We start from the raw sequence: 115103 nt of genomic DNA, 5'->3' as shown, positions 1-115103 counted from the left end.
GCGCAGACGGCGTACCGACGCAGATCAGGGACAGGTCGGTGTCGAGCACCGCGGCGGCGGCGTCGGCGGTCACGATCAGATCCCCGGCGGCCACCACCTGCGCCGTGAGCTCGCCGATACGTTCCTCGACCACGGGGGCCACGCCACGCCTGAGGGCGTCGAGTTTGTCGAGATTGACGTCGACGCCGACGACGCGGTTCCGGCGCGAGGCGAGACAGACTGCGCTCACACAGCCCACATACCCGAGTCCGAAAACACTGACCGCGGGACGCATCGGATCCTTCATGATTTTCCTATCGTTTCGATCGTTGAGGAAGTTCGCCGCTGCGGATGCCGGGGCGGCGGGTATCGATGCTCACCTGGCGGGCAGCGCCGCCTTGAGTCCAGCGGACCGTCAATGACGTTGTCTGGCAGGTGATCACGGGACCGGAAATGGGCGCGGGATCGCCCAGGTACACCAGGGACGCGATCGCCACGGGAAGGACGGACCGGGTTCGGACACCGACCAGCCAGGCCGGTGTCCTGCTTTCCAGACGATCCGACCACCATCCCAGGTTCGTGTCTCTGTCACCGCGAACCTGGTCGAGCCCGATGGTTGCCGTCGCGCCGTAGAAGATGCCCATCACCGGCACCTGACCGCGCGAGATGAGATGGCCCGCCGGGACGGGCGTCATCCCGAGGCTGGGGTGAAGTGGCCACGACACGGTGACGTCGTGTTCCGATCGACCCGTGACCACATCGACGACGAGTACGACAGGATCACCGGGCGACGCGAGGAGCCAACGACGATGTGTCACCGGGTCAGCGAGTCGGCGGTACCCGTCGTGCTCGGCGTCGACGACACCGGTTCCCACGTCGACCGAGTGCACCGTCGGGGTTGCGCGCCGTCGCCAATAGAACGGTCCACCCGGCTCGGACTGATCGAGGCCGTCCACACACACCGTGGCGTGCATGCGGGTGCCGCGGTGGGCCTCGCGCACGGCTGGGTTCCGGTAGAAGCTGCCCGTCCCCGGGTCGACGATCAGATCGTGCCCGTCGGCAGCGACGGTGACAGCGAGTGCGTCGGCGTGCCCGTGCGCCGCTGTCGACAGGTAGCCGAGCGGGCCTACGTCCATGGTGATTCGGCGTCGGCCGCTGCGCAGAACCACCAGACCGCCATCCTGGGCGTAACCGCTGGGGCCGACGACGGCGCGAGCCGTTTCTTCGGCCCCAGGTGGGCGAGTACGAAGTGCATCCGCGAACCATGCCGAAGTGAGGGTGCCCACCCCGTACCTCACTGCGCTGTCATTGCCGGTGATGGCCCCCACGACGCCGAGATGTTGGCGTACCGTCCGTTTCGGTTCCGCACCCAGTCGTACGGCGAAGCTGTCGTCATCGTCGCCGTACCGGGGGTCGGGATCGTCGGCGCCGACCAGAAGGGCGAGATAGGTCCCGCCGCGATCGATCGCTGCGACGATGTCAGCGGCTCCCTGCATACCGTGCAGGCGAAGCAGTACTGCGACCACAGCGAGCAACTCGGCAGCGAAGATCTGGTACGACACCGACTGCTCGGCACCGGAACCGTCAGGAGCGATCAAGTTGTCCGCTTCCCGAGCCAGGATGGTGACCGCTCGCGCCAGCACGCCCTCTGACACGGCCACCTCAGGGAACAACAGGCATACCGTCACCATCCCGCTCAGCTCACCGATCAGGTGGTTGTTCGCCGAGCTGAAGCGCGACCTGGCACGCCAGCAGTACCGTGCTGTCGCGTCCAACATTCGCACCAGCCGCTGGTACCTGGGGGTGGTCAGGGCGGGTGACGTCCGCAAGCCCTGCACGGCAAGGGCGATCGAGATGGCTCTGATGCCCGGCTCGAATGCGCCCCGCCATGCGATTCCGGTACCCACGGGATTCTGGTCGAGCCATGAATCAAGATGAGCAAAGGCTGTTTCTGCATAGAACGCTTCGCCGGTGAAAAGCCAAGCCTGCGCCAGCAGGGGCAGATGCTGGAGGCGGTTGAGCTCCCAGATCCATTTCGGATCGCTGGGTGCAACGCGGTGATCGATGCGGTTCCCGGCCAGGTTTGGCCAGTGAAAGCCGCTGATGGGGTCGTGGTTCCAGTCGACGAAACGGCCGACGTTCGTCGGACCGTACCCGAAATATGAGCGTTCGCCGTCACAGATCCTGTCGGCTTCGGCGATCAGTGCGCCGACGTCGCACGTGTCAGCGATGTGCGCGGCGCGACGCTCATCGAGCAGGACCGGCGCTGCGGTGCCCGAGATGAAGCGCTTGCGCAACATCTCCCAGTCATCCCCGTCGCCGCGCAGCGACGCAGAGCCCGCCGGTGCGCGGAGACCGTCACCGAGCACCAGGGCATCGCCGAGGCGTCGGGCGCGCCAGAGCACCTCCCGCGGCGACATCGTCGCCGCGCGGCCGGCGTACCACGTGAGGCTGGACATGACGAATCCCTCTCAGTTCGGGGCAGGAGCACCCGGATCGACGTGGAAGTACTTGGCAGAGAACACCGTTGGCTTCAGCCAGTGGATGCCGCTGATCCTGTGCAACGTGGTCAGCAGGTCGCGTCGGCCCGTCTCGAATTGCGGTTCGGTCGACTGCTTGAAGACGACCGCACTCTGCGGCGGATAGCTCAGACGGGGCGAGACATAGATGTTGGCGTGAGACGCGATCGATCTCTGCAGAGCTGCGTCGAAGGCCGAATTCTGCTCCGGGTTACGAACGTTGAAGTAGTTGAGGTACCGAAAACCACGTTGCTGCGCCTCGAGTTTGATGCGGAAATCGGATTGGATGTCCTCGAAGCCGATCAGTACGTCGTTGCCTCCCAGCGAGTGCACATACCGGTCGTTGACGAAGTCGATGTCGTTGTCCGCGTTCCAATACAGGCTTGTCGATCCCGCCAGCGTACTCACGAAAAGACAGGTGACCGTGACGCCCAGCCACCGCGCCGGGCGTGTCAGCTGCGCAGCGCCGCGCGTGACGATGATCGCGAGCAATGGCAGCGTCCAGAGTGCGAACTCGTCGGAGATACCCTCCCACCAACCGAAGAAGAGAGCTTGCGGGATCATCGGAAGGGACACGAGCAGGATCAGGCCCCGCTCCTTGAGACCCACCCACAGTCCTGCTACAACCAGACAGGCGGTCAGCACCGCGGCCAGCGCGGCTGACACACCGATGGCGATGGCGGCCGGGGGTGAGATGTTGCGAACCAGGTAGGGGAACGGATAGGTGGCGCGATACGGATATCGGTGTGCGACGGCCTCGGCGACAGCGGGGCTGCGGAACACCACGTTGGTCGAGACCAGTGCCCGCGTCTGTCCGACGGCCATGTTGGCAGCAGAAGCCAGGTTCAGTTGCTTCTGGTCGGCCCTCGGATCGAACGATTCGACGTACCCGGCGCCGAACCGCACGATTCCGTGCTGCTGCGTCGCGGGCAGGGACGCATAGGCGAACAGGTACGACGCGGAGGTCAACAGTCCAACCGAGATCGGCAGCACCGCAGCGTAGGCCAGTCGTCTACGAACGCCGGTGTGCTTCATCAGGAGCGCGGCGGGAATCAAGCCGACCACGACCATCGCGAATGCCTGGTGATGGAGGATCATCGCCGTGAAGGCAACGATCGCTCCGACGGCGTATTGCGCTGTGCGACGGGGGTTCTGCGCGGTGAGCCCGCAGTACGTGCAGAAGAAGCCGATCACCATGAGCGCTATCGCCGGTACGTAGACATCGCCGACGATGGAATAGGACCAGTAGCCGGCGCTGAACGCACAGAACAGAGTGCCCCAGAGCGCCTGCGGTCCCAGGCCGGCGCGGCCCAGAAGGCAGAACAGGACTGCCAGTCCGATGGCTCCCCACAGTGCCGAGTAGAGCGACAACAGCTCGACCGGATTGACGGTGATACCGATGTCGTGCAGCAGCCGGTACAGCACCCTCATTCCGTTCAGATACAGGTGGTGGCTGTTGATGAGCCCGCTGGGCTGGGTCAGTTGATACGCCCAGGACAGTGAGTCGTCCGCATAGTTGAAATTGCGTGTCGGCAGCAGCGCATAGACGCCGAAAGCGATCGAGAAGATGACTGCGGTCAGGGCCCGACTCCTCCTGCGGGTGGGGTCACCCGGTGGATGGGTGGTCGGGTCCGCCCCGTCGATGGCAGGTCGCGGTGCGACAATCGGACCTGAGCTCATGCGACGCCGCGGCCTACCGGCACCGGGCGCTGTTGGGCGCCGAGCAGCCGTTCGTAGAACCAGACGAGGACCCGGCTCGAAACCTGCCACGACAGCTCGTCTTGGACCCTGCGACGTCCGAAGTCTCCCATCCGCTCGCGACGGACAGGATCGTCCAGAAGGGAATTGATCGCTTCGGCGAACGCACGCTCGTCGTTGTCTTGCACATACACCGCCGCCTCACCGGCGGACACCCGCGCCTCGGCGAGATCGAACGACACGATGGGCCGCCCCATCGCCATGTACTCCACCACCTTGTTCATCGTCGACACGTCGTTGAGCGGGTTCGACGGATCCGGGGACAAGCACACCTGCGCGGTGGACAGGCAGCGTGTGACGAACTCGTCGGACACGCGGCCGGGGAACTCGACGATGTCGGTGATTCCGAGTTCGGCGCTGAGCTTGGCCAAGTCGTCGTACGCGTCACCCGCGCCCATGAAGATGCAATGGAAGTCGTTGCGCCCGAGTTCGTCACGCAGGATGCGCACTGCCCGAAGGGCATAGTCGACGCCGTCCTGAGGCCCCATCACCCCCAAGTACGCCAACAGATGAGGCTTGCCGGCGGCCAACGTGCGGTCGGGCGGCTGGGGGACGAAGCGGGTGAGATCGGGCGCGCTGCGCACGACGACCACCTGATCGGGTCGCATTCCGCCTCGCTCGATTGCCACCCGTCGGTAGCTCTCGTTGGTGGAGATGACCGCATCGGCGGCGGCGAATGTCATGCGTTCGACCCAGCGGGTCAAGTGGAAGAGCACTCGGCCTCCGCTCGGGAAGCGGGACAGGAACAGTTCGGGTACCAGGTCGTGGTGGTCGAACACGAATCGGGTACCGCCGGGCCGCAAGAGCACCGCAACCAGGAACAGGAGATCGGGTGGGTTGCACGCTTGGATGACGTCGACACGGCCTTGCCTGCGGACCTTGATCGCAAGCCGCAGTGTGTGCCACAGAGCAGCGCTGTACTCCCGCAGGTATCCCTTCGGTCCGCCGGTGGCCGGGCGCAGCGGGTAGCGCAGGATGTGGACTCCGTCGATGTCCACCTCCGTTTCGGTGTCCTGTTGCTCACCGGTCGGACAGATGACGGTGACCTGGAACCCGGCGTCGGTGAGGGCTCGCGCCTCCTGCCACACGCGGCGGTCGAAGGGAACCGAGAGGTTCTCCACGAGAATCACGATGTGCCGTTTCATACTCTGACTCCGTTCGCCTGTCGGTTCGATACGAGTTGTTCCAGGGCCCGCTGTGTCGCATCGACGCTGCGGTCCAATGCGTAGCTGTCTTCGACTCGACGGCGTGCCGCGCGACCCATGCGGTGTACAGCGTGGGGATCTGACAGCAGGCGCACGAGACGATCAGCCAGTTGCGCGGAATCGCCCGGCGCCACCAGGTATCCGGTCACACCGTCTGTGATCACCTCGGTCATTCCGCCGACTGCGGTACACACGGCTGGGCGCCCGCACGCCATGGCTTCGAGCAGAGCGATCGGAAGGCATTCGGTCGTCGACGTCAGCGTGAAGACGTCGATCGCTCGAAGTAATCGGCTGACGTCGTCTCGCGCTCCTGCGAAGTGCACGCTCGCCGTAATGTGCAGGTGGTCGCACAACGCGGACAGGTGCGCGCGACACTCGCCGTCGCCGATGACGAGGAAGTGTGCGTTCGGCACGCTGTCGATGACCCTTTGTGCGGCGTGCAGGAGATTCACGTGGTCCTTCTCCGGGCGCAGCGCCGCGACGACGGCCACCACCGGTGCGCCATCGGGAATTCCGAACTCGGCCAGTGGTGTTCGATCGGTTCCCGCAACGAAGTCCAGCAGATCCACGCCGTTGCAGATGATCTCGATCCGGTCGGCGGGATACCGGCGTTGTTCGACCAGGAATGGGCGCTGAGATTCTGCGACGCCGAAGTATCGGCTGGTCCAGGGGATCAACGCTCTGTCGACGAGGCGCTGCACCAGTCCACGAGCCGTGATCTCGGTCGCGTTGTGTACCCACATGATCGAGTGGGGAACAGCCGCGGCTCGAGCGGCGATGCGGCCCAACGTTTCTGCGTTGTATCCCCACACCGACACGACGTCTGGCCGCTGATGCCGCATGATGGCAGTGAGTTCGCGCAGCGCTCGCCAGGCGTGCTGTTTCCTCAGAGGCAATACCGTGGAGTGAATGCCGGCAGCGCGCAGGTCGGCATACAACGCGCCTTCACCGCCGACGCAGACGACCGAGGGCAGCACCCGCGTCCGATCCAGCCGTGGCAGTAGCGTGGTCAGGTGGCGTTCGGCTCCACCGTGTTTCAACTCGGGCACCACGAACAATGTTCGAATCGGCCTGTCACTCATGGCACACCTCGCGGTACAGACCGTCGATGCTGCCCGCGATGACGCTGACGTCGAGCCGGTCGCGGACGCGAATACGAGCCGATGCACCGCATTGCTGTCGCAGATCCGCATCGAAGACGACGCTCCGCAGCGCAGCGAGGATCGCCTCGGTGTCGTCAGGCGGGATCAATACACCGCAACCGCCGCCGATCATTTCGGGTAAGCCGTCCACATCGGTGGCGACCACGCACAGACCACGCGCCATCGCCTCCAGCACTGCCATCGGCTGCCCTTCACTCCGCGAGGGCAGGACCAGGATCTGGGATCTGTCGAGCACCGCCGCCGCCTCCCGCTCGGAGAGCCAGTCGCTCACTGTGACGCTGTCATAGAGACCGAGGCGCCGGCACTGCGTCCGCGCCCGCTCGACCTCGCCGTCTCCCGCGACCGTCAGGTGAGCCGCAATACCCTGTGCGCCGACGAAGTCGGGCTCACACGCGAGCTTGGCCCACGCGTCCAACAGCCTGAAGGCGCCTTTGCGGTCTCCGATACGGCCGAGGAACAGCACGCGTACAGGTTCACCGCGCTCCGGTGTCCTTGATTGCCGGGCCGGCTCGATTCCGTTCGGAATGACCCTGATTCGTGCCCTGGGTGCAATCAACTGAACTTGCTCAGCCCACTTCTCACTGAGCGTCACGAACGCGCCCGCATGGCCGAGTGTGGACCGGATCCATGCCCGCAGAAACCGGGGCGAGCCCTCATACCAGTCGGGGAAACCGGACCCGTGCATGTGCAGGACGACGGGTACTCCCGATGGCCGACTGATCCACAGCAGCAGCGCCTTGCGCACGAAGCTACCGCGGATGCTCGCGTGCAGGTGGATGACGTCGGGTCGCCGCATGTACACGTTCGCGAGGAAGATCAGAGCTCCCCCGAGGAACGACGCCACCTTCTCGACGACAGAGCCGTCGCGGTGAGTGGTGATGTGCCGAATGCCCCAGCCGTCCCACAGGGACGTCCGCTGCATCGCACGGACGTAGGACGCGACGCCGCCCCGCGTCCTGGTGCTGGTGGACACCCACAGTACGCAGCGCTCAACCATGGTGAACTGCCGTCCGCTGATGGAGCGTCATCTCGGCGCCTGGGACTTTCAGCGCCGCACGATCTGACCCGCCGATCGCTACTCCGACGATCAGAAAGGTGACCAGAATGGGAAAGTCGAAGTAGCGCAGGTCCACCGTGAGACCGGTGCACACCAGGATGGTCAGCACCATGATGCCGATCACGACGAGCGGCTTTCCCGTCAGATCGTCATCGGGAAGCGTTCGGTACGCTTCCTTCAACCGGTACGCGACCATGACCAGGACCCCGAGCCACAGCGCCAGGCCGATGACTCCGAGTTCCGCGAGCAATCCCAGATCGTTGGTGTGTGACGCCTCCCCGTAGCCGCTGATCCAGGGCACATGCGGCGACCACTGCTGGTGGTGATACCGGTTCACAGCGGGGAACCGCCCGATACCCCAGCCCGTGAGTGGTTCCTGCGTCCTGGCCCACAGCGCCGTTTGAATGTCGTTGAGCCGTGACTCGATCTCGCTTTCCGAGGTGACACCCCCGCGGGTGCGGTCACTGCTGGTGAATCTCGACCAGTTGAGGGCGACCACCGAGAACACCAGTGCGAGCACTCCGAGATAGGCCGTGCGGATACCCCGCGCCAGCCAGACTCCGAGAACGAGGACGACAAGCGCGCTCAACCACACCGCGCGGGTGTAGGTGAGGTATATGCCTGCCCCGCACGCGACGGCAATCAGTACCGCCAGACTCCTCTGCCATCCGGGATCGCCTCGGCGACTGGCCAACGTCGTCGCGATCGCGAACCCGAGTACCAGCACCATGCCGTTGACGACCGGCTGGTTGAACACCCCGACGGCCCGGCCGACCCATGCCGGGTCTGTCACGATGTAGCGGGGCCACACCCATGGGCCCAGTCCGACGACCGGCATGATGCTCACCGCGGCCGAATACGCCGACACCGACAACAGGGTCCACAGCAGCGCACGCACCTGCTGTTGGCGGTCGAAGGTCAAGCGCCCCACTGCGTAGGCGGCGAACGGGATGAGCGTCGTGATCACGATGAAACGGAGTACCGGCAGCGGTTCACCGGAATGTGGATCGACCGCCGGGTACTCGTGGGGAGCGACCATCGAGTAGAAGTTCCACAGCAGGTACGACACCATCACGCACTCGACGGCACCGATACCGCGAAGTCGATCGTGCGTCCGCACCATCCACGCCACGGTCGCGCACATGACGATGACGAAGACCATCAACCAGGGTTCGACCGGCAGGATCACTTCCGGCGACCAGGGCAACCGCAGGAACGTCGCGATGATCAGGATCAGCACCGCGAGGCTGGGGCTGCGCAGAGCGCAGATCGCGACAGCGACCGCGACTGCCCCCAGTAGGGCGACCTGACCCAACGACATCGTCATCGTCGCGGACCAACCATGACGGGCCGATCGCCGCTTCCTTCGGCGAGCACGGCGCCGAGGAGGTGTGCTCGGGCGTCGCCCAGCGCCAGCGCAGCCGTCGTCACGTCGGAGAAGCGCGACCGCCTTTTCTCCACCGTGATCAGCGTGAAGTCGGCCGCCGCGAAGAGCGGTGCGGCATCGATGATCTCGGCGATAGGAGGGGCCGCGATCACGATGTGATCGTTGTCGACGCGCAATTCGTCGAGAACGGCGTCGATGCGCTCACGACTCATGAGCGAGAACCGGTCGGCGATCACGGTACCGACCGGAAGGATGCGGAGAGAGTCGACCGCGCCGTCGATCAGCGCATCGTTGACCAGGCTGCTGTTGGCCAGCACATCGTTGAATCCGAGACCGGTTGCCGGACAATCGATGTCGTTGTCGGCGTAGACGAGCACCGTGCGACGCCCCTGCTGAGCTGACAACCTCGCCAGGTTCTCCGATATCTCCCGTGCGGTCGCGGCGCCCCGGCAATCTGTGACCGCCACGACCGCGGATTTGGGTAGATCCTGCACGCTCAGGTGGTTCGCCAGTACGCGAAGACCGCTCTCCCGCAGGCGGGTCGCAGAGGCCGACCCCCCGCGGGGGATCTCGACCAACGGTTCCACGCCGGTCTTGTCGAGGATGTCGTCGGCATGCACCACCCGTCGTGAGAGCGCACCCAGAGCGAGGGCGGCCAGGACACCGAGGCAACCACCCCCCACGGCTCCGGAGAGCAGCTGGGAGGCGATCTTCGGATCGGTCTTGGTCACGCCGGCGCGCAGTTGCAGATCCTGCAGACGGCTGGCGCCATCGCTGCGCATGGCATCGAGGCGCGCCTGCAGGATGGGCACCAACGGGTTCATGCTGCCATCGGGTTGAGGATGCGACTGTGCCGAATCCAGCTGTCGCTGAGTGTCGTTGAGTTCCTTGGTGTAGCCGGCTCGCCGCACCGAGTTGATGTCCTCGCGGAAGGTCTCGGCCATGCGCTGCGCAGCAGTCTGCGCGACGCCGGGATCGTCAGCGGTTGCCTCGATCGTGAGGATCGGGCTGGCCGCGACAGTGCTCGCCGTGAACTCGACCGAGTCGGGGATCTGCGCCGACTCCCTGAGCCGGGTCGTCGTCGACGGCTCGTTGAACAGTGTCGAGTATCCGACCGCCATCGTCGCGTCCTGCTCCGGACTCTGGCCCGGCGACGACTGCACGAGCAGCGCCTTGCCGACATACTGCGGGCGGTCGTCTGCCGTCACCGCGGTGGTGAGGACGACAGCCCCGAGGATCAGCAGCACCACCCACCAGCGCCGCTGAACCTGATCGATGTAGCGCGCCACTTGTGCATTCATGTCCGGCTCCTCGCCGATGTCGTCTGTTCGAAACCGGTCTTCATCAGATCAATTGGCAAGAAGGCTTTTTCATGGTCGAAAGATGTCGTCATCAGTAGGCACCTTTGCGCTGCACTACCGCTCTCAGGGTCTTGGCGATGATCACGAGGTCGCCGATCATCGACCAGTTGTCGACATAGGACAGGTCGAGTCGGATCGATGTATCCCAGGAAAGGTCAGATCTGCCACTCACCTGCCACAAACCGGTGATGCCCGGTTTGACCAGCAGCCTGCGCAGTACGTCGCAGTCGTAGGCCTCGACCTCGCGGCGCAGCGGCGGTCGTGGACCGACGACGCTCATCTCCTGTTTGAGAACATTGATGAACTGTGGCAGTTCGTCGATACTGAACCTTCTCAGTACGCGACCCACGGGTGTGATACGCGGATCGTCGCGGATCTTGAACAGCACACCGTCGCCTTCGTTCCGGGCGAGGAGGTCGTCGAGGTACTGGTCGGCGTCGGCGATCATGCTGCGGAACTTGAGCATCGCGAAGGGTCGCCCGTCGATGCCGATGCGTTCTGCGCTGTAGAACACCGGTCCTCGACTGGTGATCTTGATCATGGCGGCAGCGACGACGAGCACCGGAAACGTCACGGCCAGAGCCGCCAACGCGAAGCAGAAGTCGAACGCCCGCTTCTGAAATCGTTTGGCGCCGCGGTACTGCGGCTTCTCGATCTGAAGCAGGGGCAGGCCGGAGATGGGCCGCATCACCAGCCGTGAGAGTGCCACGTCCATCACACCGGGGCACACCATCAGGTCCACCCCCATGGGTTCGAGCTCCCAGATGAGCCTGCGCAGGGCGGGAACCCCGACCTGCCCGGTCCCGGCGATGGCGACGGTGTCCGCGCCGCAGGACCCGATCGCCGACAGTGCATTGTTCTCGCCCCCGACGATGGGCAGCTGACAGTCACCGACTGTCAGGAGCGAGGGGCCACCAGGGTCGTAACCCGGGATGCAGACACCGACGACCTGGTAGCCATCCGCGGGATCGGCGGTCAACTCGGCCGCGAGATGAGTCACCGAGGCGCAGTCCCCGATCGCCAGCACCGCGGTCCGGCAGGCCCCCGCCGACCTCTGCAGCGACAGGTGCTTACGGCCCAGCCATCGACCGAGAAGGAGACCGATGATCCCACCGGGAAGCGCCACGGCAAGGTAACCACGCGAGATCTCCAGCTTGAGCAGGAGCTCTGCGATCGCCAGCGCACCGAAAGTGGCGAAAGACGCCGCGCAGAGCCGGCGGTACTCCTCGAGTCCAGTACCGATGATCTTGGGCGAGCGAGTGCGGAAACCTGCCAACGCCGACAACCACAGGGTCGCGACCAGGATCGAGTACGCCGTCACATAACCGCTGGCGACCTCGGTCGAAGCCGAGCTGCTGAATCTCAGATACTGGGCGAGCACCACGGTCCCGGTGACGACCACGATGTCGACGATCAGAAGACGACCCGCATAATGCCGCTGCCACCGCAGACGCTCGATCACTGCCGGAGGCCGCCGATCGGCCGATTCCGCGGCGACTGCGGGGTTTTCGGCGCCGGTCAGCGTCGGCTCGGTGCCGCGACGGCGCCCCGGCGCGGTGACGAACTTCGTTCCACGCGCTCGAGTGACGACCTCTGGACTTGCCATCGCTAGCCCGCCAACTCGACTGCTGCGGTGCGGTTCACCGACCCCGTTGCGGGTTCTAGCACACCGCACCACCATCGGACGGCACGCCGAATGCCTTCGGACAGTCCGACGGTGGGCTGCCAGCCGAGACGATTGTCTTCAGTCGAGGCGGTGTCCGTCGACAGCCATGTCTCCGGCATCGGAGTGCCGTCGAGCGCCGCAGCGATCAGCGGGTACAGGTGCGCACCGGTGGTGGTGCGCCCCGTACCGATGCGGTAGCTGCCGGCAGCGTCGATCGGCGCTGCCGCGGCGAGCAGGAACGCATCCACGACATCGTCGATGTAGACGTAGTCGCGCCCAGGCACGTTGTCACGACGGACGCCGTGAGGGACACCGGTGACCATCGCACAGACCAGGGCCGCGACCAGGTTTCCCGATCCCCGCGGGCGCTGCCGAGGTCCGTAGACGTCGCCCAGCGCCAAGCAGATCGGCGACAGATCGTACATCTGCGCCCAGGCCTGCAGGTACAGCTCACCAGCCGACTTGGCTGCGCCGTTGGGTGAAGTGGGCATGCCCGCAGCAACAGGCGCTTGGCAACCGGCGTACACGATGCGGCGGACACCGGCCAGCCGGCTCGCCTCACACAGATTGATGGTTCCCAATACATTGCTGCGCGCATCGAACTGCGGATCCGCGATCGATGCGGCCGGATCCGACTGAGCGGCGAGATGGAAAACCGTGTCCGGACGGGAACCCGCGACGACTCCGATCAATTCGGGTGCTTGCACGTCCAGGCTGATCATCCGGAACCGTCCGGGGTCGACTGCGTTGCGTTCGAAGGCGTCATCCAGGTTGCTGCGTTCGCCGGCGCTGAAGTTGTCGATTCCGATGACCTGATGACCCTCTGCCAGCAGACGGTCGACCAGTGCGGACCCTATGAACCCGGCGGCGCCGGTGACCAGTGATCGCATGCTGCAACGCTTTCCGTAGACGCTCCCCCGTCGTTGCCGTGCCAGCGACCCGGAATCGGACTGGACAGCTAACGTCTCGAACACCTCTCAACTATCCGATGCCCGGTTCGTGCAGTACATGGACCGTCGGGGCCATCTTTGGCATAGATCCTGGGACTAGTTCTGAGACAACCGGTTTCACTGACCGTGGCGGACGCGCGACAACCGTTGCCGCACCGCACGAGCGGAAATGGTGGCAAATGTTGCAGACTGCACCGGCCTGGTCGGATATCACCGAAGCTCGCACCTCGTCGTCGTTCGTCCGATTCGGACCGTGTGTCGACCGGCGGCCATCGCCGGTCTTCAGCGCCCGAGGGACGGCGGCACAGTGGCGAAGAGCAACGCCCATCGTCGGCAACACCGGCCGCCATCGCGTGGGTGCCGGCGGGTCACCGATGTGCCGAGCTCACAGCGGAACGCAGACCAGCTCGCTGTAGAGTTCGTCGATCTGCTCGGGTGACAGCGTGGCGCTCCGGAACATTCGTGGTCGCCGCTGCGTGTCGATGGCCAGGCGCGGCTTGCGCCCGATCAACTGCAGGTCGGCGACGGTCGCCACCAGGCCGTGCCGCAGCAGGAGATGACGGGTCAGCGGAATCAGCTCCTGGAGGAACAGGTCAGCGTCGCTGACATGAAGCAGGACCGCCGTACGTACCCCGGTGGTGTGGCGCGACTCCCGGTACATCACGTAACAGCTGCGGCCGCCGCGCATGATCACGAGGTGATGTGCCGCACCTGCCCGGGCATGGTCGCGATACAGCGTGAGATCGGTTGACCGCAAGAGCTTCTCGATACTGGGCGGGTACGTCACGATCACCGTTCGGTGGAACGGCGTGGGCAAGGGGATGTGCGGTACGACGACCGCTGACGAGTTCAGCGGCCGGAATTTCAACCATGCGAGGATCTCCTGGGAGTCCTCGTTGGGTGACAGTACCGTGAAGTGGTAACCCTCCTGTTGGAGCAGCGCCTCGAGAAGAGCGAGACTGCGCGAGCGGTACTCCGGCAGCACACACCACGAACCCAGGTTGCAGAACCGCTCGGTTCGACCGCCCACCAGACGTTCCGAGTACACGGCCAACAACGTCCCCACGACCCGCCCCGCGTCACGCAGCATGAAACCGTGATTCGGTGCCTGCACCGACCACGGCACCGCCGCGATGGCACAGAGCCAGGGCACACGCCTGTTGTGGTGCACCTGCAGGAACTGAGCGACCTCGGCGACGTCCTCGGCAGTGATCGGGCCGAGCTGCACAGGACACGGCCTCCGCCGCGGCCCGGCGGAGGGTTCATGTACCGGCATCGGTGAGTTCCTCTGCGTCCATGTTCTGCGTCCACCAGTTCCGTCCGGCTGCCGGCAAGGTGTCGATCGGGTCGTAGAACGGATAGACGCGGCTCAGTGCCGCACCGTCGGATCCGTCGAGCACGGTGCGGTAGTTCTTGCTCCAGTAGGAGATTCCGAGCTCCTGGTTGTACTCGACCGCTTGATGTACCCATCGCTTGCCGACGTAAGGAACGTCGCAGACAACCCGCGGGGTGGCGAAACCCGGCAGATAGCCCATGATCGACAGCTGCAGCTGCTGCGCCTGCCAGAGAGGGGTCCGCCAATGTTCGGCATGCGGAATCATGTCGCACATGTAGAAGTAATAGGGCAGGATGTTCGCCTCACCTTGCAGCGCGAAGCACAGGTCGAGCAGATCCTCGGTGGTGTCGTTGACTCCGCGCATCAGAACTCCCTGATTGCGCACATCCCTGACCCCGGCGTCGAGAAGTCCGCGGGCAGCGGCCGCAACGAGGGGGGTGACCGACTGGACGTGATTGATGTGAGTGTGCACGGCCAGGTTGACCCCCCGCGCGGCGGCGAGCCGCGACACCGCACCGACGCCGTCGACGACATTGGGTTGCAACCAGTGTTGGGGTAGCGCGCCAAGGGCTTTGGTCGCCAGACGGATGTCGCGAACGGTGTCGATGGCCAGTAACCGACGGAGGAACGACTCCAATCGCGGCCACGGCACATTGGCGACGTCACCACCTGACACCACGACGTCACGCACTGACGGGGTTGCCGTCAAGTACTCGAGCATCCGGTCCTGTCGGTCGTTGGGCGCAAGTGTGAGCCTCGTCTTGGTCACCGCCGGTGTGGAATTTCCGACCAGGTCCATTCTGGTGCAGTGACCGCAGTACTGCGGGCAGGTCGAGAGAAGCTCGGCGAGCACCTTCGTCGGATACCGATGCGTCAAGCCTTCGACCACCCACATGTCGCTCTCGTGCAGCGAGTCGCGCTCGGCGTAGGGGTGTGAGCACCACTCGGCGTGCCGATCGCTGAACACCGGCAGCATGTACCTCCGGATCGGATCGGCATAGAAGGCCGCGGTGAATGCATTCCGTTGCGACACAGCCTGCGTTGCCATGGTGTTCAGGCACTGCGGCGGAAGCAGCATCGACATGGTCGCGCGCTGTTTCTGGTCGAGATCGAGATCGGCGTAGAACCTTTCGTCGAGAAGATCGCCGATGACGGAACGCAATTGACCGATGTTCTTGACCGCGTGCGCTCGCTGCCATTGCGGGTCTCGCCACTCGGTTTCGGTGACCCCTGCCCATCCCGGGTAGCGGCGCCAGTCGGGTTCGGCCAGCTCTCGGCGTTGGTACGAGTACGGCTGACGGGTGACGGCCGTGAGGTCGCCGACGTGCTCAGGTCCGGCCAGTGTGGTCATCGCGTCAACACCTTCTGCGAGTCGGTCGTGTCGTCGGCGGCCTGCAGCAACGTTGCGGCAGCGCGGCGCCCTGACCTGATGGCGCCCTCCATCAGGCCGAAGAACTCGAGGCTCGTCTCTGTACCCGCCCAGTGGACACGGCCATGCGGTTGAGTGAGTGTCGGTCCCAGCGCAAGCCAGTCACCCGGACCGAACAGCGCCGCATAACACCCTTTCGAATACTTCTCGGCCACCCAGTCCGTGACCGTGCAGGTTGTCGGAGCCGGCAACTCGGGAAAGAGTCGATCGACATGTGCGAGCACTGCGTTGCGCTGCTCGTCTACCGACATCGACGAGAATGCCGATGCCGCTGCACCGGTGACGAACCCGGTCAACACCCCTGCAGATCCGTCGGGTGGGGAATCGTCGACAGTGGACAGCAGCGGCCCGTCGGTACTCACCGACCACCCCGACCGGCCGAGCTTGCGCCAGAGAGGGGCCGGGTAACCCAGATGCACTTTGACGGCACATCCGGGGGCGGTGACCGTGCTCGCGCGGGGCCTGCCGAGAGCCGGCCGAAACTGGATGCGCTGCGCCAACAGTGGCGGGACGGCGACGATGACATGGTCTGCGGAGTAGTCGGTGGTCGCGTCATCGGTGCCTGACCCGCACCGCACCATCACGCCGCTGTCATCCTGATCGATCGCACGAACCGATTGGTTCAGCCGCACCCGGCCGGCGAGACGCCTCGCGAGCGCGGTGCACAGCTGATGGGCGCCACCGTCGATGCGCCACTGCTGCGCACCCCCTTCGAAGGCATTCAGATACCTGATTCCGCCGCCCGACTTCAGATAGAACGCCATGTGCAGAGCCGAGATCGACGACGGGTCCGCCGCCATCATCTCGCCCAGGAAGAGCGGGAAGAAGGTGTGCGCGTCGAGCCGCGCCTCCTCCCCGATGAGCCAGTTCGCGGCAGTCTGGCGGTCGAGGAAGTCGGCCCCCGGGGTACGCCAGGGCGCATCCGGGTCGATCACGGTGACGAGCTCGTCGAGTCGGTCGAAGAGACCGCCGAGCGCTACGGCGTCGAGCGGGGGGACCCGCCCCGCGGTGGAGGTGCGTGTGTCACCGATCAGGAACGTACTGTCGCCCACCATCTCGGTGGACACGAGCGAGAGCCGGTACTCGTCGATCAGCCCGAGCAGTTGAGTGTGCCGGACGCCGAGATACGCCGCACCGCCATCGGCGACGACACCGGGTGCGGCCTGCACTCCGTGCATCCGCCCGCCCACCCGATCGCGAGCTTCCAGCACCGTCACGTCGACGCCGGCCTTGCTCAGTTCGACGGCGGCCGTCAGCCCGGCCAGGCCTGCGCCCACCACGAGGACACGGTCGCCCGGTGCAGTCACGAGGCCACGGCTCCTACGACAAGCGCGCACAGCCCGCGCGGCGTGGGGTTGTCGACGATGTCGTCGTAGACCAGCTCGGTCCCGAAGTCGCGTGCGATCGCACTGAGGACACGGGTGGCGAGCAACGAGTCCCCGCCGAGGTCGAAGAAGTCCGAATCCTCGTCCACATGCGACTTTTCGAGGACGCGTCGGTAGATCGCGACGATGTGTTCGGAATTCATTGGTTGGCTCCTTCGCTGATGTCTGTGACGGCACGGCGGGTTGCCGCGCGATCGACCTTGCCGCTCTGGGTGTGAGCCAGCGCGGTGACGAACGTGATCCGCGACGGGACGAATTGCCCGGGCAGTCGACCACCGAGGTAATTCTTGAGTTCTTTCGCCGTCACCGGTTGTCTCGCAACGACGTACGCGGCGAGGCGCTTTCCGGCTGATGTCCTTTCGCCGACCACCACGGAGGCGGCCACTGACGGATGCGAGTGCAGATGGGCTTCCACTTCGGCCGGATGCACCCGCACCCCGAGCACTTTCAGCTGTTCGTCCGCCCGACCACGCGCATGGAGCAGACCGTGATCGTTTCGGACCACGACGTCACCGGTGTGAAACCAGCGCATCGGTCCGCATCCGTGATCAGCGACAGTGAAGGCGGAGGCGCTCTGTTCGGGCATCCCCAGGTACCCGCTCGCCACACCCGGACCGGAGATCAGCAATTCACCGTCGTCGGTGATGTGATCGACGACATGCGGGAGTGCGATTCCGATGGGAGCATCGGCGGAGGCGCCGACGCCGATCTCGGTTCCGGCACCGCGCAACTGCACAGCGTGGGTGATCAACGTCGTCTCGGTGCATCCGTAGGTGTTGAGCAACCGGACGTGCTCCATACCGAGCTGTGTCCACTGTCGCAGCCGAGTCGGATCGACCATCTCTCCACCGATCACCACGAGTCGTATGCAGGCCGGCAGCACCTCGTTCTCCTCGTCGAGGAAGCGCACCAGTTCATGCCAGAACGCCGTCGGCAGATCGATCACCGATATGGCTTGCTCGGCGACCGCTCTCAGGAACATGGGAAAGGACCCGCAGTGCACGCGGTCGTCGAAGACGAGAGCTGCCCCGGCGGTCAGAGTCGGCAGGATCTCTTCCAAGCAGGTGTCCCACCCCAGCGAAGCGAACTGCAGCACGCGGTCCTGCGGTGTCAGCTCGAAGAGGGTGCGCAGCGCTCGCACCGTGACACCCAACGCACGCCGCGAGACCACAACAGGTTTCGGGGTACCGGTGGACCCCGACGTGCACAGCACATATGCCGCATCGTCGGGTGATCGCCGAACTTGAGACAGGGTGGGCCTGGCCGGGTCCACAGCATGGAATTCCTCGACTCGCACGCCGAGCATCACGGTGTCCGACTGCAACGCCGAGTACACACGGTCCACACGCAGCGCCGACATCATGCTGCGAACACGCTCAGCCGGGAGTGCGCCGTCGATCGGACAGTAGGTGAGGCCGGCAGACAGCACGCCCAACAGAGTCGCTGCGGCAGAGGGGGTGTGGGAGACCAGCGCCGCGATCCGATCGGCGCCCGCGACCCGCGGCAGCCGACAGGCCGATGCGATCTCGGTGACGTGCTGTTCGAACTCTCGATAGGTGACGGCCTTCCCGTTGTGCACGATCGCGGTGCGGTCCGGCCCCTCGTCGGTCGCGGCGGTGAAGTCATCGATCACGTCGGTCTCGATGGGGTATTCGACGGCGCGCAGGCGACGGGAAGCACAGGTGTGGTCGGTCATTCGACTGTCACCGACTTCGCCAGGTTGCGCGGCTTGTCGACGTCGCGTCCCAGCGCCGCCGCGAGGTCGCGGGCGAGTACCTGCAGCGGCAACGTCGCCGCGACGGGGCCCCAGGCCGCGGCCCTGATGCTCTCGATCGGGATCGTGCTACCGGGAGGTCCGATGGTGACCACCCGTGCACCGCGTGCATTCACTTCCGCGATGTTGCCGGCCAGCTTCGGTTCACCGTTGTCCACGACGACCACAGGAGTACCTGGACTGATCAGCGCCAGCGGTCCATGTTTGAGCTCTCCGGCGGGACAGTGCTCGGCCCACAGGTAGGTCAACTCCTTGAGCTTGAGAGCTCCTTCCGCCGCATAGGGCAAACTGCCGCCGCGCGCGATGAAGACGAACCCGTCGGCGGCGACCAACTCGTCGACGAGTCGGGGTACGGCGCGGCGGGCTTGCGCATAGGCCGCCGCCAGTTGATCGGGCATGCGGCGCATCTCGTCGACGAGACCAGCGGCTTCCGCCGACGACAGTCGATTCGAAGCCACGAGAGCCGAAATCATGAGGGCCACACCGGTGATCACCTGCGCCAGGAACGTTTTCGTGGCAGCAACCCCGATCTCCGGACCGGCTGAGCATCCCACCGTCGCATCGGCCAGCCGAGCGAGAGTGGAGTGCGTGTTGTTGGTCAGAGCCAGCACCGGTGCGCCGCCGCGGAATTCCAGCGCCCGTAACACGTCCGCCGTTTCCCCGGACTGGCTCATGGCCAGGCACAGCTGTCCGGGTTCGGGGATTTCTGTCGCCGCCTCGCTGGCGACGACCGTCGTCACCGGAATGCCGCCGAGCGTGCGCACCAGGTTGCCGATCACCGAACCTGCGTTCAAGGAGGTGCCGCATCCGAGGACCTGTAGACGGCTGAACGTCGGCAGTCCTGTTTCCCGCCAGAGTGTTCCGTCCGCGATCATGTCGGCCGTAGCATCGAGCAGCCGTTCGGCCATGGCCGGTTGCTCATCGATCTCTTTGGACATGTAGTCGGCGTATCCCGTCAGGTCCACATCGCCACCAGCCCACAGACGGCGGCGGAGCGTCGGTACCGAGGTCGAGTCTTCGGCGCCACACCATGCCCCGTCGTTGCACAGATCGACGACATCGCCATCGTCGAGAACTCGGAATTCGCCTGCCCAGTCCGCTATTGCCGCGATGTCGCTGGCTGCGAAGACACCGAGATCGGTATGTGCGACGAGCAGCGGAGAACCCTGCGCCGCCACGACGATTCGACCGCTCGAGCCGTCCAGTACCGCGATGGCCCATGAACCCTCAGCGCGCACGAGAGCCTTCTGCACAGCCTGTGTCAGGTCACCATTGATGAGGCGCTCGTCCTCGATGAGGTGGCACAGCACTTCGCTGTCGACATCGCTACTGAACAGGTGGCCCGCCGAGTGCAGTTCGACCCGCAGCTGGGCGGCGTTCTCGATGATGCCGTTGTGGACGACGCTGATCTCACCGGTGCAGTCGAGATGCGGATGAGCGTTTCCTTCGCTCACCGAACCGTGCGTAGCCCACCGCGTATGGCCGATTCCACAACCGTCGAACCGCTGATGAGACCAGTTGTCAAGAAGACGGTCCAGCGCAGCCGTACGTCCGGTGGTACGCAACCTCACGAGCTGCCCGTCCGCATCCCGGACCGCGATTCCCACCGAATCGTATCCGCGGTATTCGAGTCGGCGCAGGCCGATCCTGAGGAACTCGACCGCCGACCGATCGGTGCGGCACGCGATGATTCCGCACATCACCGATCTCCTCGCCGTACGAACATCTGTCGCGGTGCCGGCCTGTCAACGCCCCGAGATGTCACCATCAGCGATCCCCCACTCCCAACCCGAGCTAATCCCCCGATCACACATTCACTATCGAGGAACGGGGGTGCGCGTCGCATGAGCACTGAGAGCGATCTTCGGTCTGAATCGGGATCTAGATCGCCGAGAGTTCGCCCGTGGCAATCATCTTCCGGGCGAGCGCAGCAGCCTGCTCGCGACTGCTGACGCCGAGCTTGGTCAAGACGCTGTGCACGTGGTTCTTCACCGTGTGGACGGCGATGCAGAGCCGGTCGGCGATATCACGATTGGCCAGACCAGATTCCAGCATGTGAAGGATCTGTATCTCCCGAGCGGTCAGCACCGAACCCTTCGGCGCGGGCCTTCGCCGCTGTGCGGCCGCCTCAGACATGTGCCGCAGCAGGATGCCCGATATCGTCGGCGAACAGTACTGACGGCCGTCAGCAACGGCGTGTATCAAAGCAAGCAGATCGGTCAGTGATTCGCTGCGCAAGTGGAAGCCGGCTGCGCCGGCCTGCGCACAGGCGACGATGTTGCTCTCGTCCTCTTCGGGAAGCCCCGTGACGATCACGCGCACCGCCGGGTTGATCTGTCTGATCTGCTTGATCAGCACGGCACTGTGACAGATGCATCCGCTGAGGAGGATGACATCGGGACGCGTGGTCTGCATTGCGGCGATCAGTGACGTCGGATCCCAGGTCATACCGTGCGCTGAAAAAGACTGCCGCGCAGTCAAGACACCCAACAGGCACTCGCGGTACAGAGCGCTGTCATCGATGACCAGCAGACGTGAATGTGGGACATGGTGGCTCGTCGATCCCGTCACGGCGCGGTCTTCGACACCGTGCGTCGCAGGATGTCGCGTGGTGACGATCGAATGCCGAACGATCTGCTGCGTGGTCAACAGTTCCTCCCCCGAGAAACACACATCGACTCGATGTGATAGCCAGTTCGTCTGTGGTTCCGGCGGTTCGCTTCGCCCTGTCGCCGGTGACTGCCGTGGCCGGCTAGCCGGGCACCCCACAACTATCGGGCTCGTCAATCACGACGTACATGGACCGTCAGGGCCAATTTTTCCTAGACCGCGGACCAGTACCCCGACTGGATCTCCGGTTCGGCCGGATCCTCGGAGACAGGGCGGCGGCCTCGCCGCGGGTACTGACTCCCAGCTTGGTCAGGAGGCTGTGCACGTGGTTTTTCACCGTATGGACCGCAATCGACAATCGCTCGGCGATTTCTTGGTTCGAATGGCCCAGTTCGAGCAGCTTGAGGATCTGGATCTCTCGATCAGTCAGGTCTCGATCCAAAGTTCTCCGACCCCGCCCGGCGACGGCTGTGTCGTGGCCCATCAACGTTGCCGCGATCTGCGGCGGATAGGCGACCTTGCCTTGCGCAACCAGCGTGATCAGCAGGAGAAGATCGGCCAATGACTCAGATCTGGTGTGAAACGCCTTCACGCGTGCCGCTGCGCAGGCGAAGATGGTATCCGAGTCGTCCTCATTGACGCCGACTGCTATGAGCGGGGTTTCCGGACTCAGACTGCACGCAGCTCGCAGTAGAGTGTTCACCCCGACGGTCGCCATGTTCACCAGAATGACCTGCGGTGTCGTCGATTCCAGCGTGCCGATCAGAGACGGCAGATCCCATGCGGTTCGGATGGCGGCGATACCCATCGAGAGAAGCGCCGATGCCAACACCTCACGGTGGAGCGCGCAGTCGTCGACAACGAGAACGGTTCGGCCCGCGGGAGCGCGCCGTTCACCGTTGGTGGCGGCGGCCGTCATCTGCGCCCAGTCCGGACGTGAGCACGTTCTAATCGCCCGTCGTGTCCGACGACGGGGAACTGCCTCCACCGGCAGCCGATGAACCAGACGAATCATGGTCGCCGGTCCCTTCCGAACGGTTCGGCTCTGGACTCGACTCCGATGGCCCGTTCTCGTCGGCGCTGGAGGTCGGGCGCGTGGTGGCGGCATCGCCGGGATCAACCGTGCTGTCGGCGGGATCTTCTCCGGGAGAATCGATCCCAGTGATGTGGTCGTCGGTCTGCGGTTCGGGGGTGGGCACATTCGCCGATGTCGGGGGTGGCACGTCTTCGGTGGAGGGGAGGTCCTGCACCGTCGTCGGCGGTGGAGGTGGGTAAGAGGCCGGCGGTATCGCGGTCTCGGCGATGATCGGCGCCGGCGACGGCGGAGCCGGCGGTGCGGACATCACCGGCGAGGGTACCGGCCCCGGCACATCGACAGGTAGGGAGACAGCCGATGGGGCGGGCGCCGGGGCCGGCACGGATGTGGGCAGCGTCAGGGATTCAGGCACCGCGGTCGTTGCGGTCAGCGCGGTCATCAACGTCTGCGCGCTCACCGGGTCCAGCGCAGACAGCACGCTGCTGAGCATCGCCGGCACACTCGTCGCGATGTGGGCGGGCAACCGGCTCAGCAGAAGCTGCCACAGCCAGGCCCAGTCCGTTCGCGGGTCGATCCCCGACGGGGGGACTCCACCCCCGCTTCCTCCGATGGCACCGCCGAAGATGTCTGCAGGAGAACGCACGACCACACCGCCTCCCCCGACGACCGTCACCAGATGGATGACATTTCCGAGGCCGTAGGTGTCGGTGAGCGCCAGGACTGTCTGCGGCGGAAGCGCAGCGGGATTCCTTTCGATGAACTCGACCACATGGAGCACTTCTCGAAGGTCGAGTTTCTCGAAGGCAGCGGTCACATTCGTCGCGATGGTGGCGATCCGCCCGGAGAGCCCCCGCACGAAATCTGCCCCTTGCGACGGCGCCTGACCGAGACCGGTCACGGGCACCTCGGCGGCACCCGGGTACAAGAGTGCGCTCACCGCCAGCCCGCCGGCGACGAACGCGGCCACAAGTGCACGCCCTGAGCGTCGCTGATCTTCTGTCAGCCGTGGCCGCCCCATTGTGACTACGGCGCAGGATGACGCATATCGTCGCCCCACCATGTGATCCCCCTCATCGGCCGAGCGGGCACTCCAGTATTCAGAGGTCCCGCTCACCAACTATCGACCGAGTGGAGGCTCACGTACATGGACCGATAGAGCCATCTTTGCTCTCTGGTTCGACCTAGACCCTCGCCTGGAGGAAGCGTTCAACGCAGCGACCGGGACAACGCAGCGGCTTCCGCGCGAGTGCGTACCCCGAGCTTGCTCAAGATGCCGTGGACGTGATTCTTGACAGTGTGGAGAGTGATGCAAAGCCGTTCGGCGATATCCCGATTCGACAGACCGTCTTCCAGCATGCGGAGAATCTGCATTTCGCGAGCGGTGAGGTCAGGTTCTGATGGGCCGTGTCGCCGCTGCCCCGCCATGGCCGACAAATGCTTGAGCAAGATCGTCGATACCACTGTTGGACAACGGGATTCACCGTTTGCCACCCGCGCGATGAGCGTACGGAGTTCGCCGAGCGACTCTGATCGGAGGTGGTAGCCGGCGACACCGGCTTCCGCGCACGCGATGACGTCGGCCTCGTCGCTCTCCGTGACGCCGATGACGATCACCCTGGCCGCTGGACGCAATTCCCGCACGAGATGAAGCAATGTGATGCTCCCGTGCGTCATCAGATTCAGCAGAACGATGCACGGCGACCCGGGATCAGCCATGTCCAGCGCCGCGCTCAGCGAGTCGACGTTCCACGCCGCGATCGGCCTCGACGCCGCGCCACCCGCGAGGATGATCGAGAGATTGTCGCGCTGGAGCCGAGAGTCATCGATGATCAGGATTTCGCCGACCGGCAACTCCAGATCCGCCCCGTCGGCGGTGCAGGGTCCGACGAGGCGGGTTCGGCGCCGGTGCGGCGCGACGATGGGCAGGCCGCCCGAAAGGATCGGGGCGCCCACCGGAAGCTCTCCAGGTTTTTCCCCATCGTTGTCCAGAAGCGTCCAGATGTCGCCGGGCAACTGCGCCCTGCCGAGCGTGCCCCACATCTGAGTCATCACCGGGCCCGGCGTTTTCGTACCGAGGCGGTCACCGCCGGCCCCAGCCGAGTCGGCACCAGTTTGCCGAAATCCACCGCCGACCCCATACCTGCCCCCATTTCCACGTGCCGACGGCCCATGCGATCCCCGATGCTGACACGAATGCGCATGGCACGCACTGACACCACTTATTATGTGAGTTTGCTAAATTTGCCGTCAAGCGCGAATTTCCGAGTGGTACACCGGTATTTGCATGAGAAAACACCGGTTGGATTGGCTACAGAGCAAACGATCTCTATTTTGCCTGTTGACGGGCTCGCTCGTCGGTACGACTGCTGAGGCTACGCCATGCCGGCTTTCGGAAAATTCCTGTCGAAGATGCCGCAACTACCAGTCGTAGCAGGCACACGGGAGCCCTGCTCGTTACACCCATTGATGGCGTCAGAATTTGCTGCGCTCGTGCGTCAGCCGAGGATCAGTCCCGAGGTCGGCACGCCGGTGCCCGCTGTCACGAGCACGTGTTCGACGTCGGGAACCTGGTTGACCGAGGTCCCGCGGAGCTGGCGTACACCCTCGGCAATGCCGTTCATGCCGTGGATGTAGGCCTCTCCCAGCTGCCCGCCGTGGGTGTTGATCGGCAACCTGCCGCCGAGCTCGATGGCGCCATCCGCGATGAAGTCCTTGGCCTCACCCTTGCCGCAGAAGCCGAGCTCCTCCAGCTGGATCAGTGTGTACGGGGTGAAGTGGTCGTAGAGGATCGCCGTCTGGATGTCGTGTGGGGTGAGCCCGCTCTGTGCCCACAGTTGCTCACCCACCAGCCCCATCTCGGGCAGGCCGAGTTCGTCGCGGTAGTAGGAGTACATCGTGAACTGATCGGCGCCCGCGCCCTGGGCCGCGGCCTCGATGACGGCGGGCCGGTGCTTGAGATCCTTCGCCCGTTCCGGCGTGGTCACCACGATCGCGACACCGCCGTCGGTCTCCTGGCAGCAGTCCAGCAGGCGCAACGGCTCGGCGATCCACCGGGAGTTCTGGTGATCCTCGATCGTGATCGGCTTACCGTAGAAGTGCGCCTTGGGATTGTTCGCGGCGTGCTTACGGTCGGCCACCGAGATCACACCGAAATCCCGGCTCGTGGCGCCGTATTCGTGCATGTAGCGCTGCGCGATCATGGCGACTGACGCGGCCGGCGTACTCAGCCCGTGCGGGTAGGACCAGCTGTACTCCACGCCTCGGGAATCGGCGTTGGCCGTCAGGCCCGTCGACACCTGGCCGAAGCGGAACTCCGAGCGCTCGTTGAACGCGCGATAGGCGACGACGACCTCGGCCACGCCGGTGGCAACGGCGAGCGCGGCCTGCTGCACCGTCGCTGCCGCCGCCCCACCCCCGTAACCGATCTGGCTGAAGAAACTCAGGTCTCCGATGCCGGTGGCCCGCGCCACGGCGGTTTCGAGATTGGAGTCCATCGTGAACGTCACGAGGCCGTCGACGTCCGACGGTGCGAGCCCCGCGTCATCGAGAGCGTCGAGCACAGCTTCGGCCGCCAGACGCAGTTCACTGCGTCCGGAATTCTTGGAGAAGTCGGTGGCGCCGATCCCGGCGATAGCAGCCCGGCCCGACAGCCCGCCCGTCACTGGGCACCGCCCAATGTCAGTGTGGCCGTGGCGATCACATGATCCCCGAGGCTGTTGCTGCCCGTCACCTTGACCGTGACGAGGTCACCGTCGACGGCGGTCACGTCACCGCGAAACGTGACCGTGTCGTAGGCGTACCACGGCACTCCGAGACGCAGCGAGATCGACCGGATCATCGCCGTGGGGCCGGCCCAGTCGGTGAGGTAGCGCTGCACCAGACCGGTGTCGGTGAGGATGTTGACGAAGATGTCCTTCGATCCCTTGGCCTGGGCCTTGTCCCGGTCATGGTGGACGTCCTGGTAGTCGCGCGTGGCGATGGCGGTGGACACGATGAAGGTCGGGTCGGCGTAGAGGGCCAGCTCCGGCAAGGCGGTACCCACCTCGACGGACGGTACGGTCGGTGCGCTCATGATCGGGGCTCCCATGCGTACAGGGTCCAGGCCGGGCTGATGTCACTGTCTGGGAAGTCGAGATATGTTGCGCTGACGGGCATTCCGATCTTCACGTCGACGGGATCGACGCCGCGGAGCTCGCCGAGCATGCGGACGCCCTCCTCCAGTTCGACGAGTGCGATCACGAACGGCAGCGTCCGCCCCGGCACTTTCGGCGCGTGGTGGACGACGTAGCTGTACACCGTGCCGTTGCCGCTGGCGACGACGTAGTCGACCGGGTCGTCCTTGTCGGCCCATACGGCGGGCACCGGCGGATGCTGCAGACTGCCGTCGGGGCGGCGTTGGATGCGCAACTCGTGCGCAGCGACCCCGTCCCAGAAGAACTTGGTGTCCCGGGACGACGCCGGGCGCATCAGCTTGTCGGGGTCGAGATCGTCGGGAACAGCCGGTGCGTCCGTGACTCGTGGCGCGAATTTCATGATGCGCCACTTCATCTCCGCGACCTTCTCACCGTCACCGGTGACCCAGGTGATCAGCTGGTTGATGAAGTAACCCTCGCCCAGCGCGGTCTGCTTCGGTCCGACCACGTCGGTGATCTCGGCGTGGATTTCGACCTCTTCGCCGGGACGTAGATACCGGTGATAGGTCTGTTCGCAGTTGGTGGCGACCACGCCGACGAAGCCGGCATCGTCGAAGAGCGCCATCATCTTCGACAGCGGATCGTCGTCGGAGCGGCCCTCGCCGAGCCCGCCCATCGTCCAGACCTGGATCATCGCCGGTGGGGCGACGATGCCGGGGTGGCCGGCCGCCCTGGCCGCCTCCTCGTCGACGTAGATCGGATTCTTGTCGCCGATCGCGTCCACCCAGTGGTGGATCATCGGGAGGTTCACCGGATCCGGGCCGCGGCGCGGCTCACTCCGGCCCGCCGCGGTGACCTCGTCGATCGCGGCGCGCAGATCACTCACCGGGACACCCTCGGCACCTTCAGACCCGACGCCGCGATCTGTTCGCGCATCACCTCGTTGACACCACCACCGAAGGTGATGACCAGGTTGCGCTTGGTCATCTTGTCCAGCCAATCGAGCAGCTCGCCGGTCTCGGGGTCCGCGGGATTGCCGTAGGCGCCGACGATTTCCTCGGCGAGCCGGCCCACATCCTGAACCCGCTCGGTGGAGAACACTTTCGTGGCAGCCGCGTCGGCGACGGCGATGGTCTCACCCGAGGCGGCGACCTGCCAGTTCAACAGCTCGTTGACCCGCCAGATCGTCTTGATCTGTGCCAGCAGACGCCGGACATCCGGCTGCTCGACCGGCGTGACGCCATCCGAGCCGGGCTTCGACGCCCACGCGTGCACCCTGTCGTAGATGCCGGCGATGCGCCCGGCCGGACCGAGGCCCACCCGCTCGTGGTTGAGCTGGGTGGTGATCAGCTTCCACCCGCCGTTCTCCTCGCCGACGAGCATGTCGGCCGGCACCCGGACGTCGTTGTAATAGGACGCGTTGGTGTGATGTGCCCCGTCGGACAGGATGATCGGCGTCCAGGAGAAGCCGGGATCCTTGGTGTCGACGATGAGGATCGAAATGCCCTTGTGCTTGGCCGCTTCCGGATCGGTGCGGCACGCCAGCCAGATGTAGTCGGCGTCGTGAGCACCCGTGGTCCACATCTTCTGCCCGTTCACGATGTATTCGTCGCCATGCCGGACAGCGGTCGTCCGCAGCGACGCCAGGTCGGTACCGGCGTCCGGCTCGGAGTAGCCGATCGCGAAATGGATGTCCCCGGAGAGGATTCCGGGCAGGAACTTCTTCTTCTGCTCGTCGGTGCCGTAGACCTGCAGCGTCGGTCCGACGGTCTGCAGCGTCACCAGCGGCAGCGGGACGTCGGCGCGGTTGGCCTCGTTGACGAAGATCTGCTGCTCGATGGGGCCGAAACCCAGACCGCCGTACTCCTTGGGCCATCCCATGCCGAGCTTGCCATCCGAACCCATGCGCTTGATGACCGCGCGGTAGGCCTCGTTGTGCCGATTCGACTCCATGGCCTCGGCCTCGTCGGGCGTGATCAACGTCGAGAAGTACTGGCGCAGTTCGGCTTGCAGTGCGCGCTGTTCGGGGGTCAGTTCGATGTACATTTACGCTCCCACCAGATCGAGACGGTGCGTCGGACCACCCAGCGCGCGGGTCAGGTCTTTGATCGACGAGAAATAGCGGTCCATCGGATAGGTGATGTCCATACCCATTCCGCCGTGCAGATGATGGCACAGCCGCATGGCCTGCGGAGCCTGCGAGGTGAGCCAATAGCCGAGGATCGCCAGATCGTCATCGGCGTCGAGCCCCTGGGCCAGCAGCCACGCCGCCGAGGTCGACACCAGCGAGATCGTCCGGGAGGCGATGTACACCTCGGACAGCTGAGCCGCCACGGTCTGGAAAGTCGACAGCGGGCGGCCGAACTGCTCGCGGGTGGCGACGTAATCCGCGGTCAACCGCAGCGCGCCGGCCACCAGTCCCGCCGCGAACGCGCCGAAAGCGGCCAGCACCACCTGGTTCACCCGGTGCGCGTCGACGCCGGCCAGCACGTCGACGTCGGCGACCGCGACGTCGCGCAACGTCACCACGAACTCGTCGGCGCCGCTGGCCGACGGCGTCTTCGTCGTCGAGACACCCTCGGCGTCACCGCGCACCACCACGACTCCCGAATCTGTGGTGACGACCATCCATTCGGCATCGGCAGCGAATCCGACCGCGAGCTTGGCGCCGTTGAGGACTCCCCCTGCCAACGTGGTGGCCGGCCGGTCGGGCTGGGACGCGCCGGGTTCGTTCAGGGCGACGGTGAGCACCGAACCGCCGGCCAGGCCGGCGAGGTAGCGATCCTGTTGCTCCGCCGACGCCATACCGAGGAGGACCGCTGCCGCGGCGAGCGTCACCGGCGCCGGGCTCACGGTGCCGTGCCTGCCGATCTCGGTCAGCGCGGTCGCGATCTCGGCGAGGCCGAGACCGTCACCGCCCAGGCGCTCCGGAGCCGCCAGCGCCAGCACGCCGCCGGAAACCAAGGCATCCCAGGTGTTGTCGCGGTCCAGCACGGACGTCACCACGTCGGCAACAGCCTGCTGACCCTCGTCTGGAGTGAAATCCACCCGACTCCTCCTCGAGTCTTCTTCTGCGTCAGTGCTTGACCGGACAGCCCTGCCCGGTGTAGTCCACCTGCCAGTGCTTGATGCCGTTGAGCCAGCCCGACTTTAACCGTTCGGGTTCGCCGATCGGCTTGAGATCCGGCATGTGGTCGGCGACGGCGTTGAAGATCAGGTTGATCGTCATCTTCGCCAGGTTCGCGCCGATGCAGTAGTGGGCGCCCGTACCACCGAATCCGACGTGCGGGTTGGGGTTGCGCATGACGTCGAACTTGTCCGGGTCGGTGAAGACGTCCTCGTCGAAGTTGGCAGAACGGTAGGACATCACCACCCGCTCACCCTTCTTGATGCTCACTCCGCCCAGCTCGGTGTCCTCCAGCGCGGTGCGTTGGAACGCCGACACCGGCGTGGCCCAGCGCACGATCTCGTCGGCCGCGCTCTCCGGACGTTCCTTCTTGTAGAGCTCCCACTGATCGGGATTCTGCGAGAACGCGATCATGCCGTGGGTGATCGAATTGCGGGTGGTCTCGTTGCCGGCCACCGCCAGCATCACCACGAAGAAGCCGAACTCGTCGTCGGAGAGCTTCTCCCCGTCGAAGTCGGCTTGGATCAGCTTGGTCACGATGTCCTCGGTCGGGTTCTTGGCCCGCTCCTCGGCCATCTTCATCGCATAGGTGATCAGCTCGAACGACGACATCGCGGGATCGACGTCCGCGTACTCCGGATCCTCGCCCGCGGTCATCTCGTTGGACCAGCGGAAGATCTTGTCGCGGTCGTCCTGCGGCACGCCGAGCAGCTCGGCGATCGCCTGCAGCGGCAGTTCGCAGGACACCTGCTCGACGAAGTCTCCGGCGCCCTCGGCGCGGGCGCTCTCGGCGATCTTCTGTGCGCGGGCCCGTAGTTCGTCCTCGAGGCGCCCGATCGCCCGCGGCGTGAACCCGCGGGAGATGATCTTGCGCAACCGGGTGTGCTGCGGCGCGTCCATGTTGAGCAGAACGGCCTTCTGCAGGTCGATCGCATCGCGGGTCATGTCCGCCGGCCAGGTGGGGATCGCGCCGTCGGGCGAGCTGCCGAAGATGTCGTTGCGCTTGGACACCTCTTTGACGTCGGCGTGCTTGGTGACGAGCCAATAGCCTTTGTCCCCGAAGCCGCCGGTGCCGCCGGGGATGTCGACCCAGTGGACGGGCTCGGACTTGCGCAGCTCTGCCAACTCCTCCACCGGCAGACGCTCGAGATTCAGGCTCGCGTCGAGGAAGTCGAAGTGGGGGCTGATCGGGCAGGTGTTCGGGCCTGGCATAGGGAAGCGCTCCTCAATTGCAACGTGTTCTAGTGCCAGTAAAACATGCCTCTACCGCAGATAAAAGGCACAGTGGCATCGCCGCTTGTCAGAGTAATGAAACGTGTTCTAGCCTGACGCCATGGGTAACCCTGTCATCGTCGAAGCCACCCGCAGCCCCATCGGCAAGCGCAATGGATGGCTCTCCGGACTGCATGCCACCGAGCTGCTGGGCGCGGTGCAGAAGGCGTTGGTCGACAAGGCGGGCGTCGACGCGGCGGGCATCGAACAGGTGATCGGCGGCTGCGTCACCCAGTACGGCGAGCAGTCCAACAACATCACCCGGGTGGCGTGGTTGACGGCCGGGCTGCCCGAGCACGTCGGGGCCACCACGGTGGACTGTCAGTGCGGCAGCGGCCAGCAGGCCAACCATCTGATCGCCGGCCTGATCGCCGCCGGGGCGATCGACATGGGCATCGCGTGCGGCGTCGAGGCGATGAGCCGGGTCGGTCTGGGCGCCAACGCCGGCCCCGATCGGTCGAAGATCCGCGCGGAATCCTGGGACATCGACATGCCCAACCAGTTCGAAGCGGCCGAGCGGATCGCCAAGCGCCGCGGCATCACCCGTGAGGACATCGACCGCTTCGGGTTCGAGTCGCAGCGCAAGGCCAAGCAGGCGTGGGCTGAAGGTCGTTTCGACCGCGAGATCAGCCCCATCGAGGCGCCTGTGCTCGACGAGAACAAGCAGCCCACCTCCGAGAGGGCACCGGTCACCCGTGACCAGGGTCTGCGGGACACCACGCTGGAGGCCCTGGCGTCGCTGAACCCGGTGATGGAGGGCGGTATTCACACCGCGGGCACCTCGTCGCAGATCTCCGACGGGGCCGCGGCGGTGCTCTGGATGGACGAAGACGTCGCCAAGGCGCACGGGCTGCGGCCCCGGGCGCGCATCGTCAGCCAGGCCTTGGTGGGCGCCGAGCCGTACTACCACCTCGACGGACCGGTGCAGTCGACCGCGAAGGTGCTCGAGAAGGCCGGCATGAAGATGGGCGACATCGACATCACGGAGATCAACGAGGCGTTCGCGTCCGTCGTGCTGTCCTGGGCCCGGGTGCACGAGCCCGATATGGACACGGTCAACGTCAGCGGCGGGGCGATCGCGTTGGGCCACCCGGTGGGGAGCACCGGTAGCCGGCTCATCACCACCGCGCTGCACGAGTTGGAGCGCACCGACAAGACGACGGCGCTGATCACCATGTGCGCCGGCGGTGCACTGTCGACCGGGACCATCATCGAGCGCATCTGATGGCCGTCCCGGACGCCGAGCGGATCGCCGCGGCGCAGGCGTACATCAGTGCATTGGCCAGCCACCGGGCCGACGACGTGCCGTTCGCGCGCGGGTGCACCCGGGTCGAGGTCGGGCTGAAGACCGGGTTCTCGGGAGATCATCTGCGGCGCAGCCTCAATCGGGGTCTGCAGTATCGCGTCATCGAGAAGGTGTCGACGCCGGAGTTCACGATCGACGGCGACACGGTGCGCGCGCGGTTCGAGCTCTCGACCAAGCCCAAGCTCGGCGGCCGCAGTGTCGGCGCCCGCATCGACGAGACGTTCCTGATCCCGGCCGACGACCCGGCGGGTCGCGCGCAGATCCACCACATCAACGCCTCGATCCGGCCCTTCCTGACGAGATAGGGTGCATCCATGGCCAATCCGCCTCGCCCGCTGAGCCCCAAACAAATCGAAGGCCTCAACTCGGCCAAGGTCGGCACCGCGATCAAATGGATGTCGAAGGCCAACACGTGGCTGTTCAAGAAGTCGGGCGGCAGGCTCGGCAACAAGTTCCTGCGCGGTGCCGAAGTCGGCATCCTGACCACGATCGGCCGCAAATCCGGCGAGGCCCGGGACAGTCCGCTGCTGTTCCTCCAGGAGGGCCGTCGCATCGTGCTCGTCGCCTCACAGGGCGGCCGAGCCAACAACCCGATGTGGTACCTCAATCTTCGAGCCAATCCCGAGGTCACCTTCCAGACCAAGAAGGAAACCCTCACATTGGTCGCCCGCGATGCCACCGACGCTGAACGCGACGAATACTGGCCGAAGCTCGACGCCATGTATCCCGACTTCGCCAACTACCGGTCCTACACAGATCGCAAGATTCCGATCGTCATCTGCGACCCGGCCTGAGTCAGGCCCCGTAGACCGGCACCGCTGGACGGGCTTTGGCGAGCAGGTCCGCGACCACGGGGCCGAGCTCGGCGGGATCCCAGCGCGCGCCCTTGTCGATCTCCGGTCCGTGGGCCCACCCCTCGGCCACGCGAATCTTTCCCCCTTCCACTTCGAACATCTTCCCGGTGACGTCGCGAGATTCCACACTGCCCAACCACACGACCAGGGGCGAGATGTTCTCCGGAGCCATCGCGTCGAAATCCTGCCCCTGCGTGGACATCATGTCTGCGAACACCGTCTCCGTCATCCGGGTGCGTGCCGACGGCGCGATCGCGTTGACCGAGACGCCGTAGCGCCCCATCTCGGCTGCCGCGACGAGCGTGAGTGCCGCGATCCCGGCTTTGGCCGCGCTGTAATTCGCCTGTCCGACGCTGCCCTGCAGACCCGCCCCCGAGCTCGTGTTGATGATGCGGGCGTCGACGGATTCGCCCGCCTTGGACTTGGCGCGCCAGTACGCGGCCGCATGCTTCATCGTGGCGAAGTGGCCTTTCAGATGCACCGCGGTGACGGCGTCGAACTCTTCTTCGCTGGTGTTGGCGAACATGCGGTCGCGCACGATTCCGGCGTTGTTCACCACCACGTCGAGTCCGCCGAAGGCATCGACGGCGGTCTGGATCAGCCCCTCGGCCTGAGCCCAGTCGGCGACGTTGGCGCCGCTGGTGACGGCTTCGCCTCCCGCAGCGGTGATTTCATCGACGACGGACTGAGCGGCACTGCCACCCCCGGCCGGCGACCCGTCGAGGCCGACACCGATGTCGTTGACGACGACGCGCGCCCCCTCGGCGGCGAAGGCGAGAGCATGCGCGCGGCCGATGCCGCCACCCGCGCCCGTCACGATGACCACGCGGCCGTCGAGCAATCCCATTCCCGTTGTCTCCTCTACTTCTTGATGTCGGCGGTGGTGGTGGACAAGTAGTGCGGCGGCTCCCCGCCACCGTGCACTTCCAGCGATGCCCCGCTGATGTACGAGGCCGCCGGTGAGGCGAGGAATGCCGCGGCCCAGCCCACGTCGCTGGGTCGGGCGAGTCTGCCCAGAGGCACATTGCGGGAGATCGCGGCGATCGAATCGGCGTCACCGTAGAAGAGGTCGGCCTGCTCGGTCTCCACCATGCCGACCACCACCGAGTTCACCCGGACCTTCGGGGCCCACTCGACCGCGAGTGTGCTGGTGATGCTCTCGATGCCGGCTTTTGCGGCACCGTAGGCCGCGGTTCCAGGTGTGGGCCGCCGGCCGCTGACGCTGGAGATGTTGATGATCGATCCGCCCGAATCCTGCTGTTGCATCACGGTGTTCGCATGGTTGGCCACCGACAGAGCGCCGAGCAGGTTCAGCTCCACGATCTTGCGACTGAAGTTCGCCGAGGCTTCGGCGGCGGGCACATACGGCGATCCGCCGGCGTTGTTGACCACGACATCGAGCCGTCCGTGATCGGCGGCGATTCCCGCGATCAACCCTGCCACCGCATCGTCGTCGCGGATGTCGCAGGCGCGGAACTCGAACGGTGACCCGTCGACGGCGCGGCGGGCGCAGGTGACGACGACGGCACCCTGCTCGGCGAACACCGTGCTGATGCCCGCCCCGACGCCGCGGACACCGCCGGTCACCAACACGACGCGGCCACTGAGGGCGAGGCTGATGGCGCTGTCGAGGGCGTCGGTCACTGTGCTAGCCTACCAAGCAAGTGCTTGCTTAGGTAGCCACCCAGGAGTTGCGCATGCCGATCACCACCGCGACGGTGGAACCGGGAATCGTCTCGGTGACCGTCGACTACCCACCCGTCAACGCGATTCCGTCGAGGGGCTGGTTCGAACTCGCCGACGCGATCACCGCCGCCGGGCGTGAGCAGAGCACGCATGTGGTGATCCTGCGGGCCGAGGGTCGCGGCTTCAACGCCGGTGTCGACATCAAGGAGATGCAGAACACCGAGGGCTTCACCGCATTGATCGACGCCAACCGCGGGTGCTACGAGGCGTTTCGGGCCGTGTACGAGTGCGCGGTACCGGTGATCGCCGCGGTCAACGGCTTCTGCGTCGGCGGAGGCATCGGGCTCGTCGGCAACGCCGACGTCATCGTCGCCTCCGACGACGCGAAGTTCGGGCTGCCCGAGGTCGAACGTGGCGCTCTCGGCGCTGCGACGCATCTGTCCCGTCTCGTGCCCCAGCACATGATGCGTCGACTCTTCTTCACGGCCGCGACCGTCGACGCGAACACGTTGCACCACTTCGGTTCTGTGCACGAGGTCGTCCCGCGCGCCGATCTCGACGAGGCCGCCCTGCGGGTGGCCCGCGACATCGCGGCCAAGGACACCCGGGTGATCCGTGCGGCCAAGGAAGCGCTGAACTTCATCGACGTGCAGCCGGTCACCGCGCGCTACCGGATGGAGCAGGGCTTCACCTTCGAGCTCAACCTGGCCGGCGTGTCCGACGAACATCGGGATGCGTTCGCGGGCACGGACAAGGGGTCAAAATAGTGTCAGACAAACGGACCACTCTCGACGAGGCCGTGGCCGGCATCGAAAGCGGAATGACGATCGGTATCGGCGGCTGGGGTTCGCGGCGCAAGCCGATGGCCTTCGTGCGTGCGCTGCTGCGCACCGACGTCACCGACCTCACCGTGGTCACCTACGGCGGTCCGGATCTGGGTCTGCTGTGCTCGGCGGGCAAGGTCAAGCGTGCCTACTACGGCTTCGTCTCGCTGGACTCCCCGCCGTTCTACGATCCGTGGTTCGCCAAGGCGCGCACCAGCGGTGCCATCGAGGCGCGCGAGATGGACGAGGGCATGCTCCGCTGCGGTCTACAGGCCGCCGCACAGCGCCTGCCGTTCCTGCCGATCCGCGCCGGCCTCGGCAGCGATGTGCGCGCGTTCTGGGGCGACGAACTCAAAACCGTACGGTCGCCCTACCTGACAGGCGAGGGCTACGAGGAGCTCATCGCGATGCCCGCCCTGAATCTCGACGCAGCGTTCGTGCACATGAATCTTGGTGACGCGCAGGGCAATGCGGCCTACACCGGCATCGATCCGTACTTCGACGATCTGTTCCTGATGTCGGCGCAGCGCCGGTTCCTGTCGGTCGAGAAGGTGCTCTCGACGGAGGAACTCGTCAAGTCCGTTCCGCCGCAGGCCCTGCTGATCAACCGGATGATGGTCGACACGGTGGTCGAGGCGCCCAACGGGGCGCACTTCACCACCGCCGAGCCCGATTACCGCCGCGATGAGAAGTTCCAACGGCACTACGCCGAGGCGGCCGGCTCCGACGAGACGTGGACGACGTTCGTCGAGACCTATCTGTCCGGCAGCGAATCCGACTATCAGGCAGCAGTGCGCACATTCCAGGAGGCGGCCCAGTGATCTCGGCAACCCGTGCAGAGGTGTGCGCCGTCGCCTGCGCCGAATTGTTCCGCGACGCAGGCGAGATCATGGTCAGCCCGATGACGACGATCGTCTCGGTCGGGGCGCGGCTGGCCCGGCTGACGTTCTCGCCCGACATCGTGCTCACCGACGGTGAGGCCCGGCTGATCGCCGACACCCCCGCCATCGGAGCGGCCGCCGCCATCGAGGGGTGGATGCCGTTCGGCCGCGTGTTCGAGACGCTGGCCTGGGGCCGTCGCCATGTGGTGATGGGCGCCAACCAGATCGACCGCTACGGCAACCAGAACCTCTCGGCGTTCGGCCCGCTGCAACACCCGAAACGGCAGATGTTCGGGGTGCGGGGCGCGCCGGGAAACACCATCAACCATGCGACCAGCTACTGGGTGGGCAACCACTCGACGCGGGTGTTCGGTGAGTCCGTCGACATCGTCTCTGGAATCGGCTGGGACAAGGTCGATTCCGACAATCCCGCCTACCGATTCGTCAACGTCTTCCGGGTCGTGACGAATTTGGGCGTCTTCGACTTCAACGGTCCCGACCACCAGATGCGCGCGCTGTCGCTGCACCCCGGCATCGAGGCCGAGCAGGTCGCCGAGAACACCTCGTTCGAGGTACACGGGCTCGGTGACGCGGACACGACGCGGCTGCCCACCGAGGAGGAACTTCGCCTTCTCCGTGAGGTCATCGATCCGAAGTCGCTGCGGGACAAGGAAGTGAAGTGAGCAGTCTGCGCACCCCGCTCACGGAGCTGGTGGGCATCGAACATCCGGTCGTGCAGACCGGCATGGGCTGGGTCGCCGGAGCACGGCTGGTGTCGGCGACGTCGAATGCCGGCGGCCTCGGCATTCTCGCGTCGGCGACGATGACTCTCGACGAGCTCACGACCGCGGTGGCCAAGGTCAAAGCCGCCACCGACAAGCCCTTCGGCATCAACATCCGCGCCGACGCCGGCGACGCGAACGACCGCGTCGACCTCCTGATCCGCGAGGGAGTCAGAGTCGCCTCCTTCGCCCTGGCTCCCAAGCCCGACCTGATCGCCAAGCTGAAAGACGCCGGCGTAGTGGTGATTCCCTCGGTGGGCTTGGCCAAGCACGCCAAGAAGGTGGCCGGTTGGGGTGCCGATGCGGTGATCGTGCAAGGCGGCGAAGGCGGCGGCCACACCGGTCCGATCGCCACGACGCTGCTGCTGCCCTCGGTGCTCGACGCCGTCGCCGATACCGGGATGCCGGTGATCGCGGCGGGCGGCTTCTTCGACGGCCGGGGCCTCGCCGCCGCGCTGTCCTACGGTGCCGCGGGCGTCGCGATGGGTACCCGCTTCCTGCTCACCTCCGACTCCACCGTGCCCGACGCCGTCAAGCAGCGCTATCTGCAGACGGCCCTGGACGGAACGGTCGTCTCCACGCGTGTCGACGGCATGCCGCACCGGGTTCTGCGCACGGGCCTGGTCGAAAAGCTGGAGGGCGGATCGCCGGTGCGCGGGCTCGCCGCCGCGGTCGGCAATGCGCAGAAGTTCAAGAAGATGAGCGGGATGACGTGGCGGTCGATGCTGCGCGACGGCATGGCGATGCGGCACGGCAAAGATCTGACCTGGGCTCAGGTGGTGATGGCCGCCAACACGCCGATGCTGCTGAAAGCCGGGCTGGTCGAGGGTAATACGGACGCCGGGGTGCTGGCCTCCGGGCAGGTCACCGGGATCATCGACGACCTGCCGTCGTGTGCCGACCTGGTTCCGGCGATCGTGGCCGAGGCAATCGAGCACCTGCAGTCGGCCACCGCTCACATCACGCCGTGAGCGGCACCACCCCAGAGGACAGACTCCCTCGGCCCATACGGAAGTGAAGTGTCCGGCTTCATCTTCTCAATATGAAGTTATTATCTTCATATGGCAAGAATGAAGTCGGCGTCTTCAGCGCCACGCGCAACACTGATCGGTGACGTCGTCGGCTCCCGCACGTTCCCCGACCGGCGCGCGCTGCACCGCCGTGTCACCACCGCGTTGGCCGCCGTGGCCGAGGGTGCCCTCGACCCGCCGTCGCTCACGGTCGGCGACGAGTTCCAGGGCGCGTACCCGACGGTCGGGCTCGCGATCGACGCAGCACTCACGCTGCGCCTGACGCTGGCGCCCGATGTCGACATCCGCTTCGGACTCGGGTGGGGCGCCGTCACCGCCCTCGACGAGGAGTCCGGAATTCAGGACGGGCCGGGCTGGTGGGCAGCGCGGGCCGCCATCGAGTGGACCGCCACCAGTCAGCAGCAGCCGGGGATGACACACGTGCGCACCGCGTTCCGCAACGAGACGGGCGGAGGAGCCGACCCCCGCGCCGTCAATGCCGCCCTGATGTGTCGGGACCATCTGCTTGGCTCACTCGACGAACGCTCCCTGCGGATACTCGCCGGGATGCGCGCGGGACGCACCAAGAAGGAGTTGGCGATGGCGGAAGGCATCAGCGCCTCGGCGGTATCCCAGCGCGCCGGCAGGGACGGGCTCGATCTGCTCCTCGCCGCCGCCGCCGAACTGCGGGAGCTGTGATGGGCGTCCTGGCGGTGTTCCTCATCGCCGTCGGTGTCGCCGACATCGTCCGCAAGCTCAGCGGCCCCCGATGGCCTGCACTGGTCGCCGGACCGCTGATGGTGATCCTCGGCGCGGCCGCGGCGGGGCTCTGGCACCTCGGCGACATCGCCCTGCTCGCCGTCGCCGCCGCGGTCTCGGTCGTCTGGGTGGTGCTCGGCGACGCCGCGGAACGCACCGGGACGCGGCAGGGTCGTGCACTCGCGGTGTTCGGCGCGGGCGCTGCACTGATCGTCGCGTTCGGCGGCTGGGCCTCGCCGGCGGCGGGCCCGCTCGGGTGGTGGCTGCCGTGGATCGGTCTCGCCGAGGTCGAACCGGACCGGGCTCTGATGATCGCCGGAGCGGTTCTGCTGCAGCTGGTCACCGCGAATCAGCTGGTGCGGCTGATCCTCGGCGCGGTCGGCGCGGTCCGCCCGGTCGGCATGCCCCAGCCGTCGGACCGCCTCAAGGGTGGCAGGTTGCTCGGCCCGATGGAGCGACTGCTGATCATCGGGCTCGCGCTCGGCGGCGAGTTCGGGGCGGCCTCGGCGGTGATCGCAGCCAAGGGCATCATCCGCTTTCCCGAGCTCACCGCGGCCCGTCGAGAGTCCGCGGAGACCACCGATCTGAAGGGCCTCGGCATCGATGAGGTGACCGAGTACTTCTTGGTCGGCAGCTTCGCGAGCTGGTTGATCGCTCTGGCGGGGCTGGCGCTGACCGCGGTCTGACACGTGTCGGGCGAAACCGCCGCGGGCGGACCGAAGCGCTTCTTAGACTCGGCCGATGAAGACCAACGCCGCGATTTTGTGGGAGTACGGCTCGGACTGGAGCGTCGAGGAGATCGATCTCGATCCGCCCGGTGACGGCGAGGTGCTGGTCTCCTGGGAGGCCACCGGTCTGTGCCACTCCGACGAGCACATCCGCACCGGTGACCTCCCCTTCCCCCTGCCGATGATCGGCGGGCACGAGGGAGCGGGGATCGTCCGCGAAGTCGGTCCGGGCGTGCGCGATCTGGCCCCGGGCGACCACGTGGTGGCGTCGTTCCTCCCGGCATGCGGCCGCTGCCGGTTCTGCTCGACGGGCCACCAGAACCTCTGCGACCTCGGCGCGATCATCATGGCCGGCACCCAGCTGGACGGCACCTACCGGCGACGCGCCCGAGGGCAGGAGATCGGCGTCATGTCGTTGGTGGGCACGTTCTCGCAATACGGCACCGTGCCGGAGGCCTCCATCGTCAAGATCGACGACGACGTACCGCTCTCCCGAGCCTGCCTGCTCGGCTGCGGCGTGACGACCGGGTGGGGATCGGCGGTCAACACCGCCGATGTTCAACCCGGGGACACGGTCGTGGTGATCGGGTTCGGCGGGATCGGCAGCGGCGCAGTGCAGGGCGCGCGGCTGGCCGGCGCCGAGAAAATCGTCGTGGTCGAGCCGGTCGAGGACAAGCGCGCCAAGGCTTTACAACTCGGTGCCACGCACTTCGTCGCATCACTGCCCGAGGCGACCGCACTCGTCGCGGAGCTGACCCGCGGAGTGATGGCCGACTCCGCGATCCTGACCGTCGGCCTGCTCGAGGGGACGATGATCGACGACGCGGTCAACATCATCCGCAAGGGCGGGGCGGTCGTCGTGACCGCGCTGTCGACGATGGCCGACAATCAAGCCACGCTGTCGATGATGATGTTCACGCTGTTCCAGAAGCGCCTGCTCGGGAGCCTCTACGGTGAGGCCAACCCGCGCGCCGACATCCCGCGCCTGCTCTCGCTCTACCGCGAGGGCAAACTGCTGCTCGACGAGACCGTGACCCACGAGTACAAGCTGGCCGAGGTCAACGAGGGCTACGAAGACATGCGCGCCGGGCGCAACGTCCGCGGCGTGATCCTGCACGACCACTGACGATCCTTCGGCGTGGGGCCCCCGTTCCTTCGGCGTGGGGCCCCCACGGAGTAGGGGACAGACGCGAACTCGAGCGGACACGCCGCTGAATCACTCGAGTTCCTGTCTTCTCGCGGGAGAAACGGGAGCTGCAACATCGCGGAAACGTGCGCGTCACGGTAGGTGAGCGCAGCTGTCGGATCCTGAACCGATGTCGACACCGACCGCCCGCGGCACGAGCAAGCGCACCCATCCCGTCGACGAGGTGCTGCCCGTCCCGAAGCTCGCCACCTACGGGTTCCAGCACGTCGTCGCGTTCTACGCCGGCGCCGTCCTCGTGCCGATCATCATCGCCGGCGCGGTCGGACTGTCCCAGCAAGAACTCGTCAAGCTGATCACCGCCGACCTGTTCACCTGTGGCATCGCCTCGATCATTCAGGCCGTCGGCTTCCGCAACATCGGCGTGCGCCTGCCGCTGCTGCAGGGCGTCACGTTCGCGGGGGTGTCACCGATCATCGCGATCGGCCTCGCCCACGGCGGGGGCGCGGCGAGCATGCTCTACGTGTACGGGGCGGTGATCGTCGCCGGTGTGTTCACCTTCCTGATCGCGCCGGTGTTCATCAAACTGCTGAAGTTCTTTCCGCCCGTCGTCACCGGCACCCTGATCACGATCATCGGGCTGTGCCTGGTACCCGTCGGCGCCATGGACGCCGTCACCAACCCGCGCACGCACGAGCCCGACCCGACCAACATCCGATGGTTCCTCTACGCCGTCGGCACCATCGCGATCATCGTCGCGATCCAGCGCATCTTCCGCGGCTTCCTGGCGACCATCGCTGTGCTGCTCGGCCTGGTGATCGGGTGCGCTGTCGCATTCGTGTTGGGCGACATGGACTTCGCGCGAGTGGGCGAGGCGTCCGCGATCGGCTTCACGCCGCCGTTCCTGTTCGGGTTGCCCAAATTCGACTTCGTGGCCTGTTTGACGATGATCATCGTGCTGATGATCACCGCCGTCGAATCGACGGGGTCGACCATCGCCACCGGCGAGATCGTCGGCAAGCGGGTCAAGGCGTCGAACATCGGCAACGTGCTCCGCGCCGACGGGCTGGCCACCACGATCGGCGGTGTCTTCAATTCGTTCCCCTACACCGCGTTCTCCGAGAACGTCGGCCTGGTGCGACTCACCGGGGTCAAGAGCCGCTGGGTGGTCGCCGCGGCCGGGGTGTTCATGATCCTTCTCGGCTTCCTGCCCAAGGTCGCGGCTGTCGTCGCGTCGATCCCCAATCCCGTGCTGGGCGGCGCCGCACTGACGTTGTTCGCCACCGTCGCCGTCGTCGGGATCCAGACGCTGGGCAAGGTCGACTTCACCGACCACCGCAATCTCATCATCGTCACCACGAGCCTCGCGCTGGCGCTGTGGGTGACGGCCTACCCGGACATCGCCAAGGCCATGCCCACCGGCCTCGACCTGATCTTCGGCAGCGGCATCAGCATCGGCGCGGTCAGCGCGATCCTGCTCAACATCGTGTTCTTCCACACCGGTTCGGCCGGTCCGCGGGTCGCCGGCGGCGGCTCGATCACGCTCGGCGAGGTCAACGCGATGACCAAGGAGCGCTTCACCGAGGTGTTCGGCCACGTGCTACAGGACGTGCCGTGGGCCGTCGAACGCGCCTACGAGCAGCGGCCGTTCGCCGACACCGCCGCACTGCGCGAGGCGTTCCAGGACGCGGTGCTCACCGGCACGTCCGACCAGCAGGCCGAACTGCTCGACGCGTTCCCCGATCTGGGCGCCGAGGACGAGACGGGCCAGGTGCTCGCCGTGGACCACGTGGCCCTGTCCAATCTCGACGACGACGACCACAATGACGTCGTGGAGCTCGCCACCGCGTACCGAAGCCATTTCGGCTTTCCGTTGATCATCTGCGCCAAGGAAACCGAGCGCTTCGACCGGGTGCTGCGTAACGGGTGGTCCCGCATGGACAACTCGCCGGCGGCGGAGAAGGCGTTCGCCCTGATCGAGGTCGCCAAGATCGTCAACCATCGGTTCACCGATCTGGTCGCCGACGCCAATCCCGTTGCGGCTGCCCGTTTCAGCAGGCTCAACGAACTCTCGTGAGAGCGGTCGGGCTGACAGGCTTCAACGCCGCCTCCGAGCGCCGGCAGATGCATCTGCTGTTCGAGGTGTGCTCGTCGCCGATCTGGGCGCGACGGGTGTTGGCCGCCGCGCCGTTCCGCGACGCCGACGCGCTCTACGACCGCGCCGATCGGGTGCTGGCCGAGCTGCCCGACGCCGAGCTCGACGCCGCCCTCGACGGGCATCCCCGGATCGGCGCCGCCCCCGACAATCCGTCGTCGGCACGCGAGCAGGCCCGCGTCGCAGGTGCCGACGACGAGGTCAAGGCGGCGCTCGCGGCCAAGAACCGCGAGTACGAAGACCGCTTCGGTTACGTGTATCTGGTGTGCGCCAGCGGTCGCTCGGCCGAGGAGTTGCTGACGATCCTGACCGAACGGCTGAACAATGACCCGGACACCGAGCGTCGGGTGATGCGCAGCGAACTGGCGAAGATCAACCGGCTGCGGCTGGAGCGTCTGCTCAGCGAGCCGCACACATGAGCCCGGATCGGGGATGCTGATCCCATGAGCCTGTCCACCCATGTTCTCGACGCCACCACGGGCCGCCCCGCCGCCGGCGTCGCGGTCACCCTCACCCGATCCGGCAGCGAGGTGTCGGCCGGTGTGACCGACGACGACGGCCGCATCGGGGTGCTGGCCGCCGACCTCGAAGCCGGGACGTATCGGTTGCGCTTCGACACCGCAGGCTATTTCGCGGCCCAGGGCGTCACCGGGTTCTACCCCGAGGTTCTGATCACCTTCGAGGTCAGCGATCCTACGACGCACCACCACGTTCCGCTGCTGCTCTCGCCCTACGCCTACTCCACCTACCGAGGGAGCTGACCGTCGTGAAAGCCGTGATCATCGGTGCCGGCATGGGAGGTATGAGCGCGGCGATCGCGTTGAGGCAGATCGGCGTCGACACCCACGTCTACGAACGCGTCACCGAGAACAAGCCCGTCGGCGCGGCGATCTCGGTGTGGTCCAACGGTGTCAAATGCCTGAACTACCTCGGCCTCGCCGAGGAGACGGCCGCATTCGGCGGGCGCGTCGAGACGATGAGCTACGTCGACGGGCACACCGGGGCGACGATGTGCCGGTTCTCGATGCAGCCGCTGATCGACGAGGTGGGCCAACGCCCCTACCCGATCGCGCGTGCCGAACTGCAGTCGATGCTGATGAACCACTACGGTATGGACGAGATCCACTTCGGCAGGAAGATGGTGGCGGTCGAGGACGGGCCCGACGCCGCGGTGGCGACGTTCGCCGACGGGACCACCGTGTCCGCGGATCTGATCATCGGCGCCGACGGGGCGAACTCGATCACGCGCGAGTACGTCCTGGGAGGTCCGGTCACGCGTCGGTATGCGGGGTACGTGAACGTCAACGGGCTCGTACCGGTCGACGAGGCGATCGGGCCCGCCACGGAGTGGACGACCTATGTCGCCGATGGGCAACGAGTTTCGGTGATGCCGGTCGCCCGCGGCAGGTTCTACTTCTTCTTCGACATCGTCGGGGATCCGGCCGGGGTCGTCGGCGGCGATGTCAAGGAGACGCTGCGCCGCCACTTCGCCGGGTGGGCGCCCGGGGTGCACCGGCTCATCGAGATCCTCGATCCCGCCACCACCAATCGCGTGGAGATCCTCGACCTGGACCCGTTCGACACGTGGGTGAAGGGGCGCGTCGCGGTGCTGGGGGATGCCGCCCACAACACCACGCCCGACATCGGGCAGGGTGGCTGTTCGGCGATGGAGGACGCGGTGGCGTTGCAGTGGGCGCTACGCGACCACCCTGGCGACGTGCACGCCGCGCTGCTGGCCTACCAGAGCGCACGCGCCGAGCGGGCCGGAGATCTGGTGCTGCGGGCCCGCCGTCGCTGCGACGTGACGCACGCCAAAGATCCCGATGTCACCGCCTCCTGGTACGACGAGCTCCGAAAAGAGGACGGCAGCACCATCATTCGCGGAATCGTCGGCAACATCATGGGCGGGCCCCTCACGCCCCCGTGAGCTTGCGGCCCTGCACGTAGACCTGCGCGATCGCAGCCTCGCGCAGGCCCAGCAGCAGCGTGAACAGCAGCCGGTCTGCGTTCTCAGGGTCCTCGGGCACCACCCGCTCGAGCAGCTCGGGCAGCAGCGGCTGGCGCTGCGGGTCGATGACCAGGAAGTCGGCCTGCTTGCCTGCGTCCAGATTGCCGACCCGGTCCTCGATGTCCAGCGCCCTGGCGCCCGCCAGCGTGGCGGTGAACAGCAGCTGGGCCGGTGGGATCGAGAGCCCCGCGGCGTCTGGCTCGCTGATGTGGACCTTGAAGCAGTCGTTGGCCACGCGCGTCATCAGCCATTCGTCACCCGCGCCCACATCGCTGCCGAGCGCCACCGTCACGCCGCCGGCTGTCGTGCGCAGCCACGGCATCGTGCCCGAGCCGAGGAACTGCTGTGAGGTCGGACAATGGGAGATCGAGGTCCCCGTGTCGACCAGCCGAGCCAGCTCGCGGTCGGTGCAGTGCACGGCATGCGCGAGCACGCTGCGCCGTCCGAGCAGCGTCGGTCCATCCGCGCCGCCGATCCGCCCGTCATACGCGTCGAGGTAGCAGGAGACGTCCAACGCGCTTCGGACGGCGTCGATCTCGCGCAGATTCTCGGAGAGATGACTGTGGAAGTACACCCCCGCGGCACGCACCGAGTCGTAGAGCTCCCCCAGCGCGGCCAGCGTCCGTGCGGTCACCGACAGTGCGAAGCGGGGCACCAGGGCCACCTGCAGCAGCGGGTCGACCGCATGCCACCGGTCGATCTCCTCGACCGACAGCTCGATCGCGGTCGCCTCGTCGGTGAGCAGCGGCTGCGCCGCCTCCGGACCCACCGTCTGGATGCCGCGACCGGAGATGGTGCGGAGGCCGATGCGCAGCGATTCGGTGAACAACGCGTCCTGCGCGTCGGGAAAGGCGGACCCGAACACGAGCGCGGTGGTGGTGCCGACCTCGATCCTGCGGCGGCAGAAGTCCCGCGCCGTGCGCTGGGCCAGCTCCGCGTCCGCGAGCATCGCCTCGGCGGGAAAGATGCACCGCTGCAACCAGTCCAGCAGCTGTCCGCCGCCGTAGGTGTCGGTGCAGTAGGTCTGCGGGAAGTGGATGTGGGTGTCGATGAACCCCGGCAGCAGGAACCCCGGCCGGCAGTCGATCAGCTCGGCGTGGGCCAACTCTGTTGGGAGCCGCGAGTGGGCACCGCTGAACGCGATCACACCGTCGTCGTCGACGACCAGCACTCCGTCGGGCTCCGACACGAGATGCTCGCTCGCCTGCTGGAGCCGGGGCGCGCCACCGATGTGCAGCAGATGACCGCGGTAGGCACGCACCGGCCGATTGTCCCAGCGTCGCGGCCAACTCGCAGTTCGGCCGCTTGCCCTGCACCGCGACCACCCGCGATCTACGGTGCAGTGATGGACCTCAACACCGTCGAGGCGGTGCACACCCCGCCGTCCCGCGACGAGGTGTGGCCACTGGGGCCCACGGACGCGATCCTCGCAGGCGGCACCTGGCTGTTCTCCGAACCCCAGCCGCACATCGCCCGCCTGATAGACATCACCTCGCTCAACTGGCCGCCGATTGTGCTGTCGGACAACGGTATCGAGATCGCCGCCACCTGTACGCTGGCCGATCTCGCCGAGCTGTCGACCACCCTGCCCGGGCGTCGCCGGGACTGGACCGCGGCACCGCTGTTCGCGCAGTGCTGCACTGCGCTGGTGGCCGGGTTCAAGATCTGGCGCACCGCCACCGTGGGCGGCAACATCTGCCTGTCCCTGCCCGCGGGCTCGATGATCTCGCTGGCCACGGCACTGGACGGCACCGCGCTGATCTGGCAGCCCGATGGCGAGACGCGTACCGTGCCGGTCGCCGACTTCGTCACCGGGGTCACCTGCAACGTGCTGGCCATCGGCGAGGTCCTGCGGTCGGTACATCTTCCGGCGGCGGCCCTGCGCGGTCGGATCGCGTACCGCAAGCTGGCGCAGTCGCCGCTGGGACGATCAGGCGTGGTCGTCATCGGCCGTCGCGACGCCCCGGCCGACGGCGGCGCACTCACGATCTCGGTGACCGCGGCGACAGTCCGCCCGTACGTCCTGCATGTCACCACCGTGCCGTCCAGGGATGCGCTGCGGGAGGCACTGTCGGTGATCCCGGACGACGCGTGGACCCGCGATGCCCACGGCGACCCCGACTGGCGCGCCGCGATGACGCACCGGCTGGCCGAGCAGATCGTCGACGAGCTGTCATGACGGTGACCGTCAACGGGATTGCCCGCGACGATGTTCCACGCCCGGGCCAGTGCCTGCGCACCTTCCTGCGGGAGCTGGGCCACTTCGAGGTCAAGAAGGGGTGCGACGCCGGCGATTGTGGTGCCTGCTCGGTACTCGTCGACGGCGCGGCCGTGCATTCGTGCGTGTACCCGGCGTTTCGCGCGGCCGGTCGGGAGGTGACCACCGCGGCCGGTCTCGGCGACGCCGGTGATCTACACCCGATGCAGCGTCGCTTCGTCGAGGCTGCCGGTTTTCAGTGCGGCTTCTGCACGGCGGGGATGGTGACCACTGCGGCGTCCCTGTCGGCCGTCGACCCGGAACAGCTCCCCCAGCAGTTGAAGAACAACCTGTGCCGATGCACCGGTTATCGGGCCATCACCGATGCCCTCTCCGGCACGGTGAACGTCGAGAAATCCGACGGCCAGGATGCGGGACGGTCGATCGGCGCGCCCGCCGCGGTCCGGGTGGTGACCGGAACCGAGGAGTACACCATGGATTTCGCGCCACCGGGGCTGCTGCACCTGGCGGTGCTGACCAGCCCGGTGGCACATGCCCGCATCGTCTCCATCGACGCCTCGGCTGCCGTCGCCCTTCCGGGAGTGCGGCTGGTGCTGACCCACGCCGACAGTCCGGACGTGCGGTTCTCCACGGCGCGACACCAGAACCGGGACGACGATCCCGACGACACGGTGATCCTCGACGACGTCGTCCGGTTCGTCGGGCAGCGGGTGGCGGCGGTGGTCGCCGACAGCCCGGCGGTCGCGGAAAAGGGCTGCCGCGCGATCGTCGTCACGTACGAGGAGTTACCGGCCGTGTTCGATCCCGAGCAGGCCACGGCGCCCGGTGCACCTGCGCTGCACGGCGACAAGGGTGCGGACGCCCGGATCGCCGACCCGGCCCGGAATCTGGTCGCCGAACTGCACGGCGGGGTGGGCGACATCGAGCGCGGCCTGGCGTCGGCACAGGGTGGCGCGGTGGTACGCGGTCGCTGGCACACCCAACGAGTCCAGCACGCGCATCTGGAGACTCACGGGTGCACCGGATGGCGCGACGACGCAGGCCGGTTGGTGATCCGCACCAGCACGCAGGTCCCGTTCCTGGTGCGCGACGAACTGTGCCACCTGTTCGGGCTGTCCACCGACGAGGTTCAGGTGTTCACCAAGCGGGTCGGCGGTGGATTCGGCGGCAAACAGGAGATGCTCGTCGAGGACCTGGTCGCGCTGGCGGTGCTGCGGCTGGGCGAGCCGGTGCGCTACGAGTTCAGCCGCAGCGACGAGTTCACCACCGCACCGTGCCGACACCCGTTCCGGGTGGACGTCACCGCCGCCGCCGACGCGTCAGGAGTGTTGACCGCACTCGCGGTCGACGTGCTCGTCGACGCCGGCGCCTACGGCAACCACAGCCCGGGAGTGATGTTCCACGGGTGCGGGGAGTCGATGTCGGTGTACCGGTGTGCGAACAAGCGGGTCGACGCGCGCGCCGTCTACACGAACAACCTCCCGTCGGGGGCTTTCCGCGGCTACGGACTCGGGCAGCTGATCTTCGCGATCGAATCCGCGCTGGACCAGCTCGCCGACCGTCTCGGGATGGACCCGTTCGATTTCCGGCGGCGCAACGTGGTCGTGCCGGGCGACGACTTCGTCGACGCGCACGTGCTCGATGACGATCTGACGTTCGGAAGCTACGGATTGGACCAGTGCCTCGATCTCGCGCAGGCCGCAGTGAGCCGGGGCAACGGCGTGGCCGCTCCGCCCGGACCGCAGTGGCGCACAGGCGAGGGTATGGCGGTCGCGATGATCGCCACCATCCCGCCGCGCGGCCACCTCGCCGAGGCGGCGGTGAGCATCGACGCCGACGGGCGGTACACCCTGCGCGTCGGGACGGCCGAGTTCGGCAACGGGACCACGACCGTGCACGCGCAGATCGCGGCCACTGCACTCAACACGGTCGTCGACAACATCTCGATCACCCAATCCGACACGGCGGCAACCGGATACGACACCGGCGCGTTCGGCTCGGCCGGCACCGTGGTGGCGGGACAAGCCACGCTGGAAGCCGCGCAGAGACTCCGGTCCCGACTCGAGGCGGCGGCCTCGGACATGACCGGTGTTCCCCGCGGCGCGTGCATGCTGACCCGCAACGGCGTGCACTGCGCGGGTCAGCTACTCGACTTCGCCGATCTACCCGTGCCGCTGACCGGCCACGGCCGCCACGGCGGCACCCCCCGTTCGGTCGCGTTCAACGTGCACGCCGTCCGCGTCGCCGTCGACGTCGAGACCGGTGAGGTGCGCATCCTGCAGAGCGTGCACGCCGCCGACGCCGGGGTGGTGATGAACCCGCAGCAATGTCGAGGACAAGTTGAAGGCGGTGTGGCACAGGGCATCGGCTCAGCGTTGTACGAGGAGATGCATGTGGGCCCCGACGGCGCGGTGTGGACGACCACGCTGCGCAACTACCATCTGCCACAGCTGGCCGACGTCCCGGCGACCGAGGTGTACTTCGCCGACACCTACGACACGTTGGGGCCCTTCGGCGCGAAGTCGATGAGTGAATCGCCCTACAACCCGGTGGCGCCCGCGCTGGCGAATGCCATCGCCCGCGCCACCGGCGCACGGGTGTACCGCCTCCCGATGACGCCGGCCCGGATCTGGCGAGCGCTCAGTTCTTCCGGCGAACAGACATGAACTCGAGCGGACACGCCGCGGAATCACTCGAGATTGTGTCTGTTCGCCGGAAGAACTAGAGCCGCTCGATGATCGTGACGTTGGCCGTTCCGCCGCCCTCGCACATGGTCTGCAGGCCGTAGCGGCCGCCGGTACGTTCCAGCGTGTTCAACATGGTCGCGAAAAGCTTTGCCCCCGTTGCACCGAGCGGGTGACCGAGCGCGATCCCGCCACCGCTGGGGTTCACCTTCGCGGGATCGGCCTTGATCTCCTTGAGCCAGGCCTGCACCACCGGCGCGAACGCCTCGTTGATCTCGACCGTGTCGATGTCGTCGATCGTCAGCCCGGTCTTCTCCAGCGCGTAGCGGGTGGCGGGAATCGGCCCGGTCAGCATGAACACCGGGTCGGCACCGCGGGCGCTGATGTGGTGGATGCGGGCGCGGGGCTTGAGGCCGTGCTCCTTGACCGCCTGCTCGGACGCCAGCAACACCGCGCTGGCGCCGTCGGAGATCTGGCTGGCCATCGCCGCGGTCAGTCGGCCGCCGTCGACGAGGGTGTTCAGCGCGGCCATCTTCTCCAGGGACGTGTCACGTGGGCCCTCGTCGACCCGGAAGCCCTCCACCTCGAGGATCTCGTTGTCGAAGTGGCCCGCCCGGATCGCCGCCTGCGCGCGCTGATGACTGGTCAGCGCGAACTGCTCCATGTCCTCCCTGCTGATGTCCCACTTCTCGGCGATCATCTCGGCCCCGCGGAACTGGGAGATCTCCTGGTCCCCGTAACGATGGAGCCAGCTCTTGGATTCGTTGGTGGGAGAGGTGAACCCGAACTGTTCGGCGACGGTCATCGCCGAGCTGATCGGGATCTGGCTCATGTTCTGCACGCCGCCGGCCACGATGAGATCAGCCGTGCCGGACATGATCGCCTGGGCGCCGAACGAGATGGCCTGCTGGCTCGATCCGCACTGCCGGTCGACGGTCACGCCCGGCACCTCTTCGGGGAAACCGGCCGCCAGCCACGACAACCGCGCGATGTTGCCGGCCTGCGGACCGATTGCATCGACACAGCCGGCGATCACGTCGTCAACGGCTCCCGGATCGACGTCGTTACGGTCGAACAGGCCGCGCCAGATCACCGCGCCCAGGTCGACCGGATGTACACCGGCCAGCGATCCGTTGCGCTTACCGATGGCGGTGCGGACGGCGTCGATGACATATGCGTCAGCCATTGTGGACTCCTTCTGTCGGGGTGATTCCACCGAGAACGATCGAAAGGTATTGCCGGCCGACCTCTTCGGCGGTCAACGGACCGCCCGGCTGGTACCACCGGACCGACACCCAGGTGGTGTCGCGGATGAACCGGTAGACGAGGTCGACGTCGACATCGGGACGGAAATGCCCTTCCTCGATGCCCTGGGTGAGCACGTCGACCCACATCTTGCGCTGCTCTTTGTTGCGTTCCTCGACATAGGCGAACCGCGGCTGCGCCGAGAGCCGCTTGGCCTCGTCCTGATAGATCACCACCTCGGCGTGCCGGGTCGCGATGGCCTCGAACGACGCCATGAACAGCCCCTTGAGGCGTTCGAGCGGGTTCGGTTCCGTCTCGACGATCTGCCGGTAACGGTCGAAGAGCCAGTCGAGGAAGCCGCGCAGCACCTCGTCGACCATCTCCTCCTTCGACGAGAAGTGGTGATAGAGGCTGCCCGAGAGGATTCCGGCCGAGTCCGCGATGTCGCGCACGGTGGTGGCGCGCAGGCCACGCTCGGCGAACATCGTCGCGGCGAGCGCGAGGAGCTCGTCGCGACGGGTGTTGGTGGCTCCGGCGCTCATGGGTGCTGGCTCGACACCGAGATCACCTCACCGGTGAGGTAACTGGAGTAGTCACTGGCCAGGAACGCGATGGTGGCCGCGACCTCCCACGGTTCGGCGGCCCGGCCGAACGCCTCGCCCTGGGCCAGCCGGTCGAGCAGCTCGGAGCTCGACGTCTTCTCCAGGAACTTGTGCCGGGCGATGCTCGGCGACACCGCGTTGATCCGCACGCCGTACTCGACCGCCTCGATCGCGCTGCACCGTGTCAGCGCCATGACACCGGCTTTGGCTGCGGCGTAATGAGATTGAGAGTGCTGCGCACGCCAGCCCAGCACGCTGGCGTTGTTGACGATCACCCCGCCGTGCCCGGCGTCACGGAAGTAGCGCAGCGCGGCTCGCGTCGCCCGCATCACCGACGTCAACGTCACGTTGAGCACCCGGTCCCATTCGTCGTCGGTCATGTCGATCACCGGGGTCTGACCGCCGAGGCCTGCGTTGTTGACCAACACGTCGAGCCGTCCGCCTTTGTCGACCGCCTCGGCGAACAGCCCGTCGACCGCCGCGGTGGAGGTGACGTCGCACACCACGGCGTGGACCTTGCCCAGGCCGAGGGCGGCGAGCTCGTCGCGCGTCTCACCCAGGCGGCGTTCGTGGTAGTCGGAGACCACGACGTCGGCGCCTTCGGCCAACGCACGCCGCGCGGTCGTCGAGCCGATCCCGGTGCCCGCCGCGGCGGTCACCAGCACCACCTTGCCGGAGAGCAGGTTGTGGCCCTCGATCTCGGCGGGGGCAACGGACAGGTCACTGGTCACGGGCGGGCCTCTCTGGGCAGGCCGAGCACACGCTCGGCGATGATGTTGCGCTGCACCTCATTCGAGCCGCCGTAGATGGTATCGGCGCGGGAGAACAGGTACAGCCGCTGCCACTCGCTGAATTCTCCCTCGGGCAGGGTGAGGCCCGCCGTGCCCACCACATCCATCGCGATCTCTCCCAGCTCGCGATGCCAGTTAGCCCACAGCAACTTCGACACGGAATCTTGACCCGGCCGTTCGACGTCCATCGTGGCCAGGGCGTACGAACGCATCGCGCGCAGACCCGCCCATGACCGGGTGAGCCGCTCCCGGATCAACGGATCGTCGGCGGCGCCCGTGCGCTTGGCCAGCTCGACGAGGTTGGAATGCTCGCGCGCGTAACGGATCTGCTGGCCCAGCGTGGACACGCCGCGCTCGAACGTCAGCAGTCCCATCGCCACTCGCCACCCGTCACCGGGTTCTCCGACCACCAGGTCGGCATCGGTGCGGGCATCGGTGAAGAACACCTCGTTGAACTCCGAGTCCCCGGTGAGCTGGATGATGGGGCGGATCTCGACGCCGGGCTGATCCAGTGGCACCAGCAGGAACGACAGGCCGGCGTGCCGCTTGGACCCCTTCTCCGAGCGCGCCACCACGAAACACCACTGCGCCCAGTGCGCCAGCGACGTCCACACCTTCTGGCCGTTGAGGATCCACTGGTCACCGTCGAGCACGGCCGTGGTCGACACATTGGCCAGATCACTACCTGCGCCGGGCTCGGAGTAGCCCTGCGACCACAACTCGGTGACGTCGAGGATCTTCGGCAGGAACCGCTTCTGCTGCTCAGGTGTGCCGTAGGCGATCAACGTGGGGCCGAGGAGTTCCTCGCCGAGGTGGTTGACCTTGTCGGGCGCATCGGCCTTCGCGTACTCCTCGTAGAACGCGACGCGGTGGGCCACCGACAACCCGCGGCCGCCGTGCTCCTCCGGCCACCCCAGACACGTCAGACCGGCGGCCGCCAGGTGGCGGTTCCAGGCCAGCCGCTCCTCGAAGGCCTCGTGTTCGCGACCGGGACCGCCCAACCCCTTGAGTGCCGCGAAGTCGCCGACCAGGTTCTCGGCCAGCCAGTCGCGGACCTGCGCCCTGAACTCCTGGACCTCAATCACCCCTGTAGGCTAACCTACCAAGCACTTGCTCGGGTAACCGATCCCCAAGGAGTTCCATGACCACCGCCGCGAGAACCACTCCCGCGGTTCTGGACCACATCGCGCGTGAACTCCCCGACCACCCCGCAGTCGTCACGCCCGCCCGGACGCTGACGTTCGCGCAGCTGCGTGCCGAGGTTCGCCAGGCCGCGGCCGCCTTGATCGCGGCGGGCACCGCTGCCGGTGACCGCATCGCGATCTGGTCGCCGAACACGTGGCACTGGGTGGTGGCCTGCCTCGCCGTCCACCACGCCGGCGGCGTGCTCGTCCCTCTGAACACCCGCTACACCGCCAGCGAGGCCACCGACATCCTCGCGCGCACCGCGGCGCCGCTGCTGTTCGCCTCAGGGGCGTTCCTCGGTGCCGACAAGGCGGCGAGCATCGAACGGTCCTCGCTGCCCGCGCTCCGGCACATCGTGCGTATCCCCGTCGACGTCGACGACGGGACGTGGGACGAGTTCATGACCACCGGAACGGATCTGGCCGCCGTCGACGCCCGCGCTGCGGCCGTCGGCGCCGACGACGTCTCCGACATCCTGTTCACCTCGGGCACCACCGGCCGCAGCAAGGGAGTCCGTTGCGCGCACCGACAATCCCTCGATGCGTCGGCGGCCTGGGCCGCCTGTGGGCAGCTCACCAGCGCCGACCGCTACCTGTGCATCAACCCGTTCTTCCACAACTTCGGCTACAAGGCCGGCATCCTGGCCTGCCTGCAGACCGGTGCGACGCTGTTCCCCGCCCTGACCTTCGACCCCGAGGCCGCGATGCGGGCCGTCGAAGAGCACCGCATCACCGTGCTGCCCGGGCCGCCGACCATCTACCAGACCCTGCTCGACCATCCGCGCCGCGCCGAGTTCGACCTGCACTCGCTGCGTTTCGCGGTCACCGGCGCCGCGACGATCCCGGTGGTGCTGATCGAGCGGATGCAGAACGAGCTCGACATCGACATCGTGCTGACCGCGTACGGGCTGACCGAGGCCGCCGGGTTCGGGACGATGTGCCGCGCCGACGACGACGCGGTGACCGTCGCCACCACGTCGGGCCGGCCGATCGCCGACTTCGAACTGCGCATCGGCGACGAGGGAGAAGTCTTGCTCCGCGGGCCCAACGTGATGCTGGGCTACCTCGACGACCCGGACGCCACGGCCGCGGCGATCGACGCCGAGGGCTGGCTGCACACCGGTGACGTCGGCGAACTCGACGACGCCGGCAATCTCAAGATCACCGACCGGCTCAAGGACATGTACATCTGCGGCGGCTTCAACGTCTACCCCGCCGAGATCGAGCAGGTGCTCGCGCGGCTGCCCGGTGTCGCCGAGGTCGCCGTCATCGGCGTACCCGACGAGCGGCTCGGGGAGGTCGGCAAGGCGTTCGTCGTGACGCTGCCCGGCACCGAGCTGACCGCCGCGTCGGTGATCGATCACGCGCGCGCCCACCTCGCCAACTTCAAGACCCCGCGCTCGGTCGAGTTCCTCGACGCGCTGCCCCGCAACCCCGGCGGCAAGGTGGTCAAACCTCAACTGCGAGAGAGGAACTGATGGACCTCCACATCGACGACGACACCGAGGCGTTCCGCGCCGACGTTCGCGCATTCCTCGAGGGTCACACCGGCGACTTCCCCACCGAGTCCTACGACACCGCCGAGGGTTTCGAACAGCATCGACGGTGGGACAAGATCCTCTTCGACGCCGGGCTGTCGGTGATCACCTGGCCGCAGCGCTACGGCGGCCGCGACGCCTCGCTGCTGCAGTGGATCGTGTTCGAGGAGGAATACTTCCGCGCCGGCGCACCGGGACGCGCCAGCGCCAACGGCACCTCGATGCTCGCACCCACGCTGTTCGCGCACGGCACCGAAGAGCAACGCGATCGCATCCTGCCGAAAATGGCCAGCGGCGAGGAGATCTGGGCGCAGGCGTGGTCAGAGCCCGAGTCGGGCAGCGACCTGGCGTCGCTGCGCTCGACCGCCACCCGCACCGACGGCGGCTGGCTGCTCAACGGGCAGAAGATCTGGAGCTCACGCGCGGTGTTCGGGGAGCGCGCGTTCGGGCTGTTCCGTTCCGACCCAGAGGCACAGCGGCACAAAGGCCTCACCTACGTGATGTTCGATCTGAAGGCCGACGGCGTCACCGTGCGGCCGATCGCCCAACTCGGGGGCGCCACGGGTTTCGGAGAAATCTTCCTCGACGACGTGTTCGTGCCCGACGAGGACGTCATCGGTGGCGTGCACGACGGCTGGCGCGCCGCGATGAGCACGTCGAGCAACGAGCGCGGCATGTCGTTGCGCAGCCCCGCGCGGTTCCTGGCACCTGCCGAACGGCTTGTCGCCCAGTGGAAGAACGATCCGAAGCCGGAGTTCACCGATCGGGTGGCCGATGCGTGGATCAAGGCCCAGGCCTACCGGCTGCACACCTTCGGTACCGTGACACGCGTGGCGGCCGGCGGCGAGCTCGGTGCCGAGTCGTCGATCACCAAGGTGTTCTGGTCCGACTTGGACGTGGCACTGCACCAGACCGCGCTGGATCTGCGCGGTGCCGACGGCGAGCTGATGGACAGCGTCACCGAGGGGCTGCTGTTCGCGCTCGGCGGCCCGATCTATGCGGGTACCAACGAAATCCAGCGCAACATCATCGCCGAGCGGCTGCTGGGCCTGCCCCGAAAGTAGACGAGACGTGAACTTCGAGATCGACGACCAACAGCGGGACTTCGCCGCGAGCATCGACGCCGCACTCGGTGCGGCCAACGTCCCGGACGCGGTGCGGGCGTGGGCGGCCGACGACACCGGGCCCGGCCGCAAGATCTGGGCGCAACTGGCCGACCTGGGCGTGACCGCGTTGATGGTGGCCGAACGATTCGACGGTATCGACGCCCACCCGGTGGACCTCGTGGTCGCCCTGGAACGGCTTGGCCGGTGGAACGTTCCCGGCCCGGTCGTCGAATCCATCGCTGTCGCACCGATTCTGCTCGCCGACGACGAGCGGTCCGGTGCGCTGGCTGCGGGTGAGCTGATCGCCACGGTCGCCGCACCCCCGAGAGTCCCCCGCGCCGTCGACGCCGACACCGCCGGGCTCGTGCTGCTGATCGACGACGAGACGGTCGCAGAGGCCACGCCCGCCGAGCCGCACGCGTCCGTCGACCCCAGCCGCCGCCTGTTCGAGGTGACCCCGAGCGGGGCCACGCATCCCGCCGACGGGGCGCGCGCGTTCGAGTTCGGTGCACTGGCGACGGCCGCACAACTGGTGGGAGCGGCGCAGGCCATGCTGGACGCGTCGGTCTCCTATGCCAAGCAGCGCAGCCAATTCGGCACCGTCATCGGCACGTACCAGGCCATCAAGCACAAGCTCGCCGACGTGCTGATCGCCGTCGAGATGGCACGCCCGCTGGTGTACGGAGCCGCGCTCGCACTGGCCGACGGCTCCCCCGACACCGCGCGTGATGTGAGCGCCGCGAAGGTCGCCGCCGCCGATGCGGCGTTGCTCGCCGCCCGCTCGGCGCTGCAGACCCACGGCGCGATCGGATACACGCAGGAACACGACCTGTCGCTGCTGCTGCTCCGGGCGCAGGCCCTGCGGCCCGCCTGGGGTGACCCCACGTGGCACCGTCGACGAGTGTTGGAGGCATTGTGACGTCGAGCGACGAACGGGAGATGCTGCGCGACACCGTCGCAGCGCTGATCGACAAGCACGCCTCACCCGAGGCGGTACGAACGGCCGCCGCGTCCGAACGCGGCTACGACGAGTCGCTCTGGGCGATGCTGTGCGAGCAGGTGGGTGCCGCGGCGCTGGTGGTGCCCGAGGACCTCGGCGGCGCGGGCGGTGAACTCGCCGACGCCGCAGTGGTACTCGGCGAACTCGGCAAACGGCTGGTGCCGACGCCGCTGCTGGGCACCACGCTCGCTGAACTCGCGCTGCTCTCGCTGCCCGAACCACCGGCAGATCTACTCGAGGCGCTCATCGAAGGTCGTTCGATCGGCACCGTCGTCTTCGATCCCGGGTACGTGCTCAACGGCACCACGGCCGACGTCGTCATCGCCGCCAACGGCGAAAACCTGACGCACTGGCGGACTTTCACCACCACCTCTGCGACGGCGATGGACATCACCCGTCCGCTGGCTGCGCTGGAACCCGGCGACACTGTGGTGCTCGGACCGGACCCGGGGATGGCCGACATGGCGGCGATCCTCCTCGCTGCCGAACAGGTCGGCGCGGCATCGCGCTGCCTGGACCTGACAGTCGCCTACACGAAGGACCGGGTCCAGTTCGGCCGGCCGATCGGCAGCTTTCAGGCGCTCAAACACCGGATGGCCGATCAGTACGTCGCGGTCGAGACCGCCCGCGCGATCGTCGACGAGGCCATCGAGGAGTACACCGCGGCACCCTCGCCGGTGGCGGCGGCACGGGCCCGGCTGGCTGCCAGCGAGGCGTTCACCGGTGTCGCCGCCGAGGCGGTGCAGATGCACGGCGGTATCGCGATCACGTGGGAGAGCGACATCCAGCTCTACTTCAAGCGGGCCCATGGCAGCGCGCAGCTGCTCGGAGCCCCCCGCGAGCAGGTGCGCCGCCTCGAATCTGAACTGTTCTAGCCTGGCTGCATGAGCGTTTCGCTGCGGTCCGGCATCCCCCCGTTCTATGTGATGGATGTCTGGCTCGCCGCGGCGGAGCGGCAACGCACGCACGGAGATCTGGTCAACCTGTCCGCCGGTCAGCCCAGCGCGGGCGCCCCGGCCGCAGTCCGCGATGCCGCCATCGCAGCACTGCACGACAACCGCCTCGGATACAGCGTCGCCCTCGGCATCCCCGAGTTGCGTGCTGCGATCGCCGCGACCTACGACCATCGGCACGGCCTGGCTGTCGACCCCGACGACGTCGTGATCACCACCGGCTCCTCGGGTGGGTTCCTGCTGGCGTTCTTGGCCTGCTTCGACGCCAGCGACCGGGTCGCGATCGCCAGTCCCGGCTACCCCTGCTACCGCAACATCCTGACCGCGCTCGGCTGCGACGTCGTGGAGTTGCCCTGTGGACCCGACACCCGCTTCCAGCCGACCCTGGACATGCTCACGAACCTCGACCCACCCGTGGCCGGCGTCATCGTGGCGAGCCCGGCAAACCCCACCGGGACCGTGATCCCGCCTGCCGAACTCGCGGCGATCGCGGCGTGGTGCGCCGAGTCCGGTGTGCGCTTGATCAGTGACGAGGTGTACCACGGCCTGGTCTACCCCGGGGCCCCCGATACCAGCTGTGCATGGGAGACATCACGCGAAGCCGTTGTGGTGAACAGTTTTTCGAAGTACTTCGCGATGACCGGATGGCGGTTGGGGTGGCTGCTGGTGCCGGAGGAGTTACGCAGGGCGGTGGACCGGCTGACGGGGAACTTCACCATCTGCCCGCCGGTACTCCCCCAGCTGGCTGCCGTCGCCGCGTTCACCGAGGACTCCATCGCCGAGGCGGAGGCGTTGCTCGACGGCTACGGCGCCAATCGCACATTGCTGCTCGACGGTCTGCGCGGGCTCGGAATCGACCGCCTCGCACCCGCAGACGGCGCGTTCTACGTCTACGCCGACGTCTCCCACGTGACCACGGATTCGCTGCGCTTCTGCTCGACGCTGCTGTCGGACACCGGCGTCGCGATCGCGCCGGGGGTCGACTTCGACACGGTGCGGGGAGGAGCGTCGGTGCGGCTGTCCTTCGCCGGACCGTCCGCCGACATCTCCGAGGCGCTGCGCCGCATCGGCGCGTGGCTGCGGTGACGCTCAGCCGAGCCCGGTCGACGAGCGACGCCGCCGCGAGATCGCGTCCACGCTCGCCGCGAGCAGCAGCACACCGCCGGTGACCAGGAAGTTGATGTAGGACGACTGGTTGAGCAGGCCGAGCCCGTTGGCGATGGTCGCCACCACCACACCGCCGATCACCGCGTCGACCGCGCGACCGCGCCCACCGAACAGCGAGGTGCCGCCGATGACCGCCGCACCCACTGCGTACAACAGCGTGTTGCCAGCACCCGAGGACGCCGACACCTTACCGGCGTAGGACGCGGCGATGATGCCGCTGAGCGCCGCCATGGACGACGCCACGACGAACACGGACACGCGGATGCGGTTGACTGAAATGCCTGCGCGGCGAGCGGCTTCCGCGTTGCCGCCCACGGCGTAGACATGCCTGCCGTACGACGTGCGCTGCAGCACGAACGTCATGACGATCAACAGCACCACGATCAGCGGAAGAACGTAGGGCACGCCCCGGATCTGCACGTTGGGGTTGACGCTGCGGTTGACGCTCATCACGAACGTCACGCCGAGCACCACAGCCGCGACGGCTGCGATGCGCGCCGCGACCACACCGGACGGCGCATGCGCCAGGTTCAGGGCGCGCTTGCGCCGGTACTGCACGACCTCCAGCACGGCAAAACCCACCACGACCAGACCGGCGATCGTCCACCCCACCGGCACCGCCAGATTGCTGATGGTCAGCCCGCGGATCACCGGATCGTCGACCCGCACCGATCCGCCCTCACCGATGAGCTTGAGCGTCACGCCCTGTAGTCCGAGGAAGAACGCCAACGTGACCACGAACGACGGGATTCCGAGCTTGGCCCGCAGCACACCGATACACAGACCGATCACCGCGCCGGACGCGATGCCGGCGAGCACCGCCGCCCACCACGGCCAGCGCAGATCGACCATCGTCAACGCCATCACGCACGCCGACACCCCACCGGCGACGCCGGCGGACAGGTCGATGTCGCCGAGCAGCAGCACGAACACCAGACCCATCGCCAGCACGCAGATGGCCCCGGCCTGGGTGACGAGGTTGGCCAGGTTCAGCGCCGACATGAACCGGTCGTTGGCGAACCCGAACACCACGAAGAGCACGATCAAGCCGAGAACCGCAGGCAGTGAACCCATGTCACCGCCGCGGACCCGGCGCACGTAGGAGCGCACCGCATCCGCGAAACCTGCGTCGGAGCGTGCGTCGATCGCGAAGTCCGAGTGCGCGGTGGCGCCGGTGACTGTCGCCATGGTGGGGGTGTCCTTCCCGGGTGTCACAGGGTTTCGGAGGCGTCGACCGGGGCCAGTCCGAGGGAGCCCGACCGGCCGGCGGTGATCAGCTCGACCACCTGACCGTGGGTGACGTCGCCGGCCTTCACGTCGGCGGCGACCCGGCCGAGGTACAGCGCGCAGATCCGGTCGGCCACCGAGAACACGTCGGCCAGATTGTGGGAGATCAGCACGACTCCCACACCCTGGTCGGCGAGCCGACGCACCAACTCGATCACCTGCTGGGTCTGCGCGACCCCGAGTGCGGCGGTGGGCTCGTCCAGCAGAACGACTTTCGACTTCCACAGCACCGACTTCGCGATCGCGACGGTCTGCCGTTGACCACCCGACAGACTCGACACCGTCTGCCGCACCGAAGCGACCGTCCGCACCGACAGCGAGGTGAGCGCGTCGCGCGCCATCGTCTCCATCCGTGCCTCGTCGAGCATGCCGCGCGTGGTGAGTTCCCGGCCCAGGAACATGTTCTCGACGATGTCGAGGTTGTCGCACAGCGCGAGATCCTGGTACACCACCTCCACCCCGAGCGCCGACACATCGGTGGGTCCGTGCACGGTGACCGGACTCCCGCCGAACAGATAGGTGCCGCTGTCGATGGGGTGTATTCCGGCGATCGCCTTGACCAACGTCGACTTCCCGGCACCGTTGTCCCCCACGAGGGCGGTGACCTGCCCGGGATACACGCGGAAGTCGATGTCGTGCAACACATGGACGACGCCGAAACTCTTGTTGACGCCGCGCAATTCGAGGATGGGCTCGCTGGCCGAGAGCCTGTCATCCATGGGTGCTCAGACTCCTGCCGCCGAGCACATCGCCGCGAACTGGCCCGCGCACACCTCGTCCTTGGACTGGCCGCCGTCGGTGAACACGACGTCGACGTTGTCCTTGGTGATCGACTTCGGAGTCAGCAGCACCGATGGCACGTCTCGGTTGCCCTGATCGTCGCGTGAGGTGCTGTTGGTCTCCGGCGTCTGCCCGTTGGCCAAGGCGATCGCCGCCTTCGCCAATGCTCCCGCCTCCTCGGTCGCGGACTTGTACACCGTCATGCACTGTGTCCCGGCGAGGATGTTCTGCAGCCCTTCGACCGTGGCGTCCTGTCCGGTGACCGGCACCTGTCCGGCCCGCTTGTTCTTGTCCAGGATCGAGATCACCGAACCGGCGAGGCCGTCGTTCGCGGCGTACACGCCGTCGACCTTTCCGCCGGCGGCGGTGTAGAGCTGCTCGAAGATGGTGACCGCCTTGTCGTTGTCCCAGTCGGGGACGGCCTGTTCGCCGACGTTGGTGATGGTCGGTGTCGCATCGATCACCGAATGCGCACCGGAGGAGAACAGCGTCGCGTTGTTGTCGGTCGGCGAGCCGTTGAGGAACACCACGTTGGCCGGCTTGCCGCCGAGGCAGTCGACCAACCCCTGGCCTTGCAGCTCACCGACTTTGGTGTTGTCGAACGAGACGTAGGCGTCGGCGGAACCACCGAGGGTGAGGCGGTCGTAATCGATGGTCTTCACGCCCTGGGCGGCCGCCTTCTGCTGGATGGAGGCGCCGCTGTCTGAGTCGAGGTTCACGATGGCCAGGACGGTGACCCCGTCGGCGATCATGCCGTCGGCGATGGTGGCCATCTGATCGGCCGAGCCCTCGGCATTCTGGATGTTGTACGGCACCCCGGCTTCTTTGAAGGCCGTCTCCAGCGCCGGCCGATCCTTGGATTCCCACCGGACCGAGGACTTCGTGTCGGGCAGGATGACGCCGATCTTGCCGGCGCCGGCCTGCGCGTTGTCCCCTCCGGAGTCGGAGCTGCTGCAGGCGCTGAGGGTGGCCGCCACCACCGTGGTGGCGAGAAGGGCGGACAGCAGAGTGCTCGATCGTTTCACGGGATTCGCCTCCGGTGCAGTTTTGTTATCGTGGGCAACTTATAACGTGATACACGTCGCGTCCAGAGTGTCAGCGGGCGCCCATCAGGTGCTCCAGGGCCAGCTGGTTCAACCTGACGAAGCCGAATCCCTTTGCGCCGAAGTAGGAGTCGGCGTCGAACTCCTCGTACGCCGACCGGTCGGCCAGCAGGTCGGCGTATGTTTCGCCGGGATCGAGCGTCGGCGTCCGGAGTTCGGCGACCTTTGCCTGCGACATCGCCTCGGCCACCGCGGGATCCGCCCGGAAGGCCGCCGCGCGTTCTTTGAGCAACAGGTACATGCGCATGTTCGCAGCCGCCGATTCCCAGACCCCGTCGACGTCCTCGGTGCGGCTGGGCTTGTAGTCGAAGTGGCGCGGACCGGTGTAGGCGGCGCCACCGTCGACACCGCCGTGCTCGAGGAGGTCGACCAGAGCGAACGCGTTGGCGAGATCCCCGTGGCCGAACACCAGATCCTGGTCGAACTTGATGCCGCGCTGCCCGTTGAGGTCGATGTGGAACAGCTTGCCACTGTAGAGCGCCTGACCGATGCCGTGCACGAAGTTCAGGCCGGCCATCTGTTCGTGACCCACCTCCGGGTTGACTCCCACCATCTGCGGGTGAGCGAGTGTGTCGATGAACGCGAGCGCATGTCCGACCGTCGGGAGCAGGATGTCGCCGCGCGGCTCGTTCGGCTTGGGTTCGATGGCGAACCGGATCTCGATGTTCTGGTCGATGACGTACTCGCACAGCAGGTTCAGTGCCTCGCGGCAACGCTCGAAGGCAGCGTGGACGTCTTTGGCGGAATCGTATTCGCTGCCTTCACGCCCACCCCACAGCACGAAGGTCTGTGCCCCGAGTTCGGCGGCCAGATCGAGGTTGCGCAACACCTTGCGCAGCGCGAAACGACGCACGCCGCGGTCGTTGCTGGTGAATCCCCCGTCCTTGAACACCGGCTGGCTGAACAGATTCGTCGTCACCATCGGCACCGTCATGCCTGTCGCCGACAGCGCTGAGGTGAGCCGCTCGATCATCCGTCGACGCTCGGCATCGGAACTGCCGAACGGGAAGAGGTCGTCGTCGTGGAACGTCAACCCGTACGCGCCGAGTGCTGCGAGTCGCTCGACCGCCTCGACCACATCCAGCGAGGGGCGGGTCGCGACGCCGAACGGATCGCCGGCCGTCCAGCCAACGGTCCAGAGCCCGAAGGAGAATTTGTCCGCCGGTGTCGGGGTGAGGTTCTGGGTGGTTTCGGTGCCGGACTCCACCAAGGTCATGTCGAAAGCCCTCCGAAAGCTGTAGTTTGTTCTCTGCGCGAACATAAGATGTGCTCTGTACCACTGTCAAGGCCTGGAGGTGACCCGTGACATCCCCGCGGTCTGGTGCGGGCGCCGACGGTGTGCGGCGTCGAAACCTGTCGAACGTGCTGACTCTGGTGCACCGCCACGGCGCGCTGAGCCGCGCCGAACTGACCCGCCGCACGGCGTTGTCCCGGTCGACCATCAAGGATCTGGTCGAAGAGTTGGTGGCGCGAGGTCTGGCCGAGGAGCTGCCGGCCGCGCCGGTCTCTCAAGTGGGCAGGCCGAGCCCCATCGTCCGCCCGGGGCGGCGGGTCGTGGCAGCGACCGTCATCCCGGAGGTCGACGCGGTCACCATCGGCGTGGTCGCAATGGGCGGCACCGTACTGGAGGTGGTCCGGTGCCCGACCGAGAGCGTGCCGACGCCCGATGAGGCCGTGTCGGTGGCCGCCGAGATCGTGCAACGAATCGCCCGCACGCTGCCCGAAACCAGCGCACTCACCGCAATCGGTGTCGCGGTGCCGGGTTTGGTGCACAGCCCGGAATCGACGGTGCAACTCGCGCCCAATCTCGACTGGCACGACGTCAAGATCGGCGAACTACTCAGTGCAGCAACGGGTTTACCGGTCTATGCCGCCAACGACGCCAACGCCGGAGCTATCGCGGAACATCTTTTCGGCCGACATCACGGCGCCGATCACCTCATCTACGTCAACGGCGGAACAACGGGCATCGGCGCCGGATTCGTGGTCGCCGGTGGCCTTCTCCAGGGCGTCGCCGGTTATGCGGGGGAATTGGGACACACGTTCGTCGGTGGAGCGGCACCCTGTCACTGCGGCAGCACCGGATGCCTGGAGACCGAAGTGACCCAGGCGCCGCTGGCACGGCTGATCGCCGAATCGGAACGCGTCGAACCCGGCGACGCGCAACCATGTCCGACCGATGCCGAACGTGATGTCTTACAACGCCAGGCCCGGTCGCTGGCGATCGCGCTGGGCAACGCCATCAACATGCTGAACCCCAGACTGGTGGTCCTGGGTGGTTTTCTGCGCGCCTTCCCCGCGTACGCCGGCGCGATCCTCCGGGAAGAGTTGAGCCGCCGCAGCATGGGCGGGCCTCGCGATCTCGTGCGGATCGTGCCGGCGACGCTGGGTGGCGAGACGGTCGTGATCGGCGCGGCCGAGCTCGCGTTCGCGCCGGTGTTGGCCGATCCGGGATCTGTCGGAGGGTCGGTGTAGCGTCGGTGGCATGTTCGCACAGGTGTTCGATATCGACCAGTCGGCCTCGGAGGCTGAGCTGCGTGATGTCGTGGCACGCTGCGAACGTGTGAAAGCTCAGGCGGCCGCGGTGCAGGCCCGTGCCACCGCGCTGTGGGCGGAGAAACGCCGAGTGGCCGAGACCGAGGCAGGGATGCCGGCCGCGAAGCGGGGGCGCGGGTTGGCCTCCGAAGTGGCGTTGGCCCGGTCTGATTCGCCGGCCCATGGCGGTCGGCATCTGGGCTTCGCCCACGCCTTGGTGCACGAGATGCCCCACACTTTGGCCGCGCTGGCCGCCGGGGTGTTGACCGAGTGGCGGGCCACCCTGATCGTGAAGCAGTCCGCTTGCCTGATGGTCGAGGACCGGCGCACGTTGGATGCCGAGCTGTGCGCTGACCAGCAAGCGCTGGTGGGGTTGGGCAATGCCCGGATCGAGGCTGCCGCCGCCGCGATCGCAGCGCGCCTGGATGCTGCCGCGGTGGTGGAGCGCAAGGAACGCGCGGCGGCGTCTGCGCGGGTGTCGATGCGGCCCGCGCCGAACGGCATGGTGCAGCTGACTGCGCTGATGCCGCTCTCGCAGGGCATCGGGGTGTATGCCGCCTTGAAGCGTGAGGCTGACCTGTGCGGGGACGGGCGCCCGCGCGGACAGATCATGACCGACACCCTCTACCAAAGGGTCACCGCCCGCCCGGCCGAGACGCCGGCGCCGATCGCGGTGAACCTCGTCATGGCCGACACCACCCTCTTCGGCGACGACGACAGCCCCGGCTGGGTCGACGGGTACGGTCCCGTGCCCGCCGCGGTGGTGCGTGACCTGGTGTCGGATGCGGTGGCTGATGAGACGGCGAAAGCCACGCTGCGGCGGCTCTACCGCCACCCCACATCGGGGCAGCTGGTCGCGATGGAATCGCGTGCCCGGATCTTCCCGACAGGGTTGGCGGCGTTCATCGGGCTACGGGATCAGACGTGTCGCACCCCCTACTGCGACGCCCCCATCCGCCACCACGACCACGCAGTCCCCGCCCGCCACAGCGGACTCACCTCCGCGCTCAACGGGTTGGGTGCCTGCGAAGCCTGCAACTACGCCAAAGAAGCCCCCGACTGGACCGTCACCACCACCCAGACCGAGGGCCGCCACACCGCCACCTACCGAACCCCCACCGGCGCGACCTACCACTCCACCGCACCACCACTACCCGGACCACCGACGGCCCGCCGCTACAGCGTGGTCGAGGGAATCCTCGCGATCGACTTGGTCAGGCGCGACGTTGCGTGACGTACCAGTCGAGCAGATCGGGATCGTCGACGGCACTGCGATCGACGACGGTGGCGGCATCGCGGCCCTGGAACAGTTTCTTGATCGGGACCTCGAGCTTCTTGCCGGTGCGGGTGTGCGGCACACCCGGCGCGACGATGATCTCGTCGGGCACGTGACGGGGCGAGACCTCGGTGCGGATGGCTTCGTTGATGCGTTGTCGCAGCGCATCATCGAGCTCGATTCCCCCGGCGAGAACCACGAACAGCGGCATCCAGTAACCGCCGTCGGGCTGTTCGGCCCCGATCACCAGCGCCTCGGCGATCTCGGGGAGGCGCTCGACAGCCTGGTAGATGTCGGCACTCCCCATCCGGATGCCGTGCCGGTTCAGGGTGGAATCGGAGCGGCCGTGCACGATGACGCTGCCGTGCTCGGTGATCGTGATCCAGTCACCGTGCCGCCACACACCCGGGTAAGTGTCGAAATAGGCGTCGCGGTAACGGCTTTGATCGGGATCGTGCCAGAACGCGATCGGCATCGACGGCATCGGCTTGGTGATGACGAGCTCGCCGACCTCGCCGCGGACCGGGTGACCCGACTCGTCCCAGGCGTCGAGCGCGACGCCGAGAAACGGCGCCGACAGCTCGCCGGGCCAGACGGCAACAGTGCGCACGCCGCCGATGAAGGCCGACACCACATCGGTGCCTCCGCTGATCGACGCGATCTGCACGCCGACGTTGTCGGCCAACCACAGGGACGACGACGCGGGCAGCGACGAGCCGGTGATCCCGATGCTGCGCAGCGCGGAGAGATCATGGGTGACCGCAGGACGGGCATCGGCCTTGATGCAGCCGAGTACGTAGCCGGGGCTGGTGCCCAGCACCGTGGCGCCGACGCGAGCCGCGATGGCCCACAGTGCGTCGGGCTCCGGTGCGCTCGGGCTACCGTCGTAGCAGACGATCGTCGCACCGACCAGCAGCCCGGCGACCTGGAAATTCCACATCATCCAGCTCGGGCTGGTGTACCAGAAGAAGGTGTCGGTGGGTCCGATATCGGATTGCAGCGCAACAGCTTTGAGATGTTCGACGACGACGCCGCCATGGCCGTGCACGATGCCCTTCGGCAATCCCGTGGTGCCCGAGGAGAACAGGACCCACAGCGGATGGTCGAACGGCACGGCGACACTGTCGAGGCCGTGCGAGCTCACCTCGTCGAGATCAGCGAGCGTGAACGTCGCCCTCAGCGTGGGCATCCCGTCCCGCAGCGCCGCGACGTCCGCACGCTTGTCGCGGTACTTGCCGGCGAAGTGATAGCCGTCGGCGGCGACGAGCACCGTGGGTTCGAGTTGGCCGAGCCGATCCAACGCTGCCTTCGCCGAATAGTCCTGACCACACGCACTCCACACCGCGCCGATGCTCGCCGTCGCGAGGAACGCGATCACCGCCTCGGCGATGTTGGGCAGGTAGCCGACCACCCGGTCACCGGCCGCTACACCGGTGGCGCGCAGCTTGTCGGCGAACGCCGCGGCGCGGCCGAGCATCTCCGCCCACGACATCTCGCGATCGGCGCCGTTCTCGCTGACCGAGATGATCGCGGGCCGGTCTGCGCGGGCATTGCGGACGACCGCGTCGACGTAGTTGCACGTGGTTCCGCGAAACCATTGCGCGCCAGGCATCTCCGCGTCTTCGAGCACCGTCGGTCCACGCTCACCGAGGTCGAAGTAGTCCCACAGCGTCGACCAGAACCCCTCGAGGTCATCGATCGACCACTGCCACAGCGCGTGGTAGTCCGGGTAGATGCCACCCGTCCGCCGCTCGGCGAAGCGCGCGAAATCGGTGACCCGGGCGTGGGCGACGTCGTCGTCGGAGGGCACCCACTGCGGCGCGTCGGTCGTCGCCGTCACCGAGCGCTCCATCCACCGTCCATCGTGTACGACGCGCCGGTCACCATCCCCGCCGCAGGTGTCGCAAGCCACGCCACCAATGCACTCACCTCCTCGGGCTCGACCAGCCGCTTCACCGCACTCTCCTTGAGGAGGATGTCCGTGATGACCTGATCCTCGGCGATGTTATGCGTTCGCGCCTGATCGGCGATCTGCTTGGTCACCAACGGGGTCCGCACGTAGCCCGGGTTGACGCAATTGCTGGTGACGCCGTGCGGGCCGCCTTCGAGTGCGGTCACCTTGGACAGCCCCTCGAGCGCGTGCTTGGCCGTCACGTAGGCCACCTTGAACGGCGACGCCCGCAGCCCGTGAATGGACGAGATGTTGATGACGCGCCCGTAGCCCTCGCGGTACATGTGCGGTAGCGCCGCCCGGATCAACAGGAACGGCGCCTCCACCATTAACGCCAGCATCGCGCGGAAGCGGTCAGGGGGGAACTCGGCGATCTCGCTGATGCTCTGGATGCCGGCGTTGTTGACCAGGATGTCGACCTCGAGCTGTAGGTCCTCCAGCGCGGCGACATCCGACAGGTCCAGCGACCAGGCCGTCCCGCCGATCTCCTGGGCCAGCGCCTTGGCACCCACGTCGTCGATGTCGGCGACCGTGACCGACGCCCCACGAGAGGCGAGTTCGCGTGCGCACGCGGCGCCGATCCCGCTGGCCCCGCCGGTCACCAGCGCGGTGCGGCCACCCAGCTCGCTCATGCCGTGCCCACTCACGCGACGCCGGTCTTGGCGAGCTGTTCACGGTCGGCCTCGTCGAGCGTCTCGAGGTCCAGGCCCCTCGTCTCGCGGGTGAACCAGGCGGCGATCAGCGTGATGACGGCGGCGCCGGCGAGGTACACCGCGATCGGCACCCAGGTCCCGAAGTCGTCGAGCAGCCAGGTCGCGATCGCCGGCGCCAGCGAGCCGGCCACGATCGAGGTCACCTGGTAGCCGAGCGACACCCCCGAGTAGCGCATCCGGGTCGGGAACATCTCGGCCATGATCGCCGGCTGAGGCGCGTACATCAGCGAGTGGATCATCAGGCCGAGGATGATCGCGGCCATGATCAGCAGGTAGCTGCCGCTGTTCATCATCGGGAAGGCGAAGAACCCCCACGTCGCGGCCAGCACGGCACCGGTGATGTACACCGGGCGACGACCGAACCGGTCCGAGAGCCGGCCGACCTGCGGGATGACCAGGAAGTGCACGAAGTGCGCCGCGAGCAGCCACCACAGGATGTCGCTGGTGTCGGCGCCGACGTGGGTCTTGAGGTAGACGATCGAGAACGTGACGACGAGGTAGTACATGATGTTCTCGGCGAACCGCAGCCCCATCGCCGTGAACACCCCACGGGGGTAACGCTTCAGCACCTCGACCACGCCGTAGGACACGGACTTGACCCGCTCCACCTCCTGCTGCGCCTCCACGAAGATCGGTGCGTCGGTGACCTTGGTGCGGATGTAATAGCCGATCAGCACGACCACTGCCGAGAGCCAGAACGCCACTCGCCAGCCCCACGACAGGAAGGCCGCATCGGACAGCGTGCCGGTGAGCACCAGCAGAACCACGGTCGCCAGCATGTTGCCGACGGGCACTGCGGCCTGCGGCCAGCTGGCCCAGAACGCGCGGTCCTTGCTCGGACTGTGCTCGGCGACGAGCAGCACGGCGCCGCCCCACTCACCGCCGACCGCGAAGCCCTGCAGGAAACGCAGGACCACGAGCAGGATCGGTGCCCACACCCCGATCTGGGCGTACGTGGGCAGGCAGCCCATCAGGAACGTCGCCACGCCGACGAGCAGGATCGCGAACTGGAGCAGCTTCTTGCGGCCGTGCTTGTCGCCGAAGTGCCCGAACACCACCCCGCCCAGCGGACGGGCGACGAAGCCGACCGCGTAGGTCAGCAATGCCGCGATCAGTCCCGCGGCCTCACTCGTGCCTTCGGCGAAGAACACTTTGTTGAACACCAGCGTCGCGGCGGTGGCGTAGAGAAAGAACTCGTACCACTCCACGACGGTGCCGGCCATCGATGCGGCGACGACGCGCTTGAGACCGGTCGTGACCGACCCGTCGCCCTGTTGCGTACTCAATTCACACCCCTTTGTTGTGATGCCCACCACAGACCTCAATGAGTATTCCTGCAGCTACCCACCGCAGCAATGGCCAAAACCGCACGCCGGATCTGCGAAAATGCAGAAATGTCCTCGCCCGTCCGCCGCCCCAGCGCCGACGATCTGCTCGTTCTCCTCGCCGTCGGACGCACCGGTCGATACACCACCGCGGCAGAGGAACTCGGCCTCAACCACACCACGATCAGCCGTCGCATCACCGCTCTGGAGCAGGCGATGGGCGGACGGGTGCTTGCGCGAGTGGCCGGCGGCTGGGAACTCACCGAGCTGGGTCGCGACGCCCTCGCGGCAGCCGAGGCGGTCGAGTCGGCCGTACGCTCACTCACCGCCGACGCCGCGGGCAACCGTGTGCTCGAAGGCGTCGTCCGACTGTCGGCCACCGACGGGTTCTCCGCCTACATCGCCGCGCCCGCCGCCGCGGCGGTGCAGCGCAGGCACCCCGACGTCGCGGTCGAGATCGTCGCCGCGACCCGGCGCGCCACCCAGCAGCGCTCAGGACTCGACCTCGAAGTCGTGGTGGCAGAACCCGGCAGCGAACCTCGCGTGCACCGCGCCACCGCCCAGCGGTTGGGCGACTACTGCCTGGGCCTCTACGGATCGCGCGACTACCTCGCCGAGCACGGATCGCCGGCGGATGTGGCCGATCTACAGCGCTTTCCGCTGGTCTACTTCATCGACTCCATGCTGCAGGTCGACGATCTGGACCTGGCGACCAGCTTCGCCCCCGCGATGCGCGAATCGGTGACCTCCACCAATGTGTTCGTCCACGTCGAGGCCACCAGGGCGGCGGCGGGTCTCGGGCTGCTGCCGTGTTTCATGGCCGACCGGCACGGCGATCTGATCCGGGTGCTGTCCGAGACCGTGTCGGTCCGGTTGGCCTATTGGCTGGTCGCCAGGCCGGAGACACGGCGCCGGCCCGAGGTGGCTGCCGTCATCGAGGCGATCAAAGCGCAGATGAGCGCGCAGCACGACGCCCTGCTCGGCGTGGTGCTATAGGCCCAGCGCTTCCGCCGCCCGGTCCGCGGCCCGCGGGCCGGCCAGGTGACGCATCAGCAGGAGCCCGTCGATCAGCGCCAAGGTCGCTTCCGCTTCGCGCGTGCGCCGCGCCCGGGGACCTGTGAAGAAGTCGGCCAGCCACCCGACCCACGCCGTCATGAGCTGCGGCGCGACCTCGTGGAACGGGGCAACGCGCGCCGCGGCGAGGCCACACGCCTCGAAGTACACCGCGAACAGCGGATCCACCGCAGGGTCGGCCAGTGCCGGGTACGCCGCGGTGGCCATCTGCCGGTGGTCCTCGGCGGTCGCCGGGAACGCGTCCGCGAGGACGCTCTGCAGCCGGATACCGATGGCCACCAGGACATCGGTGACCAGAGCGTTCTTCGTCGGGAAGTAGTAGACGATGACGCGGTCGCTCGTCCCCAGGTGTCTCGCCAGCCGTCCGAACGACAGGGAACTGAGGCCGTGCTCGACCGCGGTCCGCACCGCCCCCTCGAGGATCTCGTCGCGAGAATATTTGTGGCCCATCGGCCTTGATCGTAGTGGTTACTACAATCTAGAGTTTGTAGTAACCACTACAAACGCTGAGGAGCAACATGTCATCACCCACAACACAGTCGACCGCGCACCGTGCCACGACCGCCATGGCAGTGCTCCGGGCCTTCGCCGGAGCGTTCTCCTGGATCAGTCCACGTCACGCCTGGCGGACGTTCCTGCTGGGAGCGATGCCCGCCGACGGCAGTACCGGGTTGATATCGCGCCTCTTCGGTATCCGGGATCTTCTGCTGGCGGCAGGACTGCGCCACCCCGACGCGTCGGTTCGCCGCGCAGTCCTGGGCGCGGGGATCGTCATCGACAGCGCGGACATCGCCGCAACGGCGCTCGCCGTGCGCGCCGGGGCGCCGCGAGGAACGTTGCTCGGGGTCGCGGCCGGCGCGGGGCTGTTCGTGGCGATCGGCGCGGCCGCTCTCGCGGAGGGCGACTGACAAGCCGCGCGTTCATCCCCAGGGTTATCCACATTGGGGATGAATGACAGCCGTGTGATTCGGCGTGATCAGAGCCAGGTGTCGTCGGTGGTCGCGGTCAGGAACGCCTCGAGGTCGTTGCGCCAATCGGCCGGGGTCGTCTTGTCGGGCTCGATGCCCGTGTACTGGCCCTGGTAGAACAGCAGCGGCCGCGGCTTGGTTCTGGGCACGTCGGACAGCGAATGCACCGCCCCGAACACCACGAAATGGTCGCCACCGTCGTGCACCGAGGCCACCGTGCAGTCGATGTGGGCCAGCGTGCCGTCGATGATCGGCGACCCCAGCGGCGAGCGCGACCAGTCGATCTCGGCGAACTTGTCCGGCTCCCGCGACCCGAAGCGCGCCGACACCGGCTTCTGGTTCTCGTGCAGGATGTTCACGCAGAACCGGCCGCTCGCCTCGATCGCCTGCCAGGACCGGCTCACTTTGGTCGGGCAGAACAGCACCAGCGGCGGGTCCAACGACAACGCGGCGAAGGACTGGCAGGCGAACCCCACCGGGACGTCCTCGTGCACGGTTGTTATCACGGTGATGCCGGTGCAGAACTGCCCCAGCACATTGCGGAACGTGCGCGGGTCGATCGGTGCGCCGGACACCGCTACTTGAAGCCCACGCTGAAGTCGTGCCCCCACAGCGAGACCGCGGTGCTTTCCCGCGCCACCCAGCTGTGATCGTCGACTTCGAGGCCCTCGCAACCGAATTCGATGTCGAACCCGCCCGGTGTCTTCATGTAGAACGACAGCATCTTGTCGTTGACGTGCCGGCCGAGGGTCGCCGACATCTTGACCTTACGGCGCAACGCCCGGTCCAGGCAGAGGCCGACGTCGTCGGCGTTCTCCACCTCGACCATCAGATGCACGATGCCACTGGGGGTTTCGCCGGGCATGAACGCCAAGCTGTGGTGGCGGGGGTTCACCCCGAGGAAGCGCAACCACGCCGGCGCGCCGTCGGCGGGCCGGCCGACCAGCTGCGGCGGTAGCTTCATCGAGTCGCGCAGGCTGAAGCCGAGCACGTCACGGTAGAAGTGCAGCGTCTCGACGTCGTCACGGGTGGTGAGCACGACGTGCCCGAGCCCCTGCTCCTCGGTGACGAACTTGTGCCCGTACGGGCTCACCACGCGGCGGTGCTCCAACGCGACACCGTGGAACACCTCGAGTGTGTTCCCGGACGGATCGTCGAACGTGATCATCTCGTCGACGCGGCGCTCGGCGAGTTCGGAGGCGGTGCCCTCCTTGTAGGGCACCCCCTGTACGTCGAGTCGCTGCCGAACCTCCTGCAGCGCTGCGGCGTTCGCGGTCTCCCAGCCGGAGACCATGAGCCGGTCGTGCTCACCGGGGACGATGACGAGCCGAGCGGGGAACTCGTCCATCCGCAGGTAGAGCGCACCTTCGGTGGGACCGTTGCCCTCCACCATGCCGAGCACCTTGAGCCCGTACTCCCGCCACGCGGCGACATCGGTGCTCTCGATACGCAGGTATCCGAGTGAACGGATCGTCACGACGTCACCCTCCGAGGAAATCGATGGTCAGCTTGTTGAATTCGTCGAACTTCTCCAGCTGCGCCCAGTGGCCGCACTGCCCGAACACATGTAGCTGCACGCGCGGGATCTGCTTGAGCGCCACCAGCGCACCGTCGAGCGGATTGACGCGGTCCTCGCGGCCCCAGATCAACAGCACCGGCTGGCGCAGCTTGTACACGTCGCGCCACATCATGCCGAGCTCGAAGTCCGCACCCGCGAACGACTTTCCCATCGCCTTGGTGGCAGCCAGCGACTCCGGGGTGCTGGCGATCTGGAACCGCTCCTCGACCAGCTCCGGGGTGATCAGCGACTGATCGAAGACCATGATGCGCAGGAACCTCTCGATGTTCTCCCGCGTCGGATCGTTGGCGAAACGGCCCAGCAGCTTCACACCCTCGGTGGGGTCCGGGGCGAACAGGTTGACGCTCAGCCCACCCGGCCCCATCAGCACCAGGCGGCCCGCGCGCTTGGGATTGTCCAGCGCGAACCGCACCGCGGTTCCGCCGCCGAGCGAATTGCCCACCAGCGCAGCACGTTCGATGTCCAGATGATCGAACAACCCGAGCAGTGCGGTCGCGCTGTAGCGGTTGTACTGCTCGTGCTCGGTGTGCTTGTCGGAGTGCCCGTAACCGGGCTGATCGACCGCGAGCACATGGAAATGCTGGGCCAGCACGCCGATGTTGCGGCTGAAGTTCGACCAGCTCGACGCACCCGGCCCTCCCCCGTGCAGCAGCACCACCGTCGGCGAGGCCGGGTCACCCGCCTCGTGGTAGTGCAACCGCATGTCGTCTCTCACCTGCGCGTAGCGCGAGGTGGATTCGAACGTGATCTCCTGCTGCTGAGCAGCTTCGGCGGCGAACGACGTCACTAGACCATCGTGTCCTGGGGTGGGAGACCGAACGCATCGTTGCCGAAGATCAGGTAGGCGCGCTCGGGCTCGTTGGCCGCGTGCACCCGCCCGGCGTGCGCATCCCGCCAGAACCGCTGCACCGGCTGATCAGAGTTCAGCGCCGTCGCACCCGAGGCCTCGAAGAGCAGATCGATCGACTCGATGGCGCGCTTGGTGGCGCGCACCTGGTCGCGGCGGGCACGCGCGCGCAGCGAGAACGGGATCTCCTGACCCGACTGCAGCAGCCCGTACTCCTCGCCGACATTGCCGATCAGCTGCCGCCAGCCGGCGTCGATGTCGCTGGCCGCCTCGGCGATCCGGATCTTGGCGAACGGATCCTCTTTGGACTTCTCGCCGGCGAACGCGGCGCGCACCCGCTTGCCCTGGTGCTCGACGTGAGCGTCGTACGCGCCATAGGCCATACCCATGATCGGCGCGCTGATCGTCGTCGGATGCATGGTGCCCCACGGCATCTTGTAGACCGGCGCGGAGTTGGTCTCGTAGCCGCCGGCCGTGCCGTCGTTCATCGCCTTGTACGACAGGAACCGGTGCCGCGGGACGAACACGTCCTTGACGACGACGGTGTTGCTGCCGGTGGCCTTGAGTCCCACCACGTTCCACACATCGTCGATGCGGTAGTCGGAGCGCGGGATCAGGAAGCTGCCGAAGTCGACCGGGCGCCCGTCCTTGATCACCGGGCCGCCCAGGAACGCCCACGTCGCGTGGTCGCAGCCGGAGGACCACTGCCACGCGCCGCTGACCAGGTAGCCGCCATCGACGACGGTTCCTGCCCCCATCGGGGCGTAGGACGAGGAGACCCGGACCGTGGGATCGTCGCCCCACACGTCTTCCTGGGCCTGCTGATCGAACAGCGCGAGATGCCAGTTGTGCACGCCGATGATCGAGCTCACCCAGCCCGTCGAGCCGCAGGCGCTCGCGATGCGGCGCACGGCCTCGTAGAACACCGTCGGGTCGCACTGCAGGCCTCCCCACTGCTCGGGCTGCAGCAGCTTGAAGAAGCCGACCTCGTCGAGCTCGGCGACGGTGTCGTCGGGCAGGCGGCGCAGCTCCTCGGCGGCCGCGGCCCGCTTGGCGATGCGCGGCAGGAGATCGTCGATGCCGGCGAGAACGGACTGCACGTCGCGCTGTTCAATGGACGTCACTGGTTGAGCCTTCCCAGGAGTAGGGACCTGCACAAAGATTAGAACACGTTACGATTTGTGTCGAGTAGCGGTGTCCTGTGGTGGCTGGACCAGCGGACATGCGTTTCTGTAACCTGTTCTAGTTATCAGCCCCCGACGGTGTGGAAGAGAGAGCCGCCTGTGACCGACGAGCCATTGGGTGCGCACGTGCTCGAGCTGGAGATCGCGAAGGTGATCGACGAGACGGCCGACGCCCGCTCGTTGGTGTTCACCGCGACCGACGGGGTGCCCGCTGACAAGCTGCGGTACTCGCCCGGTCAGTTCCTGACCCTGCGTGTGCCCAGCGACAAGACCGGCTCGGTGGCCCGCTGCTACTCGCTGTGCAGCTCACCGCACACCGGAGACCCCCTCACCGTCACCGTCAAGCGCACCGTCGACGGCTACGCCTCCAATTGGCTCTGCGACAACGTTCACCCCGGCATGCGCATGCACGTGCTGGCCCCGTCCGGCACCTTCGTGCCCGCCGACCTCGACACAGACTTCCTGCTGCTGGCCGCGGGCAGCGGCATCACGCCGATGATGGCCATCTTGAAGTCCGCGTTGAATCAGGGCCGCGGCCGCGTCACGCTCGTCTACGCCAATCGCGACCAGGACTCGGTGATCTTCGCCGCCGCGCTGCGCGAGCTCGCGGCCGCACACCCCGACCGGTTGACGACGGTGCACTGGCTCGAGTCCGTGCAGGGGCTGCCCACCACGGCCGCACTGACGGCGCTGCTCGCGCCCTACCGCGACCGCGAAGCGTTCCTCTGCGGGCCCGGCCCGTTCATGGCCGCCGCCCAGGAGGCGTTGAACGCGTGCGGCTCGGCACCCGAGCGCGTGCACATCGAGGTGTTCAAGTCCCTGGACTCCGATCCGTTCGCCGCGGTCGTCCTCGACGACACCGACGACGGGGACGAGGGCCCCGCGACCGCGGTGGTGACCCTCGACGGCACCACCCACGAACTGAGCTGGCCACGGCGCGCGAAGTTGCTCGACGTGCTGCTGGACAAGGGGCTCGACGCACCGTTCTCCTGCCGAGAGGGGCATTGCGGCGCCTGCGCGGTGGTCAAGAAATCGGGTGACACCGAGATGGAGGTCAACGATGTGCTCGAACAACAGGATCTCGACGAGGGCCTGATCCTGGCGTGTCAGGCGCATCCGCTCTCGGATTCGGTCGAAGTGACCTATGACGAGTGAGCCGCGCGCTAGGTTCGCCAGAATGAAGCGGCTCGCGGTGGTAGGTGCGACGACCCTGGCGATGGCGGCCCTGATGCAGCCGGCGACGGCGTCCGCCGCATCGGACACCAAGACCAGTTCGATCGCCGTCGACCCCGCCACGTCCATCCAGATGCAGGTCTCGGCCAACTGTGACGCGGGCCAGAACCGGTGCTTCTTCACCACCACCGCGAGCCTGCTCACCCCGAGCGGGCCCACCGGGTTCCCCGGCGACACCTGGGCGCGTCAGACCGTCACGTTGCGCAGTTCGGACCGCGACGTGTGGCAGCAGGCGTGGTACAGCGCGCCGTCGGGCAATCCGCGCGAACTCAAGGGCGCCAACCACCAGAACGTGCTGTCCAAGATGTACCGCTCGCTCAACGACGTCGAGCTGTCGATCACCTATTTCGGCGGTGGCGATATCGCACGGTTCACCTCCGACGGGGACTCGGTACCCACGCAGTGGCAGAACGGCTTACCGGCCACGGGCGCCGACTTCATCGCGTGCTCGCAGATCCAGGTGGTCTACAGCGGGGTCAACCTGACCACGCCGACCGCTTGCGCGCAGACCCGCTTCGGCTAGCGCGGCAGCCCGAGCAGCCGCTCGCCCGCCATCGTCAGCAGGATCTGCTCCGTGCCTCCGGCGATGGTCAGGCACCGCGTGTTCAAGAAGTCGTGCACCTGCTGGTTCTCCACCGCACCGGCACCGTCGGAAAGCTCCATGCGGAATTCCGCGAGCGCCTGGCGGTACCGCACACCGATGAGCTTGCGGGCGCTGGCCTGCGGGCCGGGGTCCCGGCCACCGACCGCGAGCTGCGCGATGCGCTGATCCAGCAGCGAGCCCACCTGGGCGGTGCAGATCAGCTCACCGAGCCGATCCTGTTGCGCGTCATCGACATCCGCCTCTGACAGCGCGCGCAGCAGCTCTTCCATCGGGTTGCCCAGCGCGGTGCCCTGGGCCATCGCGACCCGCTCGTTGGCCAGCGTGGTGCGCGCCAGCTTCCACCCGTCGTTGACCGCACCCACCACCATCTCGTCGGGCACGAACACGTCGTCGAGGAACACCTCGTTGAACAGTTCGTCGCCGGTGATCTCACGCAGCGGACGGATCACGATGCCGGGGCTGGTCATGTCGATCAGGAAGTACGTGATGCCCTTGTGTTTCGGCGCGTCGGGGTCCGTTCTCGCCAGACACACACCCCAGTGCGCCTTCTGCGCCGCCGAGGTCCACACCTTCTGTCCGGTGAGCTTCCAACCGCCTTCGGCACGAACAGCTTTGGTGCGAAGCGCGGCCAGATCCGAGCCGGCGCCCGGCTCGCTGAACAGCTGACACCATTGCAGGTCGCCGCGCAGCGTCGGCGGGACGAACTGCTCGATCTGCTCGGCGCTGCCGTGCTCGAGGATCGTCGGGACCGCCCACCACCCGATCACCAGATCCGGGCGGGTGATGCCGGCGGCTGCCAGCTCGGAGTCGATGAGCAGCTGCTCGGCCGGGCCCGCGTCGCGGCCGTGCGGGCGCGGCCAGTGCGGTGCCAGCAGGCCCGTCTCGGCCATCACGACCTGCCGACGGTCTTGCGGTGCAGCGGCGACTTCGGCTACCGCAGAAGCGATCTCGGGTCGCAGATCGGCCACCGAGGCGAGGTCGACGTGCAGTTCGCGGCGCACCCCCTGCTGCGTGAGCGCGGCGACCCGGCGCAACCAGTGAGACCGGCCGCCCAGGAACTGCCCGATGCCGTAGGCGCGCCGTAGGTACAGGTGCGCGTCGTGCTCCCAGGTGATGCCGATACCGCCCAGCACCTGGATGCAGTCCTTGGCGTTGGCCGTGGCTGCCTCGATACCCACCGACGCGGCCAGCGCCGCGGCGATCGACAGCTGCTGGTCGTCGGATTCGCTTGCCGCGCGGGCGGCGTCGGCGGCGGCCACCGAGGCCTGCTCGCTGCGCAACAGCATCTCGGCGCACATGTGCTTGATCGCCTGGAAGCTGCCGATCGGCTTGCCGAACTGCTCGCGCACCTTCGCGTACTCGGTCGCCGTCGTCAGCAGCCAGCGCGCCACTCCGGCGGCCTCGGCCGCCGCCACGGTCGCCGCGAGGTCCACCACACGTTGTGGGGAACACGCGAGCACCGTGGCGGGCGCCCCGTCGAGAGTCACCCGGGCCAGCGGGCGGGAGAAGTCCGTGGCCTTGCGGGCTTCGACGACGACTCCGGCCGCGGTCGCATCGACCAGCACCCACACGTCACCGGCAGGGAGCAGAAGCACGCCGTCAGCGGTCGCGCCCAGCACGGTCGGGGCGGTGCCCGACACCGTGTCACCCGTCAGCGTCAGCTCCGCGCGCACCGCGACACCGGCCGTGCGCGCTCCGGCGGCCAGCGCTTCGACGAGTTCGCGGTGGGCACCGTCGAGCAGGAGCGTGGCCAGGGCGGTGGTGGCCACCGGACCCGGGATCAGACCGGCGGCGGCTTCCTCGAGCATCGCGCAGAGGTCGGCGATCGTGCCGTCGGCGCCGCCGAGGTCTTCGGGAAGCGCCACCCCGAACATGCCCAAGGCAGCCAGCGCATCGAAGGGTGCGCGCCAGGCGTCGGTCGAGCCGTGCTCCACGTCGCGGACCGCCTCCAGCGACGTCGAACCCGCTGCCCAGTCACGGACGAGTTCGCGTGCCGCGGACTGCTCGTCGCTGATCGTTGCCGACACCGTGACTCCTAGGCTTTGGGTGAGAACCCCGTGCTTCCCACTAGAACGTGTTCTAATAGTGCCAGTGTTCGAACGTCAAGTCGAACGCCATCGCAGCAGACCAGATCGTTGGTGACGGGCAGAGGGTGGCGAGAAAGTCGCGACCGGAATGCGTATCGTTTTCCTTCGGTTGCATTCCCATGCATCTGCCGCAGAACACTGAAGGAGTCACGCCGCATGTCCGGGTCGTCTCAGTCCGCAACAGGGTCGTCGGCGCGCGCCGACGGCGCGGGAGCGGACGCCCGCCCCCGGCAGGTGATGAACGTCGCGGTGCTGGCGGAATCCGAACTCGGCTCCGAGGCGCAGCGCGAACGGCGCAAGCGCATCCTCGACGCGACCCTGGCGATCGCGTCGAAGGGTGGCTACGAGGCCGTGCAGATGCGCGCCGTGGCAGAGCGGGCCGACGTCGCGGTGGGCACGCTGTACCGCTACTTCCCGTCGAAGGTGCACCTGCTGGTCTCCGCGCTGGGCCGCGAGTTCGAACGCATCGACGCCAAGACCGACCGCTCCGTACTGGCCGCGGGCGCGACTCCGTATCAGCGGCTCAACATCATGGTCGGCAAGCTCAACCGCGCCATGCAGCGCAATCCCCTGCTCACCGAGGCGATGACACGCGCGTTCGTGTTCGCCGACGCGTCGGCCGCCGGCGAGGTCGACTACGTCGGCAAGCTGATGGACTCGATGTTCGCCCGGGCGATGAGCGAGGGCGAGCCGACCGAGGACCAGTACCACATCGCGCGCGTGATCTCCGACGTGTGGCTGTCGAATCTGCTGGCCTGGCTCACCCGCCGCGCCTCGGCCACCGATGTGAGCAAGCGACTGGATCTCGCGATGCGACTGCTCATCGGCGACGGTGAGCAACCCAAGATCTGAGCCGCCTAAGATCGGCCCTGTGTTACCCCCCGAGCTGTCTGACGCCCTGGCTGCCGCGGCTCGGGCACCCCGGCTGCTCGTCACCTCCGACTTCGACGGCACGCTGGCCGAGATCGTCTCGAACCCCGCCGACGCCCGCCCGCTGCCCGCCGCCGCCGACGCGCTGGTCGCGTTGGCGGGTCTGCCCGAGACCGAGGTGGCGTTGATCTCCGGGCGTGCGCTGCGCGATCTGCGGACGCTCTCGTCGATGCCCGCGGCCGTGCACCTGGTCGGCAGCCACGGCGCGGAGTTCGACTCCGGCTTCGCCCACGACATCGACACCGATCTGCTGAACAGCATCACCGAGACGCTGTCGGCGATCGCCGCGGACAGGGCCGGTGTCACGGTCGAGACCAAGCCCGCCAGCGTCGCGCTGCACGTCCGCAACGCCTCCGATACCGACGGTGAGGCGGCGCTGGCCGCGGCCCGAGATGCCGCCGAGAGCTGGGATGCCCATGCCACGGCCGGCAAGGCGGTGCTCGAGTTCGCGGTGATCTCCACCGACAAGGGTGAGGCGCTCGACATCCTGCGCGCCGAACACCGCGCCGCCGCCGTGGTGTTCTTCGGCGACGACGTGACCGACGAGAAAGCGTTCCGCAGGCTGACCGACGCCGACGTCGGGGTCAAGGTGGGCCCCGGCGACACCGCCGCCGCGTACCGGGTCGATGCGCCCGAGGACGTCGCGGCCGCGCTGGCGGAGCTGCACCGCGTGCGGGCCGGCGGTTAGGAAGGCGGGCCCGACGTCCGGCCGCGCACCAGCTCGGTGTCGAGCACCTCGACCACCGGCAGCCCGGAACGCGGTGGGTTGTGCAGCAATTCACCTGCGCGACGGCCCTTTTCGACACTCGGCTGACGCACCGTGGTCAGCCCACGCGACAGCGCCTCCGGCACGCCGTCGAAACCCGTCACCGTCATCTGTCCCGGCACGTACACCCCGCGGGCCCGCAGCCGGTCCATCGCCGAGAGCGCGAGCACGTCGGCAGTACACATCAGCGCGGTGATCCGGGGGTTGGCTTCCAGTGCGACGTCGGCTCCCGCGCCGCCCGAGGTCGGCAGGTGCTCGTAGCTCTCCACGACCGTCAGCGCACCAGGGTCGAGACCCGCGCCCGCCAGCGCGTCGTGAACCCCGAGGATGCGTTCGCTCTGCACCTGGAATTCCGGGTTACGGACGCGGGCGGGGTCGGCGAGCGCCGGCCGGGGGTCGCCGTGCGGCCACTCCCGGCCCAGCCGCATGGTCAGCAACCCGATCTCCCGGTGCCCGAGCTCGAGGACGTGCTCGGCGAGACCACGCATCGCCGCGCGATCGTCGATGCCCACCCGCGACGCCCCGGCCACGTCCTTGGGCTGGTCGACCACCACGACGGGCAGGTGCCGCTGCAGCACCACCGGTAGGTACGGGTCGTCGTCGGAGGCCGAGTAGATGACGAACCCGTCGACGCCTGCGGCGAGGACCGCGGCCGTGCCGTCACTCACGCTGCGATTCGGGCCGACGGCGACCAGCAGCAGCCCCTGACCGACCGCCTCGCAGGATTCGGCCAGACCGGCGACGAAATCCAGCGCGGCCGGATCGGAGAACGAATAGTTCAACGGTTCGGTGATGATCAGGCCCACCGCGCCGGCTTTGCGGGTCCGAAGCGAACGGGCGACCGGATCGGGTCCGGGGTAGCCGAGCCGCTTGGCCGTCGATAGCACCCGCTCGCGCAGTTCGGCCGAGAGCTGATCGGGACGGTTGTAGGCGTTCGAGACGGTGGTGCGCGACACCTTTAGTTCGGCGGCCAGCGAGGCCAGGGTCGCCCGCCGCCGGGGCGCCGGAGACCTGGACATGCATTCAGACGTTAGTAGATCGTGGTTCACACGGCGGTGTGCACGCACCGGCGGCGATACGCTACATTGAACCAGTTATTGGAAACGATTTTCATTTGTATCAGGAGTTGCGCATGCGAGCCCTCGTTGCCGTGCCGTCAGTCGCGATGGCCGCCCTACTCGTCCTCACCGGCTGTTCGCAGACCCCCCCGAACACCGAACACGGCACACTCAACGTCGTCGCCTCGACTGATGTCTGGGGCAGCGTCGCGGCCACCGTCGTCGGCAACCACGCCACCGTCACGTCGATCGTCAACGGCACCGTGGAGGACCCCCACTCCTTCGAGGCGAGCCCGGCCCAGGTCGCCCAGATCGCCGACGCCTCACTGGTCGTCTACAACGGCGACCACTACGACCACTGGATGGACGACGTGCTGGAGAACTCGCACGACATCCCCGCCATCGCCGCGGCCTCGCTGTCGCCGGATCAACCGCCGGCCAACGAACACCGGTTCTACGACCTCCCCACCGTCAAGATCGTCGCCGAGAACATCGCCGACACGCTGGGCAAGAACGATGCCGAGCACGCCGCGGACTACACCGCGAACGCGGACAAGTTCGGCGCGGCCCTGGACACCCTCATCCTGGCTCAGCACGGCATCGGCCAGGCTCACCCCGGCGCCTCGGTGGTGTCCACCGAACCCGTCGCCTTCTACGCGCTGCGCAACGCGGGAATCGCGGACAAGACGCCGCCGTCGTTCGCCAACGCCGTCGAGGAAGGCGGCGACCCGTCGCCGGCCGACCTGGCCACCGTCTTGGACCTGATCGGCAAGCGCGAGGTCTCCGCCGTCGTGGTGAACAGCCAGACCGCGGGCCCGGTCACCCAGCAGCTCTCCGAGGCCGCCCGGAGGGCCGTGGTCCCTGTCGTCACGGTCACCGAGACCCTGCCCGAGGGCATGGACTACCTGCAGTGGCAGCGCAAGGTCGTCGACGACATGGCGGCCGCGTTGGATAGTCCGCCCCCGCCCAGCCGATAATCACCCGTCGTGGCCACCGATGACGTCGTCGAACTGACCGGCGCGCGCCTCGCCTTCGGCGATCGCGTCCTGTGGGACGACTTCGATCTCACCGTGCGCGCCGGCGAGTTCATCGCGGTACTCGGCCCCAACGGCACGGGCAAGACGTCACTGCTCAAGGTCTTGCTCGGCCAGGTGCCGCTGAGCGCGGGCAGCGTCACCGTGGCCGGGGGGCCGGTGACCGCGGGCAGCCGGCAGATCGGCTACGTGCCCCAGCACCGCTCGATGGACCGCGGCCTGTCCCTGCGCGGCGCCGATCTCGTCGGCCTCGGCTACGACGGGCACCGGTGGGGCTTCGCCGGCTGGGGCGGCGCGGCACGCCGGGCACGACGCGCCGCAGTCACACGGGCACTGGCACAGGTCAACGGCGAGGCGTTGGCGCACACGTCGGTCGGCGTCATGTCCGGCGGCGAATTGCAGCGGGTGCGCGTGGCCCAGGCGCTGGTGACCGATCCGGTGCTGTTGCTGTGCGACGAGCCGCTGCTCAACCTCGATCCGGCCAACGCCAACCTGGTCTCCTCGCTGATCGATCAGCGCCGCCGCGACGCCCGCACCGCGGTCCTGTTCGTCACACACGAACTCGACCCGGTCCTGCCGTACGTGGACCGGGTCGTGTACCTCGTCGACGGCCGCTTCCGCGTGGGCACCGTCCCGGAGGTGATGAACTCGGCGACTCTCTCGCAGCTCTACCACTCCGACATCGAGGTGCTCGAGGTCGGCGGACGCTACATCGTGGTCGGCGATCAGAGCCAGTACCAGCATCACCACTGCGACCGCGCGGAGCACGCCGGTGAATGACAAGCTCGCCACGGCCGTCGCGAACTTCTTCGATTTCTCGACCACCGCGGATCTGCTCGGCCGCGATTTCGTTCAGCAGGCCCTGCTCGCGTCGGTGCTGCTGGCGTTGGTCTCCGGCATCATCGGCCCGCTGATCGTCATGCGGCAGATGTCCTTCGCGGTGCATGGATCGGCCGAATTGTCGCTCACCGGCGCGGCATTCGCGTTGCTCACCGGATTCAGCATCGGCGTCGGCGCGCTGGTGGGCTCCGCCCTGGCGGCCATCCTGTTCGGCATACTCGGCCAGCGCGTGCGCGAACGGGACTCCGCGATCGGCGTCGTCATGGCGTTCGGTCTGGGCTTGGCGGTGCTGTTCATCCACCTCTATCCGGGTCGCACCGGTACCAGCTTCGCGCTGCTGACCGGTCAGATCGTCGGTGTCGGCTACTCCGGCCTCGCGCTGCTCACCGTGGTCACCGTGGTCGTCATCGCCGTGCTGGCGCTCTGCTATCGACCGTTGCTGTTCGCCACCGTGGACCCCGAGGTGGCTGCGGGCCGCGGTGTGCCGGTGCGCGGGCTCGGCATCGTGTTCGCGGCGCTGGTCGGTGTGACGGCCGCCCAGGGCGTGCAGATCGTCGGCGCCCTGCTGGTCATGAGCCTGCTGATCACGCCGGCCGCCGCGGCGGCGCGGGTGTGCACCTCGCCGGCGAAGGCGATGGTCGCGTCGGTGGCGTTCGCCGAGACCGCGGCCGTCGGCGGCCTGGTGCTCTCCCTGGCTCCCGGCGTCCCCGTCTCGGTGTTCGTCACGACGATCTCGTTCGCGATCTTCCTGGTCTGCTGGCTGATCGGCAGCCGCCGCTAGGCTGGCGGAGTGACCAGCCGGACGGTCGATCTCAACGCCGACCTCGGCGAGAGCTTCGGGGTGTGGCAGCTGGGCGACGACGAGGCCATGCTCGGCATCGTCACCAGCGCCAACGTCGCGTGCGGTTTCCACGCCGGCGACGCGGCCACCTTGGCACGTACCTGCCGGCTTGCCGCCGACCGCGGTGTGCAGATCGGCGCCCAGGTCAGCTATCGGGATCTGGCGGGCTTCGGCCGCCGCTTCATCGACGTGCCACCCGAGGATCTGACGGCCGACGTCGTGTACCAGATCGGGGCGCTGTCGGCACTCGCCGCCGCGGCCGGCTCGGCGGTCTCCTACGTCAAACCCCATGGCGCCCTGTACAACTCGGTAGTGAGCCACCGCGGTCAGGCGCGTGCGGTGATCGCGGCGATACATGCTGTCGACCCGGCGCTACCGGTGCTCGGACTCGCCGGGTCCGTGCTGTTCGCTGAAGCGGAGGACAAGGGCGTGCGCACGGTGCCCGAGGCGTTCGCCGACCGGGCCTACCGGCCCGACGGACAGTTGGTGTCGCGACGTGAGCGCAATGCAGTGCTGCACGACCCCGACGAGATCGCCGAGCGGGTCATCTCGATGGTCACCCGGGGACGGGTGAGCGCCGTGGACGGCTCGACGATTCCGATCTCAGTGGAATCGGTGTGCGTGCACGGCGATTCGCCCGGGGCGGTGCAGATCGCCACCACGGTGCGGGAACGGCTCCGGGCCGAGGGCGTCGAGCTGAGCGCGTTCAGCTGACGCCGACCGCGCGATTGGCGCCGCGCACGATGCTGTCGAGAAGGCCGGGCAGCGCGGCCTCCACCTCGTCGGTGCGCAGCCGCTGGTAGGTGAGCCCGTCGCGGGTCAGCCGCTCGGTCAGCCCGGCCTCGCGCAGGATCCTGAAGTGGTGCGTGGCCGTCGACTTGTTGATGCCGTCGTAGAGGGCGCCGCACTGCACGGAGGCGCCTGCGTTGTGCAGGCGGCGGACGATCTCCAACCGCACCGGATCATGCAGGGCGGCCAACACCTGCTGCACCGGGGCCACCGGCTGCGTGTCTACGGGCATGGCGTGTCCTTCACCACGTCGGGTTTGATGATTGTCGAACCCAGCGTACTCTCGAGCGGGTTCGATGTCCGTCGTACTGTACTCGACGCAGAAGGGACTCCAGATGGTGGCGATCGACCGTCCGATCACCGAGACGCAACGCTGGGCGTACCCGCTGCTGCTCGTGCTCAGCGGGGTGGCCCTCGGTGTCTCCGGCGTTCCCGCACCGCTCTACGGCATCTACGAATCGAACTGGCACCTCTCCCCGTTGGCCACCACGATCGTCTTTGCCGTCTACGCGGTCGCCGCGCTCGGCGCTGTGCTGGTCTCGGGGCGCATCTCCGACGTGGTGGGGCGCAAGCCGGTACTCGTCGGCGCGCTGATCGCCCTGCTCGTCGGGCTGGGCGTCTTCCTGATCGCCGACACCATGGCCCTGCTGCTGCTCGCCCGCGCCATCCACGGTGCTGCCGTCGGATCGATCGTCGTCGCCGGCGCGGCCGCACTGCTCGACCTGCGCCCCGACCATGGCGTGCGCAGCGGGCAGCTGTCCGGAGTCAGCTTCAACGTCGGCATGACCGTCGCGATCCTCGGCTCCGCGCTGCTCGCCCAGTACGCACCGCATCCGCTGCGCACGCCCTACGCGGTGGTCGCGGTGGTGTGCCTGATCGTCGGGGTGGGCGTGCTGGCCCTGCGCGAACCACACACCGCGCGCAGCGCCGGGCCCATCCGGATCGCGCGGCCCGCGGTGCCGCGCGAGATCCGCGGGGACTTCTGGTTCTCCGCGACAGGCGCGATGGCGTCCTGGTCGGTGCTCGGCGTGCTGCTGTCGCTGTACCCGTCACTGGCGGCCCGCCAGACCCACATCGACAACCTCGTGTTCGGCGGAGCCGTCGTGGGCAGCACCGCGTTCGCCGCGGCCCTGGCACAGCTCGCCGCGACGAGACTGCCCGCCAAGTACTCCGCGATCATCGGGGACGTCGGGATGGCGGTGTCGCTGCTCTTGACCATCCCGGTGCTGCTGACCCACCAACCGCAGCTGGTGTTCGTGGCCGCAGCGTTGCTCGGCGCGACGTTCGGACTCGGCTTCGGCGGGTCGCTGCGCCACCTGTCCGACGTGGTGCCGGCCGGCCGACGCGGCGAGACGATGTCGGCGTTCTACCTGGCGGCCTACTCCGCGATGGCCGTGCCGACACTGGTGGCAGGCTGGGCGGCCACGCGGTGGGATCTGGCCGCGGTGTTCCCGTGGTTCGCCGGCGCGGTGGCCGCGGCATGCCTCGGCGCTGCGGCAACCGGGCTGCGCCAGCAGTTCGCACAGCGCACCTCCTAGAGCACCCAGGATCGCCCCCTAGGGTTGCCGTCATGCGCCTCAAGCTCGGCAGGCCCGACCTCGCCGCGTACGCCGATCAATTCGACGTACCCGCGGCGACGACCGGGTCGCCGGTGACGGTGACGTGGGCCGGCGTCACGACGCTGCTCGTCACCGACGGAGACTCCGCGGTGCTGACCGACGGCTTCTTCTCCCGACCCGGCCTCGTCGCCGTCGCCACCCGGCCCCTGCGGCCGTCACCATCCCGCATCGATGCGGCACTGACCCGGCTCGGCATCACGCACCTCGACGCGGTCACCCCGGTCCACACCCATTTCGACCACGCCATGGACTCCGCCGTCGTCGCGACCAGAACCGGTGCCCGGCTGCTCGGCGGGACCTCGGCCGCGCAGATCGGCCGCGGAGCGGGCCTCGACCGCGTCGACGTCGTCACCCCCGGCGAACCCGTCACCACCGGCGCCTTCGACGTCACCCTGATCGAAGGCCACCACTGCCCTCCCGACCGGTTCCCCGGTCAGATCACCGCGCCGGTCCGGCCGCCGGCCCGCGCGTCGGCGTACCGCTGTGGCGAAGCGTGGTCCACGCTGATCACCCACCGCCACAGCGGGCGGACCATCCTGATCGTCGGCAGCGCCGGCTTCCGCCGCGGCGCCCTGGCCGGCCGGCGCGCCGAGGTGGCGTACCTCGGCGTCGGCCAACTCGGGCTGCAGCCGCGAAGCTATCTCGTCGAGTACTGGACCGAGACCGTCCGCACCGTCGGGGCGCGCCGCGTCGTGCTCATCCACTGGGACGACTTCTTCCGCTCCCTCGACCAGCCGCTGCGCGCGCTGCCCTACGCCGCCGACGACCTCCACGCATCCGTGCGCACCCTTGCCACGCTCGCCGCCGAGGACGGCGTGCCCCTGCACTTCCCGACCCTCTGGCAGCGCGCCGATCCATGGCTCTGATCCTGTCGGTGGCCGCGCTCGTCGCGGTCCTGGGTTTCGCGCTGCTGCGCCCGCACGGCTGGCCCGAGGCGGTGGTGGCGGTTCCCGCCGCCGCGCTCGTCATCGTCACCGGCGCGATCGACTGGCAGGGCGCGTGGGCCGAGATCAGCGAACTCGCGCCCGTCGTCGGCTTCCTCGCCGCGGTGCTGGTGCTGGCGCGGCTGTGCGACGACGAAGGCCTGTTCCACGCGACCGGTGTGCTGATGGCCCGCGCGACCTCTGGCGGCCAGCACCGGCTGCTGCTGTCGGTGTTCGGGGTCTCGGCCGCCGTCACGGCGATCCTCAGCCTGGACGCCACGGTCGTGCTGCTCACCCCCGTGGTGCTCGCGACGGCACGCACGCTGGCCGTGCCCGCCCGGCCGCACGCCTATGCGACCGCGCACCTGTCCAACAGCGCCTCGCTGCTGCTGCCGGTGTCCAACCTGACGAACCTGCTGGCGTTCAGCGCCGCCGGACTGACGTTCCTACATTTCGCCGCGCTGATGTCGTTGCCGTGGCTGGCCGCCATCGCAGTCGAATACGTGTTGCTGCGCATGCTCTTTCGTCGCGATCTCGCGGTCGAACCGCAGCCCGCGCCGCGCGAACCCGTCGAGCTGCCGCTGTTCGCTCTGGTCACCGTCGGGCTCACGCTGGCCGGGTTCGCGGTGACCTCCCTGGTGGGTCTGTCGCCGGCGTGGGCGGCCCTGGCCGGGGCTGTGGCGCTCGGCGTGCGCGGGCTGGTGACTCGGCGCACATCGGTCCGCAGGATCGTCGTCGCGATCGACGTGCCGTTCCTGGCGTTCGTGCTGTGCTTGGGCGTGGTCGTCGCCGCGGTGATGCGCAACGGCCTCGAAGCCGCGATGCACCGGGTGCTGCCCGACGGACAGGGCCTGGTGGCGCTGCTCGGCATCGCCGCGGTGGCCGCGGTGCTGTCCAACATCGTCAACAATCTGCCCGCGGTGCTCGTACTGCTGCCGCTCGCGGCACCCGTCGGCCCGGCCGCGGTCCTGGCCGTGCTGATCGGTGTCAACATCGGCCCCAACCTCACCTATGTGGGATCGCTCGCGAACCTGCTGTGGCGCAGCGTCGTCCGCCGCGACATCAACCCCAGCTTCGCCGAGTTCAGCCGCGTCGGATTGGTCACCACCCCGGTGACTCTGGTCGCGGCCGTGCTCGCGCTGTGGGCCGGGCTCGAGCTGATCGGCGTCTAGCTGCGGCGCTGGCGGGCGATCTCGGCCAGCACCACGCCTGCGGCCACCGACGCGTTGAGCGATTCGGTGGGCCCGGCCATCGGTATCGACACGATGGCATCGCAGGTCTCCCGCACCAATCGGGACAGCCCCTTGCCCTCGGACCCGACCACCACCATGATCGGGCCGCTACCGTCGATGTCGTCGATCGCGGTGTCCCCACCGGCGTCGAGCCCGACGATCTGAATGCCCGCATCGGCGTACTGCTTCAACGCGCGCGTGAGATTGGTGGCCCGGGCGACCGGGGTGCGTGCGGCCGCGCCGGCGCTGGTGCGCCACGCCACCGCCGTCACGGACGCCGACCGGCGCTGCGGGATCAGCACGCCGTGGCCGCCGAACGCGGCGACCGAACGGACGATGGCCCCGAGGTTGCGCGGGTCGGAGATGTTGTCGAGCGCCACCAGCAGCGGCGGTGCCACATCTTTCTTCGCCTGCGCGAGCAGGTCGTCGGGATGGGCGTAGGCGTAGGGCGGCACCTGCAGCGCGATGCCCTGGTGCAGGCCGTTGGCCGCGATCCGGTCCAGGTCGTGCTTGGGCACCTCAAGGATGGCGATGCCGCGATCGGCCGCGGTCTGCACCGCCTCGGTCAGGCGTTCGTCGGAGTCCGCGCCCAGCGCGACGTACAGCGCCGTCGCCGGCACACCCGCGCGCAGGCACTCCACCACCGGATTGCGGCCCAGGACGGTCTCGGTGTCGTCGGTCCTCTTGTGCCTGCCCTGCGCCTGCCGCGCCGCCTTGGCGGCGCGTTTGGCCGCCGGGTGATTGGGCCGCTGATGCGCGGGCGGCGTCGCCCCCTTGCCCTCCAGGCCGCGCCTTCGCACGCCGCCGGAGCCGACCGTCGGACCCTTCTTCGTCCCTGCCTTGCGTATCGCGCCGCGGCGCTGAGAATTGCCCGCCATCTACTTGTCCGTTCCGTCGCTGAGAGACCATTGCGGACCGTCGGCGGTGTCGGTCACCTCGATGCCGGCTTCCTTGAGCCGGTCCCGGATCGCATCGGCCTCGGCCCAGTCGCGGCGCGCCCTGGCCTCACCGCGACGGCGCACCTCGGCCTGGACGAGGACGTCGACGGCGGCCAATGCGGCGGACGTCTCGTCGCGGGACTCCCAGCGCTCGTCGAGTGGGTCGGCGCCCAGGATGCCCATCATCGCCCGGATCGACATCGCCTGCGTCAGCGCCGACTCGTGGTCGCCGGCGTCCAGCGCGCGATTGCCCTCGGCGCGGGCGGCGTGCACCTCGGCCAGCGCCATGGGCACCGACAGGTCGTCGTCGAGCGCGGCGCCGAACTTCGGTGTCCACTCGCCCGGCACCACCGCACCCACGCGATTGCGCACGCGATGCAGGAAATCCTCGATACCGCTGTAGGCCTTCGCCGCGTCGGCCAGTGCGGTCTCGGAGAACTCGAGCATCGACCGGTAGTGCGCGCTACCGAGGTAGTACCGCAGCTCCGCGGCCCGAACCCGTTGCAGCACAGCAGGAATGGCGAGCACATTGCCCAGCGACTTGCTCATCTTCTCGCCACCCATGGTGACCCAGCCGTTGTGCAACCAGAACCGGGCGAAACCGTCACCGGCCGCCTCGGCCTGGGCGATCTCGTTCTCGTGGTGCGGGAACACCAGGTCCATGCCGCCGGCGTGGATGTCGAATTCGGCGCCCAGGTACTCGTGGGCCATCGCCACACACTCGGTGTGCCAGCCGGGCCGGCCGCGTCCCCACGGCGTCGGCCAGGACGGCTCGCCGGGCTTGGCGCCCTTCCACAGCGTGAAGTCCCGCTGATCCCGCTTGCCGGTCGCGACCCCCTCGCCCTGGTGCACGTCGTCGATCCGGTGCCCCGACAGCTTGCCGTAGTCGGGCAGCGTCGCGACGTCGAAGTACACGTCGCCCGCCCCGGTGTAGGCGTGGCCGCGCTCGATCAACCGCTCGATCAGCTCGACCATCTGCGTGATGTGCCCGGTGGCCCGCGGTTCGGCCGACGGCGGCAGCACACCCAGCGCGTCGTAGGCCGCCGAGAACGCACGCTCGTAGGTCGCCGCCCACTCCCACCACGGCCGGCCCGCGTCGGCCGCCTTGTTCAGGATCTTGTCGTCGATGTCGGTGACGTTGCGGATGAACGCGACGTCGTAGCCCTTGGCGGTCAGCCACCGCCGCAGCACGTCGAACGCGACGCCGCTGCGCACATGGCCGATGTGCGGCAGACCCTGAACGGTGGCACCGCAGAGGTAGATGGAGACGTGGCCGGGCCGCAGCGGCGCGAAATCGCGCACACCGCCAGACAAGGTGTCATACAGCCGCATGGGAGCTGCAGGGCGTTCGGTCACGACGGGCCAGCTTACCGGCCGGATCAGGCAGAACCCGCATCGCTTGTCACCAGGGCCGTCGCGAGCGCCGCCAGACCCTCACCCCGTCCCGTCAACCCGAGCCCGTCGGTGGTGGTGGCCGATACCGACACCGGTCCACCCACGAGCGCGGACAGCAGCTCCTGCGCTTCCGCCCGGCGTGGGCCGACCTTGGGACGGTTGCCGATGACCTGCACCGCGGCGTTCCCGACGCGCAGCCCGGCGTCGTCGAGCAGAGAACGGACGTGGCGCAGCATGTCCGCGCCCGACACCCCCCGCCATTCGGGACGGTCGGTGCCGAAGACCTCACCGATGTCGCCCATGCCCGCTGCGGACAGTAAGGCGTCGCAGAGAGCATGGGCGGCGACGTCGCCGTCGGAGTGACCGGCACAACCGTCGGCGTCGTCGAACAGAAGACCCAGCAGCCAGCACGGCCGCCCCGCTTCCACCGGGTGGACGTCGGTACCGAGACCGACGCGAGGAATCACGTCAGGACGCGGCGGCGAGAACCTCGTCGAGGATGATCGACGCCTTGGCGTCGTCGGTGTTCTCGGCCAGCGCCAGTTCGCCGACGAGAATCTGCCGAGCCTTGGCCAGCATCCGCTTCTCGCCCGCGGAGAGCCCGCGCTCCTGATCACGACGCCACAGATCGCGAACGACCTCGGCGACCTTGTTCACGTCACCGGAGGCCAGCTTCTCGAGATTGGCCTTGTAGCGGCGCGACCAGTTCGTCGGCTCTTCGGTATGCGGGGCACGAAGCACCTGGAAAACCTTGTCGAGGCCCTCCTGGCCGACGACGTCGCGCACCCCCACGTATTCGGCATTGTCCGCAGGCACCCGGACAGTCAGATCGCCCTGGGCGACCTTCAAGACGAGGTATTCCTTCTGCTCGCCTTTGATGGTTCGGGTTTCGATCGCCTCGATCAACGCAGCACCGTGGTGTGGATAGACGACGGTGTCTCCGACCTTGAAAATCATCAGATTCGAGCCCCTTTCACATGACGAGTTTAACACGGGCCGTTTCCGGGGGTGCACCAACGATGCAGGTCAGGGGCACCGACGGGCAACATCGGGGGTTGACAGGGGCCCGATTCCGTGCAAGGCGGGCGCCTGGTGCGCCCTGCGCTACCGCCGGCAATCGCGACCTACTACTCTGCATAGTCGAACGATGGAGACCGGCATGTCACGTCGCGTTGCCGGCCGAGCAGGAGGCACCTGAGTGAAACCCTTGGATCGGCGCACTTCTGTCACGACCGCCGTGGCGACGGCAGCGATCGCGCTGTCGGCCGTGCTGAGCGGCTGCGGTGCCGGTCAGGTGTCCCAGACGGCCACGCAGGAGCCGGCGATCAACGGTACGAGTGGCAAAGCCGGCCCCATCGCGCTGCGCAACGTCCACCTGCGCGCCCAGCAGACATCGGACTACGTGCGTCCGGGCAGCGACGTGGAGCTGATCTTCACCGCCGCAAACACCTCGCCCGACACCAACGACAAGCTCGTCCGCATCACGTCGGACATCGGCTCGGTGTCGCTGACCGGCGGTAGGGATCTGCCCGCCAACGGGGCATTGATCGTCGGCACCCCGGACGGGCAGACCACGCCGCTGGAGGCGGTCGAGCCCGCCGATGCGGCCCAGGCGCGCGTCGCGCTGACCAAGCCGATCACCAACGGCCTGACCTACGACTTCACGTTCACGTTCGAGAAGGCGGGAGACACCACGGTGCCCGTGCCGATCTCCGCCGGCGAATCGCCGCGGCGCGAGGTCTCCGACGCCGGAGCAGCGGTCTCGGAGAGTTCCGGCGAGCACGCGGGCGGACACTAGCCACCCGACACGGGCGCGCCGCGCCCACCACTTGTCGGTGCGGGCCGATACCGTCGCACTCGTGGCCCGGCCTTCGAAAACACGTTCGCAATATCGATGCTCGGAATGCCACCATCAAACGCCCAAATGGGTGGGTCGCTGCCCCGACTGCGGGACATGGGGCACGGTCAACGAGGTGGCCTTGGCCGCCGTCGGCGGGACAGCGATCCGCCGAGCCATCGCCCCCGCCTCCCCCGCCGTACCCATCAGCGCCATCGACCCCGGGCGCACACGGCACTACCCCACCGGCATCGGTGAGCTCGACCGGGTTCTCGGCGGCGGCGTGGTGCCCGGCTCGGTCACTCTGCTCGCCGGCGATCCCGGTGTCGGAAAATCGACGCTGCTGCTCGAGGTCACACACCGCTGGGCGCAGATGGGGCGTCGTGCGCTCTACCTCTCGGGTGAGGAATCGGCCGGTCAGATCCGGCTGCGGGCCGAGCGCACCGGATGCACGCACGACGAGGTCTACCTGGCCGCCGAATCCGACCTGCAGACCGCGCTCGGCCACATCGACGCGGTCAGGCCGTCGCTGGTCGTCGTCGACTCGGTGCAGACCATGTCGACGACCGAGGCCGACGGTGTCACCGGCGGGGTGACCCAGGTTCGGGCCATCACCACCGCCCTGACGATGACGGCGAAGACGACCGGGGTCGCCATGCTGCTCGTCGGCCACGTGACCAAGGACGGGGCGATCGCCGGGCCTCGCTCGCTGGAGCACCTCGTCGACGTCGTGCTGCACTTCGAAGGCGACCGCGCGTCGGCGCTGCGGATGGTGCGCGGCATCAAGAACCGGTTCGGCGCCGCGGACGAGGTCGGCTGTTTCCTGTTGCACGACAACGGAATCGAGGGCGTTGCGGACGCGTCGGGCCTGTTCCTGGACCAGCGTCCCAAACCGGTGCCCGGCACCTCGGTGACCGTCACGCTCGACGGCAAACGCCCGATGATCGGCGAGGTGCAGGCGCTGATCGGCTCCCCCGCCAGCGGCAGCCCGCGTCGCGCGGTCAGCGGCATCGATTCCTCCCGCGCGGCGATGATCACCGCGGTGCTGGAGAAGCGGGCGCGGCTGCCCGTCGGCGCCAACGACATCTACCTGTCCACGGTCGGCGGCATGCGGCTCACCGATTCGTCATCGGATCTCGCCGTCGCGCTGGCGATCGCCTCCGCGTACACCGATCTGGCGATGCCGACATCGGCGATCGCGATCGGCGAGGTCGGCCTGGCCGGCGATCTGCGCCGGGTCACCGGGATGGACCGCCGGTTGGCCGAGGCCGCCCGCCTCGGGTTCACCACGGCCGTCGTGCCGGCCGGGCTGACCTCGGCGCCCGCCGGGTTGCGGACCTTCGAGGCCGACAACATCTCCTCGGCATTGCAGGTGCTCCGCCGGATCAGCCAGAATGACGCGAACTGAGCCAACTCTCGAGGGGATCGGATGGCCGTGAAGTCGACGGGACGCAGCACGCGCACGGTCGTTCCGTTGGCCCGTCCGACGCTGCGGGAGACCATCGCCCGGCTTGCACCCGGCACTCCGCTGCGCGACGGGCTGGAGCGCATCCTGCGGGGGCGCACCGGTGCCCTGATCGTCATCGGGTTCGACGACAGCGTCGAGGCCATCTGCGACGGCGGCTTCTCCCTGGACGTGCGCTACGCGCCCACCCGGCTGCGGGAGCTGTCGAAGATGGACGGCGCCGTGGTGCTCTCCAGCGACGGCAGCCGAATCCTGCGTGCCAACGTGCAATTGGTGCCCGACCCGTCCATCCCGACCGAGGAGTCCGGAACCCGGCACCGTTCGGCTGAGCGCACCGCGATCCAGACCGGCTACCCGGTGATCTCGGTCAGCCACTCGATGAGCATCGTGACGGTCTACGTCGCCGGGGAGCGGCACGTGGTGCCCGACTCGGCGACCATCCTCTCGCGTGCCAACCAGACGATCGACACGCTGGAGCGCTACAAGACCCGCCTCGACGAAGTCAGCAGGCAGCTCTCGATGGCCGAGATCGAGGACTTCGTGACGCTGCGCGACGTGATGACCGTGGTGCAGCGGCTGGAGATGGTGCGCCGCATCAGCCTCGAGATCGACTCCGACGTGGTCGAACTCGGCACCGACGGCCGGCAGTTGAAGCTGCAGCTCGACGAGCTGGTGGGTGACAACGACATCGACCGCGAGCTGATCGTGCGCGACTACCACGCCAATCCCGATCCACCCACCGCTGCGCAGGTGACCGCGACTCTCGAGGAGCTCGACGGGCTGTCGGACAACGAGCTGCTCGACTTCACCACGCTGGCAAGGGTTTTCGGATACCCATCGACGGCCGAGGCGCAGGACTCGGCGATGAGCTCACGCGGCTACCGCGCGATGTCGGGCATCCCGCGGCTGCAGTTCGCGCACGTCGACCTGCTGGTGCGCAACTTCGGTTCCCTGCAGGGCCTGCTCGCGGCCAGCGCGAGCGATCTGCAGTCTGTCGACGGCATCGGCTCGATGTGGGCGCGCCACATCCGCGAGGGCCTCTCTCAGCTGGCCGAGTCGACGATCGCCGACCGGTTGGCCTAACCCGCGGGTGCGGGCCCGGGCACCGGCAGGTGCGGCGCACCGTCGACCGGCGGCGGCTGCTGGCCCGGCTGCGCCAGGACGAACGGCACCGTCGCCGACCGCAGATTGCCCAACTGCACGACGAGGTTGTAGGTACCCGGCCCGATCGGCTGACGCGGGAGCGGGCAGTTCGGCGCCGAGCCCATCCCCGTCCAGGTCACCTCGGTGGTCACCTGTTCGCCGGGCTGGAACGTCTTGATCAGCGTCTCGTTGGACGGCGCGCAGTCCAGGTTCGACCACAGCCGCTGATTGTCCAGCGAATACACGTACGCGGCCAACACCGCCGCACCGACATCGCGCTGGCAGGCGACCAACCCGATGTTGGTGACCACCATCGTGAACTTCGGCTGATCACCGACGACGTACTGCGGCTGATTGGTGATCCCCTTGACCGCCAGCGTGGAGTCGGGGCAGTCGTCGCCCTCCTTGAGGATCGGCGGGGGCACCACGGCGGCCGTCGGGGTCGCCGTCGGCGGCGGCGCCTGCTGAGCCGGCGCCTGAATGGGGGTCTTGACCTGCGGATTGTCTCCGGGCAGCGGCGTCGCCGGGGCGGCTGCCTGGGAGCCCTGCGCCTCGTTGGCGGTGGGCTGCTCGGTGCTGGTGCTGTTCATCACCACGACCGCGATGACGGCGGCGATGATCCCGATGACCAGCACGGACACGCCGAGCGCCAACATCCTGCGTCGCCAGTAGATCTGTTGGGGCAGCGGGCCATGCGGTTCCAAATCCAGCACGAGATCACGGTAAGGCCAGCTCAAGCGACTCTGTTCGACGCCACCCGGCGTGTTGCCTTTCAGTTTTCGCCGATGTCGCCTATGTGATCGCGCAACACCACCTGCCCGTCGGCCAGGTGATAGGTCAACCCGACGATCGCGAGCCGGCCCTCGGCCACGGCATCGGAGATGATGGTGGAGCGGCTGCGCAGCTGCCTGCCCGTCTCGGTGACGTGGCGGGCCTCGAACTCGTCCACGCGGCTCAGGCCTTCGCGGCGGCCCACCAGGATCGACGGCGTCACCCGCTCGACGACGTCGCGGATGTAGCCACCGGGCAGCGAACCGTCGTCGAGCGCGGTCAGCGTGGCTCCGACCGCACCGCAGCTGTCATGGCCGAGCACCACGATCAGCGGCACGTTCAGCACGGCGACCCCGTACTCGATCGAGCCGAGCACCGCGCTGTCGATGACGTGGCCGGCGGTGCGGACCACGAACATGTCCCCGAGCCCCTGGTCGAAGATGATCTCCGCGGCCACGCGGCTGTCGGCGCACCCGAACACGATCGCCGTCGGCTTCTGCGCGGCGGCCAGGCTGGCGCGGTGCTCGATGCTCTGGCTCGGGTGCTCCGGCTTCCCCGCGACGAAGCGCTCGTTACCCTCTTTGAGTGCTTTCCACGCGGTCAACGGGTTCGTGTTCGGCATGGCGGTCATTCTGCCCCAGCCTGCATCGATGATCGACGCGGGTGAGCTCATCGACTGGTACGCCACCGCGCAGCGCGACCTGCCGTGGCGGCAACCGGGGGTCTCGGCGTGGCAGATCCTGGTCAGCGAGTTCATGCTGCAGCAGACGCCCGTCGCCAGGGTGGAGCCGATCTGGCGGGAGTGGATCGCCCGCTGGCCGACCCCGTCGGCGACCGCGGCGGCCAGCGCGGCCGACGTACTGCGCGCCTGGGGCAAGCTGGGCTATCCGCGGCGGGCCAAGCGGCTGCACGAGTGCGCGACGGTGATCGCCACCGAATACGGCGACGTGGTGCCCACCGATGTCGACACCCTGCTCTCACTGCCCGGAATCGGCACCTACACCGCGCGGGCGGTGGCCTGCTTCGCCTACCGGCAGCGGGTGCCCGTGGTCGACACCAACGTCCGCCGCGTCGTCGCGCGAGCGGTGCACGGGCGTGACGACGCCGCGGCGGCGTCGGTCCGTGACCTCGACGACGTGGCGGCGCTGCTGCCCGACGACGAGCGGGCGCCGACGTTCTCGGTGGCGCTGATGGAACTCGGCGCGATCGTGTGCACGGCGCGATCGCCGAAGTGCGGCGTGTGCCCGCTGTCGCGGTGCGCGTGGCGCTCGCTCGGGTTTCCCGCCGGCACCGGCCCGGCGCGCAAGGTGCAGAAGTTCGCCGGCACCGACCGTCAGGTGCGGGGCAAGCTGCTGGACGTGTTGCGCGGCAGCGACAAACCGGTCACGCGGGCGCAACTGGACGTGGCGTGGCTGACCGACACCGCTCAGCGCGACCGCTGCCTGGATTCGCTGCTGGTGGACGGTTTGGTGGAGCAGACCGACGACGGCAGGTTCGCTCTCGCCGGCGAAGGCTCCGACGTCAGGCAGTAGCGGCGCACTCCGCTTCCGCTGCGGCAGAAGCGAATCGACGTCGGTAGTCCGACGGCGTGACGCCGATGATGCGGCGGAAGTGGTGGCGCAACAGCGTGGCGTTGCCGAACCCGGACTGTTCGGCGATGTTGTCGATGTCGAGCGTGGTCTCCTCCAGCAGCCGCCGGGCGAACAGCACACGCTGATCGGTCACCCACTGCATCGGGGTGCGGCCGGTCTCTTCGACGAAGCGGCGCGCGAACGTGCGACCCGACATGTGGGCCCTGCGCGCCAGCGACGTGACGGTGTGCGGCTTGTCGAGGTTGGCCAGAATCCAATCCAGATGCGGGGCAAAGCGTTCCGAACATCGCACCGGAATCGGCTGATCGATGTACTGCCGTTGACCGCCATCGCGCTGCGGTGGCACCACCATTCGGCGGGCGATCTTGTTGGTGATCTCGCTGCCCATCTCGCGACGCACCAGGTGCAGACACGCATCGATGCCCGCCGCGGTGCCCGCACTGGTGATCAGGTTGCCGTCGTCGACGAACAGCACGTTGCGGTCCACCTGGGCGGTCGGATACATGCGGGCGAGCTCGTCGGCGTGCATCCAGTGGGTGGTGCACGGCCGCCCGTCGAGCAGACCGGCCGCGCCGGCGACGAACGCGCCCGAGCACACCGTCAGGATGATCGACCCCGACTCGGCGGCCCGCCGGATCGCAGCCAGCGCCTCGGGCAGGTAGTCGCCGCCGCCGATCGCGGGGATCGCGACCAGATCGGCTCCGACGAGGTCGTCGAGCCCGTGGTCCGGGATGATCGTGGCGCCGACCGACGTGCGCAGCGGCTTGCCGGGTTCGGGGCCGCAGACCTTGAAGTCGAAGTTCGGCACGCCGTCCGCGGAGCGGTCGATGCCGAACACCTCGCAGATCACGCCGAACTCGAACACTGCCAGCCCGTCGAGCACCAGCGCCGACACCGTCCGTATCGTCATGGCAGCATCTTATCGACGGATGTCGCTTCTGCCACTGGTGGCACGATCTTTCGCAGGCGGAGCATTACTGCCATGAGCATCGCACTGACCTCCCTGATCCTCGCCGCACCGTTCGCCCTCGCTGCGGCCCTCACCTGGGCAGCTCACCGCACCGGCGTGCTGCGCCTGCACCGCGACCAGTTCCGCATCTCCGCACCACTGGCCGGGCGGATGTTCACCGACGACCGCGACCTGATGCGCATCGAGCACGAAGCCGACGCCATCCGGACCCGCTTCGAACGGCAGCCGTCCTGGCCCAGCTCAACCGCCACCGGCGAACGTCGATAGAAACGCCTCGACGACGTCCCGATATTTCATCGGGGCGTCGTCGTGGACCAGGTGACCGGCGCCGGGCACCGTGACGTACGTCGTCTCAGCACCCGTGCGCGCCATCTCCGCCATCTGCCCCGGCGGGGTCACCGAGTCGCCGGCCTCGATCAGCAGCGTCGGCACGTCGACGGCCCGCCACTGCGCCCAGTAATCGCGCCTCCCCCACTCAGCGGCGATCTCGATCCACCGAGACGGCTGCCCGTGCAGCCGCCAGCCCGTGGCGGTGCGGTCGAAGGCGTCCAGGAAGTACCGCCCGGCGACCGGGCCGAACGCCTCGATGACCTGCGCCTCCGACGCGAACTCCGCCGGCAGTGCGTAGAGCCACGGCTCCCACGCACCGGTGGTGCGGCCGCGGAAGTCCGGCGCCATGTCCTCGACCACCAGCGCGTCGACCACCTCGGGCCGCTGAGCAGCCAGACACCACGCATGCAGCGCACCCATCGAATGCCCGATCAGCACGGCCGGTTCGCCCAGACTGGAGACCGCCTCGGCCAGATCGTCGACGAAACGCTCGGTCGAGATCGGGTGGGTGTCGGGCACCTCTGGCCCCCGGTGCCACGGCGCGTCGTAGGTGAACACCCGACCGTGGCCGGCGAGCCAGGGCAGCTGCCGCGACCACGTGCTACCCCGCCCCATCAGGCCATGGACCAGCACCAGCGGGCGCCCCGCACCGCCGTGGGCCGTGAGCAGCTCCATGGGGTCATCATGGCATCGGGCGCGCGGTAGCCTGAACGCCATGTCCGAGCAGAACGCGAACACCACACCGGTGGTGAAGATCAACGCGATCGAGGTCCCGCCCGGCGCCGGACCCGAGCTGGAGAAGCGGTTCGCCCACCGCGCCCATGCCGTCGACAACCAGGCCGGCTTCCTCGGGTTCCAGCTGTTGCGCCCCGTCAAGGGCGAGGACAGGTACTTCGTCGTCACCCAGTGGGAATCCGAAGAGGCGTTCCAGGCCTGGGCCACCGGACCCGCCATCGAGGCGCATGCCGGGGAACGTGCCAACCCCGTCGCCAAGGGCGCGTCACTGCTGGAGTTCGAGGTTGTGCTCGACGTTGCAGGAACCCGCGCGCAGGCCTAGGGGCGCCGGGGCGCGACGCCGCGCGCTCACCTGCGTGACCGCACTCATCGCTGTCGCCGCGCTGGTGAACGGCTGCGCCGCCACCCGGCCCGCTCCCGCCGACGCCGCCTACGGCGTCCCCATCCAGATCAACACCCCCCAGGGTCTGCGCGCCAAGCAGACCATGGACATGCTCAACAGCGACTGGCCCATCGGGGAGAACGGCATCCGCACGCTGGCCGCCCCCCAGGTCGTCGAAGCCGTCGGCGTGACGATGGACCGCATGTGGTGGGACCGCCCGTTCACGGTCACCGAGGTCGACGTCGGCGCAGGCAGCGCCACGCTGCACGTACTGACCTCCTACGGGGTCGGGCAGACCATCGAGCTGCGCACCGACGACGCCGGCATGGTGGACCGGTTCTCCGTCGACCTGGTGCCGCCGCGCATCACGTCGTTCAGCGACGTCGACGCCGAGATCACCAAGACGGGCGCGAAGTACTCCTACCAGGTGGCGAAGGTGACCGACGGCCGCTGCGAGAAGGTCGCGGGCACCAACACAGAGATGTCGCTGCCGTTGGCGTCCATCTTCAAGCTCTACGTGCTCTACGCGCTGTCGGACGCGGTGAAAGCGCACACGGTGTCGTGGACCGATCCGCTGACGATCACCAAAGAAGCCAAGGCCGTCGGCTCCTCGGGCTTCGACAAGCTGCCTCCCGGCTCGACGGTGTCCGTGCGTGATGCGGCTCAGCAGATGATCTCGGCCAGCGACAACATGGCCACCGACCTGCTGATCGCGCGACTGGGCCCGGGAGCGATCGAACGTGCGCTCGTTGCCGCCGGCCACCACGACCCGGCCAGCATGACGCCGTTCCCGACGATGCACGAGATGTTCTCCGTGGGCTGGGGCGAGCCGAACCTGCGTGAGCAGTGGAAGCAGGCCAACCACGCCGGGCGCGCACAGCTGCTGCAGCAGACCAATTCGCGCCCCTACGAACCGGATCCGCAGCGCACCCACATGCCGGCGTCGGACATCGGTGCCGAGTGGTACGCCAGCGCGGCCGACATCTGCCGGCTGCACGCGGCGCTGCAACGCAACGCGACCGCCGAGGCCGCGCCGGTGCACGACATCCTCACCGCGGTGCCGGGCATCGACCTGGACCGCGCGGAGTGGCCCTACATCGCGGCGAAGGCGGGCAATTTGCCCGGCGATCTGACGTTCAGCTGGTTCGCCACCGACCGCACCGGCCAGAGCTGGGTGGTCAGCATGCAGACCAACTGGTCGCAGTACCGCAGCCCGACGGCGGCGTCCTGGCTGTTGTCGATCGCCCGGCAGATGTTCGGCTTAGTCCAACCCTGAGTGTCCAACCCTGACCGGTGCCACGGTCACGTCCGAAGCGTCCAGGCGTGTCCGCGAAAATGCAGCACCGTGGCGCTGGCAGGCGCAATGTCGATGCGCCAGAACGACTTCGGCGGCGCATCCAGAACCACCAGCAGCGCCGCGCGGATGACGGCCGGGTGTGTCGCGGCGACGACGCGGACGTGCTGCGAGGTCAGCGAGTCCAGCCACCCTCGCACCCGGGTGATCAGCTCGACGACGCTCTCGCCCCCGTGCGGAGCCCGGGTGGGATCGGTCAGCCAGATCGCCAGGTCGGCGGGCTGCACCCGGGTGAGCTTCTCCCCGCGCCACCGCCCGCAGTCCAGATCGGCGAGCTTCGGCTCGACGGCGGCCCGCACGCCGAGCACGTCGGCGGTCTGGATGGCGCGCGCCTCGGGGCCGCAGTAGGCCCGGTCGGCGTCCCTGAGCTCGGCGCGCACATCGGATACCTGCCCGCGGCCGAGCACGTTGAGCGGTTCGTCGGTGGGGAACCGTCCGGCTGACATCGCGTCGGTCATGCCGTGCGACACGAGTGTCAGCCGGACGACCTCGCTCACACCGTCAGCGCGTCCTTCCGCTTCTCGCCGAGAAGCTTCGAGACCATGGCCGCGAACGTCAGCCCGATCGTCGTCCAGACGACGAGCTGGGTCGTCAGCGAGTAGAGCCGGAACGCGTACAGGTCGGCAGCCGGGAAGCCGGGGAACACGATGGCTCCCGCGTCGTCGACCATCGGCCCGGGCGTCTCGTTGATCGTCGGCAAGACCAGCATCAGCGCGAACACCGCGACGAGATACGCCGCGCCGGCCGCGAGCGTCGCGTTCCACGCCCCCAGCTTCGACGTCAGCTGACGACCCAGGTAGACCGCGGCCACCATCAGCAACGCCGAGAGCCCCACCATCAGCAGGTACAGCATCGAACGCTGGTAGATCGTGGCGTCGTCGCTGGTCGCCGGCGGACTCGGCGGATACTTCAGCGCCGGGATGAGCCACAGCGCCACGAACATCGCTGCGGCGACGACCACGGATGTGGCCCGCGCCGACAGGTTCCCGATACGGCCGTAGGCGAACGCGAAGACGACCGAGAACAGCGCGCCCATCGCGACACTGAACAGCAGGACCCCCATGCCCATGCCGATGGTCGACTGGATACCTCGGCTGAAGAGTTCGCCGCCGTCACCGTGCGAGTGGCCGCCCGCTGTGGCCATCTCGGTGGCCATGTCCATGTGCTCGTGCGCGGCAGAGATGCCGTCCTCGAAGTCGATGGCCCGGCCGATGACCGGCTCGAGGAAGATCTTCGCGAAGACGAACGCGAGCACACCTGCGATGGCGCCGGAGAGAGTTCCGCGCCAGATGATCTGCTTTTCCATTCTCAGGTAACCCCTGGCCCCGTCAGTGGCAGGGGAATCCGAGCAGGTGGCGAGCGTCGTGGACGAATTCGTGGATGTACATGTTGTCGCCGAACACGGATGTCGCACCCTGGTCGACGCCGACGAAGTACAGCACGACCAGCGCAAGGAACGCGGTCAGTGACAGCCACAGCGCCGCTTTGGTGGCCGAGAAGTCGAGCGCCTCTGTGCGTGGGGTCGCAGCCCGTGGGGCGTCAGGAGTGGTCATGAGAGGTCCTTTCCGGGATGTCGCGTCCCAGTCGGCAGGTGCCGACGGCATCGGGTCTGACTGTCACAGTGGCGCGACCGTTCTGGAGTCTCACCAGATTCCGACTACCGTCGATTGACATACGGATCATAGAGCGCGCCGGTCGCCTGTGGGCGCCGACCACGTCGCGAGTGTGTATCGCGATACGGCCTTGGCGGCGAGTCGCGGATGAAACAGCACAACCGCGGGGGCTCGAGGAACGACAAACGGGCGGCCACCCTGGTGGGTGACCGCCCGTTCGGCGTGTCGCTTATTCGGCTGCGCCGGCCTGCGCCAGATCAGCCTCTGCCGGCTCGGAGCGCTTCGGCCCACCGTGGAAGGTGAACACCGCGTCCTCGCCCTGACCCTCGCCGTCCCAGTTCTCGACGTCGACGGTGACGTGCTGGCCGGGTCCGACCTCTTCGAAGAGGATCTTCTCCGACAGCTGGTCCTCGATCTCGCGCTGGATGGTGCGCCGCAACGGACGCGCTCCCAGCACCGGATCGAAGCCGCGCTTGGCCAGCAGGGCCTTGGCCCGATCGGTCAGCTCCATCGTCATGTCCTTGGCCCGCAACTGGTTGCCGACCCGGCCGATCATCAGGTCGACCATCTTGATGATCTCGTCCTGCGTCAGCTGGTGGAACACGATGATGTCGTCGATACGGTTCAGGAACTCCGGGCGGAAGTGCTTCTTCAGCTCGTCGTTGACCTTCTGCTTCATCCGCTCGTAGTTGTTCTCGCCACCACCCTGGGTGAAGCCGAGGCCCACCGCCTTGGAGATGTCGGACGTTCCGAGGTTCGACGTGAAGATCAGCACGGTGTTCTTGAAGTCGACCGTGCGGCCCTGACCGTCGGTGAGACGGCCGTCCTCGAGGACCTGCAGGAGGCTGTTGTAGATCTCCTGGTGGGCCTTCTCGATCTCGTCGAACAGCACGACGCTGAACGGCTTGCGGCGCACCTTCTCGGTGAGCTGGCCGCCCTCCTCGTAGCCGACGTACCCCGGAGGGGCACCGAAGAGCCGCGAGGCGGTGAAGCGGTCGTGGAACTCGCCCATGTCGATCTGGATGAGCGCGTCGTCCTCGCCGAAAAGGAAGTTGGCCAGCGCCTTGGACAGCTCGGTCTTCCCGACGCCGGACGGGCCGGCGAAGATGAACGAGCCCGACGGACGCTTGGGGTCCTTCAGACCGGCGCGCGTACGACGGATCGCCTTCGAGACCGCCTTGACGGCGTCCTCCTGGCCGATGATCCGCTTGTGCAGCTCGTCTTCCATGCGGAGCAGACGCGTGGTCTCCTCCTCGGTGAGCTTGAACACCGGGATACCGGTCCAGTTGCCCAGCACCTCGGCGATCTGCTCGTCGTCGACCTCGGCGACCACGTCGAGATCACCTGAGCGCCACTGCTTTTCACGCTCGGCGCGCTGCGCGACGAGCTGCTTCTCCTTGTCGCGCAGGTTGGCGGCCTTCTCGAAGTCCTGCGCGTCGATCGCGGACTCCTTCTCCCGGCGCGCGTCGGCGATCTTCTCGTCGAACTCGCGCAGGTCCGGCGGCGCGGTCATCCGGCGGATACGCATCCGGGCGCCCGCCTCGTCGATCAGGTCGATCGCCTTGTCCGGCAGGAACCGGTCGTTGATGTAGCGGTCGGCCAGCGTGGCGGCCGCCGCGATCGCCCCGTCGGTGATCGAGACGCGGTGGTGCGCCTCGTAGCGGTCCCGCAGACCCTTGAGGATCTCGATCGTGTGCGCCACCGTCGGCTCGCCGACCTGCACCGGCTGGAACCGGCGTTCGAGCGCGGCGTCCTTCTCGATGTACTTGCGGTACTCGTCGAGCGTGGTCGCGCCGATGGTCTGCAGCTCACCGCGGGCCAGCTTCGGCTTCAGGATGCTGGCCGCGTCGATCGCGCCCTCGGCGGCACCGGCACCGACGAGCGTGTGCAGCTCGTCGATGAACAGGATGATGTCGCCGCGGGTGTTGATCTCCTTGAGCACCTTCTTCAGGCGCTCCTCGAAGTCACCGCGGTAGCGGCTGCCCGCGACCAGCGAACCGAGGTCCAGGGTGTAGAGCTGCTTGTCCTTGAGCGTCTCGGGCACGTCGCCGTGCACGATCGCCTGGGCCAGGCCCTCGACGACGGCGGTCTTGCCGACACCCGGCTCGCCGATCAGAACGGGGTTGTTCTTGGTGCGGCGGCTCAGCACCTGCATGACCCGCTCGATTTCCTTCTCGCGGCCGATGACGGGGTCGAGCTTGCCCTCCATCGCGGCGGCGGTCAGGTTGCGGCCGAACTGGTCGAGCACCAGCGAGGTCGACGGGTTGCCCGCCTCGCCGCTGCGCCCGCCGGTACCGGCTTCGGCGGTCTCCTTGCCCTGGTAGCCGCTCAGTAGCTGGATGACCTGCTGGCGCACCCGGGTGAGCTCCGCGCCGAGCTTGACGAGCACCTGCGCGGCCACACCCTCGCCCTCGCGGATCAGCCCGAGCAGGATGTGCTCGGTGCCGATGTAGTTGTGGCCGAGCTGCAACGCCTCACGCAGGCTGAGCTCCAGCACCTTCTTGGCACGCGGGGTGAAGGGGATGTGCCCGGACGGCGCCTGCTGGCCCTGACCGATGATCTCCTCGACCTGGCTGCGCACACCCTCCAGGGAGATGCCCAGCGACTCGAGTGACTTGGCGGCCACTCCCTCACCCTCGTGAATGAGTCCCAGCAGGATGTGCTCGGTGCCGATGTAGTTGTGGTTGAGCATCCGGGCCTCTTCCTGAGCCAGGACGACAACCCGACGTGCACGGTCGGTGAATCTTTCGAACATCCGTGGTTACCTGCTCTCCATCGCATAGATGGGTGCCGCACGCAAAAGGCGTGCCCGCACCTGCCGTCCACTGTAATGGGCGGCGGCCACAGGTGCCCCGCCTGTCGGCCCGTTCGCGAAGGGTTCTCTGCGGGCTGAACGGCGGACGATCACCTGGCGCCGTAGGGTCCAACGTCGCGACCCGCAGAATCGTTTCGTCAGAGCAGGGCCGACGGCTTCGCCGGTAGCGAACGCCCGCCGACCGCGGGAACCACGGAATGCGCCCGGCAACCGGGCGCGCTGTTGCCGCTAGGTGGCCTCGTGGAAGGCGTCGATGACGTCGGCCGGGATGCGCCCGCGGGTGGACACGTTGTGACCGTTGCGACGGGCCCACTCCCTGATCGCCGCGCTCTGCTCACGGTCGATCGCGGCGCGACCCCGGCCGGTGCCGGCCGCCCGGCCCCGGCGACGGCCACCGACGCGGCGGCCCGCCTCGACCCATTTGTTCAAATCATTGCGGAGTTTGGCGGCGTTCTTCGCCGACAAATCGATCTCATAGCTCACGCCGTCCAGACCGAATTCGACGGTCTCGTCGGCGGCGCCGTCACCGTCGAAATCATCGACAAGAGTGACGGTGACTTTTTTCGCCATGGCCCAATGCCCTTCTGTACGCGCTGCCCCGCAACTCCGTGACCCCGAACCCCGGGATCAATGTGCCATAAATGCGCTTTTCCTTCAACAACGTCAGATGTCGCAGGAATCGCAACCGCAGAAGACCGCGTGACGAACTGAGCCGTCGAACTCCGATGACTAAGAGTGGCGCCGAACAATGGGAAACAAAACAGTCTCGCGAATAGCCAACCCCGTCAACGCCATCAACAAGCGGTCCACACCCATTCCCGTTCCGGTCGTGGGCGGCATCCCGTACTCCAGGGCGGAGAGGAAATCCTCGTCGAGAAGCATCGCCTCGTCATCGCCCGAGGCGGCCGCCCGGGCTTGCGCCTCGAAACGTTCGCGCTGGATCACCGGGTCGATCAATTCCGAGTATCCGGTGGCCAACTCGAACTTACGGACGTAGAGGTCCCACTTCTCGGTGACGCCGTCGATGCTGCGGTGCGCACGGGTCAAAGGTGTGGTCTCGACCGGGAAATCCCGCACGAAGGTGGGCGCCCACAATGTGTTGCCGACCACGTGCTCCCACAGTTCCTCGACCAATTTCCCGTGGCCGTAACCACGGTCGCGGGGAATTTCCACGCCGAGGCGGTCGGCGATGCGCCACAATTCATCGGCACCGGTCGCCGGCGTGATCTCTTCACCGAGCCCTTCCGACAATGAGGGATACATCGCAACCGTGTCCCATTCACCGTCGAGGTCATAGGTGCTGCCGTCCGGCAATGGCACCTGCCGCGTACCTATCGCCTCGTCGGCGACTTCTTGAATGAGTTCGCGCGTCATGGTCGCGGAATCGTCATAAGTTCCGTACGCCTGATATGTCTCGAGCATCGCGAATTCGGGGGAATGCGTGGAATCGGCACCCTCGTTCCGGAACACCCGATTCAACTCGAAGACCCTGTCGAATCCGCCCACCACACACCGTTTGAGAAAAAGCTCCGGCGCAATCCGCAGATACAGGTCGGCATCGAGGGCGTTGGAGTGTGTGACGAAAGGCCGGGCCGCCGCACCACCGGCCAAGGTCTGCAGGATGGGCGTCTCGACCTCCAGGAAGCCGCGCCGCTCGAGCGCCGCCCGCACCGCACGCACCACGGCGACTCGCTGCCGGGCGATGGCGCGGGCTTCGGGACGCACGATCAGGTCCACGTAGCGCTGCCGGACCCGCGACTCCTCACTCATCTCTTTGTGAGCCACCGGCAACGGCCGCAGTGACTTGGCCGCCATTTGCCACGAATCGGCCAGCACAGAAAGCTCACCGCGGCGGGAGCTGATCACCTCACCGTGCACGAACACGATGTCGCCGAGGTCGACCTCGGCCTTCCACGCGTCGAGGGACTCCTGGCCGACCTGGTTGAGACTGATCATCGCCTGCAGCTGGGTACCGTCACCCTCCTGCAGCGTGGCGAAGCACAACTTGCCGGAATTCCGGGCGAAGATGACGCGGCCGGAGACCCCGACGACCTGGCCCGTCGTCTCGTCGGCGGCCAGATCGGGAAACGCCGCACGGACCTCGGCGAGGGTGTGCGTGCGGGCGACCTCGACGGGATAGGGGTCGCGTCCCTCGTCGAGCAGCTTCTGACGCTTCGCCTGACGGATCCGGAACTGCTCGGGGATGTCGTCGGCGATGTCCCCGGAGTCGTCACGGTCGAGATCTGGCCTGCCGGATTCGTCGGTCACGACGTGCCAGCTTAAATGACCAGCCCACCGCCCCCGAAGTCGCTGGTGAGCGCTACCGGGCGCCCTTGAGCTTGCCGCGCTGGTTGTCGCGGTTGCGTTCGAACACCAGACGCAACCCGTCGAGGGTCAGATGGCGGTCGTAGTGCTGAACGGTCCGCAGGTCGGCGAGCACCAGCGGGGCGCCGTGCCCGGTCGCCACCACCGCGACGTCGTCGCCGGAGAAGCCGTCGACGTCCGAACGCACCCGACTCACCAGACCGTCCACCAGCCCGGCGAACCCGAACACAGCGCCGGCCTGCATGCATTCGACGGTGTTCTTGCCGATCACCGACCGCGGCCGGGTCAACTCGACGCGGCGCAACGCCGCCGAACGTGCGGCGGCTGCATCGGAGGACACCTGGACACCGGGGGCGATGGCGCCGCCCAGGAACTCACCCTTGGCCGAGACCACATCCACACATATCGACGACCCGAAGTCGACGACGATCGCCGCGGTGCCGTACTTCTGATAGGCCGCAAGGCAATTGACGATGCGGTCGGCACCCACTTCTTTGGGGTTGTCGACCAGAAGCGGGATGCCGGTGCGCACCCCGGGTTCGATCAGCACATGGGGCACTGCGGGCCAGTACTGCTCGAGCATCACGCGGACCTCGTGCAGCACCGACGGCACGGTCGACAGGCCCGCCGCACCGGTGAGCCGCTCGGCGTCGTCGCCGATCAACCCGTCGATCGTGAGCGCCAGTTCGTCGGCGGTGACCTCGGACTCGGTGCGAATGCGCCAGTGCGACACCACCTTCGCGTGATCACCGGCACCGGAGATCAGTCCGACGACGGTGTGGGTGTTACGGACGTCGATGACGAGCAGCACTCAGTTTCTCCAGGGAAGTTCGTGGCTCTCACCGCTCGGGGTGCGAGGGTGACCATCGATGCCGGCGCTCGCACCGACGTCGATCGCGATGTTGTCGAGTAGCCGCGTGGTTCCGAGTTTGGCGGCCACCAGCATTCGCGCGGGCCCCTCCACGGGTGCGGGCCCGAGCATCGGATCGCGCACCTCCAGATAGTCGACCTCCAATGCGGGCACCTCGTCCAGCACGGCGCGGGCGGCATCGAGCGCCGCGGGCACTCCGGTGGCCGCGGCGTACATGCCGGCGAGCAGGGCAGCCGACAGGGCGCCGGCCTGCTCGCGCTGCACGGGATCGAGGTACCGATTGCGTGAGGACATCGCCAGCCCGTCGGCTTCGCGCACGATCGGCACGCCCTGGATCTGCACGCCCAGATCCAGGTCGGCGACCATCTGCCGGATCAGCGTCAGCTGCTGGTAGTCCTTCTCCCCGAAGTAGGCGCGGTCGGGCCGCACGATGTTGAACAGCTTGGCGACGACGGTCAGCACTCCGGCGAAATGCGTTGGCCGCGAGGAGCCTTCGAGCTCTGCTCCGAGCGGTCCCGGCACCACGGTGGTGCGCTGACCCTGCGGGTACATGTCCTGGGCCGTCGGGGTGTAGGCGATCTCCACCCCTTCGGCGCGCAGCGCGTCGAGGTCGTCGGCGAGGGTGCGGGGGTAGGCGTCGAGATCCTCACCGGCGCCGAACTGCAAGGGGTTGACGAAGATCGACACCACCACGACGGCGCCGGGCACCCGCTTTGCGGTGCGGATCAGCGTCAGGTGGCCATCGTGGAGGGCACCCATCGTCGGGACGAGCATGATGCGGCGCCCGGTGGCGCGCAGCGCGCGGGTCACGTCGGCGACCTCGGTGGGGCTCCGGTAGGTGTTGAGTTCTCCTGCGGAGAATGTCGGTCCCGTCTTGATCACTGTTCTGCCTCCGCCAGTACGTCGAAGACGGCGCGGGGCGCCTCCGCCCGCTGGGCCGTCCGGTGGGAATTCGTTCGATATGCCTGCGCGAGAGCAGGATTGACCTCTTCGAGAGCCTGCAGATGGCCGGCGACCGCGGCGGCATCCCCTCGGGAAACGGGACCGGTCAGCGCGCGCTGACCCGTCCGCAGTGCGTTGTCCACCGAGGCCCGGACCAGCGGACCCATGATCCGTTCGGCCAACCCGCCGGGGACGTCGGCGACGATGTCCTGACCGAGCAGCTCCTGCCCGGTCAACGCGGCCCGCAGCGCCTCCAGCGCATCGAGCACGACGGTCACGACGTGATTGCTGCCGTGCGCGAGCGCCGCGTGATACAGCGTGCGCGCGTCCTCCCGCACCCGAAACGGTTCACCGCCCACTTCCAGGACCAGCGATTGCGCGATCGCGTAACCGATCTCGTCGGCGGCGGTGATCCCGAAGCAGGTGCCGCGCAACCGATCCACGTCCTCGTCGGTGTCGGCGAACGTCATAGCCGGATGCATCGCCACCGTGATGCACCCCTGTTCGGCCAGCGGCGCGAGGATTCCGATCCCGTTGGCGCCCGACGTGTGCGCGACGATCGTATTGGGCCGTACCGCACCCGTGGCCGCCAGCCCCGCCACCAAGTCGGCCAATGCGGCATCGGGCACGGCCAGCAGGAGCAGCTCCGCGCGTGCGGCGACATCGGCGACGGCCAGCACCGGGGTGTCCGGCAACCACCGGGCCGCCCGCGCGCGGGACGCTCGCGACACCGCGCTGCACCCGGCGACCACGTGCTCGGCCCGTTCCAGTGCCGCGCCGAGGACGGCGCCCACCTTGCCCGCCGAGACGACGCCGACGGTCAGCCGGGCGGGGCGGAGTCCGTCGTGGGGAGCACTCCCACCGATCGGGGGCTGCACCATCGCAACCATCGCGTTCGCCCTCGCTGAATTCTCACGTCGGTCCGGTCCCGCAGGGCGGGTACCGGTCGGCCTCAGCCTAACCCAGCGTCCGGATCAGTCCTCGCGGCGGCGGCGCCGTCCCCCGCCGGTCGGACTCGCCTGCAGCCGCGCCAGCAGTTCGGCGACGGACTGACCACCGGTGTGCGCGCCGCCGTCCTCGTCCTCGGGCGCGTCGGGGACCTCCTCGACGGGTGGCTCCGGCTCCGATGCCGACGAGTGCCGGCCCCGGGGCGGCCCGGAGGGCTCCATCGCCTCCGGGGCACGCCGACGGCCCACGTACTCCGGCGCGGCGTCGGGCTCGGGGCGTGACGGCTCCGGCTGCGGTGGGGGTGCAGGTGGGGATGACCAGTGCGAACCCGGTTGACCGGCGGGGATGAACCGTCCTTCGGCGGGTGCGGGCTGCCACGTGCCCGACGTGCCGCGAGCATCCGCCGGCCGAGGCGGCGGCGGTGCCGACTGCTCCGGGGTGGCCTGCGGCGGCAACCACGGGAACTGCGGCGCCTGCGCAGGTGGCGGCGGCGTCGGCGGCGTCCAGGGCCCGGCCTGCTCCCCGGCGCGCCGGTGGGCTCCACCGACCGGCTCGGCCGGGTCGGGCACCCGCGGCCAGGCGTCGTCGGGGTGCGGTTCGGCGGGGACGTCGATGATCGGGCTCTCTTCGGTGTCCGGGGAGTGCTCGTCGGTGTCGAGGGCGGCCCGGCGGGCGTCGGCGTCCTCGGTGTCGACGCGACTGCTGCTGACCCGTCCGGCCGTGGGCAGGGACGGCGCCTCGGCGCGATCGTGCTCCAGTGCCGGGCGCTCCGACAGATCGGTGTCGAACAGGTACTCGAGATTGGCCCGCAGCGCGGCCAGCTCGGCCCGCAGCGCGGCCACCTCGTCGGCCGATTGCGCCCGCAGTTCACTCGCCAGCTCACGGCGCAGGTGACTCTCGACCGTCAGCTCGTATTCGCGGCGCGCCGAGATCTCGCGTTCCAACTGGAGGTCGTACACCAGCTTCAGATCCCGCACCTTGGCCTGATCGCTGTCACTCTGTCTGCGATAGATCACCGACACGAAAGCCGCGACCACCGCGGCCCACAGCGCGAGGATCACAGCAAGCTTGAGCAACTCGACGCGATCAGTGAAAACCAGGGCAGAACTGGCCGCGATGGCCAGCACCAGCAACGCTGTCATCAAGATCCAGCCGGGCCGCCGACCGCCCCGACGCATGCGGGCGCCACGGGTCGGATCGGTCATGGGGCGACTGTACCCGCCACAGGTCGCCACGCGTGTCGACCCTTGCGGCGATTCGGTCACGAAGCCGGATGACGCCTCAGCCGGGCGCCGGATCGGCGTCGGGCGGGGCGTCGTCGGGAGACCGGCAGCAATGCTGCAGCCACAGCGCCGCCGCGACCAGCGCCAGCGCGCAGAGCGCCGCGACGACGGCTCCGGGGCTGTCGGCCGCGGCCACCCGCAGCGCGTCGCGGCGCGGCAGCACGTAGACCGACACAGCCACCCACCACCCCAGCACGACCGCACCCATCCACGCCGCGGCCTTGGCGATCAGCACCGAGCGCGCCACCGCCAACGGATGCAGCCGACCGCGACCGACGCCGATCTCCCCGTCGCGAATACGCGCCCGGACGTAGAAGCCCCAGCCCGCGAGGGCGATCGCGACGCCGAGCAGCGACATGCCCGTCCACACCGTGATCGGCGGGAAGTACCGGTAGGTGGCCCGCACCAGCAGGTAACCCAGTACGGCGGCTGCTGCCGCCCCCGCGACGAGGTCGCGCTTGCGCGTCGGTCCCATCAGCGTGCGGTCCGGGGTGTCAGTACGTGCTCTGTGAGGTGCACGCCGGCGCGTTCGGCCGGATCGAGAGCGCCCAGCAGATCCGCGACGGCGGTGGGTCGGCCCTCGACCGTCAGCGTGGCCGCGGGAGCGACCGCCAGCCACGGGACGAGGACGAACGCCCGGACGTGGGCGTACCGGTGCGGCAGGGTCAAGACGTCGTCGTCGACGATGAGCTCGCGGCCACCGTCGCGCACCTGAACCAGATCGACGTCGAGTGTCCTTGGCCCCCAATGCTGTTCGCGTGTCCGCTGGGCGGCCGCCTCCAGTTCGTGGGCGCGGTGCAGCCACTGGTGGGGTCCCGTCGACGCGTCGTCGGCCAGCACCACCGCATTGAGGAAGGCGCCCTGCTCGACACCACCCCACGCCGCCGTCTCGTAGACCGGCGACACCGCGGTGACCGTGTCGCCGAGGCCGTCGAGGACCGTCTGCAGGTGCGCCGCACGGTCGCCGAGGTTGGACCCGATCGAGAGCACCACCGACGTCATCGCGGCCCTGCCGCGGGGCCGGCGGGGCCGGCGGGCGGCCCC

At 67.8% G+C, this 115103-nt stretch carries 111 protein-coding genes (1 of these 111 running past the window's edge); 43 read left to right on the top strand and 68 right to left on the bottom strand.

Features of this window, described 5'->3' with window-relative positions; all coding sequences use genetic code 11:
• The 26 genes from MHN84_RS15655 to MHN84_RS15530 form a co-directional block, all read right to left on the bottom strand.
• Positions 1–274, bottom strand: the 5' portion of a protein-coding gene (locus tag MHN84_RS15655) for a nucleotide sugar dehydrogenase (protein ID WP_255730499.1). 1052 nt of this gene lie to the left of the window's left edge; the window shows 274 of its 1326 coding nt (coding positions 1–274); it begins with the start codon at positions 272–274; the stop codon falls past the left edge of the window.
• Between the two features lie 19 nt (positions 275–293).
• A complete protein-coding gene (locus tag MHN84_RS15650; RefSeq protein ID WP_241205453.1) occupies positions 294–2438 on the bottom strand; it encodes an alginate lyase family protein in 2145 nt (714 codons plus the stop codon).
• A gap of 12 nt (positions 2439–2450) precedes the next feature.
• Positions 2451–4178 (bottom strand): hypothetical protein, encoded by a 1728-nt coding sequence (locus MHN84_RS15645; RefSeq protein ID WP_241205452.1) that lies wholly within the window; start codon positions 4176–4178, stop codon positions 2451–2453.
• Entirely contained in the window at positions 4175–5401 is a 1227-nt protein-coding gene (locus MHN84_RS15640; protein WP_241205451.1) for a glycosyltransferase family 4 protein, read from the bottom strand. The genes MHN84_RS15645 and MHN84_RS15640 overlap by 4 nt, the downstream gene beginning before the upstream one ends.
• A complete protein-coding gene (locus tag MHN84_RS15635) occupies positions 5398–6543 on the bottom strand; it encodes a glycosyltransferase (protein WP_241205450.1) in 1146 nt (381 codons plus the stop codon). The genes MHN84_RS15640 and MHN84_RS15635 overlap by 4 nt, the downstream gene beginning before the upstream one ends.
• Positions 6536–7621 (bottom strand): glycosyltransferase family 4 protein, encoded by a 1086-nt coding sequence (locus MHN84_RS15630; RefSeq protein ID WP_241205449.1) that lies wholly within the window; start codon positions 7619–7621, stop codon positions 6536–6538. The genes MHN84_RS15635 and MHN84_RS15630 overlap by 8 nt, the downstream gene beginning before the upstream one ends.
• Positions 7614–9008: an O-antigen ligase gene (locus tag MHN84_RS15625; protein WP_241205448.1), complete on the bottom strand. Its 1395-nt coding sequence runs from the start codon at positions 9006–9008 to the stop codon at positions 7614–7616. Before MHN84_RS15625 ends, MHN84_RS15630 begins: the two co-directional genes overlap by 8 nt.
• Complete coding sequence (locus MHN84_RS15620; protein WP_241205447.1) at positions 9005–10369, bottom strand: hypothetical protein; 1365 nt, start codon at positions 10367–10369, stop codon at positions 9005–9007. The genes MHN84_RS15625 and MHN84_RS15620 overlap by 4 nt, the downstream gene beginning before the upstream one ends.
• A gap of 91 nt (positions 10370–10460) precedes the next feature.
• Positions 10461–12035 carry a sugar transferase gene (locus MHN84_RS15615; RefSeq protein WP_241205446.1) on the bottom strand — a complete coding sequence of 525 codons (1575 nt, stop codon included), beginning with the start codon at positions 12033–12035 and terminating at the stop codon, positions 10461–10463.
• A gap of 2 nt (positions 12036–12037) precedes the next feature.
• Positions 12038–12985 (bottom strand): NAD-dependent epimerase/dehydratase family protein, encoded by a 948-nt coding sequence (locus tag MHN84_RS15610; protein WP_241205445.1) that lies wholly within the window; start codon positions 12983–12985, stop codon positions 12038–12040.
• Positions 12986–13430: 445 nt separating this feature from the next.
• Positions 13431–14273, bottom strand: a complete 843-nt coding sequence (locus tag MHN84_RS15605; RefSeq protein WP_241205444.1) for a hypothetical protein — start codon at positions 14271–14273, stop codon at positions 13431–13433.
• Positions 14274–14307: 34 nt separating this feature from the next.
• A complete protein-coding gene (locus tag MHN84_RS15600) occupies positions 14308–15732 on the bottom strand; it encodes a lysine 2,3-aminomutase (RefSeq protein ID WP_241205443.1) in 1425 nt (474 codons plus the stop codon).
• Positions 15729–17117, bottom strand: a complete 1389-nt coding sequence (locus MHN84_RS15595) for an FAD-dependent oxidoreductase (protein ID WP_241205442.1) — start codon at positions 17115–17117, stop codon at positions 15729–15731. The genes MHN84_RS15600 and MHN84_RS15595 overlap by 4 nt, the downstream gene beginning before the upstream one ends.
• Positions 17114–17338 carry an acyl carrier protein gene (locus tag MHN84_RS15590; RefSeq protein ID WP_241205441.1) on the bottom strand — a complete coding sequence of 75 codons (225 nt, stop codon included), beginning with the start codon at positions 17336–17338 and terminating at the stop codon, positions 17114–17116. Before MHN84_RS15590 ends, MHN84_RS15595 begins: the two co-directional genes overlap by 4 nt.
• On the bottom strand, positions 17335–18891 hold the full coding sequence (locus MHN84_RS15585) for an AMP-binding protein (protein ID WP_241205440.1): 1557 nt from the start codon (positions 18889–18891) through the stop codon (positions 17335–17337). Before MHN84_RS15585 ends, MHN84_RS15590 begins: the two co-directional genes overlap by 4 nt.
• The gene (gene glmS / locus MHN84_RS15580; RefSeq protein WP_241205439.1) at positions 18888–20669 is read right to left on the bottom strand and encodes a glutamine--fructose-6-phosphate transaminase (isomerizing); all 1782 of its coding nucleotides are present in this window, start codon (positions 20667–20669) and stop codon (positions 18888–18890) included. Before glmS ends, MHN84_RS15585 begins: the two co-directional genes overlap by 4 nt.
• A gap of 181 nt (positions 20670–20850) precedes the next feature.
• Positions 20851–21618, bottom strand: a complete 768-nt coding sequence (locus tag MHN84_RS15575) for a response regulator transcription factor (protein ID WP_241205438.1) — start codon at positions 21616–21618, stop codon at positions 20851–20853.
• A gap of 157 nt (positions 21619–21775) precedes the next feature.
• The gene (locus MHN84_RS15570) at positions 21776–22498 is read right to left on the bottom strand and encodes a response regulator transcription factor (RefSeq protein ID WP_241205437.1); all 723 of its coding nucleotides are present in this window, start codon (positions 22496–22498) and stop codon (positions 21776–21778) included.
• Between the two features lie 28 nt (positions 22499–22526).
• Complete coding sequence (locus MHN84_RS15565) at positions 22527–23582, bottom strand: hypothetical protein (protein WP_241205436.1); 1056 nt, start codon at positions 23580–23582, stop codon at positions 22527–22529.
• Positions 23583–23821: 239 nt separating this feature from the next.
• The gene (locus tag MHN84_RS15560) at positions 23822–24655 is read right to left on the bottom strand and encodes a response regulator transcription factor (RefSeq protein WP_241205435.1); all 834 of its coding nucleotides are present in this window, start codon (positions 24653–24655) and stop codon (positions 23822–23824) included.
• Positions 24656–25110: 455 nt separating this feature from the next.
• A complete protein-coding gene (locus tag MHN84_RS15555) occupies positions 25111–26265 on the bottom strand; it encodes a lipid-transfer protein (RefSeq protein ID WP_241205497.1) in 1155 nt (384 codons plus the stop codon).
• Positions 26266–26273: 8 nt separating this feature from the next.
• Entirely contained in the window at positions 26274–26687 is a 414-nt protein-coding gene (locus tag MHN84_RS15550) for a MaoC family dehydratase (RefSeq protein WP_241205434.1), read from the bottom strand.
• The gene (locus MHN84_RS15545; RefSeq protein WP_241205433.1) at positions 26684–27634 is read right to left on the bottom strand and encodes a bifunctional MaoC family dehydratase N-terminal/OB-fold nucleic acid binding domain-containing protein; all 951 of its coding nucleotides are present in this window, start codon (positions 27632–27634) and stop codon (positions 26684–26686) included. Before MHN84_RS15545 ends, MHN84_RS15550 begins: the two co-directional genes overlap by 4 nt.
• Positions 27631–28794, bottom strand: a complete 1164-nt coding sequence (gene fadE29, locus MHN84_RS15540) for an acyl-CoA dehydrogenase FadE29 (protein WP_241205432.1) — start codon at positions 28792–28794, stop codon at positions 27631–27633. Before fadE29 ends, MHN84_RS15545 begins: the two co-directional genes overlap by 4 nt.
• Positions 28795–29796 (bottom strand): acyl-CoA dehydrogenase family protein, encoded by a 1002-nt coding sequence (locus MHN84_RS15535; protein ID WP_241205431.1) that lies wholly within the window; start codon positions 29794–29796, stop codon positions 28795–28797.
• Positions 29797–29824: 28 nt separating this feature from the next.
• Positions 29825–31087: a cytochrome P450 gene (locus MHN84_RS15530; protein ID WP_241205430.1), complete on the bottom strand. Its 1263-nt coding sequence runs from the start codon at positions 31085–31087 to the stop codon at positions 29825–29827.
• 121 nt (positions 31088–31208) lie between these two features.
• Between MHN84_RS15530 and MHN84_RS15525 the strand changes: the two genes are divergently transcribed.
• From MHN84_RS15525 to MHN84_RS15515, 3 genes are read left to right on the top strand one after another with little or no spacing between them, the layout of a single operon-like run.
• Complete coding sequence (locus tag MHN84_RS15525; protein WP_241205429.1) at positions 31209–32372, top strand: steroid 3-ketoacyl-CoA thiolase; 1164 nt, start codon at positions 31209–31211, stop codon at positions 32370–32372.
• Positions 32372–32758, top strand: coding sequence for a hypothetical protein (locus MHN84_RS15520; protein WP_241205428.1), 387 nt, complete (start codon positions 32372–32374; stop codon positions 32756–32758). The genes MHN84_RS15525 and MHN84_RS15520 overlap by 1 nt, the downstream gene beginning before the upstream one ends.
• A gap of 9 nt (positions 32759–32767) precedes the next feature.
• Positions 32768–33247, top strand: coding sequence for a nitroreductase family deazaflavin-dependent oxidoreductase (locus tag MHN84_RS15515; protein ID WP_241205427.1), 480 nt, complete (start codon positions 32768–32770; stop codon positions 33245–33247).
• Position 33248: 1 nt separating this feature from the next.
• On the opposite strand, the gene MHN84_RS15510 is transcribed toward MHN84_RS15515, so the two are convergent.
• Positions 33249–34154, bottom strand: a complete 906-nt coding sequence (locus tag MHN84_RS15510; protein ID WP_241205426.1) for an SDR family oxidoreductase — start codon at positions 34152–34154, stop codon at positions 33249–33251.
• Between the two features lie 14 nt (positions 34155–34168).
• Entirely contained in the window at positions 34169–34951 is a 783-nt protein-coding gene (locus tag MHN84_RS15505; RefSeq protein ID WP_241205425.1) for an SDR family oxidoreductase, read from the bottom strand.
• 53 nt (positions 34952–35004) lie between these two features.
• Between MHN84_RS15505 and echA20 the strand changes: the two genes are divergently transcribed.
• The 11 genes from echA20 (at position 35005) to hpxO (ending at position 45203) form a co-directional block, all read left to right on the top strand.
• Entirely contained in the window at positions 35005–35760 is a 756-nt protein-coding gene (echA20, locus tag MHN84_RS15500) for a (7aS)-7a-methyl-1,5-dioxo-2,3,5,6,7,7a-hexahydro-1H-indene-carboxyl-CoA hydrolase (RefSeq protein WP_241205424.1), read from the top strand.
• The gene (ipdA, locus tag MHN84_RS15495; protein WP_241205423.1) at positions 35760–36638 is read left to right on the top strand and encodes a cholesterol ring-cleaving hydrolase subunit IpdA; all 879 of its coding nucleotides are present in this window, start codon (positions 35760–35762) and stop codon (positions 36636–36638) included. Before echA20 ends, ipdA begins: the two co-directional genes overlap by 1 nt.
• A complete protein-coding gene (gene ipdB / locus MHN84_RS15490; RefSeq protein ID WP_241205422.1) occupies positions 36635–37381 on the top strand; it encodes a cholesterol ring-cleaving hydrolase subunit IpdB in 747 nt (248 codons plus the stop codon). The genes ipdA and ipdB overlap by 4 nt, the downstream gene beginning before the upstream one ends.
• On the top strand, positions 37378–38451 hold the full coding sequence (gene ipdC, locus MHN84_RS15485; RefSeq protein ID WP_241205421.1) for a (3aS,4S,5R,7aS)-5-hydroxy-7a-methyl-1-oxo-octahydro-1H-indene-4-carboxyl-CoA dehydrogenase: 1074 nt from the start codon (positions 37378–37380) through the stop codon (positions 38449–38451). Before ipdB ends, ipdC begins: the two co-directional genes overlap by 4 nt.
• A 90-nt stretch (positions 38452–38541) precedes the next feature.
• The gene (locus tag MHN84_RS15480) at positions 38542–39189 is read left to right on the top strand and encodes a SatD family protein (protein WP_241205420.1); all 648 of its coding nucleotides are present in this window, start codon (positions 38542–38544) and stop codon (positions 39187–39189) included.
• Positions 39189–39935 (top strand): hypothetical protein, encoded by a 747-nt coding sequence (locus MHN84_RS15475; protein ID WP_241205419.1) that lies wholly within the window; start codon positions 39189–39191, stop codon positions 39933–39935. The genes MHN84_RS15480 and MHN84_RS15475 overlap by 1 nt, the downstream gene beginning before the upstream one ends.
• Before the next feature lie 55 nt (positions 39936–39990).
• Positions 39991–41103, top strand: coding sequence for an NDMA-dependent alcohol dehydrogenase (locus tag MHN84_RS15470; protein WP_221351599.1), 1113 nt, complete (start codon positions 39991–39993; stop codon positions 41101–41103).
• Positions 41104–41293: 190 nt separating this feature from the next.
• Positions 41294–43198: a solute carrier family 23 protein gene (locus MHN84_RS15465; protein WP_241205418.1), complete on the top strand. Its 1905-nt coding sequence runs from the start codon at positions 41294–41296 to the stop codon at positions 43196–43198.
• Positions 43195–43695: a 2-oxo-4-hydroxy-4-carboxy-5-ureidoimidazoline decarboxylase gene (uraD, locus tag MHN84_RS15460; protein WP_308192950.1), complete on the top strand. Its 501-nt coding sequence runs from the start codon at positions 43195–43197 to the stop codon at positions 43693–43695. Before MHN84_RS15465 ends, uraD begins: the two co-directional genes overlap by 4 nt.
• 24 nt (positions 43696–43719) lie before the next feature.
• Positions 43720–44037, top strand: a complete 318-nt coding sequence (gene uraH, locus MHN84_RS15455; RefSeq protein WP_241205417.1) for a hydroxyisourate hydrolase — start codon at positions 43720–43722, stop codon at positions 44035–44037.
• Positions 44038–44042: 5 nt separating this feature from the next.
• The gene (gene hpxO / locus MHN84_RS15450) at positions 44043–45203 is read left to right on the top strand and encodes an FAD-dependent urate hydroxylase HpxO (protein ID WP_241205416.1); all 1161 of its coding nucleotides are present in this window, start codon (positions 44043–44045) and stop codon (positions 45201–45203) included.
• On the opposite strand, the gene MHN84_RS15445 is transcribed toward hpxO, so the two are convergent.
• Positions 45190–46545 (bottom strand): guanine deaminase, encoded by a 1356-nt coding sequence (locus MHN84_RS15445; protein WP_241205415.1) that lies wholly within the window; start codon positions 46543–46545, stop codon positions 45190–45192. The genes hpxO and MHN84_RS15445 overlap by 14 nt on opposite strands.
• A gap of 84 nt (positions 46546–46629) precedes the next feature.
• Here MHN84_RS15445 and MHN84_RS15440 point away from each other — a divergent pair, with 84 nt between their 5' ends.
• Positions 46630–47463 (top strand): xanthine dehydrogenase family protein subunit M, encoded by an 834-nt coding sequence (locus tag MHN84_RS15440; RefSeq protein ID WP_241205414.1) that lies wholly within the window; start codon positions 46630–46632, stop codon positions 47461–47463.
• Complete coding sequence (locus tag MHN84_RS15435) at positions 47460–50168, top strand: molybdopterin cofactor-binding domain-containing protein (RefSeq protein WP_241205413.1); 2709 nt, start codon at positions 47460–47462, stop codon at positions 50166–50168. Before MHN84_RS15440 ends, MHN84_RS15435 begins: the two co-directional genes overlap by 4 nt.
• Positions 50169–50223: 55 nt before the next feature.
• On the opposite strand, the gene fadA6 is transcribed toward MHN84_RS15435, so the two are convergent.
• The 4 genes from fadA6 to ipdE1 are packed head-to-tail and all read right to left on the bottom strand — an operon-like array spanning position 50224 to position 53909.
• Positions 50224–51372 carry a steroid 3-ketoacyl-CoA thiolase FadA6 gene (fadA6, locus tag MHN84_RS15430; RefSeq protein WP_241205412.1) on the bottom strand — a complete coding sequence of 383 codons (1149 nt, stop codon included), beginning with the start codon at positions 51370–51372 and terminating at the stop codon, positions 50224–50226.
• On the bottom strand, positions 51365–51973 hold the full coding sequence (kstR2, locus tag MHN84_RS15425; RefSeq protein ID WP_241205411.1) for a TetR family transcriptional regulator KstR2: 609 nt from the start codon (positions 51971–51973) through the stop codon (positions 51365–51367). Before kstR2 ends, fadA6 begins: the two co-directional genes overlap by 8 nt.
• A complete protein-coding gene (gene ipdF, locus MHN84_RS15420) occupies positions 51970–52764 on the bottom strand; it encodes a (5R,7aS)-5-hydroxy-7a-methyl-1-oxo-2,3,5,6,7,7a-hexahydro-1H-indene-carboxyl-CoA reductase (RefSeq protein ID WP_241205410.1) in 795 nt (264 codons plus the stop codon). The genes kstR2 and ipdF overlap by 4 nt, the downstream gene beginning before the upstream one ends.
• Entirely contained in the window at positions 52761–53909 is a 1149-nt protein-coding gene (gene ipdE1 / locus MHN84_RS15415) for an acyl-CoA dehydrogenase IpdE1 (protein ID WP_241205409.1), read from the bottom strand. The genes ipdF and ipdE1 overlap by 4 nt, the downstream gene beginning before the upstream one ends.
• Positions 53910–53965: 56 nt before the next feature.
• Between ipdE1 and fadD3 the strand changes: the two genes are divergently transcribed.
• The 5 genes from fadD3 to MHN84_RS15390 are packed head-to-tail and all read left to right on the top strand — an operon-like array spanning position 53966 to position 59691.
• On the top strand, positions 53966–55486 hold the full coding sequence (fadD3, locus tag MHN84_RS15410; RefSeq protein ID WP_241205408.1) for a 3-((3aS,4S,7aS)-7a-methyl-1,5-dioxo-octahydro-1H-inden-4-yl)propanoate--CoA ligase FadD3: 1521 nt from the start codon (positions 53966–53968) through the stop codon (positions 55484–55486).
• Positions 55486–56610 carry an acyl-CoA dehydrogenase family protein gene (locus MHN84_RS15405; protein ID WP_241205407.1) on the top strand — a complete coding sequence of 375 codons (1125 nt, stop codon included), beginning with the start codon at positions 55486–55488 and terminating at the stop codon, positions 56608–56610. The genes fadD3 and MHN84_RS15405 overlap by 1 nt, the downstream gene beginning before the upstream one ends.
• 7 nt (positions 56611–56617) lie before the next feature.
• A complete protein-coding gene (locus MHN84_RS15400) occupies positions 56618–57571 on the top strand; it encodes an acyl-CoA dehydrogenase (RefSeq protein WP_241205406.1) in 954 nt (317 codons plus the stop codon).
• Positions 57568–58527: an acyl-CoA dehydrogenase family protein gene (locus MHN84_RS15395; RefSeq protein ID WP_308192949.1), complete on the top strand. Its 960-nt coding sequence runs from the start codon at positions 57568–57570 to the stop codon at positions 58525–58527. Before MHN84_RS15400 ends, MHN84_RS15395 begins: the two co-directional genes overlap by 4 nt.
• Positions 58528–58536: 9 nt before the next feature.
• Positions 58537–59691 carry a pyridoxal phosphate-dependent aminotransferase gene (locus MHN84_RS15390; protein WP_241205405.1) on the top strand — a complete coding sequence of 385 codons (1155 nt, stop codon included), beginning with the start codon at positions 58537–58539 and terminating at the stop codon, positions 59689–59691.
• Positions 59692–59694: 3 nt separating this feature from the next.
• On the opposite strand, the gene MHN84_RS15385 is transcribed toward MHN84_RS15390, so the two are convergent.
• From MHN84_RS15385 to xylA, 4 genes are all read right to left on the bottom strand, one after another.
• The gene (locus MHN84_RS15385; protein WP_241205404.1) at positions 59695–60960 is read right to left on the bottom strand and encodes an ABC transporter permease; all 1266 of its coding nucleotides are present in this window, start codon (positions 60958–60960) and stop codon (positions 59695–59697) included.
• Positions 60961–60983: 23 nt separating this feature from the next.
• Positions 60984–61778 carry an ATP-binding cassette domain-containing protein gene (locus MHN84_RS15380; RefSeq protein ID WP_241205403.1) on the bottom strand — a complete coding sequence of 265 codons (795 nt, stop codon included), beginning with the start codon at positions 61776–61778 and terminating at the stop codon, positions 60984–60986.
• 6 nt (positions 61779–61784) lie between these two features.
• Entirely contained in the window at positions 61785–62864 is a 1080-nt protein-coding gene (locus tag MHN84_RS15375) for a sugar ABC transporter substrate-binding protein (RefSeq protein WP_241205402.1), read from the bottom strand.
• Between the two features lie 70 nt (positions 62865–62934).
• Complete coding sequence (gene xylA / locus MHN84_RS15370) at positions 62935–64158, bottom strand: xylose isomerase (protein WP_241205401.1); 1224 nt, start codon at positions 64156–64158, stop codon at positions 62935–62937.
• A gap of 86 nt (positions 64159–64244) precedes the next feature.
• Here xylA and MHN84_RS15365 point away from each other — a divergent pair, with 86 nt between their 5' ends.
• Both MHN84_RS15365 and MHN84_RS15360 read left to right on the top strand, forming a co-directional pair.
• Complete coding sequence (locus MHN84_RS15365; RefSeq protein ID WP_241205400.1) at positions 64245–65417, top strand: ROK family transcriptional regulator; 1173 nt, start codon at positions 64245–64247, stop codon at positions 65415–65417.
• Positions 65418–65427: 10 nt separating this feature from the next.
• Positions 65428–66711 (top strand): DUF222 domain-containing protein, encoded by a 1284-nt coding sequence (locus tag MHN84_RS15360; RefSeq protein WP_241205399.1) that lies wholly within the window; start codon positions 65428–65430, stop codon positions 66709–66711.
• On the opposite strand, the gene MHN84_RS15355 is transcribed toward MHN84_RS15360, so the two are convergent.
• Genes MHN84_RS15355 through MHN84_RS15345 form a run of 3 tightly spaced genes read right to left on the bottom strand, consistent with a single transcriptional unit; the run spans position 66692 to position 70640 of the window.
• On the bottom strand, positions 66692–68605 hold the full coding sequence (locus MHN84_RS15355) for an acetoacetate--CoA ligase (RefSeq protein WP_241205398.1): 1914 nt from the start codon (positions 68603–68605) through the stop codon (positions 66692–66694). The two genes, MHN84_RS15360 and MHN84_RS15355, sit on opposite strands and share 20 nt — an antisense overlap.
• Complete coding sequence (locus MHN84_RS15350) at positions 68590–69336, bottom strand: 3-hydroxybutyrate dehydrogenase (protein ID WP_241205397.1); 747 nt, start codon at positions 69334–69336, stop codon at positions 68590–68592. The genes MHN84_RS15355 and MHN84_RS15350 overlap by 16 nt, the downstream gene beginning before the upstream one ends.
• A gap of 11 nt (positions 69337–69347) precedes the next feature.
• Positions 69348–70640, bottom strand: a complete 1293-nt coding sequence (locus MHN84_RS15345) for an MFS transporter (protein ID WP_241205494.1) — start codon at positions 70638–70640, stop codon at positions 69348–69350.
• A gap of 132 nt (positions 70641–70772) precedes the next feature.
• Here MHN84_RS15345 and MHN84_RS15340 point away from each other — a divergent pair, with 132 nt between their 5' ends.
• Positions 70773–71738: a LysR family transcriptional regulator gene (locus MHN84_RS15340; RefSeq protein WP_374238374.1), complete on the top strand. Its 966-nt coding sequence runs from the start codon at positions 70773–70775 to the stop codon at positions 71736–71738.
• Here MHN84_RS15340 and MHN84_RS15335 read toward each other — a convergent pair.
• Positions 71733–72266: a TetR/AcrR family transcriptional regulator gene (locus tag MHN84_RS15335; RefSeq protein ID WP_241205395.1), complete on the bottom strand. Its 534-nt coding sequence runs from the start codon at positions 72264–72266 to the stop codon at positions 71733–71735. The genes MHN84_RS15340 and MHN84_RS15335 overlap by 6 nt on opposite strands.
• Positions 72267–72382: 116 nt before the next feature.
• Between MHN84_RS15335 and MHN84_RS15330 the strand changes: the two genes are divergently transcribed.
• Positions 72383–72724, top strand: a complete 342-nt coding sequence (locus MHN84_RS15330; protein ID WP_241205394.1) for a hypothetical protein — start codon at positions 72383–72385, stop codon at positions 72722–72724.
• A 68-nt stretch (positions 72725–72792) separates the two neighbouring features.
• On the opposite strand, the gene hsaB is transcribed toward MHN84_RS15330, so the two are convergent.
• Genes hsaB through hsaA form a run of 4 tightly spaced genes read right to left on the bottom strand, consistent with a single transcriptional unit; the run spans position 72793 to position 76334 of the window.
• Positions 72793–73359, bottom strand: coding sequence for a 3-hydroxy-9,10-secoandrosta-1,3,5(10)-triene-9,17-dione monooxygenase reductase subunit (gene hsaB, locus MHN84_RS15325; protein ID WP_241205393.1), 567 nt, complete (start codon positions 73357–73359; stop codon positions 72793–72795).
• Between the two features lie 2 nt (positions 73360–73361).
• Positions 73362–74261, bottom strand: a complete 900-nt coding sequence (hsaC, locus tag MHN84_RS15320) for an iron-dependent extradiol dioxygenase HsaC (protein ID WP_241205392.1) — start codon at positions 74259–74261, stop codon at positions 73362–73364.
• A 4-nt stretch (positions 74262–74265) separates the two neighbouring features.
• The gene (hsaD, locus tag MHN84_RS15315; protein WP_241205391.1) at positions 74266–75150 is read right to left on the bottom strand and encodes a 4,5:9,10-diseco-3-hydroxy-5,9,17-trioxoandrosta-1(10),2-diene-4-oate hydrolase; all 885 of its coding nucleotides are present in this window, start codon (positions 75148–75150) and stop codon (positions 74266–74268) included.
• Positions 75150–76334, bottom strand: coding sequence for a 3-hydroxy-9,10-secoandrosta-1,3,5(10)-triene-9,17-dione monooxygenase oxygenase subunit (gene hsaA / locus MHN84_RS15310; protein WP_241205390.1), 1185 nt, complete (start codon positions 76332–76334; stop codon positions 75150–75152). The genes hsaD and hsaA overlap by 1 nt, the downstream gene beginning before the upstream one ends.
• A 159-nt stretch (positions 76335–76493) precedes the next feature.
• Here hsaA and MHN84_RS15305 point away from each other — a divergent pair, with 159 nt between their 5' ends.
• Both MHN84_RS15305 and MHN84_RS15300 read left to right on the top strand, forming a co-directional pair.
• Entirely contained in the window at positions 76494–77549 is a 1056-nt protein-coding gene (locus MHN84_RS15305) for a ferredoxin--NADP reductase (RefSeq protein ID WP_241205389.1), read from the top strand.
• A gap of 22 nt (positions 77550–77571) precedes the next feature.
• On the top strand, positions 77572–78150 hold the full coding sequence (locus MHN84_RS15300; RefSeq protein ID WP_241205388.1) for a hypothetical protein: 579 nt from the start codon (positions 77572–77574) through the stop codon (positions 78148–78150).
• Here the strand turns inward: MHN84_RS15300 and MHN84_RS15295 are convergent.
• Positions 78147–80258: an acyl-CoA dehydrogenase gene (locus MHN84_RS15295; protein ID WP_241205387.1), complete on the bottom strand. Its 2112-nt coding sequence runs from the start codon at positions 80256–80258 to the stop codon at positions 78147–78149. The two genes, MHN84_RS15300 and MHN84_RS15295, sit on opposite strands and share 4 nt — an antisense overlap.
• A 297-nt stretch (positions 80259–80555) precedes the next feature.
• Between MHN84_RS15295 and kstR the strand changes: the two genes are divergently transcribed.
• Both kstR and otsB read left to right on the top strand, forming a co-directional pair.
• Positions 80556–81170 (top strand): cholesterol catabolism transcriptional regulator KstR, encoded by a 615-nt coding sequence (gene kstR, locus MHN84_RS15290; protein WP_172835681.1) that lies wholly within the window; start codon positions 80556–80558, stop codon positions 81168–81170.
• A 19-nt stretch (positions 81171–81189) separates the two neighbouring features.
• Positions 81190–81936: a trehalose-phosphatase gene (otsB, locus tag MHN84_RS15285; protein WP_241205386.1), complete on the top strand. Its 747-nt coding sequence runs from the start codon at positions 81190–81192 to the stop codon at positions 81934–81936.
• On the opposite strand, the gene MHN84_RS15280 is transcribed toward otsB, so the two are convergent.
• On the bottom strand, positions 81933–83033 hold the full coding sequence (locus MHN84_RS15280; RefSeq protein WP_241205385.1) for a LacI family DNA-binding transcriptional regulator: 1101 nt from the start codon (positions 83031–83033) through the stop codon (positions 81933–81935). The two genes, otsB and MHN84_RS15280, sit on opposite strands and share 4 nt — an antisense overlap.
• 113 nt (positions 83034–83146) lie before the next feature.
• On the opposite strand from MHN84_RS15280, the gene MHN84_RS15275 reads away from it, so the two are divergent.
• Genes MHN84_RS15275 through MHN84_RS15260 form a run of 4 tightly spaced genes read left to right on the top strand, consistent with a single transcriptional unit; the run spans position 83147 to position 86501 of the window.
• Positions 83147–84049, top strand: a complete 903-nt coding sequence (locus MHN84_RS15275; RefSeq protein ID WP_241205384.1) for a metal ABC transporter solute-binding protein, Zn/Mn family — start codon at positions 83147–83149, stop codon at positions 84047–84049.
• A 9-nt stretch (positions 84050–84058) separates the two neighbouring features.
• On the top strand, positions 84059–84886 hold the full coding sequence (locus tag MHN84_RS15270; RefSeq protein WP_241205383.1) for a metal ABC transporter ATP-binding protein: 828 nt from the start codon (positions 84059–84061) through the stop codon (positions 84884–84886).
• Positions 84879–85727 (top strand): metal ABC transporter permease, encoded by an 849-nt coding sequence (locus MHN84_RS15265; protein ID WP_241205382.1) that lies wholly within the window; start codon positions 84879–84881, stop codon positions 85725–85727. Before MHN84_RS15270 ends, MHN84_RS15265 begins: the two co-directional genes overlap by 8 nt.
• A gap of 9 nt (positions 85728–85736) precedes the next feature.
• Complete coding sequence (locus MHN84_RS15260; protein WP_241205381.1) at positions 85737–86501, top strand: LamB/YcsF family protein; 765 nt, start codon at positions 85737–85739, stop codon at positions 86499–86501.
• Here the strand turns inward: MHN84_RS15260 and MHN84_RS15255 are convergent.
• Positions 86494–86808: a helix-turn-helix transcriptional regulator gene (locus MHN84_RS15255; protein ID WP_241205380.1), complete on the bottom strand. Its 315-nt coding sequence runs from the start codon at positions 86806–86808 to the stop codon at positions 86494–86496. The two genes, MHN84_RS15260 and MHN84_RS15255, sit on opposite strands and share 8 nt — an antisense overlap.
• Positions 86809–86911: 103 nt before the next feature.
• Here MHN84_RS15255 and MHN84_RS15250 point away from each other — a divergent pair, with 103 nt between their 5' ends.
• From MHN84_RS15250 to MHN84_RS15240, 3 genes are read left to right on the top strand one after another with little or no spacing between them, the layout of a single operon-like run.
• Positions 86912–88114 (top strand): MFS transporter, encoded by a 1203-nt coding sequence (locus MHN84_RS15250; protein ID WP_241205493.1) that lies wholly within the window; start codon positions 86912–86914, stop codon positions 88112–88114.
• 32 nt (positions 88115–88146) lie between these two features.
• Positions 88147–89061: an MBL fold metallo-hydrolase gene (locus MHN84_RS15245; protein ID WP_241205379.1), complete on the top strand. Its 915-nt coding sequence runs from the start codon at positions 88147–88149 to the stop codon at positions 89059–89061.
• Positions 89052–90290 (top strand): SLC13 family permease, encoded by a 1239-nt coding sequence (locus tag MHN84_RS15240; RefSeq protein WP_241205378.1) that lies wholly within the window; start codon positions 89052–89054, stop codon positions 90288–90290. Before MHN84_RS15245 ends, MHN84_RS15240 begins: the two co-directional genes overlap by 10 nt.
• Here the strand turns inward: MHN84_RS15240 and rlmB are convergent.
• The 4 genes from rlmB to carD are packed head-to-tail and all read right to left on the bottom strand — an operon-like array spanning position 90287 to position 93640.
• Entirely contained in the window at positions 90287–91228 is a 942-nt protein-coding gene (gene rlmB / locus MHN84_RS15235; protein WP_241205377.1) for a 23S rRNA (guanosine(2251)-2'-O)-methyltransferase RlmB, read from the bottom strand. The two genes, MHN84_RS15240 and rlmB, sit on opposite strands and share 4 nt — an antisense overlap.
• Positions 91229–92620, bottom strand: coding sequence for a cysteine--tRNA ligase (gene cysS, locus MHN84_RS15230; RefSeq protein WP_255730483.1), 1392 nt, complete (start codon positions 92618–92620; stop codon positions 91229–91231).
• A gap of 47 nt (positions 92621–92667) precedes the next feature.
• Entirely contained in the window at positions 92668–93150 is a 483-nt protein-coding gene (gene ispF / locus MHN84_RS15225; RefSeq protein ID WP_241205375.1) for a 2-C-methyl-D-erythritol 2,4-cyclodiphosphate synthase, read from the bottom strand.
• Between the two features lies 1 nt (position 93151).
• A complete protein-coding gene (carD, locus tag MHN84_RS15220) occupies positions 93152–93640 on the bottom strand; it encodes an RNA polymerase-binding transcription factor CarD (protein ID WP_167097262.1) in 489 nt (162 codons plus the stop codon).
• Between the two features lie 241 nt (positions 93641–93881).
• On the opposite strand from carD, the gene MHN84_RS15215 reads away from it, so the two are divergent.
• The 3 genes from MHN84_RS15215 (at position 93882) to disA (ending at position 97068) form a co-directional block, all read left to right on the top strand.
• Positions 93882–94481 carry a hypothetical protein gene (locus MHN84_RS15215; protein ID WP_241205374.1) on the top strand — a complete coding sequence of 200 codons (600 nt, stop codon included), beginning with the start codon at positions 93882–93884 and terminating at the stop codon, positions 94479–94481.
• Between the two features lie 61 nt (positions 94482–94542).
• On the top strand, positions 94543–95928 hold the full coding sequence (gene radA, locus MHN84_RS15210; RefSeq protein WP_241205373.1) for a DNA repair protein RadA: 1386 nt from the start codon (positions 94543–94545) through the stop codon (positions 95926–95928).
• A gap of 21 nt (positions 95929–95949) precedes the next feature.
• Positions 95950–97068 carry a DNA integrity scanning diadenylate cyclase DisA gene (disA, locus tag MHN84_RS15205; protein WP_241205372.1) on the top strand — a complete coding sequence of 373 codons (1119 nt, stop codon included), beginning with the start codon at positions 95950–95952 and terminating at the stop codon, positions 97066–97068.
• Here the strand turns inward: disA and MHN84_RS15200 are convergent.
• Positions 97065–97841 (bottom strand): hypothetical protein, encoded by a 777-nt coding sequence (locus tag MHN84_RS15200; protein ID WP_241205371.1) that lies wholly within the window; start codon positions 97839–97841, stop codon positions 97065–97067. The two genes, disA and MHN84_RS15200, sit on opposite strands and share 4 nt — an antisense overlap.
• Before the next feature lie 59 nt (positions 97842–97900).
• A complete protein-coding gene (locus MHN84_RS15195) occupies positions 97901–98521 on the bottom strand; it encodes a carbonic anhydrase (protein WP_241205370.1) in 621 nt (206 codons plus the stop codon).
• On the opposite strand from MHN84_RS15195, the gene MHN84_RS15190 reads away from it, so the two are divergent.
• Positions 98520–99431 (top strand): A/G-specific adenine glycosylase, encoded by a 912-nt coding sequence (locus tag MHN84_RS15190; RefSeq protein ID WP_304654322.1) that lies wholly within the window; start codon positions 98520–98522, stop codon positions 99429–99431. The genes MHN84_RS15195 and MHN84_RS15190 overlap by 2 nt on opposite strands.
• On the opposite strand, the gene MHN84_RS15185 is transcribed toward MHN84_RS15190, so the two are convergent.
• Positions 99421–100401 carry a helix-turn-helix domain-containing protein gene (locus MHN84_RS15185; protein WP_241205368.1) on the bottom strand — a complete coding sequence of 327 codons (981 nt, stop codon included), beginning with the start codon at positions 100399–100401 and terminating at the stop codon, positions 99421–99423. The two genes, MHN84_RS15190 and MHN84_RS15185, sit on opposite strands and share 11 nt — an antisense overlap.
• Positions 100402–100473: 72 nt before the next feature.
• Between MHN84_RS15185 and MHN84_RS15180 the strand changes: the two genes are divergently transcribed.
• A complete protein-coding gene (locus MHN84_RS15180) occupies positions 100474–100728 on the top strand; it encodes a hypothetical protein (RefSeq protein WP_241205367.1) in 255 nt (84 codons plus the stop codon).
• On the opposite strand, the gene MHN84_RS15175 is transcribed toward MHN84_RS15180, so the two are convergent.
• The gene (locus MHN84_RS15175) at positions 100702–101466 is read right to left on the bottom strand and encodes an alpha/beta fold hydrolase (RefSeq protein WP_241205366.1); all 765 of its coding nucleotides are present in this window, start codon (positions 101464–101466) and stop codon (positions 100702–100704) included. The two genes, MHN84_RS15180 and MHN84_RS15175, sit on opposite strands and share 27 nt — an antisense overlap.
• Before the next feature lie 40 nt (positions 101467–101506).
• Between MHN84_RS15175 and mhuD the strand changes: the two genes are divergently transcribed.
• Complete coding sequence (gene mhuD, locus MHN84_RS15170; RefSeq protein WP_241205365.1) at positions 101507–101848, top strand: mycobilin-forming heme oxygenase MhuD; 342 nt, start codon at positions 101507–101509, stop codon at positions 101846–101848.
• 34 nt (positions 101849–101882) lie between these two features.
• Positions 101883–103184: a serine hydrolase gene (locus MHN84_RS15165; RefSeq protein ID WP_241205364.1), complete on the top strand. Its 1302-nt coding sequence runs from the start codon at positions 101883–101885 to the stop codon at positions 103182–103184.
• Positions 103185–103210: 26 nt separating this feature from the next.
• Here the strand turns inward: MHN84_RS15165 and MHN84_RS15160 are convergent, their stop codons facing one another.
• The 12 genes from MHN84_RS15160 to folK all read right to left on the bottom strand — a co-directional run bounded on the left by MHN84_RS15160 (position 103211) and on the right by folK (position 115061).
• Entirely contained in the window at positions 103211–103759 is a 549-nt protein-coding gene (locus MHN84_RS15160; RefSeq protein WP_241205363.1) for a histidine phosphatase family protein, read from the bottom strand.
• A complete protein-coding gene (locus tag MHN84_RS15155; protein ID WP_241205362.1) occupies positions 103756–104568 on the bottom strand; it encodes a CbtA family protein in 813 nt (270 codons plus the stop codon). Before MHN84_RS15155 ends, MHN84_RS15160 begins: the two co-directional genes overlap by 4 nt.
• Before the next feature lie 22 nt (positions 104569–104590).
• The gene (locus MHN84_RS15150; protein WP_241205361.1) at positions 104591–104815 is read right to left on the bottom strand and encodes a CbtB-domain containing protein; all 225 of its coding nucleotides are present in this window, start codon (positions 104813–104815) and stop codon (positions 104591–104593) included.
• A 289-nt stretch (positions 104816–105104) separates the two neighbouring features.
• Positions 105105–107630 carry an ATP-dependent protease ATP-binding subunit ClpC gene (clpC1, locus tag MHN84_RS15145; protein ID WP_241205360.1) on the bottom strand — a complete coding sequence of 842 codons (2526 nt, stop codon included), beginning with the start codon at positions 107628–107630 and terminating at the stop codon, positions 105105–105107.
• Positions 107631–107918: 288 nt separating this feature from the next.
• Positions 107919–108260: a histone-like nucleoid-structuring protein Lsr2 gene (lsr2, locus tag MHN84_RS15140; protein WP_241205359.1), complete on the bottom strand. Its 342-nt coding sequence runs from the start codon at positions 108258–108260 to the stop codon at positions 107919–107921.
• A 159-nt stretch (positions 108261–108419) separates the two neighbouring features.
• A complete protein-coding gene (gene lysS, locus MHN84_RS15135) occupies positions 108420–109958 on the bottom strand; it encodes a lysine--tRNA ligase (protein ID WP_241205358.1) in 1539 nt (512 codons plus the stop codon).
• A 52-nt stretch (positions 109959–110010) separates the two neighbouring features.
• The gene (locus tag MHN84_RS15130) at positions 110011–110826 is read right to left on the bottom strand and encodes a type III pantothenate kinase (protein ID WP_241205357.1); all 816 of its coding nucleotides are present in this window, start codon (positions 110824–110826) and stop codon (positions 110011–110013) included.
• The gene (gene panC / locus MHN84_RS15125) at positions 110827–111768 is read right to left on the bottom strand and encodes a pantoate--beta-alanine ligase (RefSeq protein WP_241205356.1); all 942 of its coding nucleotides are present in this window, start codon (positions 111766–111768) and stop codon (positions 110827–110829) included.
• Positions 111765–112709 (bottom strand): Rossmann-like and DUF2520 domain-containing protein, encoded by a 945-nt coding sequence (locus tag MHN84_RS15120; protein WP_241205492.1) that lies wholly within the window; start codon positions 112707–112709, stop codon positions 111765–111767. Before MHN84_RS15120 ends, panC begins: the two co-directional genes overlap by 4 nt.
• Positions 112710–112802: 93 nt before the next feature.
• Complete coding sequence (locus tag MHN84_RS15115) at positions 112803–113981, bottom strand: DUF6779 domain-containing protein (protein WP_241205355.1); 1179 nt, start codon at positions 113979–113981, stop codon at positions 112803–112805.
• Between the two features lie 76 nt (positions 113982–114057).
• Positions 114058–114534 (bottom strand): DUF3180 domain-containing protein, encoded by a 477-nt coding sequence (locus MHN84_RS15110; protein ID WP_241205354.1) that lies wholly within the window; start codon positions 114532–114534, stop codon positions 114058–114060.
• Positions 114534–115061, bottom strand: a complete 528-nt coding sequence (gene folK, locus MHN84_RS15105; protein ID WP_241205491.1) for a 2-amino-4-hydroxy-6-hydroxymethyldihydropteridine diphosphokinase — start codon at positions 115059–115061, stop codon at positions 114534–114536. Before folK ends, MHN84_RS15110 begins: the two co-directional genes overlap by 1 nt.
• Positions 115062–115103 lie beyond the last annotated feature (42 nt).

It is taken from the genome of Mycobacterium sp. PSTR-4-N (assembly GCF_022348085.1).
Taxonomy (GTDB): domain Bacteria; phylum Actinomycetota; class Actinomycetes; order Mycobacteriales; family Mycobacteriaceae; genus Mycobacterium.
The sequence above is the reverse complement of the archived record's forward strand: the minus strand, read 5'-3'. Positions and strand labels throughout refer to the sequence as shown.

Coding starts and splice junctions, on each gene's coding strand:
- glmS (WP_241205439.1), bottom strand. CDS start 20,669: ATGTGCGGAATCATCGCGTGCCGCACCGATCGGTCGGCGGTCGAGTTC.
- kstR (WP_172835681.1), top strand. CDS start 80,556: ATGAACGTCGCGGTGCTGGCGGAATCCGAACTCGGCTCCGAGGCGCAG.
- MHN84_RS15515 (WP_241205427.1), top strand. CDS start 32,768: ATGGCCAATCCGCCTCGCCCGCTGAGCCCCAAACAAATCGAAGGCCTC.
- rlmB (WP_241205377.1), bottom strand. CDS start 91,228: ATGGCGGGCAATTCTCAGCGCCGCGGCGCGATACGCAAGGCAGGGACG.
- MHN84_RS15110 (WP_241205354.1), bottom strand. CDS start 114,534: ATGGGACCGACGCGCAAGCGCGACCTCGTCGCGGGGGCGGCAGCAGCC.
- clpC1 (WP_241205360.1), bottom strand. CDS start 107,630: ATGTTCGAAAGATTCACCGACCGTGCACGTCGGGTTGTCGTCCTGGCT.
- MHN84_RS15330 (WP_241205394.1), top strand. CDS start 72,383: ATGGCAGTGCTCCGGGCCTTCGCCGGAGCGTTCTCCTGGATCAGTCCA.
- MHN84_RS15510 (WP_241205426.1), bottom strand. CDS start 34,154: ATGGGATTGCTCGACGGCCGCGTGGTCATCGTGACGGGCGCGGGTGGC.
- MHN84_RS15300 (WP_241205388.1), top strand. CDS start 77,572: ATGAAGCGGCTCGCGGTGGTAGGTGCGACGACCCTGGCGATGGCGGCC.
- MHN84_RS15255 (WP_241205380.1), bottom strand. CDS start 86,808: ATGCCCGTAGACACGCAGCCGGTGGCCCCGGTGCAGCAGGTGTTGGCC.
- MHN84_RS15630 (WP_241205449.1), bottom strand. CDS start 7,621: ATGGTTGAGCGCTGCGTACTGTGGGTGTCCACCAGCACCAGGACGCGG.
- MHN84_RS15115 (WP_241205355.1), bottom strand. CDS start 113,981: ATGACCGATCCGACCCGTGGCGCCCGCATGCGTCGGGGCGGTCGGCGG.
- MHN84_RS15465 (WP_241205418.1), top strand. CDS start 41,294: ATGTCGACACCGACCGCCCGCGGCACGAGCAAGCGCACCCATCCCGTC.
- MHN84_RS15650 (WP_241205453.1), bottom strand. CDS start 2,438: ATGTCCAGCCTCACGTGGTACGCCGGCCGCGCGGCGACGATGTCGCCG.
- MHN84_RS15635 (WP_241205450.1), bottom strand. CDS start 6,543: ATGAGTGACAGGCCGATTCGAACATTGTTCGTGGTGCCCGAGTTGAAA.
- MHN84_RS15520 (WP_241205428.1), top strand. CDS start 32,372: ATGGCCGTCCCGGACGCCGAGCGGATCGCCGCGGCGCAGGCGTACATC.
- MHN84_RS15390 (WP_241205405.1), top strand. CDS start 58,537: ATGAGCGTTTCGCTGCGGTCCGGCATCCCCCCGTTCTATGTGATGGAT.
- MHN84_RS15440 (WP_241205414.1), top strand. CDS start 46,630: ATGGACCTCAACACCGTCGAGGCGGTGCACACCCCGCCGTCCCGCGAC.
- MHN84_RS15615 (WP_241205446.1), bottom strand. CDS start 12,035: ATGGCAAGTCCAGAGGTCGTCACTCGAGCGCGTGGAACGAAGTTCGTC.
- MHN84_RS15525 (WP_241205429.1), top strand. CDS start 31,209: ATGGGTAACCCTGTCATCGTCGAAGCCACCCGCAGCCCCATCGGCAAG.
- uraH (WP_241205417.1), top strand. CDS start 43,720: ATGAGCCTGTCCACCCATGTTCTCGACGCCACCACGGGCCGCCCCGCC.
- MHN84_RS15435 (WP_241205413.1), top strand. CDS start 47,460: ATGACGGTGACCGTCAACGGGATTGCCCGCGACGATGTTCCACGCCCG.
- MHN84_RS15360 (WP_241205399.1), top strand. CDS start 65,428: ATGTTCGCACAGGTGTTCGATATCGACCAGTCGGCCTCGGAGGCTGAG.
- MHN84_RS15585 (WP_241205440.1), bottom strand. CDS start 18,891: ATGACCGACCACACCTGTGCTTCCCGTCGCCTGCGCGCCGTCGAATAC.
- xylA (WP_241205401.1), bottom strand. CDS start 64,158: ATGACCTTGGTGGAGTCCGGCACCGAAACCACCCAGAACCTCACCCCG.
- MHN84_RS15155 (WP_241205362.1), bottom strand. CDS start 104,568: ATGGAAAAGCAGATCATCTGGCGCGGAACTCTCTCCGGCGCCATCGCA.
- MHN84_RS15340 (WP_374238374.1), top strand. CDS start 70,773: ATGGCCAAAACCGCACGCCGGATCTGCGAAAATGCAGAAATGTCCTCG.
- MHN84_RS15185 (WP_241205368.1), bottom strand. CDS start 100,401: ATGACGATACGGACGGTGTCGGCGCTGGTGCTCGACGGGCTGGCAGTG.
- MHN84_RS15590 (WP_241205441.1), bottom strand. CDS start 17,338: ATGAATTCCGAACACATCGTCGCGATCTACCGACGCGTCCTCGAAAAG.
- kstR2 (WP_241205411.1), bottom strand. CDS start 51,973: ATGAGCGCCGGAGCCACCAACACCCGTCGCGACGAGCTCCTCGCGCTC.
- MHN84_RS15645 (WP_241205452.1), bottom strand. CDS start 4,178: ATGAGCTCAGGTCCGATTGTCGCACCGCGACCTGCCATCGACGGGGCG.
- fadA6 (WP_241205412.1), bottom strand. CDS start 51,372: ATGGCTGACGCATATGTCATCGACGCCGTCCGCACCGCCATCGGTAAG.
- MHN84_RS15385 (WP_241205404.1), bottom strand. CDS start 60,960: ATGGCGACAGTCACCGGCGCCACCGCGCACTCGGACTTCGCGATCGAC.
- MHN84_RS15120 (WP_241205492.1), bottom strand. CDS start 112,709: ATGGTGCAGCCCCCGATCGGTGGGAGTGCTCCCCACGACGGACTCCGC.
- folK (WP_241205491.1), bottom strand. CDS start 115,061: ATGACGTCGGTGGTGCTCTCGATCGGGTCCAACCTCGGCGACCGTGCG.
- cysS (WP_255730483.1), bottom strand. CDS start 92,620: ATGCGGCTGTATGACACCTTGTCTGGCGGTGTGCGCGATTTCGCGCCG.
- echA20 (WP_241205424.1), top strand. CDS start 35,005: ATGCCGATCACCACCGCGACGGTGGAACCGGGAATCGTCTCGGTGACC.
- MHN84_RS15570 (WP_241205437.1), bottom strand. CDS start 22,498: ATGACGGCCGCCGCCACCAACGGTGAACGGCGCGCTCCCGCGGGCCGA.
- MHN84_RS15150 (WP_241205361.1), bottom strand. CDS start 104,815: ATGACCACTCCTGACGCCCCACGGGCTGCGACCCCACGCACAGAGGCG.
- MHN84_RS15640 (WP_241205451.1), bottom strand. CDS start 5,401: ATGAAACGGCACATCGTGATTCTCGTGGAGAACCTCTCGGTTCCCTTC.
- MHN84_RS15550 (WP_241205434.1), bottom strand. CDS start 26,687: ATGAGCGCACCGACCGTACCGTCCGTCGAGGTGGGTACCGCCTTGCCG.
- mhuD (WP_241205365.1), top strand. CDS start 101,507: ATGTCCGAGCAGAACGCGAACACCACACCGGTGGTGAAGATCAACGCG.
- MHN84_RS15405 (WP_241205407.1), top strand. CDS start 55,486: ATGGACCTCCACATCGACGACGACACCGAGGCGTTCCGCGCCGACGTT.
- MHN84_RS15240 (WP_241205378.1), top strand. CDS start 89,052: ATGGCTCTGATCCTGTCGGTGGCCGCGCTCGTCGCGGTCCTGGGTTTC.
- MHN84_RS15560 (WP_241205435.1), bottom strand. CDS start 24,655: ATGTGGGGCACGCTCGGCAGGGCGCAGTTGCCCGGCGACATCTGGACG.
- MHN84_RS15530 (WP_241205430.1), bottom strand. CDS start 31,087: ATGCCAGGCCCGAACACCTGCCCGATCAGCCCCCACTTCGACTTCCTC.
- MHN84_RS15470 (WP_221351599.1), top strand. CDS start 39,991: ATGAAGACCAACGCCGCGATTTTGTGGGAGTACGGCTCGGACTGGAGC.
- MHN84_RS15480 (WP_241205420.1), top strand. CDS start 38,542: ATGGCAAGAATGAAGTCGGCGTCTTCAGCGCCACGCGCAACACTGATC.
- MHN84_RS15620 (WP_241205447.1), bottom strand. CDS start 10,369: ATGAATGCACAAGTGGCGCGCTACATCGATCAGGTTCAGCGGCGCTGG.
- MHN84_RS15355 (WP_241205398.1), bottom strand. CDS start 68,605: ATGGAGCGCTCGGTGACGGCGACGACCGACGCGCCGCAGTGGGTGCCC.
- disA (WP_241205372.1), top strand. CDS start 95,950: ATGGCCGTGAAGTCGACGGGACGCAGCACGCGCACGGTCGTTCCGTTG.
- MHN84_RS15345 (WP_241205494.1), bottom strand. CDS start 70,640: ATGGCCGGCACCGTCGTGGAGTGGTACGAGTTCTTTCTCTACGCCACC.
- MHN84_RS15190 (WP_304654322.1), top strand. CDS start 98,520: ATGGCGGTCATTCTGCCCCAGCCTGCATCGATGATCGACGCGGGTGAG.
- MHN84_RS15350 (WP_241205397.1), bottom strand. CDS start 69,336: ATGAGCGAGCTGGGTGGCCGCACCGCGCTGGTGACCGGCGGGGCCAGC.
- MHN84_RS15475 (WP_241205419.1), top strand. CDS start 39,189: ATGGGCGTCCTGGCGGTGTTCCTCATCGCCGTCGGTGTCGCCGACATC.
- MHN84_RS15625 (WP_241205448.1), bottom strand. CDS start 9,008: ATGACGATGTCGTTGGGTCAGGTCGCCCTACTGGGGGCAGTCGCGGTC.
- MHN84_RS15180 (WP_241205367.1), top strand. CDS start 100,474: ATGAGCATCGCACTGACCTCCCTGATCCTCGCCGCACCGTTCGCCCTC.
- MHN84_RS15280 (WP_241205385.1), bottom strand. CDS start 83,033: ATGTCCAGGTCTCCGGCGCCCCGGCGGCGGGCGACCCTGGCCTCGCTG.
- fadD3 (WP_241205408.1), top strand. CDS start 53,966: ATGACCACCGCCGCGAGAACCACTCCCGCGGTTCTGGACCACATCGCG.
- MHN84_RS15245 (WP_241205379.1), top strand. CDS start 88,147: ATGCGCCTCAAGCTCGGCAGGCCCGACCTCGCCGCGTACGCCGATCAA.
- MHN84_RS15275 (WP_241205384.1), top strand. CDS start 83,147: ATGCGAGCCCTCGTTGCCGTGCCGTCAGTCGCGATGGCCGCCCTACTC.
- carD (WP_167097262.1), bottom strand. CDS start 93,640: ATGATTTTCAAGGTCGGAGACACCGTCGTCTATCCACACCACGGTGCT.
- MHN84_RS15610 (WP_241205445.1), bottom strand. CDS start 12,985: ATGCGATCACTGGTCACCGGCGCCGCCGGGTTCATAGGGTCCGCACTG.
- MHN84_RS15250 (WP_241205493.1), top strand. CDS start 86,912: ATGGTGGCGATCGACCGTCCGATCACCGAGACGCAACGCTGGGCGTAC.
- MHN84_RS15600 (WP_241205443.1), bottom strand. CDS start 15,732: ATGACCACACTGGCCGGACCTGAGCACGTCGGCGACCTCACGGCCGTC.
- MHN84_RS15175 (WP_241205366.1), bottom strand. CDS start 101,466: ATGGAGCTGCTCACGGCCCACGGCGGTGCGGGGCGCCCGCTGGTGCTG.
- MHN84_RS15380 (WP_241205403.1), bottom strand. CDS start 61,778: ATGGATGACAGGCTCTCGGCCAGCGAGCCCATCCTCGAATTGCGCGGC.
- MHN84_RS15335 (WP_241205395.1), bottom strand. CDS start 72,266: ATGGGCCACAAATATTCTCGCGACGAGATCCTCGAGGGGGCGGTGCGG.
- lsr2 (WP_241205359.1), bottom strand. CDS start 108,260: ATGGCGAAAAAAGTCACCGTCACTCTTGTCGATGATTTCGACGGTGAC.
- fadE29 (WP_241205432.1), bottom strand. CDS start 28,794: ATGTACATCGAACTGACCCCCGAACAGCGCGCACTGCAAGCCGAACTG.
- MHN84_RS15195 (WP_241205370.1), bottom strand. CDS start 98,521: ATGCCGAACACGAACCCGTTGACCGCGTGGAAAGCACTCAAAGAGGGT.